Annotated in this window: 73 protein-coding genes and 2 tRNA genes (1 of these 75 running past the window's edge); 43 read left to right on the top strand and 32 right to left on the bottom strand. The window is 39.3% G+C overall.

Annotated features, from left to right (window positions below):
• Both BWD42_RS24900 and BWD42_RS17725 read left to right on the top strand, forming a co-directional pair.
• Positions 1-278, top strand: a 278-nt coding sequence (locus BWD42_RS24900) for a hypothetical protein (protein WP_217700099.1), incomplete at its 5' end; no start/stop codon positions are given.
• A 192-nt stretch (positions 279-470) separates the two neighbouring features.
• Positions 471-1,421 (top strand): TIGR01212 family radical SAM protein, encoded by a 951-nt coding sequence (locus BWD42_RS17725; protein ID WP_077437745.1) that lies wholly within the window; start codon positions 471-473, stop codon positions 1,419-1,421.
• A 121-nt stretch (positions 1,422-1,542) separates the two neighbouring features.
• Here BWD42_RS17725 and BWD42_RS17720 read toward each other — a convergent pair whose 3' ends face one another.
• The gene (locus BWD42_RS17720) at positions 1,543-2,010 is read right to left on the bottom strand and encodes a nucleoside triphosphate pyrophosphohydrolase family protein (RefSeq protein ID WP_077437744.1); all 468 of its coding nucleotides are present in this window, start codon (positions 2,008-2,010) and stop codon (positions 1,543-1,545) included.
• A 103-nt stretch (positions 2,011-2,113) separates the two neighbouring features.
• Positions 2,114-3,628: a pseudouridine synthase gene (locus BWD42_RS17715; protein WP_077437743.1), complete on the bottom strand. Its 1,515-nt coding sequence runs from the start codon at positions 3,626-3,628 to the stop codon at positions 2,114-2,116.
• Positions 3,629-3,870: 242 nt separating this feature from the next.
• On the opposite strand from BWD42_RS17715, the gene BWD42_RS17710 reads away from it, so the two are divergent.
• Positions 3,871-4,683 carry a lytic transglycosylase domain-containing protein gene (locus BWD42_RS17710; RefSeq protein ID WP_077437742.1) on the top strand — a complete coding sequence of 271 codons (813 nt, stop codon included), beginning with the start codon at positions 3,871-3,873 and terminating at the stop codon, positions 4,681-4,683.
• 99 nt (positions 4,684-4,782) lie between these two features.
• Here BWD42_RS17710 and BWD42_RS17705 read toward each other — a convergent pair whose 3' ends face one another.
• Positions 4,783-5,430: a LolA family protein gene (locus BWD42_RS17705; RefSeq protein WP_077437741.1), complete on the bottom strand. Its 648-nt coding sequence runs from the start codon at positions 5,428-5,430 to the stop codon at positions 4,783-4,785.
• Position 5,431: 1 nt separating this feature from the next.
• Positions 5,432-8,170, bottom strand: a complete 2,739-nt coding sequence (locus BWD42_RS17700) for an FtsK/SpoIIIE family DNA translocase (protein WP_077437740.1) — start codon at positions 8,168-8,170, stop codon at positions 5,432-5,434.
• Positions 8,171-8,444: 274 nt separating this feature from the next.
• On the opposite strand from BWD42_RS17700, the gene BWD42_RS17695 reads away from it, so the two are divergent.
• A complete protein-coding gene (locus BWD42_RS17695) occupies positions 8,445-8,954 on the top strand; it encodes a GNAT family N-acetyltransferase (protein ID WP_077437738.1) in 510 nt (169 codons plus the stop codon).
• 127 nt (positions 8,955-9,081) lie between these two features.
• Here the strand turns inward: BWD42_RS17695 and tyrS are convergent, their stop codons facing one another.
• Complete coding sequence (gene tyrS / locus BWD42_RS17690; protein ID WP_077437737.1) at positions 9,082-10,362, bottom strand: tyrosine--tRNA ligase; 1,281 nt, start codon at positions 10,360-10,362, stop codon at positions 9,082-9,084.
• Between the two features lie 103 nt (positions 10,363-10,465).
• Between tyrS and BWD42_RS17685 the strand changes: the two genes are divergently transcribed.
• Positions 10,466-11,149: a hypothetical protein gene (locus tag BWD42_RS17685; RefSeq protein WP_077437735.1), complete on the top strand. Its 684-nt coding sequence runs from the start codon at positions 10,466-10,468 to the stop codon at positions 11,147-11,149.
• Positions 11,150-11,228: 79 nt separating this feature from the next.
• Complete coding sequence (locus tag BWD42_RS17680) at positions 11,229-12,923, top strand: amino acid permease (protein WP_077437733.1); 1,695 nt, start codon at positions 11,229-11,231, stop codon at positions 12,921-12,923.
• Positions 12,924-12,982: 59 nt separating this feature from the next.
• On the opposite strand, the gene rlmF is transcribed toward BWD42_RS17680, so the two are convergent.
• On the bottom strand, positions 12,983-13,894 hold the full coding sequence (gene rlmF, locus BWD42_RS17675; RefSeq protein ID WP_077437732.1) for a 23S rRNA (adenine(1618)-N(6))-methyltransferase RlmF: 912 nt from the start codon (positions 13,892-13,894) through the stop codon (positions 12,983-12,985).
• A 76-nt stretch (positions 13,895-13,970) separates the two neighbouring features.
• Positions 13,971-15,917, bottom strand: a complete 1,947-nt coding sequence (locus BWD42_RS17670; protein ID WP_077437730.1) for a KUP/HAK/KT family potassium transporter — start codon at positions 15,915-15,917, stop codon at positions 13,971-13,973.
• Between the two features lie 259 nt (positions 15,918-16,176).
• Between BWD42_RS17670 and BWD42_RS17665 the strand changes: the two genes are divergently transcribed.
• Positions 16,177-16,608, top strand: coding sequence for a T9SS type A sorting domain-containing protein (locus BWD42_RS17665; protein WP_077437729.1), 432 nt, complete (start codon positions 16,177-16,179; stop codon positions 16,606-16,608).
• Between the two features lie 84 nt (positions 16,609-16,692).
• On the opposite strand, the gene ispG is transcribed toward BWD42_RS17665, so the two are convergent.
• On the bottom strand, positions 16,693-18,699 hold the full coding sequence (gene ispG, locus BWD42_RS17660) for a (E)-4-hydroxy-3-methylbut-2-enyl-diphosphate synthase (protein WP_175992085.1): 2,007 nt from the start codon (positions 18,697-18,699) through the stop codon (positions 16,693-16,695).
• Positions 18,700-18,744: 45 nt separating this feature from the next.
• Positions 18,745-19,695: a LiaI-LiaF-like domain-containing protein gene (locus BWD42_RS17655; protein ID WP_139351199.1), complete on the bottom strand. Its 951-nt coding sequence runs from the start codon at positions 19,693-19,695 to the stop codon at positions 18,745-18,747.
• A gap of 245 nt (positions 19,696-19,940) precedes the next feature.
• Between BWD42_RS17655 and BWD42_RS17645 the strand changes: the two genes are divergently transcribed.
• The 3 genes from BWD42_RS17645 (at position 19,941) to BWD42_RS17635 (ending at position 22,527) form a co-directional block, all read left to right on the top strand.
• The gene (locus tag BWD42_RS17645) at positions 19,941-20,675 is read left to right on the top strand and encodes an MlaE family ABC transporter permease (RefSeq protein ID WP_077437722.1); all 735 of its coding nucleotides are present in this window, start codon (positions 19,941-19,943) and stop codon (positions 20,673-20,675) included.
• 9 nt (positions 20,676-20,684) lie between these two features.
• Entirely contained in the window at positions 20,685-21,443 is a 759-nt protein-coding gene (locus BWD42_RS17640) for an ABC transporter ATP-binding protein (protein ID WP_077437721.1), read from the top strand.
• A gap of 178 nt (positions 21,444-21,621) precedes the next feature.
• The gene (locus BWD42_RS17635; protein WP_077437719.1) at positions 21,622-22,527 is read left to right on the top strand and encodes a class I SAM-dependent methyltransferase; all 906 of its coding nucleotides are present in this window, start codon (positions 21,622-21,624) and stop codon (positions 22,525-22,527) included.
• Between the two features lie 100 nt (positions 22,528-22,627).
• Here the strand turns inward: BWD42_RS17635 and BWD42_RS17630 are convergent, their stop codons facing one another.
• The 3 genes from BWD42_RS17630 to BWD42_RS17620 all read right to left on the bottom strand — a co-directional run bounded on the left by BWD42_RS17630 (position 22,628) and on the right by BWD42_RS17620 (position 27,224).
• A complete protein-coding gene (locus BWD42_RS17630) occupies positions 22,628-24,406 on the bottom strand; it encodes a hypothetical protein (protein WP_077437717.1) in 1,779 nt (592 codons plus the stop codon).
• An 84-nt stretch (positions 24,407-24,490) separates the two neighbouring features.
• The gene (purU, locus tag BWD42_RS17625) at positions 24,491-25,333 is read right to left on the bottom strand and encodes a formyltetrahydrofolate deformylase (RefSeq protein WP_077437715.1); all 843 of its coding nucleotides are present in this window, start codon (positions 25,331-25,333) and stop codon (positions 24,491-24,493) included.
• A gap of 37 nt (positions 25,334-25,370) precedes the next feature.
• On the bottom strand, positions 25,371-27,224 hold the full coding sequence (locus BWD42_RS17620) for a DNA topoisomerase IV subunit B (protein ID WP_077437713.1): 1,854 nt from the start codon (positions 27,222-27,224) through the stop codon (positions 25,371-25,373).
• 165 nt (positions 27,225-27,389) lie between these two features.
• On the opposite strand from BWD42_RS17620, the gene BWD42_RS17615 reads away from it, so the two are divergent.
• Positions 27,390-28,541: an SPFH domain-containing protein gene (locus tag BWD42_RS17615; RefSeq protein ID WP_077437711.1), complete on the top strand. Its 1,152-nt coding sequence runs from the start codon at positions 27,390-27,392 to the stop codon at positions 28,539-28,541.
• Between the two features lie 22 nt (positions 28,542-28,563).
• Positions 28,564-29,673, top strand: coding sequence for a zinc finger domain-containing protein (locus BWD42_RS17610; RefSeq protein ID WP_077437709.1), 1,110 nt, complete (start codon positions 28,564-28,566; stop codon positions 29,671-29,673).
• A gap of 77 nt (positions 29,674-29,750) precedes the next feature.
• On the opposite strand, the gene BWD42_RS17605 is transcribed toward BWD42_RS17610, so the two are convergent.
• The 4 genes from BWD42_RS17605 to BWD42_RS17590 form a co-directional block, all read right to left on the bottom strand.
• Entirely contained in the window at positions 29,751-30,743 is a 993-nt protein-coding gene (locus BWD42_RS17605; RefSeq protein ID WP_077437707.1) for a hypothetical protein, read from the bottom strand.
• A gap of 32 nt (positions 30,744-30,775) precedes the next feature.
• Positions 30,776-31,885 (bottom strand): hypothetical protein, encoded by a 1,110-nt coding sequence (locus BWD42_RS17600; protein WP_077437705.1) that lies wholly within the window; start codon positions 31,883-31,885, stop codon positions 30,776-30,778.
• Between the two features lie 10 nt (positions 31,886-31,895).
• Positions 31,896-32,636 (bottom strand): OmpH family outer membrane protein, encoded by a 741-nt coding sequence (locus tag BWD42_RS17595; RefSeq protein ID WP_077437703.1) that lies wholly within the window; start codon positions 32,634-32,636, stop codon positions 31,896-31,898.
• Between the two features lie 427 nt (positions 32,637-33,063).
• Positions 33,064-33,519 carry a phosphoheptose isomerase gene (locus tag BWD42_RS17590; RefSeq protein WP_254846268.1) on the bottom strand — a complete coding sequence of 152 codons (456 nt, stop codon included), beginning with the start codon at positions 33,517-33,519 and terminating at the stop codon, positions 33,064-33,066.
• Positions 33,520-33,760: 241 nt separating this feature from the next.
• Between BWD42_RS17590 and BWD42_RS17585 the strand changes: the two genes are divergently transcribed.
• From BWD42_RS17585 to atpG, 9 genes are all read left to right on the top strand, one after another.
• Entirely contained in the window at positions 33,761-35,986 is a 2,226-nt protein-coding gene (locus BWD42_RS17585; protein ID WP_077437701.1) for a helix-turn-helix domain-containing protein, read from the top strand.
• 49 nt (positions 35,987-36,035) lie between these two features.
• The gene (locus tag BWD42_RS17580; RefSeq protein WP_254846267.1) at positions 36,036-36,263 is read left to right on the top strand and encodes an AtpZ/AtpI family protein; all 228 of its coding nucleotides are present in this window, start codon (positions 36,036-36,038) and stop codon (positions 36,261-36,263) included.
• Positions 36,256-36,654: a hypothetical protein gene (locus BWD42_RS17575; protein WP_077437699.1), complete on the top strand. Its 399-nt coding sequence runs from the start codon at positions 36,256-36,258 to the stop codon at positions 36,652-36,654. The genes BWD42_RS17580 and BWD42_RS17575 overlap by 8 nt, the downstream gene beginning before the upstream one ends.
• Positions 36,655-36,748: 94 nt before the next feature.
• Positions 36,749-37,837 carry a F0F1 ATP synthase subunit A gene (gene atpB, locus BWD42_RS17570; RefSeq protein ID WP_077437697.1) on the top strand — a complete coding sequence of 363 codons (1,089 nt, stop codon included), beginning with the start codon at positions 36,749-36,751 and terminating at the stop codon, positions 37,835-37,837.
• Between the two features lie 36 nt (positions 37,838-37,873).
• Positions 37,874-38,062: an ATP synthase F0 subunit C gene (gene atpE / locus BWD42_RS17565; RefSeq protein ID WP_028070619.1), complete on the top strand. Its 189-nt coding sequence runs from the start codon at positions 37,874-37,876 to the stop codon at positions 38,060-38,062.
• 110 nt (positions 38,063-38,172) lie between these two features.
• The gene (locus BWD42_RS17560) at positions 38,173-38,673 is read left to right on the top strand and encodes a F0F1 ATP synthase subunit B (RefSeq protein WP_077437696.1); all 501 of its coding nucleotides are present in this window, start codon (positions 38,173-38,175) and stop codon (positions 38,671-38,673) included.
• Between the two features lie 29 nt (positions 38,674-38,702).
• Complete coding sequence (locus BWD42_RS17555) at positions 38,703-39,245, top strand: F0F1 ATP synthase subunit delta (protein ID WP_077437694.1); 543 nt, start codon at positions 38,703-38,705, stop codon at positions 39,243-39,245.
• A 54-nt stretch (positions 39,246-39,299) separates the two neighbouring features.
• Positions 39,300-40,874 carry a F0F1 ATP synthase subunit alpha gene (gene atpA / locus BWD42_RS17550; protein ID WP_077437692.1) on the top strand — a complete coding sequence of 525 codons (1,575 nt, stop codon included), beginning with the start codon at positions 39,300-39,302 and terminating at the stop codon, positions 40,872-40,874.
• 78 nt (positions 40,875-40,952) lie between these two features.
• On the top strand, positions 40,953-41,855 hold the full coding sequence (gene atpG, locus BWD42_RS17545) for an ATP synthase F1 subunit gamma (protein ID WP_077437691.1): 903 nt from the start codon (positions 40,953-40,955) through the stop codon (positions 41,853-41,855).
• Positions 41,856-41,926: 71 nt separating this feature from the next.
• Here the strand turns inward: atpG and BWD42_RS17540 are convergent, their stop codons facing one another.
• The gene (locus BWD42_RS17540) at positions 41,927-42,973 is read right to left on the bottom strand and encodes a 3-oxoacyl-ACP synthase III family protein (protein WP_077437689.1); all 1,047 of its coding nucleotides are present in this window, start codon (positions 42,971-42,973) and stop codon (positions 41,927-41,929) included.
• A gap of 78 nt (positions 42,974-43,051) precedes the next feature.
• On the opposite strand from BWD42_RS17540, the gene BWD42_RS17535 reads away from it, so the two are divergent.
• The 3 genes from BWD42_RS17535 (at position 43,052) to BWD42_RS17525 (ending at position 46,757) form a co-directional block, all read left to right on the top strand.
• Complete coding sequence (locus BWD42_RS17535; protein WP_077437687.1) at positions 43,052-43,333, top strand: ATP-dependent Clp protease adaptor ClpS; 282 nt, start codon at positions 43,052-43,054, stop codon at positions 43,331-43,333.
• A gap of 102 nt (positions 43,334-43,435) precedes the next feature.
• Positions 43,436-45,880: a TonB-dependent receptor domain-containing protein gene (locus BWD42_RS17530; RefSeq protein ID WP_077437685.1), complete on the top strand. Its 2,445-nt coding sequence runs from the start codon at positions 43,436-43,438 to the stop codon at positions 45,878-45,880.
• A gap of 67 nt (positions 45,881-45,947) precedes the next feature.
• Positions 45,948-46,757 (top strand): DUF1080 domain-containing protein, encoded by an 810-nt coding sequence (locus BWD42_RS17525; protein WP_077437767.1) that lies wholly within the window; start codon positions 45,948-45,950, stop codon positions 46,755-46,757.
• A 30-nt stretch (positions 46,758-46,787) separates the two neighbouring features.
• Here the strand turns inward: BWD42_RS17525 and BWD42_RS17520 are convergent, their stop codons facing one another.
• The gene (locus BWD42_RS17520) at positions 46,788-47,507 is read right to left on the bottom strand and encodes a YjjG family noncanonical pyrimidine nucleotidase (RefSeq protein WP_254846266.1); all 720 of its coding nucleotides are present in this window, start codon (positions 47,505-47,507) and stop codon (positions 46,788-46,790) included.
• 103 nt (positions 47,508-47,610) lie between these two features.
• Here BWD42_RS17520 and BWD42_RS17515 point away from each other — a divergent pair, with 103 nt between their 5' ends.
• From BWD42_RS17515 to BWD42_RS17455, 13 genes are all read left to right on the top strand, one after another.
• Positions 47,611-48,486, top strand: coding sequence for a sensor histidine kinase (locus tag BWD42_RS17515; protein WP_077437682.1), 876 nt, complete (start codon positions 47,611-47,613; stop codon positions 48,484-48,486).
• A complete protein-coding gene (locus BWD42_RS17510) occupies positions 48,476-49,183 on the top strand; it encodes a response regulator transcription factor (protein WP_077437681.1) in 708 nt (235 codons plus the stop codon). Before BWD42_RS17515 ends, BWD42_RS17510 begins: the two co-directional genes overlap by 11 nt.
• Positions 49,184-49,193: 10 nt before the next feature.
• On the top strand, positions 49,194-49,712 hold the full coding sequence (locus tag BWD42_RS17505) for a hypothetical protein (RefSeq protein ID WP_254846265.1): 519 nt from the start codon (positions 49,194-49,196) through the stop codon (positions 49,710-49,712).
• On the top strand, positions 49,712-50,749 hold the full coding sequence (gene hemE, locus BWD42_RS17500; protein ID WP_077437679.1) for a uroporphyrinogen decarboxylase: 1,038 nt from the start codon (positions 49,712-49,714) through the stop codon (positions 50,747-50,749). Before BWD42_RS17505 ends, hemE begins: the two co-directional genes overlap by 1 nt.
• Before the next feature lie 272 nt (positions 50,750-51,021).
• Positions 51,022-51,618, top strand: a complete 597-nt coding sequence (locus BWD42_RS17495) for an RNA polymerase sigma-70 factor (protein ID WP_077437677.1) — start codon at positions 51,022-51,024, stop codon at positions 51,616-51,618.
• A 75-nt stretch (positions 51,619-51,693) separates the two neighbouring features.
• On the top strand, positions 51,694-52,710 hold the full coding sequence (locus BWD42_RS17490) for a FecR family protein (RefSeq protein WP_077437676.1): 1,017 nt from the start codon (positions 51,694-51,696) through the stop codon (positions 52,708-52,710).
• A gap of 50 nt (positions 52,711-52,760) precedes the next feature.
• The gene (locus BWD42_RS17485) at positions 52,761-56,105 is read left to right on the top strand and encodes a SusC/RagA family TonB-linked outer membrane protein (RefSeq protein WP_077437674.1); all 3,345 of its coding nucleotides are present in this window, start codon (positions 52,761-52,763) and stop codon (positions 56,103-56,105) included.
• Between the two features lie 36 nt (positions 56,106-56,141).
• A complete protein-coding gene (locus tag BWD42_RS17480) occupies positions 56,142-57,665 on the top strand; it encodes a RagB/SusD family nutrient uptake outer membrane protein (RefSeq protein ID WP_077437673.1) in 1,524 nt (507 codons plus the stop codon).
• A 5-nt stretch (positions 57,666-57,670) separates the two neighbouring features.
• Positions 57,671-57,946: a LysO family transporter gene (locus tag BWD42_RS25270; protein ID WP_077437672.1), complete on the top strand. Its 276-nt coding sequence runs from the start codon at positions 57,671-57,673 to the stop codon at positions 57,944-57,946.
• On the top strand, positions 57,936-58,538 hold the full coding sequence (locus BWD42_RS17470) for a lysine exporter LysO family protein (protein ID WP_077437671.1): 603 nt from the start codon (positions 57,936-57,938) through the stop codon (positions 58,536-58,538). Before BWD42_RS25270 ends, BWD42_RS17470 begins: the two co-directional genes overlap by 11 nt.
• On the top strand, positions 58,535-60,445 hold the full coding sequence (locus tag BWD42_RS17465; protein ID WP_077437670.1) for an MGH1-like glycoside hydrolase domain-containing protein: 1,911 nt from the start codon (positions 58,535-58,537) through the stop codon (positions 60,443-60,445). Before BWD42_RS17470 ends, BWD42_RS17465 begins: the two co-directional genes overlap by 4 nt.
• A 213-nt stretch (positions 60,446-60,658) precedes the next feature.
• Positions 60,659-61,204 (top strand): CopD family protein, encoded by a 546-nt coding sequence (locus BWD42_RS17460; protein WP_077437669.1) that lies wholly within the window; start codon positions 60,659-60,661, stop codon positions 61,202-61,204.
• Positions 61,205-61,276: 72 nt separating this feature from the next.
• Positions 61,277-62,077 (top strand): DUF4476 domain-containing protein, encoded by an 801-nt coding sequence (locus BWD42_RS17455; protein WP_077437668.1) that lies wholly within the window; start codon positions 61,277-61,279, stop codon positions 62,075-62,077.
• A 168-nt stretch (positions 62,078-62,245) separates the two neighbouring features.
• On the opposite strand, the gene BWD42_RS17450 is transcribed toward BWD42_RS17455, so the two are convergent.
• The 5 genes from BWD42_RS17450 to BWD42_RS17430 form a co-directional block, all read right to left on the bottom strand.
• The gene (locus BWD42_RS17450; protein WP_077437765.1) at positions 62,246-63,676 is read right to left on the bottom strand and encodes an NAD-dependent succinate-semialdehyde dehydrogenase; all 1,431 of its coding nucleotides are present in this window, start codon (positions 63,674-63,676) and stop codon (positions 62,246-62,248) included.
• Positions 63,677-63,822: 146 nt separating this feature from the next.
• Entirely contained in the window at positions 63,823-64,257 is a 435-nt protein-coding gene (locus BWD42_RS17445; protein ID WP_077437667.1) for a thiol-disulfide oxidoreductase DCC family protein, read from the bottom strand.
• An 80-nt stretch (positions 64,258-64,337) separates the two neighbouring features.
• On the bottom strand, positions 64,338-65,552 hold the full coding sequence (locus tag BWD42_RS17440) for a bifunctional 3,4-dihydroxy-2-butanone-4-phosphate synthase/GTP cyclohydrolase II (RefSeq protein WP_077437666.1): 1,215 nt from the start codon (positions 65,550-65,552) through the stop codon (positions 64,338-64,340).
• A 72-nt stretch (positions 65,553-65,624) separates the two neighbouring features.
• Entirely contained in the window at positions 65,625-67,109 is a 1,485-nt protein-coding gene (locus BWD42_RS17435; protein ID WP_077437665.1) for an LptF/LptG family permease, read from the bottom strand.
• 101 nt (positions 67,110-67,210) lie between these two features.
• Complete coding sequence (locus tag BWD42_RS17430; protein ID WP_028070596.1) at positions 67,211-67,588, bottom strand: START-like domain-containing protein; 378 nt, start codon at positions 67,586-67,588, stop codon at positions 67,211-67,213.
• A gap of 65 nt (positions 67,589-67,653) precedes the next feature.
• On the opposite strand from BWD42_RS17430, the gene BWD42_RS17425 reads away from it, so the two are divergent.
• The 3 genes from BWD42_RS17425 to BWD42_RS17415 all read left to right on the top strand — a co-directional run bounded on the left by BWD42_RS17425 (position 67,654) and on the right by BWD42_RS17415 (position 70,087).
• Positions 67,654-67,727: transfer RNA gene (locus BWD42_RS17425), tRNA-Met, on the top strand.
• A 292-nt stretch (positions 67,728-68,019) separates the two neighbouring features.
• Positions 68,020-68,093: transfer RNA gene (locus tag BWD42_RS17420), tRNA-Met, on the top strand.
• 77 nt (positions 68,094-68,170) lie between these two features.
• Positions 68,171-70,087, top strand: a complete 1,917-nt coding sequence (locus BWD42_RS17415) for a peptide-N-glycosidase F-related protein (protein ID WP_077437664.1) — start codon at positions 68,171-68,173, stop codon at positions 70,085-70,087.
• A gap of 52 nt (positions 70,088-70,139) precedes the next feature.
• Here BWD42_RS17415 and BWD42_RS17410 read toward each other — a convergent pair whose 3' ends face one another.
• From BWD42_RS17410 to BWD42_RS17400, 3 genes are all read right to left on the bottom strand, one after another.
• Positions 70,140-71,819, bottom strand: coding sequence for a hypothetical protein (locus BWD42_RS17410; protein ID WP_077437663.1), 1,680 nt, complete (start codon positions 71,817-71,819; stop codon positions 70,140-70,142).
• A gap of 1 nt (position 71,820) precedes the next feature.
• The gene (locus BWD42_RS17405) at positions 71,821-72,597 is read right to left on the bottom strand and encodes an ABC transporter ATP-binding protein (protein WP_077437662.1); all 777 of its coding nucleotides are present in this window, start codon (positions 72,595-72,597) and stop codon (positions 71,821-71,823) included.
• 145 nt (positions 72,598-72,742) lie between these two features.
• Positions 72,743-73,132 carry a hypothetical protein gene (locus tag BWD42_RS17400; protein ID WP_077437661.1) on the bottom strand — a complete coding sequence of 130 codons (390 nt, stop codon included), beginning with the start codon at positions 73,130-73,132 and terminating at the stop codon, positions 72,743-72,745.
• A gap of 204 nt (positions 73,133-73,336) precedes the next feature.
• Between BWD42_RS17400 and BWD42_RS17395 the strand changes: the two genes are divergently transcribed.
• Positions 73,337-73,597 carry a hypothetical protein gene (locus BWD42_RS17395; protein WP_077437660.1) on the top strand — a complete coding sequence of 87 codons (261 nt, stop codon included), beginning with the start codon at positions 73,337-73,339 and terminating at the stop codon, positions 73,595-73,597.
• Here BWD42_RS17395 and BWD42_RS17390 read toward each other — a convergent pair.
• The 6 genes from BWD42_RS17390 to rplM all read right to left on the bottom strand — a co-directional run bounded on the left by BWD42_RS17390 (position 73,594) and on the right by rplM (position 78,524).
• Complete coding sequence (locus BWD42_RS17390) at positions 73,594-74,418, bottom strand: helix-turn-helix domain-containing protein (protein WP_077437659.1); 825 nt, start codon at positions 74,416-74,418, stop codon at positions 73,594-73,596. The two genes, BWD42_RS17395 and BWD42_RS17390, sit on opposite strands and share 4 nt — an antisense overlap.
• Before the next feature lie 240 nt (positions 74,419-74,658).
• Positions 74,659-75,522, bottom strand: a complete 864-nt coding sequence (locus tag BWD42_RS17385) for an SDR family oxidoreductase (RefSeq protein ID WP_077437764.1) — start codon at positions 75,520-75,522, stop codon at positions 74,659-74,661.
• Between the two features lie 310 nt (positions 75,523-75,832).
• On the bottom strand, positions 75,833-76,669 hold the full coding sequence (gene tsf / locus BWD42_RS17380) for a translation elongation factor Ts (protein ID WP_077437658.1): 837 nt from the start codon (positions 76,667-76,669) through the stop codon (positions 75,833-75,835).
• Between the two features lie 197 nt (positions 76,670-76,866).
• Entirely contained in the window at positions 76,867-77,664 is a 798-nt protein-coding gene (rpsB, locus tag BWD42_RS17375; RefSeq protein WP_077437657.1) for a 30S ribosomal protein S2, read from the bottom strand.
• A gap of 18 nt (positions 77,665-77,682) precedes the next feature.
• A complete protein-coding gene (gene rpsI / locus BWD42_RS17370) occupies positions 77,683-78,069 on the bottom strand; it encodes a 30S ribosomal protein S9 (protein WP_077437656.1) in 387 nt (128 codons plus the stop codon).
• A gap of 11 nt (positions 78,070-78,080) precedes the next feature.
• A complete protein-coding gene (gene rplM / locus BWD42_RS17365) occupies positions 78,081-78,524 on the bottom strand; it encodes a 50S ribosomal protein L13 (protein WP_077437655.1) in 444 nt (147 codons plus the stop codon).
• A gap of 235 nt (positions 78,525-78,759) precedes the next feature.
• Between rplM and BWD42_RS17360 the strand changes: the two genes are divergently transcribed.
• Positions 78,760-80,481, top strand: coding sequence for a hypothetical protein (locus BWD42_RS17360; protein ID WP_077437654.1), 1,722 nt, complete (start codon positions 78,760-78,762; stop codon positions 80,479-80,481).
• On the top strand, positions 80,471-80,918 hold the 5' portion of the coding sequence (locus BWD42_RS17355; RefSeq protein ID WP_077437653.1) for a DUF4292 domain-containing protein. The gene runs 356 nt beyond the window's last position; the window shows 448 of its 804 coding nt (coding positions 1-448); the start codon lies at positions 80,471-80,473; the stop codon falls past the right edge of the window. Before BWD42_RS17360 ends, BWD42_RS17355 begins: the two co-directional genes overlap by 11 nt.

The raw sequence follows: 80,918 nt of genomic DNA, 5'->3' as shown, positions 1-80,918 counted from the left end.
CCGAACAGAGCAGTCAAGCCCGCCAGAGCCGATGGTATTGCCGTAACAGGTGGGAGAGTAGGTCGGTGCCTTTTTTTACACGGAAGCCCTTGCTGGAAACAGTCAAGGGCTTCTTTCGTTTGCATACTTTACTCTTCTCCTGCTTTTCTGGGGGCAGCCAACAGGGCTGGATGGGAAGTTCCGTACAGTCCCTTTATTCCTGCAACAGGATTTTATTGGACAATCGTTTGCAGTCCACAAGCTCTTTTACAAAACTAGATATCTATATTAACTGTTAGGCAGAACCTATAATAAGTCCCCTTTGTACTGATAGGATTTCATATAGCACGCAGTGACCATATGAGTCTTCAGAATATTGTTTGCTTGGGCAGAAGTATCTTTGAAAATGACACAATAATGGAAGACGCTTTCAAGCTTTGTTCCTGAGCAGTAATCTATTTGTGATTTTTATTAAGTAACTTTGCAGCGCAATGGGTACATTATTGGATAACGGAATTAAACCGTATAATCATTACGGGGCTTATTTAAAGCAAAAGTATAACGGACAGAAAGTGTTTAAAGTGATTGTGGATGGCAATTTTACATGCCCCAACCGTGACGGTAGTAAAGGGTATGGTGGCTGTACTTACTGTAATGTTGATTCTTTTACACCAGATACAGCCCGTAAAATTCCTTCGATACGCGAGCAGGTTGAATCCGGGATTGAAAGAGCGCGTAATAGCTACGGTGCGGAAAAGTTTATCATCTATTTCCAGCCCAATACAAATACCTATGCACCCACACATCTGTTGAAAATGATGTATGATGAAGCGTTAAGCATAGATCCCGAAAATACATTAGGTCTTTCCGTGGGCACACGTCCGGATTGTCTGGACTTTGAAAAAATAGCCTTGCTGGAATCCTATACAGATCGTTATGATGTCGATCTGGAAATGGGTATGGAGTCTATTTATAACGATACTTTGGATAAAATCAACAGAGGATGCTCGCACGACGAATTCGTTAAAACGATGGATATGCTAAAGGATACACCTTTGGAACTCTGTGTCCATACAATTTTCGGATTTCCATGGGAGACTGAGGAAATGATGTTAAAGTATGCGGATGAGATCAATCGCTTCCCGCAAATTAAGTTCGTCAAACTGCATCATTTACATATTGTGGAAGGCTCTATTATGGGCGTAAAATACAAGCGTGAGCCTTTTGAATTATTTTCTATGGAAGGCTATACGGATTTCTTGTCCAAATTTATACCACGTTTGCGTTCAGACCTGATTATTCAGCGTATTTTCGGTATTGCCGATAAGGAGCTGTTGATCGCGCCTAACTGGGGATTGCCGAAGTCAGGTATTCAGACCTATATCGACAAAGGGCTAGAGGCCCGGAAAGTAGTGCAAGGCAGTCTCTTTCAATGCAATTAATAGAGTTCTCCGATGAAAAATAGATTATAACATTCCATAAAGATTGGAAATTAAGATATCCTAAAATAAATACGGCCTCCTATGGAGGCCGTATTTATTTTAGGATATACCCTATGGCAAATTATCCTTCGACAATGCTCTTGAGATCCGCTGGAGAATAATTAATGGATTTGAGTGTTTTATTGTCAGCTGTTCTAAAGACTAAAAATTTCCCGTCAACTTCTTTATAGTAAGATTCTACTCCTTTCAGTTTATAATGTTCTTGGGTGGCGATAGCTTCGGCTTCGTCCTTACATGCTTTACTCATGTTAGAGCGCTGTACTTCATCGAAAAGCGCTGAAAACTTGTCTTTTAAGCCAAATTCAAGAACAGCTCCAGCCAAGACGTATTGAATATCACATAAGGCGTCTGCGATTTCCACAAGATCTTTGTCCTGAATAGCTTCTTCGAGCTCTTTTAGCTCTTCAGCGATCAAAGAAACCCGTAAGGCACATCTTTGTTCGGAAGGAATCGTCGGTGCATCCAAGATCGGATGTTGAAATGTCTTATGGAATTCCGCTACGGATGAAAGTGTTTTTGGATCAGTCATATTCTTTAATTTTTTATACTCTTCTTATCAGGAGCAAATATAAAAAATAAAGGACGGTTAACTGAATGACCGTCCTTTATTTTATGTATCAAATGTAATTTGATTAAATCAAATGTTTCAATTGCACAATTTCTCTCTCTTCCAGATATCTCCAACGTCCGCGTGGTAAATCCTTTTTCGTCAGGTTTGCATAAACAACACGATCTAACTTGACGACCTCATAACCCAAAGATTCAAAAATACGGCGTACAATACGGTTTTTACCAGAGTGGATCTGAATACCTATTTCTCTTTTGGAACCTCCTTGTACATAGCTTAAATCATCTGGTTTGATGACACCGTCTTCCAATTCAATACCAAAATTAATTTTATTGAAATCTCCTTGAGTAAGACTCTTGTTAAGCTCTACATTGTAAATTTTGCTGATGCTGTTGCGAGGGTGGGAAAGTTTTTCCGCAAGATTGCCATCGTTTGTCATCAAAAGTAATCCTGTGGTATTTCTGTCAAGACGGCCAACAGGATAAATCCGTTCTTTGGTTGCTTTGGAAACTAGCTCCATTACCGTATGACGTTCCTGAGGATCATCCGTAGTCGTAATATAGTCCTTTGGTTTATTAAGTAGAACATAGACCATTTTCTCGCGCTTTAGACGTTCGTTGTTATAACGGATTTCGTCTGTCGCAGGATCAACTTTAGTCCCTAATTCAGAAACCGGCTCTCCGTTTACCCAAATTACTCCTGCAGCGATTAATTCGTCCGCTTTACGTCTGGAACAGATGCCCGCATTGGCGATATATCGGTTTAAGCGGATTAGGCCGTCATCTTCTGTTGAAGTTTCAGCTTTCTTTTTAGGACGCTTAATATATTGCTTCTCGTCAAAATTTTTGTTTTCATCAAAGTTTCTGTTTCTATCGCCATCAAATTTTCTATTGGATGGTTTATAAGGTCTGTCGAAACTTTTGTTGCGATCGTTTGAGGAGCGCTCATTGTTATCAAAACGTTTGTACGAGTCTCTTTTTTCAAAGGAACCTTCTCTGCGGTCAAAAGACCGTGCCGTATCTCTCTTGTCGAAAGATCTTGAAGAATCATTTCTATCCGAGCGTCTGAAACCATCTCTTTTATCAAAAGACCGTGATGAATCACTTCTGTCTGTACGTTTGAAGCTATCTCTTTTATCAAATGAACCTTCTTTTCTATCGAAAGATCTAGAAGAATCATTTCTATCCGAACGTTTGAAATTATCTTTTTTATCGAAAGGACGTTCAGATTTATCAAATTTGTTGAAGGAATCTCTCTTGTCAAAAGATCTTGATGATTCATTTCTGTCAAATGAACGACCGCCTCTATTGAAAGGTCTGTCTGCGTTATCTTTTGAACGGAAGGAGTTGCTTTCCCCTCGAAATGAAGGTTTGTCTGCGTATTTATTAGATCCAAATGATCTGTTTTCACGGTTGTCATCTTTTCTGAAAGAACCTCTTTCAGATTGGTCCTTTGAACCAAAGGATGATTTTTTACCGAAACTATTGTTCTTGTCGCCTCTAGATTTGAAGTTATCTGAGTTGCCCCGTGACTTTCTGGAGTTGTCATCACGACTGTTCCTTTTATTGCTGAATGGCATTGTGTTTTGCTAAAATGTGAACTGCAAAGTTAGGCATAATTTTGGGTTTTGCGAAAAAATCCTTATCTTTTTGTCTTTTCTCGCATTTTAGTGATTTGAGCGCTAAAAAAAGCCCTTTAAGATAGCTGTAACGTAACTATTTGTTTTTTAAATAAATACTATTTATCTTTGTACCCTTGAATTTGAACCAAGCTATTTTTTGATCGAATTTACTCGTGGATAGGATAGCATTAAGGGAGTGAATGATAAGAAAGAAAGTATTATGTAGTAGTTTGATTTTGTTTGCTTTATTGCTGTCAAAATTATACTCAACCCCACACAACAACACTTCTGGCAGCGATAAGATCGTTGCGGCGAAGTTGGTCGAAACTCCAGCTCATCATGGAGGCGACGAAGAGAAAAAAGAAAAAAGGAATTCTTTTGAATCTTACCTGAGTTCATTAACGTTTGCTGAAGATTCATTACCGATGGATCGCCCCTTGGTGGAAAGCAAATTGCGGAAGTTCTTCAGTAGGTTTTCATTTAAAAAAACAGGATCGTATGATATGCATAAAAAGGCGGAAACCTACCTGCCTACGATCGCCAAGATCCTGAAATCACATGGTATTCCAGAAGATTTTAAGTACATCCCATTGGTGGAGAGCGGTCTGAGCAAGGCTGTTGTTTCTTCTAAAGGGGCTGGTGGTTATTGGCAATTTATGCCAGCAACGGCACGCTTGTATGGTCTGCGGGTCAACGGCGCAGTGGATGATCGAAAGGATCTCATAAAATCTACTCATGCGGCAGCCCGTTATTTAAAATACCTCTACGCTCAATTCGGTAACTGGACGTTGGTGGCAGCCGCTTACAATGTAGGTGATGGTAGTTTAAAAGGTTCGATAAGAAGGCAGAAAAAGGATGATTACTTTGCTTTGAAATTGAACAATGAGACCGGATCTTATGTGTATAAATTGGTTTCCATGAAGGAAATTATCGAGCATCCACAGAAACACGGTTATTCCCGTTATGCAGATAAAGAGACAGAGACGCTGGACAAAGAACCTAATATGCTGTAGATATAGCGACTAGACATTAACAAAAAAGGATTTCCCATTGGGAAATCCTTTTTTGTTACGTTATTTGGCCAGCGGTTTGATCCAATGTGCTGGCAGATCTTATCTTAGGTCGACAATGTCGAATCCCGCGTAGTTATTTTTGTTGAAAGTGAAGAAGCTGGATGCAATGTTCTTGTTTCCTTCCTGTGCATTCAAGGTGTAGGTATAACGATTACCACTCTTATCAAAAATAGTCGTATCATAAATCAAATTATTCGCTTTATTGATCCGCAATTTAATTTTGGAATAGTTCTTTTTGCTATCAACCGGTGTCAATTCCACAACACTTAAACTCGTTCCCTTTGCTTTTTCCGCACGTGCTAAAGCATACTTGAACCCGGAGGTATAAAACGAGAAAATATTTGTGGGATTGATCTCATTTGTCGAGTTGCTTGCTTCCGATATTTCAACTTCTTTCTCTGCTTTCATGATATTCCATTGCGTTTTGGAATCTGAAATCAGAATTTGATTTTTGGTGTTGACATGGTATTTGTTATTTGCCTTGTCGAGATACAGTGTGCCTACATCGCTGTGCGTACCGCCATTTGCTTGTCTGATGTCCAATGTGAAACCAGCCTGTATGGTCTTATATCCATTGTATTTTTGACTTATTTTATTAAGTAATGCTTTTGCGTCATTTTGTGCATAGCCATATTGACTCCCTATAAGTAGCAAAAAGCTCAGCACTAATCCGAGTTGTTTTTTCATGTTAATTGTTTCTTAGCGTCTCCAAATACTGTTCTAATGAATATTCATCGGGATAAAGTACTTCACGTGCTTTACTTCCTTCAAATGGGCCTACAATTCCGGCGGCTTCCAGTTGATCGATGATTCGTCCAGCTCTGTTATAACCCAATTTCAATTTACGTTGGATTAAGGATGTAGAGCCTTGTTGATGCATGACAATCAAACGGGCAGCTTCTTCAAACAATTGATCGCGATCTTTTGGATCAAAATCTACACTACCTGAACCCTCTCCGTTTTCATCTACATATTCCGGCAGCATAAATGCCGATGGATAACCGCGTTGCGCTCCGATGTAATCGGAAATCTGTTCAACTTCTGGTGTATCGACAAATGCACACTGGATACGTATCAAATCACTTCCAGTAGCCAGTAGCATATCCCCGCGACCAATTAACTGGTCTGCTCCGCCCGTATCTAAGATAGTTCGCGAATCTACTTTCGATAATACACGGAAAGCAAGACGTGCCGGGAAGTTGGCTTTGATTGTACCTGTAATGATATTGACTGAAGGACGTTGGGTCGCAATGACCAGGTGAATTCCCACGGCACGGGCCAATTGGGCCAATCGTGCAATAGGGGTTTCGACTTCTTTTCCGGCAGTCATCATCAAATCGGCAAACTCATCAACAATAAGAACGATATATGGTAAGAATCGATGACCCTCCTCAGGGTTTAATCTACGATTGATAAATTTTGCATTATATTCCTTTAAATTCCGAACCTGTGCGTTTTTCAATAGGTCATAACGCTGGTCCATTTCAATACAAAGTGAGTTTAAGGTATTGATTACCTTTTTTGTATCTGTAATGATCGCTTCCTCCTCATCCGGTAGCTTGGCCAAGAAATGGCGTTCAACTTTTTTGAATAGAGAAAGTTCCACTTTTTTAGGGTCGACAAGCACAAATTTAAGCTCAGCAGGATGCTTTTTGTACAATAGGGATGTCAAAATCGCATTGATACCGACTGATTTACCCTGGCCCGTAGCTCCCGCAACCAAAAGGTGGGGCATCTTTGCCAAATCAGCAATGTACACTTCATTGGATATGGTTTTTCCCAAGGCAATTGGTAAATCCATATCCGTTTTTTGGAATTTCTCCGTCGCTAAAACCGAGCGCATGGAGACCATTTCTGGACTCGAATTTGGTACCTCGATCCCGATGGTTCCTTTACCTGGCATTGGTGCAATAATCCGGATTCCGAGTGCCGCAAGGCTTAAGGCAATATCGTCTTCCAGGTTTTTGATTTTTGAAATCCGTACACCTGGTTTCGGGATAATCTCATATAAGGTAACCGTAGGTCCGATTGTCGCTTTTATACTTTCAATCTCAATGCTATAATTTCTAAGCGTATCAACAATCTTGTTTTTGTTGGCTTCAAGTTCATGTTGATTGATCGTTATTTTCCCTGTTCCGTAATCTCTGAGCAAGTCAAGTGTCGGATGTTGATAGCCTGATAGGTCTAATTTTGGGTCATATTGACCAAATTGGGCAACAAGATCACTTGCTGTTATTTCCTTTTCCTCTTTGATGTCTTCGACAACTAGACCTGGGATTACAGCAACCTCAAGAGGAGGTTCTGGCTCCGCAGGTGCTGCAATCGATATGCTCGGACTGGAATTCGCCTGAAGGTGTAGGGTATCTTCTTCATCTTCGTTATCATCCTCCGGTTGATCAATGGTGAAGCTAATTGAGGGCGTATGTTCTGTGCGTTCCAGCGGGCTATCATCAAAGGTGAGGACAACCTTGTCCTTTGGATCTATTTGTGCCTCTGGTATGGGATGATGCGTAAATGCGGGGCGCTCAAGCTCTTCCTGTAAATTTTTCTCCCGATTGGATTGAAACCGTTCATTGATTGAAGTTGGCCGTTGGAAGGATTCTCTCACAGATTGTATCGAATCATCTTCAACATGAACTTTCGTTCTTAAACTATTTGTGGAATAGGAATCTTCTTCGTCTTCATCCTCGAGATCCTCGGATAACGATTTGGATTTGCGATTGCTAAACAAGACGAATTTAAAATCTAAATTGTACAAGAGTATCAATGTCGTCAGGTACGCGAATGCTAAAATACAGCCCACACCCACAACTCCCACCTGTGCTTCCAAGAGCTTATTGGTCCAAAAACCAAATTTACCTTCCAGCATATGTGGTGTATCTGCCATAAAACCGTGTAAAAATCCCAATGTGACTGAAATAAAAACAATCGCTACAAATGAATAAACGACAGTGCGGTATAGTGGAAGTAATGATTTTTTGAATAATAAACGATAGCCCAAAATGAACAATACCGGGATAAAAAGGAAAGAAGCAACCCCAAACCACTCATACATAAACTGGTTGGCAAGTAAGGCTCCAAATTTTCCTAACTTATTGTCAACGACAGGTAGTTCGACAGCCTCATCGTGAATTTCTTCGGACGAACTAAAAAGGGTGCTCCAACCGCCATTTGTTTTGGCGATATAACTTTGGTCATCTTCCCAGGTAAAAAGATAGGAAACAAAAGCGGTGGCAAAGGCCAATGAAAGTAAGATCAACAAAATCCCTAAAATTTTGACAGTCTTCTGCTGGGCATCTGAATAATCTCTAGGGATGCTGGGCTTTTGACTTTTTTCCTTTTTAAATGTTGCCGATTCTTTTGATAGGGCACGCTTGCCAGAAACTGAATTTCCTGCCTGCCTAAATGTATTTCCTTTATTTGACATTGAAAAGCTCACAATTATACTGCTTACAAACTTAGTTATTTTGATAGTATTTTGAAGATCATGTAGACTATTATTTTAAGTTTGTATTTTTTTCATAAACGAATAATTTCAGATAGGCTACTAAATGAATAATAGCAATTATAACTAGCAAATACTATGCCCTGAGAAGAGATTTGCTATTAAGATAGCGGTAAACAGGAAAGAATAGTCCTGTTTGGTCTGTCTTTTAGAGTTAAAGTAAATTATGTAGCTTTACTGATCAAATTAAGGCATTATGAATAAGTTTCAGATACGGAAAGCGAAACAAACTGATAAAGGAAGAATTTGGGAGATTATACAGCAGGCAATAGCATTGCGCAAGGAGCAGGGGAGCCGGCAGTGGCAAGACGGTTATCCAAATGAGGATGTAGTGCAATCTGATATCGATAGAGAATATGGGCATGTGTTGGAATTTGATGGTAACATCATTGGGTATGTTGCTATTATTTTCGATATTGAGCCTGCTTACAATGATATTGATGGTAAATGGCTTAGCGATGGTGAATATGTAGGCATTCACCGTTTGGCTTCGGCTCAGGATCCCCATATAAAAGGTGTTGGTACGGCTATTATGCAAGGAGTGGAAGAAATCGCTGTCCAGAATGCTGTATATAGTATCAAGGTAGATACGAATTTTGATAATGCCGGTATGTTACATGTATTTGACAAGTTGGGCTATCAATATTGCGGGGAGGTGTATTTTCGCGGTGCCTCCCGTCGTGCTTTTGAAAAGCTATTGAAATAAATGGTTAAAGGGCCGAAATGAGTTTAAAATGGGTTAGGTTCTTGTGACCTAGTGGAGTGGCTATTTATCAGAAATAAAAAACCCTTTTAACACGGTTAAAAGGGTTTTTTATTAAATAAAACTACACTTATGCAATAATCAAATAATAGTTTTTCTTGCCTCGCTGTGCAATGATGTATTTATTATTCACCAAATTGCTTTCGGTGATAATTTGCTCGCTATCTGTTACTTTTTCGCGGTTGATAGAAACACCACCTCCTTGGAGCATTTTACGTGCTTCGCCTTTTGAAGGGAAAACCTGCGTATTTACAGCTAAAAGATCGAGAATATTGATTCCTGCCTTTAGATCTTCTTTTGTTACTTCGAACTGCGGAATACCTTCAAATACTTCCATTACAGCCTCGTGATCCAGGTTGTCTAAAAATTCCAATGTGCCATTGCCAAAAAGAAACTCAGATGTCTTGATCGCAGTTTCATAAGCTTCTTCGGAGTGCGTACGAATGGTAATATCTTTGGCCAATGCTTTTTGGACAATGCGTAAATGTGGTGCTGCGTCATGTTCAGCAATGATCGCCTCAATTTCAGCCTGTGGTTTAAGCGTAAAGATCTTAATCCAGTTTTTAGCATCGTCATCGGATGTGTTTAACCAGAATTGGTAATATTTATAGGGTGAAGTCTTCTTTGGATCAAGCCACACTGCTCCAGATTCTGTTTTACCGAATTTTTGGCCATCTGCTTTTTTAATCAATTGTGTGGTGATTGCATAAGCTGTGCCTTGATCTTGGCGACGGATCATTTCACTTCCGGTGACAATATTACCCCATTGATCAGATCCACCCATTTGTATTTTACAATTGTGGTGTTTCCATAGGTAATAAAAATCGTAACCTTGAATCAATTGATAGGTAAACTCCGTAAATGATAGACCATTGTCCCCTTCTAAACGTTTTTTTACGGAATCCTTTGCCATCATATAGTTTACGGTAATCATTTTACCGATATCACGAATAAAATCCAAAAATTTGAAATCTTTGAACCAGTCGTAATTATTAACCATTTGGGCATCATTTTCGCCTTCTCCAAATTCAAGAAATTTGCCTAACTGTTTTTTTAGACAGGTAACATTATGTTGTAAAGTTGCCTCGTCAAGTAAGTTACGCTCTGCAGATTTGAAAGAAGGGTCTCCAATCATTCCTGTTGCTCCACCTACCAATGCCACGGGTTTATGGCCCGCATTTTGGAAATGGATCAAGGTCATGATTTGAGTTAAGTGTCCTACGTGTAGAGAGTCTCCTGTGGGATCAAAGCCAATATAGCCAGCGACTTTTTCTTTATTCAGTAAGTCTTCAGTTCCAGGCATAATATCTTGCAACATGCCTCTCCAACGTAATTCTTCTACAAAGCTCATTGTTAAATGGATTTAATTTTTTAATTTACAAGATGCAAAGATAGGAGATTAAGCGTATATTGAGCGAATAATTCCTGATAAAAGCACACGCTAATAAGCTAATATGAATTTTTTATCCCATTTTTATTTTGAGCGGTTTGCGACCAATCCCGAGCGAATAATCGGTGGATTGCTACCCGACTTATTAAAAAATGCCGATAAAACTTTTGTGCTCAAGCCCCGACAATACGAAGATCAACTGCTGGATAATCCCTTGTTGGAACAACTTTATATCGGCTGGAACCGTCATATTGAAGTTGATCGCCTTTTTCATAATTCAACGTATTTTTTTCATCATACACATCAATTAAAGTTACAGATACAGTCCAGTTTACAGGGACTGCCAATTCGGCCTTCCTTTATGGCACATATTGCATTGGAGCTATTATTGGATCATATCCTGACACAGCAAAAAGCGGTTTCCATAGATAAATTCTACACTGCAATGTCTCAGGTGAATGACGAGGCCGTGCGAAAATTTCTCAAAATAAACCAATTAGATGATATCCCTAAATTTGAGAAATTTTACCATCAATTTATTGACTGGAAATACATCTATGATTATGCACATATTGAAAAAATTGCTGGTGCGCTTTTCAATATCTGTAAACGTGTATGGCAATTTGAGGTTCAGGAGCAGCAACGTGAATTATTGACTTCTCAGTTGATTTCTTATTTACAGCATCATATGGGGGATTATCAGGAGATTTACCATGATATTCATTATGAATTGGTCGACTTTAAATAGTCTACCTGAAAAATACCAATAGTATAAGACCTTGAAAATATTTATTTTCGCATAATTTTACGTATAAAACTAATTTTACATGTCACATAGACTTTTTCGGAAGAAAAGTGTTGATCAGATCCTAGCGGATACCCAAAAGGAGGGTGGAACTGGCCTCGCGAAGGTTTTGGGGGTAACCGATCTGGTTTCATTGGGTATAGCCGCTATTGTGGGCGCTGGAATCTTTAGCACCATCGGATTAGCGAGTTATGAAGGTGGTCCCGCTGTTTCTCTTCTTTTTATTTTTACGGCCTTTGCCTGCGTGTTTACAGCTCTGGCATATGCACAGTTTGCTAGTACTGTACCCGTCTCCGGATCGGCTTATACGTATGCTTATGTGGCTTTTGGAGAACTGTTTGCCTGGATTATAGGTTGGGCGCTCGTGTTGGAATATGCGGTTTCCAATACTGTTATTGCTATTTCCTGGTCGCAGTATTTTGTTTCGATGCTGGAGGGCTTTGGTTTACATATCCCCGCTTGGCTTTCCATGGCGCCCGGATACGCTTATGATGCTGTTGATAAAATGAACCAACACGGTGTAGCAAGCCTTACGGCCATTGACCAACATGGTCTAGCAGCTTTTAACAGCGCTCCTCGGATCGCAGGAATGCCTATTATATTTGATTTGCCGGCAGGTGTAATTACATTTTTGGTTACGTGGCTTGTTTATATAGGCATCAAGGAGTCCCAAAAAGCGAGTATGATTATGGTGATGATCAAGGTCGGGATCATCCTAGCGGTTATTTTTGGTGGTATATTTTACGTGAAACCTGAAAATTGGACTCCTTTTGCGCCAAATGGCTTACAAGGGGTGCTTGGAAGTGTGGCTGCCGTATTCTTTGCTTTTATCGGGTTTGATTCGATTTCCACAACTGCTGAGGAATGTAAAAATCCGCAACGGGATCTGCCTAAAGCCATGATTTATTGCCTACTGATCTGTACGGTATTGTATGTTGCTATTACTTTGGTTCTTACAGGTATGGTAAACTACACCGAACTTAATGTCAAAGATCCTTTGGCGTTCGTGTTTAAATATGTCGGATTTGACCATATGGCTGGCATTATATCGGTAACATCGGTTATTGCGATTACGAGCGCACTCTTGGTCTATCAATTGGCTCAACCAAGGATTTGGATGACAATGAGCCGGGATGGTTTATTGTGGAAGAAGTTTGCGACAATTCATCCAAAATATAAAACACCTTCTTTCGCAACAATTGTAACGGGTCTAGTCGTCGCAATTCCTTCTTTATTTTTCAAGATGGACTTTTTTGTCGATTTGACAAGCGTCGGTACCTTCTTTGCTTTTATTTTAGTGTGTGCTGGTGTACTGTATATGGACTATTCGGGCTTATCGGCCAAATCTAAATTTAAAGTTCCATACATCAATGGTAAATATATAGTAGGACTAGGACTTCTTGTCGCAATAGTAATGATTTCTATCTATGCGAAGGAGACCATACAGGAGTGGAAGTCTTTATCACTGGTTGAAATCCTAGAGCATAAAATGTTGGTGATTATTTTTTGGCTTACCTGGCTGGGGTTGAGCGTTTATAGCTTTAAGATGAATTTTTCGCTCTTGCCTGTTATTGGAATTTTGATCAATTTGTATCTGATGACGGAGCTCGGGGCCAGTAACTGGATTATTTTTGTGATTTGGTTGGTGATTGGACTGGGCGTTTATTTTATGTATGGCTATAAACATTCCAAGTTAAATAAATCGGTATCTATTTAGTGCTGGAATCTAATTCTTTAAACAAAAAAGGAGCTTTTAAAGCTCCTTTTTTGTTTAATTTAAAATCGCCACAATAGGATTCGGCTTACTTTGTTGCCTTGTTCCATGCGGATGACTTCAGATTCTTTTACGTTGATTTTTTTTAGTTTATGCTGTAAGAAACGGACATCTTCACGGTGAGCCACCAATGAAGAGAACCATTTAACCTGATCTTTATAGAACTGACTTTCAAATATCATGCGAGTCAAGAAGGCTTTCTCGCCACCATCGCACCAAAGCTCACTTCCTTGTCCTGAAAAAGTCTGCACAACAGTGTTCTCGTCTAATTTAGCATTTTTTATACCCGTGGTTTTACGTACGGATTGTTGTAATGCTTCTGTTTGGGAACTAAAGAAGGGCGGGTTGCAGATGATCATATCAAATTTTTCATCTGGAAGAATGATATCTTTGAAAATCGCTTTTGGATTGTTTTGTAATCTTATCTGGATGTTCTTTTTTAAGCTCATGTTGGTACGCGTAATTTCAATCGCGTTTTTATAAGCTCTTTTAATAATTTCTGAGCCAACAAAACTCCACCCATATTCTTGGTGGCCGATAATAGGATAGATACAACTCGCTCCCACGCCGATATCGAGGACCCGTACTTTCCCCCCTTTTGGGATTTCGCCATTATTATCTCTGGCAAGTACATCAGCAACATAATGGATATAGTCTGCTCTGCCTGGGATAGGTGGGCATAGATTTTCTTTTGGAATATCCCAATGTTGGATGTGATAGTATTTTTTTAGAAGTGCTTGATTTAATACTTTAACAGCTTCGGGATTGTTAAAATCAATCGTTTTGATTTTATAGGCATTGAGTGTAACAAAATCTTTTAATGAGGGTTCGATTTTGCTAAGCTCGTCAAAATTGTAATTATCGAGATGTCTATTTCGAGGGTGTAATTTCTTTGTTGGATTAGCGTCTGCCATGTTATAATATTTGCAACAAAAGTAATGGAATTCTATTGAATAAAAAAGGTGATGCTTTTGCACCACCTTTAATGACTTAATCTTTCCGTGTGAGATGAACCTCCGATGTCTGCGGAAAGTTTAACGGAACCCGCTCAATCGTAACGAAACTGGAGTCCAGACCGAATCCTTTTTCTTCCGATAAGCTCATTTTTTTCAGGTATCCGTAAATATCCATAATGACTTTTTCGATCCAGGACATCTGGTTGGTTTTGGACAGTACTTTTTCCAGTACAACAAATTTAAAATCTCCAGGGATATTATGTTTACGCAATGTGTCGTATTGGCTTGTAATGTCGATTTCGCCTTTTTTAACCATGTCTTCAACGACTTTCCTGAAAAGTAGACTGATACGCTGTTCTTCTCTAAAACCTAATTTAAAGTCGATCCGTATAAGTTTTCCAGGGATTAGTTGATCAATGGAGTACTCCCGGGTGTGGGGATGATCCATCACATCTACATGGACTAACCAGTAAACGTCAGCGCGCTTAGGTTTTTTATTAATGATGGAGTAGATAATTTTTGCTTCAATTTCAGATTTGAAATTTGCGCTGGTCAAGTATACCAAATGTGAAGCAAAAGGCGGTACGGACTTGTCTTCACTCAATTCCGATATAATCGGATAGTATTTGTTGATATTGATAAAATTGACAAAACGATTTTTAATCTTACGCGCGGTATACCAACAATACATTGTACCAAACAGGGCGATTGCCAACAAAAGTGTCAACCAGCCACCATGGGCAATTTTTACACCGTTACCGATCAAAAAGGTTAATTCGATCACAAAATAGGCAACTAAGAAAACGCCAATCAGTACGCGATTGACTTTCTTCATCGCTAGGAAATATCCCATTAAAACGGTTGTCATCAGTACCGTTAAGTTAATGGCGAGACCATAGGCTGCATCCATTTTGCTCGATTCTTCAAAAACCCAGATAACAATCATACAGCCAATCCAGAGAATAAGGTTGATCGAAGGTACATAGAGTTGCCCTTTATGCTCGCTTGGGTAGCGGATGGCGACTTTGGGCCAGATATTTAGACGTACAGCTTCTGAAATTAAGGTATAGGATCCGGATATCATGGCCTGACTGGCGATCACGGCAGCAATAGTTGCGATAGCAATACCGTAACCGATAAACCAATCTGGCATAATGGAGTAAAACGGATTTGCTCCACCTAAAACACGACCTTCCTGTGTTAATAACCAGGCGCCTTGACCAAAATAATTTAATACCAATGTGATCTTGACATAGATCCAGCTAATGCGAATATTGGCCTTGCCACAGTGTCCCATATCTGAATACAAGGCTTCCGCTCCTGTTGTACAGAGGAATACTGCCCCGATCAAGAGTAAGGAGTGTGGGTAAGTTACTAGGATATGAAAGGCATAATATGGATTAATCGCCTTCATGACCTCCGGTGCCAAATGTAGGTGAGATAAACCAAGGACACCAATAATGGTGAACCATATGGTCATTAATGGGCCGAATACCTTTCCAACAACAGAAGTACCAAACCGTTGAATAATAAAAAGTAGGGAAATAATTGTAACGACAATAGGTACAGTGGGTAACCCTGGAAATTTAATGTCCAAACCTTCTATCGCAGAGGATATGGTGATGGCTGGTGTAATCATCCCGTCAGCTAGTAGCGTTGCTGCGCCGATCATTGCAGGGAAAATCAACCATGGTGCCCGTTTGCGAACTAAAGAATAAAGTGAAAGAATCCCACCCTCGCCTTTGTTGTCCGCACGCAGGGTTACCCAAACGTATTTGATGGTTGTTTGCAGTGTCAGTGTCCAAAATACGCAGGAGAGACCACCCAAAACAAGATCTTTTTGAATGGCACCTTGTCCCATGATTGCTTTGAAGACATATAGCGGTGAGGTACCGATATCTCCAAACACGATTCCTAAACTGATCAATAATCCAGCGAAGCTTACTTTATTGATACTGTTGTGATGACTGTTATCTGTCATTTAATGATTATTTTATTTCAAAATATAATGCAAAAATATACTTTTTGTTTGTACTTTAAACAAGTACATTTACTGCGCCAAATTTTAGCATTTCATTTGACATGCGCAATAGCTGTTAAAATTTGTTAAAAGAATCTACCGATCCTTACTTTCACTAAAAAACTTTTAAACAAAATACTAACTTTGTTGTTGATAATTCAAATAGTTAGCGTTATATTTGATTAAACCGTAACCAATATTTGAAGTCTAATTTAACACTATGAGGAGAAATCTACTTAAAGCAGCTTATTTAACACTTATTACCGCACTGACTTTGTGCAGCGGGGTAGGACAGGTGTATGCGAATTCTCCTGATAACCATACTTCTTTGCAAGCTACTTGGAATGAAAATGCGGAATTTGGAGATAATAATATCAAGGATACCGAGAAATTAATCAATAATGTGAAAGTATTCTATAATCCTATCGCCGAACAGGTTAACCTTTCCTTTAAATTAGCAAAGTCGTCTGCTGTATCTATTAAAGTCATGGATGCTTTAGGCAACGAAATTTTACAACTAATGAACGGAAATCTTGAGGCTGGTGTGCAGAATCTTTCTTTTGAACATGGCGGTAAATTAACAACCGGTTTTTATTTCCTGCGGGTCGTTGCGGGATCAGAGACTGTGGTAAAAAGATTTTCTGTTCGCTAATTTTTTGATAATAAGATAAGATTTGACAAATCAAAATCATTATAAAAAAAAGAAGGGAATCATTTGATTCCCTTCTTTTTTAATTTATTCTTGAACTTCATCAACCCATAGCCCATCCTCTTGGATGATCTTGATCAATTCGTCTAATGCTTTTGCGGAACTTACATTCTTTTTGACAACCTTTTGGCCTCTATATAGGGTTACTTTGTCAGGACCAGCACCAACATAACCATAATCCGCGTCTGCCATCTCGCCGGGACCATTCACGATACAACCCATGATGCCTATTTTAAGGCCTTTGAGGTGATTGGTACGACTACGTATCATTTGGGTAGTCTCCTGAAGATCAAATAATGTTCTACCACAGCTCGGGCAAGAGATGTATTCTGTTTTTGATATTCTCGAACGGGTTGCCTGCAATATTCCAAAGGAAAGAGATGCGATATTTTCTAATGGTGTAGCCGGAGAATCAATCCATATACCCGAACCTAAACCATCGATTAATAATGCTCCCATGTCTGTGGAAGCATACAATTGTATTTTCGAGATCGGTTCCTCTGGATCCATAAATTCACCCATAGGACCTGAAAAGTACTCTTTACGATAGGACCTTTTGATAATAACGGGATTATCGATACCGATTTCTTGCAGATTTCGGAAAAATTGCCGTTGATCGGCCATCCCGTGTGTATGATCGGTTTCTAATATAAATACAACGGTCTTGTCTAGCGGTAAGGATTCAAATAGCGGGCTCGTTAAGTCCGTATTACGAATTTTTACCATATTCAGCACACTGTCCTTATTTTCTGCATGAACAAACTCTTCCAATGTATAGAGTGGATGGATATTTGTTTTGTCTTTAAGGTTAGACCAAGTCCCAAAATTATATACCTGTTTTAAATTTGCGGGCATATTAAATGAAGGGAGATGATCTCCTAGATAAACAAAATCTACGGATTGCTCACCCATATGATATTTATCCAAAAGCAGGTCATAGCGGTAACCAACTTTGGCTAGAATTTGCGCGTCTTTTAGATTCTCATTTGAGATATCTGTCACTATCCGGGGTACCAGCGAACCGCCAATGAAGGTATTGACCTCCTGGCTCTGATAGGGAATAGTGGGGCTATCTGGAGAGAGTTGTACAATTTCTGCTGTCGGTTGATTGGCCAAGGTTGCTTTTCGCTTGCTATATCTATTGACCAAAGCTATTGCCACCGGAGCTTCGCGTTCTGGCTCTTCGGTCAGGGAAACTCTTACCGTATCTCCAAGTCCGTCTTCCAGCAAGGTGCCTATCCCTACGGCAGATTTCACACGCCCGTCTTCTCCATCACCGGCCTCCGTTACACCAAGATGTAAGGGATAGTTCATGTTTTCGGCAACCATCTTTTCAACCAGCAGACGATAGGCTTTGACCATAACCTGAGGATTGGAGGATTTCATCGAAATGCATAGGTTATAGAAATTGAGATCTTCACACATCCGGATGAATTCCATGGCGGATTCTACCATTCCTTCCGGTGTATCACCATAATGGCTCATGATCCGATCTGAAAGCGAACCATGGTTTGTGCCAATTCGCATCGCAGTACCGTACTCCTTGCAAATGTTGACCAGTGGTGTAAACTTCGCATAGATTCGTTCAAGTTCTAATTTATATTCCGCTTCTGTATAGGATAACAGGTCAAATTTCTTCTTATCGGCATAGTTGCCGGGATTGACCCTAACTTTCTCGACAATACGGGCAGCTACCTCAGCCGCATTTGGCGTAAAGTGTATATCGGCCACTAAGGGTACATGGTAGCCTCTTTTGCGAAGCTCACTTTTTATATTTGCTAGGTTCTGGGCTTCTTTTATGCTAGGTGCAGTGATACGAACATATTCACAACCAGCTTCTACCATGCGAATGGTCTGTTCAACAGAACCCATCGTATCCATCGTATCCATCGTAGTCATACTTTGAATACGGATGGGGTTGTCTCCACCCATAGGGATATCACCAATCTGAATTTCCCTGGTTTTCCATCTCGAATATTCTACCTTGGAATTGCAATAGATTCCCGGTAAAGTCAACATATTACTTGTGTTCATATATAACACAAAGTTAGCTTTTCTTGACTAAAAATTCGCTGTCAATTAATATCTTCTGATTTTTATTGATGTAATTCCACCATTGATGTTGAAATCAAACTTTTCGGTCGCAGCATCATAATTTGTGGATTTCACCATACCATCTGTCTTGAGGAAATCGCCTTCATAAGAAGTTGATGATAAGGCATTATCACTAGTAATGCGGCAAGCTGCATTTTTTGGAATGGAAATTTCAATGGATGATGCTCCGGCATCCATGGATATTTTTGTATTCGCTAAAGGTTGTCCAAGTTTTAATCTTAGACTTGTCGCACCAGCATCAATATCCAATACTTCAACTTTATAGGGTGAAAGATCCAGTTTGGCATCGATGGCGCCGATATCAAAGTTTAGCTTCCACACGATAGCCGGGTTGAGTGCAATGTAGGTATTGTTGTTTTTGCTGTTAAAATCTTTGTCTTTGGATTTACCTTTTAAGTTGATGTTTATTTTATCTGGAGATTCGCCATGAGTCGTCATCCCCAAGAGGTAATCACCGGAGGTATTATACGCGGTGAAGATGGACGATGTTGTGGTGCTATCGTTTTTTAAAGAAGTAGCTCCAAGATCGATATTCAAAGTTGCGCTTTGGATTTTATTGTCCAAGGGTACCTGTAGTTTTTGTGTTGTATAGTTGGTCTTATCGTTCGGATCGTCGTCACTATGAATGTGCAAACCTTTATTTTTGAGTAATTGCGTTAATAAAGGTTCTTTCGGAGTGGATAAACCGATATAAGTAAGAAAGCCCAATATGACCACAGTAGCACCTATGGCAATAAACTGTCCTATTTGTTGATCCTTCGGTACCAACATGCGGATCCCGGCAAGGACAATGAATAAGGGCCAATACCTGAAAATTCCAACCCAGTTAAAGGAGATGCTATTGAGTTGGGATAGTAAAAGAATAATCCCTATAAAAAGAATTGTAATTCCAGTTGTTATACGTTGTGTATTCATGACTAATTCCGTTTTGTTATATACCCCAAAAGTAAATCGCTTTATTGGACACTGTATGAAAGATTAGGCTATTATACATAAAAATTCGGTAAATGTGACTAATTGGTCGGTAAGTAATTTCGTTTTTCTCCCACTTTTTGGGATTCTGCTTGTTTATATATTTGTTGGAATTAATTACCTTTAGTGGATACATGGACAAAACATGACGTTTAGAATGTATAATACGTGGAATTTAAATTGATAATATGATTTTTCATCACATTGGTGCATATCTTATACTCCTGAAGTCAGTCTTTAAGAAACCTGAGAAAGGACAGATTTATTGGAAAGAAACTTTATTGGCCATGACGGATATCGGGATAGGATCGTTGGGACTTATTGTGATCATTTCGACTTTTATCGGGGCGGTAATGACAATGCAGATCGCTTTTCAGATGGTTTCCGACCTTATTCCCAATTCGATTATTGGTTCTATCAATAGAGATTCAAATATTTTAGAGTTAGGGCCTACTATTTCGGGATTGGTATTGATGGGGAAAATCGGTTCATCCATTTCTTCTCAAATTGGCTCAATGCGTGTGACAGAGCAGATCGATGCCTTGGAGATTATGGGTATTAATGCTCCTGGATACCTGATATTGCCCAAAATATTGGCTGGGGTGACGATGATACCGATGTTGGTTATTATCGCTATTGTCTGCGCATTAGTAGGGGGGCTATTGGGCGGTTCTCTTTCTGGAGCTGTAACGCCGGCAGATTATATTTTGGGTATTCAGGATAATTTTAATGGCTTTACAGTCACAGTAGCACTTGTAAAAGCGGTGGTGTTTGGTTTTATCATTACTTCGGTGTCGGCATATAAAGGGTATAATGTGAAGGGGGGAGCCCTTGAAGTGGGCCAGGCAAGTACAGAAGCTGTTGTGGTGGGCTGTATTACCATTCTAGCTGCGGATTATGTCATTACAGCGTTAATGCTTTAAGGAGATTCTATGATTCAAATCGAAAATATAAATAAATCCTTTGGTGATAATCATGTTCTAAAGGGTATCAGTGCGAGTTTTGAACCGGGAAAAGTAAGCTTAATTATTGGCGGATCCGGTTCTGGGAAAAGTACTTTGCTTAAGTGTATTGTCGGGTTACATCATCCGGAAAAGGGAAAGGTATTGTTTGATCAAACGGATTTCACACGGATGAATTTTGAGGAACGCGTGCCGATCCGGAAAGAAATAGGTATGCTGTTCCAAAATTCAGCTTTGTTTGATTCAATGACGGTTGAACAGAATATTATGTTTTCACTGGACATGTTTACGGATATGTCTAAATCGGAAAAGTTAGACCGTGCAAATCATTGTTTGGAACAAGTGAATTTAGAGGGACGAAACAAGTTATTTCCAGCGGAATTATCCGGTGGGATGAAAAAACGTGTAGGTATTGCACGTGCAATCAGTATGAATCCCAAATACCTTTTTTGTGATGAACCCAATTCAGGCCTAGATCCGGAAACCTCTATTGTTATTGATGAATTGGTACTTAAAATTACGCAGGAATTGAAATGCACTACCGTCGTTGTAACTCACGATATGAATTCTGTTATGGGGATTGGGGAATATATTCTGTTCTTATATAAAGGGCAGAAATTTTGGGAGGGATCCAATAAGGATATGATGCGGTCGGATGTCGAAGAATTAAATAATTTCGTGTTTGCAAGTCCATTGATGAAAAGCGCCAAGGCATCTATGGGGCAATAAGGTAGAAATGATGTGTGCCAGCACTACGAGATTGGCGCCGTTGTTTTTCTATAAGCTCACCATATTGTTTCATATGAGTTTTTTATGCGGTTTGTTAGTGTGATGTATGTCTTTAAGGAGGATGTGGAGTGGTAAATTTCAATATGCAAGAAATTTAGCTTAGTTTTGTCGGAAAATTTTGATTTTGGCAACTACAAATATACAACTATTGACCCCACAACATTGGGAAGACTATGAACTCATTGACTGTGGTGATTTTGAAAAATTAGAACGTTTTGGCGACCTGATATTAATCAGACCTGAACCGCAGGCAGTATGGCCCAAGGCTTTGAGCGATGCAGAATGGAACAAACGTTACCATATCAAATTCAAAGGACGGTCGGCTACTTCCGGAGAATGGTTGAAAAAAAATCCGAAAATTCAGGACCGTTGGCATATCCAATATAAAAACGATGATGTAGCAATCAAATTTAGATTGGGGCTTACCTCATTTAAGCATGTCGGAATATTTCCTGAACAGGCTGTTAATTGGGATTATATTTCGGAGTCTGTCCGTTCCTTCAAAACTGAAAAACCTAAAGTTTTAAATCTTTTTGCTTATACAGGTGGTGCTTCTTTAATAGCCAAGGCCGCAGGAGCAGACACAACACATGTGGACTCCATCAAGCAGGTAGTGACCTGGGCCAATGAAAATATGGAGATTTCCAATCTGGATAATATTCGTTGGGTAGTTGAGGATGCATTGAAGTTCGTCAAGCGTGAGCTTAAACGCGGAAATACATACAATGGTATTATTTTGGACCCACCGGCATATGGGCATGGGCCAAAAGGGGAGAAATGGAAGCTTGAAGATCATATTATGGAGATGATGACTGAGGTTGTTCAATTATTGGATCCTAAAGAGCATTTCTTGATCTTAAATACCTATTCATTGGGTTTTTCTTCGGTCATTGTGGAGAATTTAATAAAAACTGCCTTTCCAAAAGTAGAGAATTTGGAAATCGGTGAGCTTTTTCTACAGGCTACTGCAGGACCAAAACTACCATTAGGTGTTTTTGGGAAATTCCGTAAAATTGCAAAGTAGACCTTACCATTTGTAAAGGAAAGTCCATAATAACATAAAACGCGGCAGGTTTACCAAACCTGCCGCGTTTATTTTTAGGATCTCACCGATATCAACTTGCCTAAATATGAATATTTTTTAAGCGGACGGTAGCAAGTTCCAGTTGTAAGGGTATCGCTTCTATCGTGTTTTTAGGAAAACAGGAAAACTGATCCTGTAGCGTATGGTAGTAATCTATCCCCGCCTGTAATTGTGCCTTGAATTTATCGACATATTTTACTTTCTTGTCATTAAGTTTATCTTGATTATCACTCACATATTTTTGGATATGATCGATATACAGGTTTAATTCATTGATCAGTACAAATGGCCGATCAGCATGCTCCAGTAGCGATACACGACCATAGATGTGATCAATCATCTGCTTTAACGAATATTGTTTTTTAAACCAGTACAGATTTGGCCCAGGACAAATGGAGACTGCTGTCTGCTCTCTTTTTTGTTGGATACCATATTTGAGATAAGCCGGAGCTGCTAGCCCCTCACAGAGACAGGTTTTTTCGGTAATGGTATCGAATGCCTTGCTATATTCTTCTGCGCTAAGTTGTTGTTTTTGCAGATCTTGAATCTTTTGATACTGATAGGCACGTGAAGCGGTACAAAGGGGCTTGTCTCCAAATTCCCGATTAGAAACAAGATATTCTTTTTTACAAGGACTTCCGGGTCTTCCTTTTTGGATACGTTCCAATCGTAGTTTTTCAGCACTACTGGGCCTGAAATTATTAAAGGGAACACCTAAAGGCGAGGCTCCACTACAATAGAAGTCTGTCTGTTCAGCCTGCTCGAGTGCTTTTAATGTTGCACTGTCTACCGTTGTAGCTTCCGGAACCATTAAAAATGGGGATCCCCAACCTACTGCGTCGAATTTATAATAATCCAATAAAAACTGATGTTCCATGGCAGTGCCTATTCCTCCTTGAACAGTATACCTGATCTGGGGGGAATCTGTCAACGATACACCATGTGTAAGCCAATAGTGCTGATAAATTGCAAAGAGCTCAGCTTGCAAGCTTTCTCTTTTTTCTTTGAATTCTTCGAGGATAGGCCCCAATAGAAAGCCGTCGGTCGCGAAAGCATGTCCCCCGCAATTCAAACCGGATTCTACACGGAATTCTGAAACCCAAACGCCTCTTTTTGCAAGATATTTTGCTTGGATAAGTGATGATCTAAAATCGCTGACTTTTAATATAACTTTCTTATCAAAGGTGCCGTCTTCCTTAGGGAAGAATGCTGGTAATTCGGCAAGATAAGCATATAGATGGGGGTTCATGCCCGCAGATAGAACGACTGCGGAATGTAAGGTGGAGTTGGCGAATCCGCGTAAAGCAGATAAGGCATCCGAATGCTGCTGCGCTAAAGCGATGCCGTTCCTGTAATTTATTTTATCCACTTTGGACATGATATTCACATCAATGTCTCCAGGTTTCAGGTAAGTGATCAATAGATCCTGTAGTGCAGTTTTAACCGCACGGTTTGTTTCAATTTCCATCGCATGATAGATCGGTTTGGAGGGATGTGAATCCGGTAGAAGCTGGAAATATTTGGTCAGTTCCGAATTTTCCGTAAAGGATTGATGTTTCAGGGAATTTATCTGCCTGTTGACCACCTGCTCTACGAGATCGAGATAAGCTGTGATTCTATTTGCACGATAATCAGCATCTGTCGTAAGGATGGGATGATATTGAATTTGATATTGCCCGCAATAATAGCAGCGCATACGCTCGATGAGTTCATCATCAACAATGGACATCACGGATGAAATTCCGTATTGTGCGACTTTAATGGCTGAGTCTATTGAAAAAGCTAGCCCCAATACAGGGATATGGAAAGTGTGCGTCATTCTTAAATAGTTCTTTTACGAAATAATCAAGAATAACGCGATTAAAAAATAATGACTATACGTTTAAAGTGGTGATTGTGATCACTATTCAAAAACGATGGTCTTATAGTCGTTGAGCATCACACGGTCTTCGCTCAATAGGCGTATCGCTCTGCTTAAAACTGCTTTTTCAATTTCTTTTCCTGCAGTTACCATATCTTTAACGGTATAGGTATGATTGACGTGACGGATATCCTGAACGATGATAGGACCTTCATCAAGCTGATCGGTAACAAAATGTGCTGTAGCTCCAATAATTTTTACCCCTCTGGAATGTGCCTGCTTGTAGGGATTCGCTCCAATAAATGCAGGTAGAAAAGAATGATGGATATTGATCAACCTATTTGCGAATGTTGCAACAAAAAGAGGCGATAGGATGCGCATAAATTTTGCTAGGATGATATAATCAAAACTGTATTGTTTGATTTGCGTAATCAGTTGTGTTTCGAAATCTTCTTTGGATAAGCCTTCGTGTGAAATACAATGAAAAGGTATATCAAATTTGTCTGTGAACGATCGCAAAGTATCATAATTACCAATGACTGCCTGTACTTCAGCACCCCAGGTTTCAAAATGCTGTCGAACTAGAATATCTGCTAGACAATGATGTTCTTTGGTGACAAGGACAACAATTTTTTTTCGATTACTGGGGTTGACCTGAATTTGGGCAGAAGGCGGAAGTACTTCAGCCAGCGAATCGCTGAGCTGAGCCTGGTCAGGAAATAAACCATTACAGACAACGCGAACAAAAAATTTATTTGCTTCTTCGTCCACATACTCTCGCATGGTAACGATATTAAGCTGATATTTGGCCAGGGTGTTGGATATATTGGCTACCAATCCAACGGCATCTTGACATTGGATCAGAATTAAGGTTTGGTCGTGCATGGAATATTGGTTGTAGGCTGTAAAAAAGCGGGTTAATTTAACCCGCTTTTTTTGTTAGTTCTTCTTCAAGGTCTACTTCTACACGTAGATTTTCAACAATATGTTTTTGTCGATCTGGTGTATTTTTGCCCATGTAGTATTCTAATAATTGTTGAATCTTATTGTCTTTTGATAAAATGACTGGATCCAAACGGATATCTTTTCCGATAAATAGGCCAAACTCGGAAGGTGATATTTCACCTAAACCTTTAAATCGAGTGATCTCGGGTTTGGCTCCTAGCTTTGCAATTGCTTTCTGCCTTTCTTCATCGGAGTAGCAATAAATAGTCTCTTTTTTGTTCCTAACACGGAATAATGGTGTCTGAAGGATAGATACGTGACCTGCTTTAACCAAATCGGGAAAAAACTGTAAGAAAAACGTTAATAATAGAAGACGGATGTGCATTCCATCGACATCGGCATCGGTAGCGATGACGATATTATTGTATCGCAGTCCATCGAGTCCATCTTCAATGTTGAGCGCATGTTGCAAGAGATTGAACTCTTCATTTTCATAAACAATTTTTTTGGACATGCCAAAAGAGTTCAATGGTTTTCCTTTTAAACTGAAAACCGCCTGAGTCTGTACATCACGTGACTTGGTAATTGACCCTGATGCGGAGTCCCCCTCGGTTATGAAAAGTGTAGTCTCTTGGTTGCGTTCATTTTTATCACTGAAATGGACTTTACAGTCACGCAATTTACGGTTGTGTAAAGATGCTTTTTTAGCTCTTTCGTTGGCTAATTTCTTGATCCCAGCAATATCCTTACGTTCTCTTTCAGATTGAAGAATACGTTTTTGAAGCGCATCTGCTGTACTTGGATTTTTATGCAGATAATCATCCAATGCTTTTTTGACAAAGTCATTAATGAAACCTCTTACAGTCGGGCCTTCAGGTCCGACGCTCTGAGAACCCAATTTTGTTTTTGTTTGGGACTCGAAAACGGGTTCCTGTACCTTGATGGCTATCGCCCCAATAATTGAAGATCGAATGTCGGATGCGTCAAATTCTTTTTTGTAGAACTCGCGGATTGTTTTGACAATTGCTTCTCGGAAGGCTGCCTGATGTGTCCCCCCCTGGGTAGTATGTTGACCGTTAACAAAAGAATAGTATTCTTCTCCATATTGTTGACCGTGGGTCATCGCAATCTCAATATCATCACCTCGAAGGTGAATGATCGGATAGCGCATGGATTCGGCATCAATATTCCTCTCTAATAGATCTTTTAAGCCATTCTCAGAAACAAACCGTTGGCCATTGAAGTTGATGGTAAGACCTGAGTTTAGAAAAACATAGTTCCAGATCATATTCTCTACAAATTCCGAACGGTATTTGTAATTTCTGAAAATAGAATCATCTGGATAGAATGTTACCGATGTACCATTGCGCTGGGTAGTATCTTTTTGTTCGTCATTGATCAATTCGCCTTTAGCGAACTGTGCGATACGTGTTATATTTTGGCGATAAGATTGTACCGTAAACTGGCTTGATAATGCATTGACTGCTTTTGTACCCACACCATTTAATCCCACGGATTTTTGGAAGGCCTTGCTGTCGTATTTACCACCGGTATTGATTTTGGAAACTACATCTACGACGGAGCCGATTGGGATCCCACGACCATAGTCACGTACTGAAACTTTGTTTTCGTTTACGGTGATATCAATGGTTTTACCGGCACCCATCACAAATTCGTCAATCGAGTTGTCGACGACCTCTTTCAATAAAACATAGATGCCATCATCGTAGGCCGAACCGTCCCCTAACTTTCCTATGTACATTCCCGGACGAAGGCGGATATGCTCTTTCCAATCCAGGGACCTAATACTGTCTTCGTTATATGTACTCATATTTATGTAGAACTTAGCTAACAAAAATATAAAAAATAAACTACGATAAGTAGTTTAAAAGGCTAAATTTTTTAGATATCGGCAGATTCTTGTTCGATTCGGAAAATTGTTGGTTTGCACGGAAATGTTTACATTTAGTGTAAGTAATTGTAAAGAGAAAAATTTATGGGGTTATTTGATAAAATCAGAAATGAATTTATTGACATTATCGAATGGGTCGATAATAGTACGGATACGATTGTATGGAAATTTCCACGGTATCAGAATGAGATCAAAATGGGAGCGCAACTTACCGTACGGGAAGGACAAGCAGCCGTATTTTTAAATGAGGGGGTGGTTGCTGATGTATTTCAACCCGGAAGATATGAATTGACAACGCAGAACATGCCGATTATGACGACCATCAGAGGTTGGAAGTATGGCTTTAATAGCCCTTTTAAGGCTGATGTTTATTTTGTCAATCTCCGTCAGTTTGTCAATCAACGTTGGGGAACTAAAAACCCGATCATGTTACGCGATCCAGAATTTGGACCGATACGACTCCGTGCATTTGGAAATTTCTCCTTCCAGGTGAAAGATGTTTCTGTATTTATGAAACAGCTGGTGGCGACGACTCCGGTATTTACGGTAGACGATATTACTGAGCAATTGCGCAATATTGCGGTATCAAGAGGAATGGATGCCATAGCGGAGTCAAAAATTCCAGCATTAGATTTAGCATCCAACTACGATGAGGTTTCTGCACTGATCCAGCAAAAGATAACGGGAGATTTTGAGGAGATCGGATTAGGCCTGACCAAATTTTTGATTGAGAATATCTCATTTCCGGAAGAAGTGGAAAAAGCACTGGATAAAAGAAGTAGCATGGGTGTGGTTGGAAATCTTGGGGCTTATGCGCAATTTCAAGCTGCGAATTCCATGGAGAAAGCCGCGGAAAATCCTAGCAGCGGAGGTATTGTCGGCGCGGGTTTTGGTGCTGGTTTAGGTGCTGGAATGGTTGGTCAGATGGGCAATGTATTTCAACAGCATAATTTTGACGGGAATAATCCTACTGGCGCTGCGGGCGCAGGAACCGTAGCAGCAGGATCAGCTGGACCGCCACCATTACCTAAGGCGGTTGCTTATTATCTAGCAATAAAGGGAAAACAGGAAGGACCTTTTGATCAGGAGCAATTGCGTGGATTACAACGTGAAGGTACATTGACCAATTCAACATTAGTATGGAAGGAAGGTCTTGATAACTGGACGGAAGCGGACAAAATCGTTGAATTGAAGGATTTGTTTTCGCAAACTCCGCCGCCTATTCCTGGAGTTTAGAGATCTAAGTGCTATCACGCGTATGAGTTTTGAAGAGAAGACTTCCGAAATAGAGCGGGGGTTAAAATGCCAGGGTTGTGGTGCTGTTTTGACATACCAACCCGGAACTTCCTACCTGGAATGTTCGTATTGTGGTACTAAAAATGAAATTGCCGACAACATGCCGGAAGGCGGTGAAATTGAAGCAACGGATTATAAAGTTTTCGGTAAGGCGATGGATGATGTGGCAGATGAACGTTATAGCTATGTAGCGGAGGTGGTCCATTGTAATAACTGTGGGGCTAATTCGAGATTGAACCCGAATATCACAGCGGATGTTTGTGCATTCTGTGCCTCGCCATTGGTAATTGATCATCAGCAGAGACGTATCGTTAAACCCCATGGGCTTGTGCCTTTTATGGTGGATTATAAGCAGGCATTTGGCTTGTTAACTCAATGGGCAGGAAAAGTCTGGTTTGCGCCCAATGATTTCAAAAGAATCTTTAATACGCGGAACGATCGTCTGAAGGGGGTATATATTCCATTTTGGTCATACGATTCGGATGTATATTCCGCTTATCAAGGATCTCGGGGGGAATATTATTATGTAACACGGACAAGACGTAATGCTGAAGGCGAAACAGAGGAATATGAAGAGCGCCGTACGAATTGGTACCCCGTTTCGGGAACCATCTATAGTCGATTTAGGGATATCGTTATCTCTGGATCAACTTCACTACCCGAAAAGTTTTCGGACAAAATAGGCCCTTGGAACATGGATTACCTGAAACCGTTCAATGAACAGTATCTAAGTGGTTTTATAGCGGAGACTTTCAGTGTTGATCACGTGGCGGCTGCCGGAACTGCCCGCGCTATTATGGATCGTGAAATTGTACGACAGGTAGAAGACGATATCGGTGGGGATACACAGGACATTGATTCCATTGATAGCGATTTTAAATCGATCAAATTGAAATATATTCTGTTGCCGGTCTGGCTTTCAGCTTATCAGTATAAAGGTAAGAGTTATCAAATTATGGTGAATGCATTCAATGGCAAAGTTTATGGACAAAGACCTTATAGCTTTTGGAAAATCGCCTTTCTGGTCCTGTTGATCCTTATTTTGTTCTATCTGTTGAGCTTTATGGGCTAATTTTTGTACTCATGATACAAAAAGAGCTGTGCCTTTTTTCCTCAAAGCACAGCTCTTTTTGTTGCTTTAAAATGTTCTTATTTATTTAAAGACAGCAGGAAACCGATTGTGAAGTTGGCGTCCCAGTCAAATACAAAGGTATCGCAGTTGGTCGCATCTTTAATTGCTTTGTAGATGTTGACGCCACTTTTGGTTTTTATTTTATCAGCTTTATAAGAAGTAGGATCGTTCAATACTGTGAACCGTTCTTCGCCTTGACGAGTCTGAGATGCTAACTCAAAAGGAACACCCCCAATGATAAAGCAGACTTCTCTTTTTGAAGCTGGTATAGTTTCGCCTAGTTTTTTCACTTCCGCATAAACGGCATCGTCTTTTAGATCTTTTTCATAATACTTTGCACCCGGAGCTTCTACAGACTTCGTGTCGCCATCAATCCAGGAGATTTTGGTGTTGCCTGAGCCGATATCGACGACAAAGGAGTTGTCTTCATAAGCTTTTGGAAGAACGGATTTAAGCGCTAGCTTTCCTTCTTGTTCGGCGGTAACTAAATTCACAACAAACCCCATTTTTCTAAGTTCGGAACTGATTACAGTCGTTTTAGGTTCTTTCTGTGCGCCGGAGCTGATTACAAAGTGTATATTTTTGGATTTTACACCTTTATCGAGCATCATTCCAATATAATCCTTTAATCCCTTGCGGATATCTTCGGTATTGGCCAAACCTTCATATGCAAAGGATTTACCGAAATCTTTAGAGACAATCTCCCAGCGATTTTCTTTATCCATATTGACAACAAAGGAATTGAATCCTGAAGCACCAACTTCTACAACTCCTTTATACTCTCCATCAATCGGTTTTTCAGGTTGATAATTGAATGAGCGGGTATTTTCCGATCCTGAAGTTGCGGGGCCAGCAACATTGACGCTGGTGGAATCTGCTTTATTGACAGTTGGATTCGCGTCGAATTTGCCTGATTGCATGGCCCAGTAGCCGATAGCAAGAATAGGTAGGGCGATAATAATTGCTTTTATAGGCCATCTTAATCTAGCCCATGTCGATTTCTCTTCCATAATTTTGAATAATATGATATTTGTTTTGTTAATTAATCTAGTAAAGTAAAGCCTTTATCGATTTTCTCCTCGGGCTTGAGTTCGTAGCTCGCATCAGACATCTGAGTGACATTGAGTACTTTCAAATTACGTTCGTCAACCTTACGGATAAATTCTTCCAATTCTCCTTGTGAAGGTGCGCCACCGACCGTGATGTTGTTGTTTTGGTCCAAGAAATCCAGGTTGGATCTAATCGATGCGATGTTTTGACTGATAGCACCTGTAGCCGCATTCATGGCCTCCTGAAAAGCCCATCCATCTTTGATATTAAATACATCGGCAAGCCCATCCGTTGCATTTTTCATTTTTTGTGTTGCTTCTAACTTTTTAGAAATGATAGAGATACTGCTGTCCAATGTGCTTACATAGATACGTGCTGCACTTTCGTTGTCTTTAAGGACTTCCAGTACTTTCGCAAACTGATTGGCATATTGTACATAGCTACGTGCATTTTGCTCTTCGGATTCTCCTTCTTTACCTAGCAAGAATGCTTTAGTACGCGTTTCCTTGGCATCTCTAGCATACGCATTAGCTTTCTCTGCATTATTTTTGCTTGCTTCTTCTTTTGATTTTTCATCAAGATTGGCGGCTTCAGCAGTAAACCTTTTTGCATAACTGTACTTTTCTTCGGCAGTTTTTTGCGCAGTTTCACCGCTTTGAATCATGTCGATGCGAACTCCATCCACATTACTGATCTTCTCCTTTACACGTTTTAGGGTATCTTTAGCGTCGCGGGACAACAATTGTAAAGTCTCGATCGGATTGTTTCGGATAATGGATTTCTCACCCTTGAATAGCAGTACAGTGCCCAAACGGTGCAATAGCGCAATAATCTTAGGTGCTAAAAGCAGTAAGGTAATCAGAATAATACTGAAGATCACAAATAAAATGCTCTTTCCAGCATATTCGAGCATAATGGGGAGATATTTGAAAAAAGCAAATGCGCCACCCAGTATCAGCGCCCAAAAGAAAATTGTGGAAACCGTTTTTTTTGCTTCCGGAGACTTCAATTGTGCGGGTAAATGATCCCCCAAAACTTGAAATATAGGGAGTTGTGTTTTTATTTCAGCAGGAATATTGATGTATTGATCTTTTCTTTCCATTGATTTATAGTTATGTAATTGATTGATTAATCATGTGCAATGCGTTGTTTATTTCGGTAATGACCTCGTCAACAGCAGCGTTGCCTATTGCTATTTTTTGTTCGATTTCTTTAATTTTTGGCTCATACTTTTCATTAATCTGTCCCAGAGCTGTTTGTTTTTTCTGTAGATCATCCTGCAATTTGTTTATATTTTCAGTTAATGCTTTAATTTCACTGTTCAAATTTGCGATCTCCATGGTCCGGTCCTGTTCTGTCCTTCTCTTCTCTTCCTGTTTCTGTTCCGATTCTTTGGCTATGGTTGCTTTAAGCTTATTAGCATAATTTGTGCCAGTTGCCACAAGTTTCTCCTTCGATAGCGAACTATCAACAAACTTAAGTGAGGTGTATGCCGCTTTTAAGGTATTTTCTTCTACTTTGCCCATTGCGGCGGCAGCATTCCATACTTCAAAAAAATCGACACCTTGCTCATTTAGTTTTTCGAGGATGGCGTATACCTTTAGTTTCATTTCATTGCGGTCTGTAGAACCATCGTTGGCTGTAATGGGGATAGGAGGAGGGGTCTTGCCGGTTGCTACGGGGTGTGCTACCGACGTATATGTTGGTGCGGGGGCATTTAATTTTTCTTGTGTGGGAGCAGCAGGTGCTGGCGCCGGAGACTGAGGGGCAGAGCTTGTCTGATCATCTTCGAAAATTAATTTTTTAAGACTGTTTAATATTCCGGAACTTCTTTGGTTTTCGTTGTTGCTCATAATACGCTATATTATTATACTACACTAAAATAATAAAAATTAAGATTGTGATCGCTAAATTTATCAGAATGAAATCATCATCAGGTTAATTAATGGTCAGAATGGAGGCGAGAGGCTGCTCCCGTTAATTCCAATGTAAATACCACGAAGATGTCTTTAGGCAAGGCGATATGTAATACATTCGCGCTATAGTATGTGTGCGGAGGTTATTTGTCTATTGGTAATTGAATTTTCTTATTATACAGCTTTTCTGAATAATACGAGTGGCAAATTAATGAGTAATACGTCATGAAATATTGTAATGCCCAAGATTTGTAAAAAGAACAGTGGAGAATTTAGGATAAGCGGGGCAGATTTTGGGTGTCATTAAAAACAAAGATTTCCAATTTAGTTTTGGAAATCTTTGAGAGCATCGTTGCGGAATTTTCTACCTTCCAAAATCGTCTTGAACGCGTACAATATCGTCTTCGTCTGAAGGGTTGTTCGCATCGGTATGCTGCCAAATTTCAGCTAAAATACCAAAACCATCCAAGCCAATTAGACGGTGACGTTGTCCCTGACGTAATCGAATTGTTTCACCTTCTTTCAAAGTAGATACCACAGACTCCTCATCTGTATCGGAAACCATAACGCCTACATTGCCTTGAATAACACGCCAGATTTCGGCACGGCGGTGGTGGTATTGCCAAGAAAGTCTCTTTTCTGGAGCAACGATCAGAATTTTTGGACTTAATTTTCCTGAAATTCTTAATTCCTGAACGTCTAATCCGCCAAAATACTCATTTGCGAACTCTTGTGCCTGGGATTCGTCGATAACGAAAAAGCCACCCCAAGGGCGCGCTGCATCCGATTTCTCGATGTTGAATCCTTTGGATGTCAACATCTCTTGCACTTTTTCAAATAATGCGGTTTTATCTATAGCCATCTTGTAAAATTTCTAAAAATTTATTGATCATTAATTCAGCAGCTAAATATAGAAAAAAATCATTAATAATTTTAGTTAACCGTTTTAGCTTTATTAAAATCATTAATAAAATATACTTTTTTATAAAATATACAATTGATCGGTAGGATATGTTTTCAAAATGAAATCCTTAGTTTTGTGATCAATCTAATTTCAGGATATGTCAAATTTTCAAGTCGATCGAGAAAACACAGCCTTTATGCAGGCTGTTGCATTTGTTAACCAAACCAATCAGAATGTATTTATTACAGGAAAAGCAGGTACGGGAAAGACGACTTTCTTGAAGTATATTCGGGAACATAGTTATAAGAAAATGGCGATTACTGCGCCAACGGGAGTAGCGGCCATGAATGCAGGCGGTACCACTTTACACTCCTTGTTTTGGCTTCCTTTTGGAACTTTTGTTGAAGACTATGAGTTGCGCTGGGACGAGCAGGATAGCCATATTTACAATAAATCCCGGCTCTTCAGCACGATAAAACTAACGAAACAACGGCGGGCAATCTTGCAGGAACTGGAACTATTGGTCATTGATGAGGTTTCGATGGTGCGGGCCGACACGTTGGACGCGATCAATGTGATCTTGCAGTCCGTTCGCCGCGATATGCGTCCGTTTGGTGGTTTGCAGGTGTTATTTATTGGCGATTTATATCAATTGCCTCCTGTGGTCAAAGATGCGGAATGGAATATTCTCCGCGATCATTATTCGTCTGTATTTTTCTTCAATGCGAAGATTTTAAGGGATAGCCCTTTGGTCATGCTGGAGCTTAATAAGATTTATCGTCAGCAGGATGAGGGATTTATTTCCATCTTGAATGCGATACGGAATAACCAATGTACCAATGAGATGCTCGCGACCTTAAATAGCTACTACCAAAAGGATTTCGTTCCAAAGGAGGAGGAGCAATATATTACATTGACCTCCCATAATCGGAATGCCGATGAGATCAACAGTGCAAAACTGGCTTCATTATCTGGAAAGATGCTCAACTTAAAAGCTGTTGTGAAAGATGACTTTGCGCAGGGATCTTATCCTGCCGAAGAAACACTGTCCTTAAAAATAGGGGCGCAGGTGATGTTCATACGGAATGACTCAGGTGATGAGCGGAAGTATTACAATGGTAAGATCGGTACGGTAAAACATATTGATACAATCCAAGGAACAGTATCTGTCACTTTTCCTGACGGCTCTGAAGAGGTGACAGTCAAGAGAGAAACCTGGGAGAATATCCGTTACAATTATGATAAAGGGCAGGATCAAATCAAAGAGGAGATCCTGGGCACATTTTCTCAATTTCCGTTGCGACTGGCTTGGGCTATTACAATCCATAAGAGCCAGGGGCTGACTTTTCAGAAAGCAATTATCGATGCGGGTACCTCCTTTGCCGCCGGACAGGTCTATGTTGCGTTAAGCCGTTTGACAAGCTTGGATGGACTTGTACTTAAATCCATTATTCCATCTTATGCTATCCGTACAGACTATCAGGTAGTCGAGTTTGCACAAAGAGCACAGTCTCAGTCCAATATTAATGAAATATTGGAACAGTGCCAACGAAATTATCTGGGGCAGATTCTGATGAATGGTTTTCGATGGGATGGACTGTTGGTAGAAACTTCAGAACTGCTTAAATCGATGGAAGAGCGGAATATTGATGGGAAGGAAAAGGCTATTCAGTTTTTCCAGGAGATCGTTAAACAGCTCCAAACACAGGAAAAAGTGGCACATAAATTTATTGTTGTCCTTTATGATCTTCTTCGGGATAAAGATGCGATTGATTACGATTTGATTTGCGAGCGTTCAACTGCTGCAGTTAACTGGTTTTTGCCAAGGATGGATAAGGATCTTATTGAAGCTTTGACAAAGCATATTGAAGAGTACCAGATCCGTAAGCGGACAAAGAAATATGTTGATGAGTTGAAAGCGATATTGTTGGATTATAAACGTAAGCGTGAACAGCTACAGCATTGTTTAATTATTGCTGAAACACTATCAAAAAGAGAGGATTTTCAAACAGCGATGCTTGATGTGGCTGTTCAGGTCAAAACAAAAGAAAAGGAGGTGCTTGCAGCGCAAAGTGCCGATGAGGAGGGAGGTAAGAAATTGGATACCAAAGATATTTCTTTAGAGATGTTTAAAGAGGGTATGACAATCGCGGATATTGCGGACAAACGCGGGATGGTCGCAGGTACAATCTATGGGCATTTGATTAATTTTGTGGGTACGGAGGTCGAAGCAACGGAATTAATTGATCAAGGGAAACTGGATCGTATCCTTGATGTTATTCGTGCAAATCCGGATAAATCTTCTTCGGAACTCAAGATGCTTTTAGGGGCGGATATAGACTATCCGGATATTAAAATTGGACAAAAAGTTTTAGGATTGTAGTCCGTAAGGATTTATGATGTATATTTGTCAACCTTTAATTATAAACTAATTGAAAGAGGAGAAAACCAATAAGAAGATTAACAAATGGATTGTTTTTACTTCCATGCCAATACAAATGGGCGTGACAATATATTTATTTTATTGGGTGGGGAGCTGGTTGGACAATAAATACGCGATTGCGGGTGAATGGGGGATGAAGGGACTGACGCTTTTGGGGGTAGTTGTATCGCTGTATCAGTTCATCAAGCAAGCAAATCAAATTAATAAGAATGAATAGTTATCTGAAAAGCGTACTTGTACTGCTGATCGTTTTTGTAGCAAGTTTTGCTGCGCATTATTTAGTGATATCCGGTATGAATGTGGGGCAGTATTGGTCGCAGACAGCTTACAGCCTCGTTGGGATGTATGCATTTGGCTTCTGTTCTTCGTTGCTGGTTGCGGTCTTGGTTTTTTTTGCAAACTGGTCGATGCCCGAAAAATTAGGCGTCATATTTCTGGGGCTTGTGCTCCTGAAGGCTGTTGCGGGTTATATTTATATCAAAGATGGCTTAAAGACCATTGAAAACAACTTTATCGAATATAACTTTTTGGTTGTATTTTTCATTGCTTTATTTGTGGATGTATATGTTGCATTTAGCGCTTTAAATCAAGCAGATAAAAAGGTTTAAACTATTTTTGGAAAAAGTTTGAACAAATGGTGATTTATGCCAAATAAAATTGTATTTTTGCGCAAAATTTTTTATTATTCAATAGTAATCTGAAATGGTGAATCTTAAGAGAGCACTTTTATTATTTGCAGTAATTTTTCTTGCTGTCAATCCTTTTACCTTAAAAGCAGCTGAGGAAGCGCATGGGGATGCGCCTAAAACCCAAGCTGAGGAAATTAAAGAGTATAGTCAACATCACTTACAGGATGATCATTATTTTTCTTTGTTCTCCGATCAAAAAGCAGGAAAACATTACGGTTTTCCATTGCCAGTAATTCTTATTGATAATGGGTTGGTTGTTTTTTCTTCTGGCGAGTTTCATCATGGTGAGTCTGTTGTTGAGAAAAACGGTCAATATTATACACTTTACCACGGTAAAATCTACAAAACAGATGCTGCTGGTACTTTAAACTTTGATGAAGCTCATCATCCTACGAATGCAAAACCTTTAGATTTTTCGATTACAAAGAATGTAGTTGGCCTATTATTGGCTGCGTTCTTATTGTTTTGGGGTTTTATCTGTTTAGCTAAAACGTATAAGAAAGGTGTTAATAACCTTCCAAAAGGCGTTGGTCGTGTTTTAGAGCCCTTGGTTTTATATGTACGTGACGAAATGGCTGTTCCTAATATCGGTCATCGTTATAAAGAATTTATGCCTTATTTGTTATCTGTATTTTTCTTGATCTTTGTTTTAAACTTGTTGGGTATGACACCTCTAGGTTTTAACGTAACAGGCAATATTACAGTTACTTTGTGTTTGGCTTTGTTCACCTTCGTTATTACCAACTTTAAAGCAAATAAAGATTACTGGAAACACATTTTTTGGATGCCAGGTGTTCCGGTTCCTTTTAAATTTATTTTAGCACCAATTGAGGTATTGGGTATGTTTACTAAACCCTTCTCTTTAATGTTGCGTTTATTTGCGAATATTACCGCTGGTCACTCTGTTGTGATGGGTTTGATCGCAATCGTCTATTTATTTCAACAACAATTGACCGTAGGTGGTAGTATCGGGGTTTCTATGTTGTTAACCTTAGTGTTGTTTTTCTTAGAGTTATTGGTTGCGTTCTTGCAAGCCTTTATCTTTACCATGTTGTCGTCCCTATTTATCGGAATGGCAGTCGAAGAACACGCACATCATTAATCGAATTTTTTTGTTAAATTTTATAAAATAATTATTATGTACAACTTAATTGGAGCAGGTTTAATCGTAATCGGTGCAGGTTTAGGTTTAGGTAAAATCGGTGGTTCAGCTATGGAAGCTATCGCTCGTCAACCAGAAGCAGCATCTAAAATTCAAACTGCGATGATCATCATTGGTGCCTTAGTTGAAGGTTTAGCATTCGGTGCTTTAATCTTAGGTAAATAATCCAAGCTGATTAAAAGTTTACTAAATACAGTTTGCAACGGTTGGTTGCAAACTGTATTTAAACAAAAAAATACAAACAAAAGAAAATTATAATTTACAATTGTATATAAATGGAAGCATTAATTAATCAGTTCTCGTACGGTTTGTTCTTTTGGCAACTAATCATCTTATTGGTTGTGATCTTTTTATTGGGCAAGTTTGCCTGGAAACCTATCGTCAACGCTTTGGATGAACGTGAGCAAGGAATTGCCAATGCATTGGAAGCTGCTGAGAAAGCTAAATTAGAAATGGCTCGTTTGACAAATGAAAACGAACAATTGCTTAAAGAGGCTCGTGCGGAACGTGATGTTATCCTTAAAGAAGCTAAAGAGCTAAAAGAGAAAATCGTTGCTGATGCGAAAACACAGGCCCAAACCGAAGGTGCTAAAATGATTGCTCAAGCGAAAGAGGAGATTGAAGAACAAAAGAATAAAGCTTTGGCTGAGGTAAAATCACAAGTTTCTTCTTTGTCTTTGGATATCGCCCGTAAAGTGTTAACAAAAGAATTTGAGGACCAAGGTAAGCAAGAGGCTTTAGTAGCAGATTTGCTGAATGATGTTAAATTGAACTAATCCGGTCACTCAAATTACGAAATAGAATTATGTCAGTATTTAAAGTAGCATCGAGATATGCAAAGTCATTAATTGACTTGGCTAGCGAGCAAGGCTCACTGGAAACCATCAAGACAGATATGGATTCATTCATTGCTGTTTTAAAATCCAGTTCAGAATTGCAGGCTGTTTTGGCCAATCCTATTGTTCCTTTGGACAAGAAGAAAAACATATTGGATGCTTTATTTAAAGATAAGATCAATCCGAATATCTTGGCATTCTTTAAGATCATGATCAACAAAGGTCGTGGTACAATAGTATATGCTACAGCTCAGGAATTTGTCCGTGAGTATAACGAGGTAAAAGGTATTGTGAAAGCTACAGTTACATCTGCAGCACCACTTTCTGATGCTAATTTGGCGGCGATGAAAGATGTACTTGCAAAAGAGACTAACGCTCAGGTGATATTGAACAACAAAGTCGATAGCAGTTTGATCGGTGGATTTGTGGTTAATATTGGTGACCGCCAGATTGATGCAAGTATTGCTGGTAAGTTGAATAAATTAGAAAGATATTTGAATCAGGGTAACTAAGTTATTCTGATACTTGAAGTAAAATAAATCAAAAAACCCCTTATAATAATTAAAATGATAGAGGTAAGACCAGATGAAGTTTCGGCAATTCTAAGAGAACAATTGTCGGGCTTTAAATCAGAAGCCGAACTAGAGGAAGTGGGTACCGTACTTGCTGTAGGTGACGGTATTGCTCGTATTTACGGCTTAACTAAAGTTCAGTCCGGTGAGTTGGTTGAATTTGATAACGGATTACAAGGTATTGTATTAAACTTAGAAGAAGACAACGTGGGTGTTGTACTTTTAGGCCCTTCTGACGAAATTAAAGAAGGAGATACGATTAAACGTACCAACCGTATTGCATCCATCAAAGTTGGAGAAGGTTTGTTGGGACGTGTAGTGAATACATTGGGTCAACCAATTGATGGTAAAGGACCTATCCAAGGTGAATTGTATGAAATGCCTATCGAGCGTAAAGCTCCAGGTGTTATCTACCGTCAACCGGTAACTGAACCCTTACAAACAGGTATCAAAGCGATTGATGCAATGATTCCAGTAGGTCGTGGTCAACGTGAGTTGGTCATCGGTGACCGTCAAACAGGTAAAACTGCGGTTTGTATCGATACGATCTTAAACCAAAAAGAATTCTATGATGCAGGTCAACCTGTATTCTGTATCTACGTTGCCGTAGGTCAAAAGAATTCTACAGTAGCAAATATCGTTCGTACCTTGGAGGAAAGAGGTGCAATGGCTTATACAGTTGTTGTCGCTGCTTCTGCTGCGGATCCTGCTCCACTTCAATTCTACGCGCCAATGGCGGGTGCTGCTATCGGTGAGTTCTTCCGTGATACAGGTCGTCCAGCGTTGATCGTTTATGATGATTTATCTAAACAAGCTGTGGCTTACCGTGAAGTTTCTTTGTTGTTACGTCGTCCTCCAGGCCGCGAAGCGTACCCAGGTGACGTATTCTACCTACACAGCCGTTTATTAGAGCGTGCAGCGAAAATCAACTCTTCTGATGATATCGCTCGTAATATGAACGACCTTCCTGAATCTATCAAGCATTTGGTTAAAGGTGGTGGTTCATTGACTGCACTTCCGATCATTGAAACACAAGCAGGTGACGTTTCAGCATATATCCCTACCAACGTAATCTCGATTACAGATGGTCAGATCTTCTTGGAGTCTAACTTATTCAATGCTGGTATTCGTCCGGCGATCAACGTAGGTATCTCGGTATCTCGTGTGGGTGGTAACGCTCAGATCAAACCGATGAAAAAAGTATCTGGTACATTAAAGTTAGATCAAGCGCAATACCGTGAATTGGAAGCCTTCGCAAAATTTGGTTCTGATCTAGATGCTGCTACCAAAGCTGTATTGGATAAAGGTGTTCGTAACGTTGAGATCTTGAAACAAGGTCAATACTCTCCAGTTTCTGTGGAGAAACAAGTTGCGATCATTTACATTGGAACAAAAGGTTTATTACGTAATGTTCCAGTAAATAAAGTAAGAGCGTTTGAAGAAGAATTCTTGACACAATTGGAACAACGCCATCCAGAAGTTTTGTCAGCATTCAAAGCTGGTAAATTCTCTGATGAGTTGACTGCAGTATTAGAAACAGTAGCTAAGGATTTAGCATCAAAATATTAATTAGTAATGAGTATTTGGTATTGAGTCCATTGACTAGACTCAATACTCAATACTAGGTACTTGATACTTAAAACAAATATGGCAAATTTAAAAGAAGTAAGAAACCGGATTACCTCGGTATCATCAACACAGCAGATCACGAAAGCTATGAAAATGGTTTCGGCTGCTAAATTGAAGCGCGCTACTAACGCTATCTTACAATTGCGCCCATATGCGAATAAACTAAGAGATATTTTGGCTGATGTTTCTGCAAGTGTGGAGGGAAGTAATTCTCCTTTTACAGTAGATCGTGAGCCAAATAAAGTGTTGATCGTTGTTGTTTCTTCTAATAGAGGTTTGGCTGGAGCATTCAATGCGAATGTGATCAAGACAACCAATAACCTGATCGCTAACAAATATGCTGAGCAACATGCAAAGGGTAATTTAAGTATCATAGGTATTGGTAAAAAAGGTTACGATTTCTATTCGAAACGTAATTTCAATGTGATCGCTAATCACTCAGATTTGTTTTCTGATTTGAATTTTGGATCTGTTTCAGCAGTGACAGAATTTATTATGGAACAATTTAAGGAAGGTAATTTTGATCGTGTTGAAGTGGTTTACAACCAGTTCAAAAACGCTGCAGTTCAAGAACTGACTGCGGAACAGATTTTGCCTTTATTACCACCTGCGGAGGGAAACACGCAACACACGCATAAAGCAAAAATAGAAGCTGAAGTGGATTATATCATCGAACCTTCCAAAGAGAAGATTATCGAAGAATTAATTCCTAAAGCCATCAAGATTCAATTATACAAAGCTGTTTTGGATTCCAATGCTTCTGAGCATGGGGCACGTATGACGGCTATGGATAAAGCAACTGAAAACGCCGGTGACTTATTGAAATCACTTAAGTTATCTTACAACCAGGCACGTCAGGCAGCAATTACTACCGAGTTGACCGAAATCGTTTCTGGAGCAGCGGCTTTGTCAAACGGCTAATCCTAATCAGAAAATATAAAAAAGGCGATAATCATATGATTATCGCCTTTTTTATGTCTAGTAATCCCTTATTACCACCTGATTAATGCGGATCCCCAGGTAAAACCTGCGCCAAAGGCGGCTAAACAAACAAGATTGCCCTCTTTTATTTTTCCGGCTTCCCAAGCCTCACATAACGCGATCGGTATGGATGCTGCTGTAGTATTGCCGTATTTTTGGATATTGTTGAATACCTGATCTTCATTTAATCCCAAGGTTTTCTGCACAAACTGTGAAATACGAAGATTCGCCTGATGCGGGATTAATAAGTCGATGTCAGAAGTTTTCAAGTTGTTCTTGGTCAAAGCTTCATGAATTACTTCAGGGAATTTTACAACGGCTTTTTTGAATACAGCTTGTCCATCCATATTTGGGAAAGCAGTGCCATCTTCAAGCATTTCTTTGGTCATTAATAAGCCGCCCAACTCCTGTTCCGGCCAGTCTGGCATTTTATCCAACCAGATTCCGCTTGAAGCCCCTGGATAATACATTGCGAGCTTTTCCGCTTCAGCACCATCAGAATGTAAATGTGTACTCAAAATTCCTTTACCAGCTTCGGTTGTCGGTTGTACCACGACTGCCCCGGCGCCGTCACCAAAGATAACAGAAACAGCACGGCCTCTTGTTGAGAAATCGAGCGCGAAGGAATGCTTTTCCGATCCCACAACGAGTACATTTTTATACATACCTGTTTTGACAAATTGATCCGCTATGGACAGCGCATAGATGAAACCAGAACATTGGTTTCGGATATCCAATGCCCCCACCTCGTTCATTCCCATTTCCCGTTGAAGTAAAACTGCACAGCCTGGGAAATAGTAGTCTGGTGACAAGGTAGCGAAAATGATGAAATCGACATCTTCCTTGCTAATATTTGCGCGTTCAATTGCTATTTTCGCGGCTTCAACACCCATTGTGGTTGTCGTTTCGCCGATACGGTCGGCATAACGGCGTTCTTTGATACCCGTTCTTTCTTGAATCCATTCATCACTGGTATCCATAAAGCGTGTTAGGTCGTTATTGGTATATACGTTTTTTGGGACGTAATAGCCAATTCCTGCGATTTTTGACTGAAACATAATAAATTCCTCTAATTGATTGTATTCTTCCCTTTTATATTGTCGTTAATTTAGAAAAAAATATTCTATTTTTGCAGCATGGGTACCCAAACTGCTGAAGAAACCTTTACGTTAGAAGAGATATTAGCGTCTGTTAAGGACTCTAATCGCCTGATTTTATGGAATGATGAAACAAATACATTTGACCATGTGATTCATTGTCTGATGTATCACCTTCAATATACAGAAAAGCAAGCTGAAAAAATTGCATGGAAAGTGCACACAGAAGGAAAGTGTGCCGTTCTAGAAGGCACTTTCACGGAAATGGAAATCTACCGCAAGATTTTGAAAGCAGAAGGATTGACGGTCTCCGTGGAGTAAATTACTAACCTTTTTGTTACCGTAATAATATGGTTACGCTTCAAGTTTGTCTATAAGTTTTAGTTTTATTTGCACTGAACTATAAACTAAGCTGAAGCTCTCATGTCATTTAACGCTAAATCGTTTAAATTTTTACTAGTATTTGTACTCTTTCTGCCGACCCTTGTTTTAGCACAAACCGGTCAAATCAAAGCTATCCTGATCGATAGCAAAACTTCCAAACCTATTTCATCTGCCAGTGCTGCACTACTGGATACAAGCAATAACTATGTCAAAGGCGCGCAATCTGTAGATCAAGGATTTCTTCTATTTTCGGATATCAAACCGGGTAAATATAATGTACGCATTAGTTATGTTGGTTACGAAACTCACACGATTGAAGGGGTTGATGTGCTTGCTGCGCGTAGTAAAGATCTTGGGCGCATTGGTCTAAATTCAACGGGTGAGCTGCTGGATGAAGTTGTTGTCGAGGGGAGAGTTCCTGCAATGCAGATCGGTATTGATCGTAAAACCTTTAACGTTGGAGAGAGTTTGGTCAGTGCAGGTGGAACTGCAACAGATGTGTTAGCCAATGTACCTACGCTTCAGGTGGATCAAGATGGATCAGTGAGCCTACGTGGATCTAGTAGCGTCAAGATTCTAATAGATGGCCGGGAGTCAGCGCTAGCAGGAAACGATGTCACATCTTTGCTTCAGAGCCTCCCTGCCAATTCCATAGAAAAAGTTGAAGTTATCACCAATCCCTCGTCTAAATATGATGCAGAAGGACAGACTGGGATTATCAATATCGTCTTAAAGAAAAATATTCGAACAGGGCTGAACGGATCGGTAAATACATCCGCTGGCTCCTATGACAATTATATGGCTGGCATAACATTGAATTATCGTGATCGAAAATTCAATTACTTCGGATCTTATAATTTCAATAAACGTAACATGGTTGGGAGTGGGAAGACGGACAATACCTTTTTGAGTGATACCACCCGTAATTATAGTGAATCTGAATCGTCTAGAAAGGGAAACAGCCACACAGTCAAAGCAGGGTTTGACTATAACATGTCTGATCGAACTTCATTGAGTTTTTCCGGTAATTTGAGCGTTCGAGATAATAAGCGGATAGAGGACTTAAATTATCGTTTCTTTAAAGGAACAAACGAAACAGGAACCAGCGATCGTAAGTCTACCCAATTTGAGGACGATCTTGGCTATGAATTCAACGCTGATTTTAAACATCAATTTAAGCGGCAAGGGGAAGAATTGACGGGGAATGCAAGCTATGGAAGAGATAAAGAAGATGGTACGAACGATTTTTCTCAAAAATATACCGACGGACGGAAAGAAACCGCGCGGAGGAATACAACCTCCGAAGACGGTAAGAATATCAATCTTCAGCTGGATTATGTGTTGCCATTCTCGGAGGTAAGCAAATTCGAGGCTGGCTACCGTTCCCAAATTAGAAAGTCATTTGATACGCAATTTTCCGAACTCCGCGATACAACAGGTAAATATCTTCCAGACTATAGAATCAGCAATGATTTTGATTTTACCAGTACTGTCCATGCGATTTATGCTAACTATCAAAATAGGCTAACGGATAAAATAGGCTATCAAATCGGGTTAAGGGGAGAACAATTTGAACTTAAGTCTACTTATCTCTCGAAGGATCCTGACGCCGAGGAAAAAGAATCCAATGCAAAGCAGAGCTTTTTTAGATTATACCCGACCTTATTTTTAACCTATGATGTAGATGATAATGGTGATAAAATTCAGTTTAGTTACTCACGTCGTGTGCAACGTGCTCGTGGTTGGCAGGTCAATCCATTTCTAAATGTATCCGATGATTTAAATTATCGTCAGGGAAATCCGAATCTGAAACCAGAAGATGTACACAGTTTTGAAATGAGTTTTGCGAAAACTTTTGGAAAAGTAAGTTTAATATCTTCAGCTTATTTCAATCACGCCAGCGAGGTTATCCAGCCTTTTGTTTACAAAATAGAGGATGGAAGAACATACAGTCGATGGGAGAACATGACCAGCCGTAATCTTTCGGGTTTTGAATTTATCTCAAAGGTCAACGCAACAAAAGATTTTGACTTTACATTTAATCTCAACCTGATCCACATTAAATATAATGCAAATCCAGATTATGAGATAAAAGAAAGAAAGGACTTTGCTTACAATGCAAATTTAACGGCTAATTATCGTTTTACACCGACTTTCTCTGCACAAATGAGAGGAGAATTCAATTCTTCACGAGTCATGGCTCAAGGACAAATGAATGCGATGAAAGGTGTGGATCTTGCGCTGAAAAAAGATGTATTCAAGAAGAAGGCATCGATTATGCTGAACGTTAGAGATGTGTTTAATTCCCGAAAAATGAACGGTATGCTAGAGACATCTCAACTTGTGTCTAATTTTGAACACCGTTGGATGAAGAGAATGGTAACTTTGTCGCTTTCCTATCGCTTTGGTATGCAGGATCTAACCAAGTCTAAGAAGAAAGATACAAACACCAACGAGATAAATGGTGGGGGAGAGGAATATTAAAAAATATTCCTCTTTTTAACCCTAAATGCTTAATTTTAATTTTGAAACAAACCTAAAACTAAAAAGAATGAAGTTATTAAAAACAGTTCTTGCGGTATCGGTGATGGCATTTTCAGCCCATCTAAATACAGCTGTAGCGCAAGCAAAAAAAGAGGTGCCGGCTTACAAAATTTTGGATCTGCCACGTGTGGATATCAAAAAATTCAAAAAGAATAAAGCCGGGGCATATGTTATCTTTGATGGTACTTCGATGGAAGGCTGGAGAGGATACGATAAAACTGTAGTTCCCAAAAAATGGGTGATCAATGAAGGCGCAATAAAATTTGATAGTGGAGCAAATGTGGGTAAGGACGAAGGTGGTGATTTGATTTTCGCTCATGACTTCAAAAACTTTGAATTGGAATTGGAATGGAAGGTCGCGAAGGGAGCAAATTCAGGAATTTTCTTTTTAGCCAAAGAAGTTGAGGGGCAGCCGATTTATATCTCATCTCCTGAATGCCAGGTGCTTGATAATGAAAACCATCCGGATGCTAAAATGGGGGTTGATGGAAATCGTAAATCGACCTCATTGTATGATATGATTCCAGCGAAGCCACAAAATGGCAAACCTTACGGCGAATGGAATAAAGTGAAGATCCGTGTGAATAATGGTAAAGTTGAGCACTTCCAAAATGGAGAGAAGGTCGTTGAATATACCTTATGGGATAAATCGTGGATTGACCTATTACAAAAAAGTAAATTCAGTCAAGAAAAATGGCCTCTGGCTTTTGAGTTGCTGAGCCATGTAGGTGGAGAAAGTAAATCAGGATTGATTGGTCTCCAAGATCATGGAAACGATGTTTGGTTTAAAAACATAACCGTAAAAGTTTTAAAATAACAAAAAAGCAGCTTTAAAGCTGCTTTTTTGTTATAATATAGATTGTAATTCTTTCAGATCGAAGATCATATGGGGTACATCTTCGGGTTTTTCCGTACAGTTCGGATTAAAGAAGATCGCATCCATTCCCACATTCATTGCACCACGTATATCTGCATCCAGATTATCTCCAATCATCAATGATCTTTGTACTTCTGCACCTGTAGTCTCCAATGCAAATTGAAATATCCTCGGGTCAGGTTTATTTACGCCAACAACTTCGGAAATAAAGATATTTTTGAAATATCTGTTCAGATTGCTTTTTTTCAATTTGGTCTCACAAGCTTCTTTGAAACCGTTGGAAATCAAATGCAGGTTGTATTTTTCGTCCAAGTAAGCTAAGGTTTCATGTGCATGGGGAAATAAATTTGTCTTTTGGGGACAGATTGTAAGATATTCCAGTTCGAATTCTTCCGGAAATAACTCGGGGTCTACACCCAACTCGATAAATGTATCTGCAAACCTCGCTTTCCTTAACTCGGGTTTGGAGATCTTTCCATGATGGTATAATCCCCAAAGTCGATGGTTGTTGATCGTATAAGTTTCAATGAAACGGGTAGGGGATTCCTTATCAAATAAACTGTCAAACTTGTATTTAAAATATAATTCGTGGAGACTTTCTTCGGCATTTTTGTCAAAATCCCAGATGGTGTGATCCAAATCAAAGAAAATATCCTTTTTCTCACGATTAAACATATACAAAGATACCATCTCTGAGGAGATTTTAGCTTATTGTGAATCGGCTAATTTTCTTCTTTGTGTCATAATCTTTAGGATATTTCCGAATACCTTGATGAATAGCTATTTTTGCTTCATGAAGAAAGCGCTTTTACTCTTTTATTTCCTTTTGTTTTATGCGGTGATGCAGCTGATCTGGTGGGGAGTGATGTTCATCCGCTTTGATCCGAGCAAAAAGAATATGATTATAGGAGAGGGTGTTTTCTTTCTGATCATTTTTTTGTGGGGGGCTTGGCGTTTAAAGCGTCTGGTTGAGCGGGAACAGAAATTATTACAGCAACAGCAAAACTTTCTTTTAGCAATTACGCATGAATTGAAATCTCCTTTGGCTTCCGTCAAACTTTATATTCAGACCATTTTGCGACGAGACCTAGATAAAGAACAACAGCGGGCTTTTTTAAAAAATTCCCTGAAAGATATTGAGCGGTTAGATGATTTGGTTGAGAATGTTTTGATGACTACCAAATTGGACAGCCGCAATTATAGCATGCCCAAGGAGGATTTTAACTTGACCTCATTGGTGGAGCAAATCGTCGATCGGCTTCAAAAAAATTCATGTAGCTCACAAGTATTAAAACCGTATCTGGAGTCGGATGTTGTTATCCATGGTGATAAATTTGCGATAAGTAATGTCGTGACAAACCTCATTGAGAATGCAATTAAATATTCACCGGCTTGCGCGATGGTGGATGTTAAATTATATACGGAGAACAATAAAATAATTTTTTCTGTTGCTGATCATGGGATAGGTATCAGTGATGAAGAGAAAAAACTTATCTTTAATAAGTTTTATCGCGTGGGAAGTGAGGCAACACGGAAAACCAAAGGTACCGGTTTGGGGTTATACATCGTGAAAACTGTGTTGCAGAAACACGACGCGACCATTAAAGTTAAAGATAACACTCCTAAAGGGAGTATTTTTGAAGTAACATTTGAAAGAAATGCAAAGTAAACAAAGAATATTACTTGTCGAAGATGAAGAACACTTGTTAGAAGCAATCAAGTTGAATCTCGAAATGGAAGGTTACCGTGTTACTACGGCTACTGATGGAAAAAAAGCATTGAAAGTTTTTAAAGAAGAACGTTTCAATCTTGTTATATTGGACGTTATGATCCCTGAAATTGACGGATTTCAAGTTGCGGAAACCATTCGATTACAGAATACAGAAGTTCCTATCATGTTTTTGACTGCCAAAAATAGTAGTGAAGACCGTATCACTGGACTAAAAAAAGGTGCTGATGATTATTTGGTAAAACCTTTCAATTTGGAGGAATTGATTCTTCGTGTTGGAAATTTGGTCCGCCGGGGTATGAAACCAGATGATTTGAAAGAATTGAACTCTTATCAAATCGGTGACAAAACCATCTATTTTAATTCTTATGAATTGCATCTTGCCGATGGAACGATTACCTCATTGACGAAAAAAGAAACGATGTTGCTGAAACTGTTGATCGAACGTCGTAACGAAGCGGTTTCGCGTGAGCAGATTTTAGAGACTGTATGGAATTATGACGTCTATCCATCGACACGTACCATAGACAATTTTATTTTGACATTCCGGAAATATTTTGAGCCTGACCAAAAGCATCCGATCTATTTCCATTCTATCCGAGGTGTTGGTTATAAGTTTACCGACAATAACGCATAGTAGATAAAAGATGATGACGATTAAGGCTAGAATAGCCGTTATTTTTATTGCTGCATTACTTTTGGGCTATGGTTTATATCAAGGACACTATCAAACATCTGTATTGCTTGCTGGGGGAATTGGTTATTTAATCTGGAGCCATTTCCGGGAAGGTTCAGTTTTCTTGGCAACACAAGCTTTTCATCGACAAGACTATGAAAAGACAAAAAGCTTATTGTCTGAGATAAAAAATCCGGATACCCTTCGTAAGGGACGTCGTAATTTCTACGAATTTATGATGGGAAATATAGCCTTGAAAGAGGAGCGTATCGATGAGGCTGAATACCATTTTCAGCTGGCTTCCCGCTTGCCTTGGAAAAAAGATAATGAAAAAGGTATGGTAATGATCAATCTGGCTAATATTGCACTACGAAAGACGGATTATGAACGAGCAAGGGCGTATACAGACGTGGCCAACAAATTACATTTGACCGCAAGACAGGCCAGTATTATTACAAAAATAGAAAACGAAATTTCAAAACATTTATAGTGAGTACTACTTTACAAAACGACTTATTGATTAGAGCTGCATTTTCGCAGCAAACGGAGAGACCTCCTGTGTGGATGATGCGTCAGGCTGGACGCTTTATGAAAGAATACTGGGATATCAAAAACAAGTATTCTTTTCTCGAAATGTGCAAAACACCAGAGATTGCAGCAGACGTAACGATGTTGCCCGTAGATTTGTTGGGAATAGATGCAGCGATCTTGTTTTCGGATATTTTAGTCACAGCTGAGGCAATGGGTGGAGATCTTTCATTTGAGCAGGGAGTAGGCCCCCGTTTTTCTAATCCAGTTCGTTCTGTAAAAGATGCAGAAGCATTATCAATTGACTGTCTGGACAAATTGCAATATGTAGCAGATGCCATCAAAGTAATTCAACAGCGTCTAGATAATCGTATCCCCTTGATCGGGTTTGCAGGAGCACCCTTTACCATTTTAAGTTATTTGGTTGAAGGTGGTTCATCAAAAGATTTCAAATTGACGAAGTTGATGTTGAACAATCAACCTGAATTGGCACATACCATCCTTCAAAAGATTGCTGATGTAACTGTAGAATATCTTAATATGCAGATTGCAGCCGGCGTAAATGCGATTCAATTATTTGATAGCTGGGCTTTGGCTTTGTCATGGAATGATTATCGTGATTTTTCACATTATTATAATAAACAGATCATCTCCAGATTGAATCGCAAGGATATTCCTGTCATATCTTTCTGTAAAGGATCATCTGTCTTTGCTCCGATGATGGTAGAGGCGCAGCCAGATGTGGTTTCGATCGACTGGAACGCAGATCTAAAAAATATGAAACAATCGTTGCCGCAGGGAATAGCAGTTCAAGGGAATTTAGATCCGTTTGTACTGTATGCTGAAAAGCCTGTTATCAAAAAGAAAATTATAGAATTATTTGAACGCATGCGTGGAGAGAATGGTTTTATATTCAACTTGGGACATGGTATTATGCCTGATATTCCGTTTGATAATGTGAAATATGCAATCGAGGTCGTAAAAGAATTTAGATACTAAGTTTTTCAGGAGATAGATACCGAAAACAAGAACTAAGATTGAGATAAATATCTGATCCATAAAAAAGAAGACTTGCCACAACTGGCAGGTCTTTTTTTATGAGAAGGTATTCAGAGAATCACTGAAATTTAGTCTTTTAGATTTTTAAAGTATGTAGATGCAGATTTAAAATAGAAATAGTGAAGATCCGTGCAAAATATGTTAAAATGAGCACACTTACTTTTTTTTGTAAATCTTGTTTTATTTTATAGCTTAGTCGCAAAACCTAATAAATGAGTAAAAATACCTTGATGGATGGACTGCTGATTAATGAAGAAGCACTGGAAGAAGTGTTTCATCATTATTTTGATGAGCTATGCCGTTTTTTAGGGTATTATACGCGTGATGTACAGTTGGTGGAGGACTGTTTGCAGGATGTGTTTGTTAAACTATGGGAAGATCGGGAGCAAATCCATATTTTCCATGTCAAGACCTATCTTTATCGGGCAGCCCGTAATCGTGTACTCAATGCTTTACGCAATGAAAGTACACGTACCGCTCATTTGGAGCGTTGGTTTAAGGAAGAAATGACTCGTCAGGAGGCAGAGGAGTGTATCAATATGGAGGAGTTTTCCCTTGTGTATCAGGAAGCGATTGGTAAACTGCCCGAAAAATGTAGAATCGTCTATCAATACTGTAAGGAAGAACAGAAGACCTATCAGCAGGCCGCCCATGAACTGCAAATATCCATCAAGACTGTCGAAAATCAGATGTCCATTGCGTCTAAAAAGATACGGGCACATATACTTGAACGCTATCAAATACTGTATCCAGATTCGATTTTGTTGGTTTTAACGATGTGTGGTGCGGGGCTTTCCACACTTGTTTAAATATTTAAAAAAAAATACAAAATCTTTTAGGGGTTTTCTCCGCTCTAGGTGTCTATTTGTCGTAAACCCAAAATAATGAATAGCAGTTATAAGCCGTCACTGGAGCAATTAGTTCGATATCTAAAAAAAGAGAGTGATGTAAAGGAAAATGAAGCGATTGTAGCTTGGCTCGATTCAAGTGAACAAAATCGTCATTATCTTTTGCAGCTGGAAAACGAATGGATACATCTCAAAGAATTGCCACTGATCATCGATCGGGCAGATCGTCCACGGATATGGGATAAAATCCAAGATCGTATACAACCTGTCGTAAAAACTATTGTTTTTGACCGTAAGCGTTTTTGGTGGTTGGTCAGTGCTGCTGCGATTCTTATTTTTCTATCAGGGACATTGGGAACGTATTTTATCCAGCGTAATATTTCAATGAATGCATCTTCGCAGGAGCAGACAATTGTTTATACTGCTTTGGGGCAGAAGTCACAGGTTATATTACCTGATGGATCCAAAGCTTGGTTAAATGCGGGAACCAAGATGAGCTATTCGCATGCATTCAATCAACATGATCGGAAGATTACACTCGAAGGCGAGGCATTTTTTGATGTGGTGAAAAAAGTAAATATGCCGTTCACCGTGCAGACTTCCCATTTGGATGTCGTCGTGAAAGGAACTGCTTTCGATGTTTCAGCCTATGCGGATGATGCCAAAATAGAGGTGTCCTTGTTGCGTGGAAAAGTTGCGATAAAAGATAAAAAAGGGCAATTGGTCGGAGAATTAAAACCTAATGATTGGATCCAATTGGATAAACGGACTGGTCGGTATACGCAGATACGGCAATTGGACGCGGTACAATATAGCACATGGAAATCTGAGGAACTTGTTTTTGAGAACGAATCTTTGGAAAGTGTTCTTAAGAAATTAGAGCGGTGGTATGGTGTCGATATTGCCTGGAAGGGGGCAGAGTCTGATAGACATTATACATTCAAAGTGAAAACTGAAAGTCTACGTGAAATTTTGGAATTGATCAATGTCATTACACCAATTCACTATACAATAGCTGGCAAATCTGTTGCTATAGTTTCAAAAAAGCAATAACCAAAAATTAATGATGTAAACTACTTAAAACAAAAATATACCAAAAAATTATGAAAAAGAAACCTATTCTGATGAGTCTTTTGCTCCTCAGCCAGACCTTCTTTGCTGTAAATGCGCAGCAGGTATCGGGCAAAAAGGAGTCTTCAAATCTTAAGTCACTTATCGAGATTGTTGAGAAGAAGTATGGCTATTCATTTATGTTCAGTAATTCGGATGTAGATGTCAAGACACCACTTTTCTATGATAGTCAGGCAAGCAGCTTGGAAGCATTGTTGAAAGATGCGTTACAGGAGAGCTCGATTACATACGACATTGCGGGGAAACGGATTTTGTTAAAACCTAAGGTTGGAAATAAACAACAAAAGGGGCAAGTAAAAGGAAATGTAGTAAATGAAAAAGGGGAGCCACTAGCGGGGGTAAGTATACATGCTATAGGCAGTGGGAAGACCGTTGCTACAGATCTATCCGGTGCTTTTTCGTTGGAAGTCAATACGAAGGATTTACTTCAGCTTAGCTATGTGGGGTACCAAAACCAACAAATTAATGTACAAGCGGGAAAAGATGTCGATATCACCTTAACTAGTGGAAATAGAGAACTTGAGGAGGTCGTTGTGATTGGATACGGTACATTAAAGAAGTCTGATGTCACAGGTGCAATAGCGAGCATTAATACAAAAGATCTGTCGAAACGCGCAACGACAAACCCCGCAGAGGCATTGCAGGGGGTAGCTGCTGGTGTCAATGTGCAAAAAAATAGTGGTATTGCCGGAGCAGGGGTACAGGTCAAGATCCGTGGGGTCAATACCTTTGGCAGTAATGAACCACTGTATATCATAGATGGGTTCCCAGGTACAATCAGTAATGTCAACCCGAATGATATTGAGAGCATGGAGGTACTTAAAGATGGTGCCGCTGCCGCAATATATGGTTCTGTGGCTGCCAATGGTGTTGTTATCGTCACAACGAAAGCTGGTAAAGCCGGAAAAATTCTTGTAGACATCAATAGCTTTACGAATGTAACAGAAACGTCTAATCGACTAAAAGTACTCGATGCTGACGGTTATGTGAAAGTGCACCGTCAAATGTATGACGAATACAATAAGTATGCTACGACGCCAGTCAAACTCCCTGACTATATCAACAAGCCAGGTAACAATAATACCGATTGGCAAGAGGAGGTATTCCGCACAGGACTTTCCACGGCGAATAGTGTTGCCATCCGCGGTGGACAAGACAATACCCGCTATTCTCTGTCAGCGAATTTAAGTAATGACAAAGGCGTCGTTATCGCGAACGATTTCAAAAAAGAAAATGTCCGTATGAAATTGGGAACCAAGAAGAATATTTTCACCGTGGAAGGGAATATGGCCTACACGAATTCGAAATATCATGGTCCCAATTTTAGTTTAAAAGAAGCCTACATGATTTCACCTTTGGTACCTGTTTATGATACGGCACAAAAAGGTGGTTTTGGTTTGACAAATTGGGGTGGTATTCCCAATAATGTCAATGTTGTTGCCGACGAGCATTATAAAACGAGTTGGACAAAAAAGCAGGATTTCGCAGGAAATGCTTTTGTTAGCGTAGACATCATGAAAGGCCTAACCTTTAAAACAAGTTATGCTTTTAATGCGATTAATACGCAGGACTATTTCCATTATCCACCATTTGCCTCTGATGAAAAGAACCCTTATGAATTTCCTTTTTATTCGGAAGGTCGTAGCTATTGGCAGGAGCAGGTCTTTGATAATCTTTTAAATTACAAAGGAGATTTTGGAAAGCATAGCATCAATGCACTTCTGGGGACCTCCTTTAATCAGCAGGAATCCAATTGGAATAATGTAGGAGTAGAAGGTAAAAAGATTGTCTATTCCGTTGAGAATGGAGGGCTAGTGACTAAAGAGAGCGCAGAAGGGTTTCTGGACCCAAATTTTATGACGATCAGTTCGGGACAAGGCGGGACGTTTTCTGCAGATGGTTCCAAATACTACTATAATCGGATGTCTATTTTTGGTCGTGTCAATTATTCCTATGCTGACCGTTACCTTGTACAAATGACTTTGCGTCGTGACGGGTCATCAAAATTTGGAAGAGATAATCGTTACGGATATTTCCCTTCCGTTGCACTGGGCTGGAAGGTGGATGAAGAAGAATTTTTTCCAAAAGATTCCTTTGTTTCGAGCCTGAAATTACGGGGGAGTTGGGGAAAACTGGGGAATGAGGTAGCGCTAGGTTATTATGACCATCAGGCCCTTATCAGCACGTACAACAGCCTATATATGGGCTATGTAAAAGGAAGTGGTAATCCGTGGCCCGGTAGTATAGCGATGGGGCTTGAGAATCGCTTGCTGAGTTGGGAAACGACCGAGTCAAAAAATATCGGCGCCGACTTTGGTTTATTCAACAACGTCTTGCGCGGATCGGTCAATTATTTTGTGAAGACCACCAATGATCTATTGATCACAAGAAAAATAGCTCCATCTGCGGGTATATTGGATCCAGTGTTAAATGTTGGCGAAATCCGAAATACTGGTTTCGAGGTAGAACTTAAGTATGCAAATCGGAAAAATGATTTTCAATATGATATAGGCTTGAATCTATCCACTCTAAAAAACAAAGTAGTTCGACTTGCGGATGATGAGCAGACACTTTTTGGAACAGGTCTAAAATTTGGGACAGAGCATTACCCTAACCAAACGCGTGCAGGCTATCCGATAGGAGCATTTTTCTTATATCAAACAGACGGAATTTTTCAGAGTATGGAAGAAGTAAACAAATACATCAATAAAGATGGAAAGCTTCTTCAAGATAAAGCTAAACCAGGCGATATCCGTTTTGTCGATGTCGATGGCAATGGTGTGATTGATGATGAAGATAAGAAATATAGTGGGACAGGGATCCCTAAATTGGAAGTAGGCTTGAACCTTGGTGCTTCTTATAAGGGCTTTGATTTTTCGGCTTTGATCGGAAGCGGCTGGGGACATAAACTATATAATGGAAACCGATACTTTTTTGAAGCCATGAGTTCGGGATCCAACTTCTTGAGCAGTACATTAAACGCTTGGACCGAAAATAATCGCAATACCGATATACCACGTGCGGTGTTGGAGGACCAAAATGGCAATAGCCGTGAGTCTACACGCTTTTTGGAATCGGGAGACTTTATCAGACTGCGCCAACTACAGTTAGGTTATACTTTGCCTAAAAATCTATTGCATGCCATCCGTTCAGAAAATCTAAGGTTTTATATCAGTGGACAAAATATGTATACATGGACCAAGTACAAAGGGATTGATCCCGAATTTGCGCCATCTGGTGTATTAAGTACTGGAGTAGATCGTTATATCTTTCCTTTTACCAAGTCCTATTCCTTTGGGATTCAGTTTACATTCTAAAATTTAACAAGGTATTGTAGATAAATAAAGAAAAAAATGAAAAAGAATATAAATAACTATAAATGGATGTTTTGTATTGCATTTGCACTAAGTACAACACTATCCTGTAACGATAAATTGGATTTAAGGTCACCTGACAAGCTTACTTCCGATAACTTTTGGCGGAATGCCGAGGATGCAGAGTCGGGTCTTTCAGCGGCCTACTCGCAATTGGAAGCAGCAACGGATGTATGGGAATTTGCTGAAGTGAAATTCCCAGTGGAAGCTTATCGTGAAGATATCTGTGAAATCGGTAGTGATGCATTGAATTACCAAACCTGGGTTGAGCTTTATAATTTTACATATACAAATGGTAATAGTCAGTTTACGGCCTATTGGAGTAAAGCATATCGCGGTATTTCTTATGCAAATCAAGTGATAGAAAAAGCAGCCCCCATTGATATGGACGCAAATAAGAAACACCAGATTATTGCTGAAGCAAAGTTCCTGCGTGCTTATTATCATTTAAAACTGTTACTTAATTGGGAAAAAATCGTTATCCGCGATCAATATATCACAAACGAGAATCAAATTAATAAAGCGTTGTCGACACGTGAAGAAGCTTGGGCTTTTATTATCGGAGATCTGGAAGCTGCGGTTGGAAATTTACCTGTGAAACAGGAAGCGGGCAATCTCGGTCGCGCTACTAGAGGGGCAGCGAATGCATACCTTGGCTACAGCTATTTAACGTTAGCATATGAAAATATAGCCAAAAAAGAAGAACTGCTCGGAAAAGCTGAACAGGCGTTCAAAGCAGTATCGGGATATAGTTTAGAGAAAAATTTCCTTTCTATGTTTGACGGTACCAATAAAAACAGCGCAGAGTCTATTTTTGAACTTCAATTTACCGACAACACAGCTAACGGCGCGAGTTACCGTACAGCGCTCCACAAATGGATTGCTGTTGGTGAACTTGGTGGATGGGATGAAATTCTGCCAAGCAAAATGTTACTGGACGAGTTTAAAAAAGAAGGCAAAATTGCGACGACAGGACGTTATGACTCACGTATGTACCAAACTGTGTTCTGCAATGATCCCTACTTTAACGATTTAAAAAATGGGGGTGTTTATGGCTATAAGTATGATGAAGTATTCGAACCTGGATCGAACAGGGCGAGTTTCAGAAAGTATTTACCAAAAACAGAGGCAGACTTGAATAAATCCCGTACCGCCGTCAACCTTCCCTTAATGCGCTATGCTGATGTATTGTTGCTATTGGCAGAGACGTTAAATGAACGTAATCGTCCCGCAGATGCGATCCCTTTGATTAATGAAGTACGTAAGAGAGCGGATATGCCGGCATTACCATTGAATCTTGCCGCGAATGAGGTGAAAAAGCGCATTGAACATGAACGTATCGTGGAGTTTGCTCTTGAAAATACCCGATTCTATGATTTAAGAAGATGGGGGAAAGCAAAAGAAGCATTACAGGCTGTTGGTCGAAATAGTTTTGACCCAGCTAAGCATAATTTTTATCCTGTTCCATTGCTGGAGATCACGTCAAATGATAAAATTAACTAAGGAGCATGTTTATCGTTTTTTTTGTCATGCTTTTAGGCGTAGGAATAGGGATAGGACTTCGGTCCTTTCCTATTCTTAAACATATAGGTATTCTTGTCCGATTGGTCATATTTGCCCTATTGTTTCTTTTGGGACGAGAAGTCGGGCAAAATCCAAAAATAGTAGACAATCTTGATACATTGGGATTGCAGGCTATACTGATTACATTGGCCGGAGTAGCTGGAAGTGTTCTTTGCTCATGGTTCGTTTATCGTTTATTTTTTAGTAAGCATGAAAGGTAGTTTAATCATTCTCGCATTCTTTATCGTGGGTGTTTTTGTCGGTTTTAATGGAATTATTCCGGCCGAACTGTTAAAGGAAGAATGGAATACTTATGTCCTCTATGCATTGATGTTGTTGGTGGGAATCACCATTGGTTATGATAGGGAACTCTTAGTATCTCTACGAAAAGTTAATTTAAGCATTTTGCTCGTTCCCCTGACAACTATCGTTGGAACATTGTTAGGTACGTTTATCATCAGTTTCTTTATTCGCGACTGGAATGCCGCTGAAAGTATGGCAGTAGGATCTGGATTTGGGTACTACTCTTTATCAAGTATTTTTATTACACAATATAAGGGTGTCACATTGGGAACTATAGCATTGATGTCGAATTTGATGCGTGAATTAATGGCGCTCTTGATGGCCCCATTAGCTCGAAAATGGTTTGGCCCACTGGCGCCGATTTCTGTTGCGGGCGCCACAAGTATGGATACCGCATTACCCATTATCACACAATGCTCCGGCAAACAATATGTTCTGGTCGCGATCATCCATGGTATTTTGGTTGACCTCAGTGTCCCTTTTTTAGTTACTTTTTTTTGTTATTTATGAGAAATAAGATCAAAACCTTATGGGTGGCAATTAGTTGTTGTTTGATTTTTATAGGATGCAATACGGTCAAGTCTCCTAAAATGGATGGCTACGGTGGATTGTTAAAGGTCGAGCAACAACCAGATGGTACCGCTCGACGAACGAACCCTTTTTATACGGACCGAGGTGCATGGGTCGGATTTGGCATCCATGAAAATAAGACCGTGACCGGTTTTTGTGGACCCTATGATCTCGATTCGCGCGTCTGGTTAAGTGGTGCATTGATGCAGATTGGAACGGCTCCGGGTTGGGAAAAAAATCTACTGAGCCGTGACAGCAGTTGTTATTATCCGGATCGCTTGTGGATGCGTTTGCGAGGAGAGGATATGGAAGTTGAGCAAACTCTTAAATTGGTCTCATCAACAACGGCCATATTACATATTAAAAACAAATCATCAAAAGAGCTATGGACCTATGGCAACCTCAATCAAGGGAAATGGACACTAGCAGGTAATACCCTGTGGTCTAAACTTCCGAATGGAGAACTTCTTTTATTATCTTTTGAAGCCGGTGTGAAAGTAACTATTGATCAGGGAAAATATGGAGCCCATTTAGAAAAAGCTGATACAGAGATTGTCCTGAACCATTATGCCAACCTGATCACCTTAGAAAAAGCACTTATAGCGGCAAAAAACGCTGTTGAGCAAAGCAAGGTCTTGAGCGCGCAACATACAGCACGCTGGGCAAATTATATCAGCTCAAATACTCGTCCGGAACTCTCCATGGAGGAACATCGCATTATGGTGAAAAGCATGATGACGCTGATGAGCAATTGGCGGAGTGCAAAAAAGGAATTAAAACATGATGGTGTTGTCCCTTCACATGTAGCCGACTATTTTGTGGGATTTTGGGCCTGGGATTCTTGGAAGCATGCAGTTGCACTGGCACAGATAGATCCTGTTTTGGCGAAAGATCAGGTTCGCGCTATGTTTGATTTTCAAGATAGTGTCGGGATGATTGCTGACTGTATTTACACGGACCATCGCGAGAATAATTACCGTGATTCCAAACCACCGTTAGCTGCCTGGGCGGTAAATGCTATCTATGAAGCCGATCATGACCTGTCGTTTGTACGTGAAATGTATGATAAGCTTGTTTTGTACCATGAATGGTGGTTTCGTTATCGGGACCACAATAAAAATGGTATCTGTGAGTACGGTGCTACCGATGGAACATTGGAAGCCGCAAAGTGGGAAAGCGGTATGGACAATGCTATACGGTATGATAGCACTCAGATGTTATTAAATGAAAAAGGTGCCTGGAGCATGGATCAGGAATCTGTGGAGCTCAGCGCTTATCTTGAGCTGGAACGAAAATATCTGATGCGTTTTGCGGAATTGCTCGGAGTACCATTTCGGGGAAAAAAAGAATCATATCTTACCATGGATTACTTCTTCGATCAGGAGCGAGGTTATTATTTCGATCGCAAACTGAATGGACCGCTTATCCCATGTTTTGGTCCCGAAGGCTGGTCGCCGTTGTGGACAGGTTTAGCCACGGTCCCACAAGCTGAAGCTGTGGTTCGCGTGATGCAGGATACAACTAAATTTGCTTCCTTTGTGCCTTTCCCTACTGCGGCGCTAGACAACGACAAATTTATGGATAGAGGATACTGGAGAGGGCCTATCTGGTTGGATCAGGTCTATTTCGCAATTGCTGGTTTAAGGAAATACGGTTATCAAAAGGAAGCCGATATGTATACCAAACAGGTCTTTAAGCGATTGGAGGGGCTATCTGGTCATGAACCAATTCATGAAAACTATGAAGCCCGCACAGGCAAAAGGCTCAAAGCACCCCATTTTAGCTGGTCTGCAGCCCACTTATTTCTGCTATATAAGGAACTGAAAACTTCTCCACAAAAGAAATAGATCAGTTGAAATAAGAGGAAATACCAACGCTTCCAATCCGATAGGTTGTACTATCTATATCGGATTGGAAGCGTTGTTTATTTAACATGCATTATTGAAAACTAAACCTAAGTAATCGGAATGTACTTATGTCTTTTGTATACTTCATGTAAGATTTTTCTAATTAAAGACTAGCTTTATTGATTGCACCTAACTTTTCTTATTTTTGTACCCATGGTCTATTTATACGCAAAAGCAGTTCATATTATCTTTGTGGTTTGTTGGATGGCTGGTTTATTTTATATCGTTCGCTTATTCATTTACCATACCGAAGCTAAATCCAAATCTGCGGAAGAGTATGGCATTTTGCATAAACAGTTTATCCTGATGGAGAGTAAATTGTGGTGGATCATCACAACACCAGCCATGTACCTCACTATTCTAGCGGCCCTCGTCATGCTGTATATTAATCCGGGATTGTTGACCATGGGCTGGATGCATGTCAAACTCACCTTTGTATTGGGACTGATCCTTTATCATTTTGCTTGCCAACGTATTATGTTTCAATTAAAAGGGGAATCATCTATTTGGTCCTCGACCAAATTGCGTCTTTGGAATGAGCTGGCGACCGTTTTATTATTTGCAATCGTATTTACAGTCGTATTAAAATCTGCCCTCAATTGGATATTCGGTGTCCTCGGACTTTTAATATTATCTATATCTCTGATGATGGCTGTGAAACTCTACAAAAAGTTCAGAAATAAAAAACAACGCAAGTAAAACGTTAAATTCTTATTTTTCTTAATCCTTTTTTATTCTTATTAGTCGAACGATTATAAATTGAAAAGGAATATGTACAAAAGACTTTTGACTGTGATCATGTTGCTTGCTATTGCAACTGGGGTATTTGCCCAACGTTATAGACCCTATGGAGGAGCATTAAATATCTATTCTATCGATGTTCCTTTCTTTCTTTATATCAATAATGTTTTGTACAATAATAGGCCCTCCAACGATATTCGTGTGCCGAACTTACAAAATCCAAGGTACAACCTCCGAATAGTATTTGCAAATAGACAGCGTAGGACACTAAACGGAACTGCGGTGCAGCTTGTTAATCGAAATGGCCAATATCTTGATGTCGTATTTTCCGTAAGCAGCCGTGGCGGAAATAGAGGAATTGTATTGGAATCGATGAATCCTGTTGGTCTGTATAATGATAATTATCGTAATGGAGATAACTACAATGACGATGATGCAGAGGGCTATTATCGCGATCAACAACAAAACGAGCGGTACAGCGAGTCTGAGGATGATAGAAACTATAGTCAACAAAACCAAGAAGATCCGGTCGATAATATGGATTATCCGGATAAAAATGAGGCTAATCAGTTGAATGATCTGCTCAATCAAAAAGAAAATGATCAAGACCGTTTGCAGATTGCTGCTCAGGAACTGAAAAATAGACGATTGCGCAGTTCCGAAATTATAGATCTCATGGAACTATTTGTAAGGGACGATAATAAATTGGCTTTTGCTAAATATGCCTATCCAGGTTGTGTGGATAAAGAGAATTATGATAAAGTAGGCGAAGCACTATCCTTTAGTTCAACACGGGAAAAGTTGACGGCATTTATCAAAACACAACGGTAATTAACCAACTGGGCCGAAGTTCATCTTTCTGCGACGTAGCTTGATTGACCAGAAAATCTGGTCAACATGAAGTATATAAACAAAGGGGCTACCTGACTCATACATCCAATAATGGTGCTGTATGGGACAAGTAGCCTCTTTCAATAATAGTAATGAACTATATCGCATTTATTCTGCGAAACAGATGTACTTCAATTCCATATATTCATCGAGTCCATGTTTTGATCCCTCACGGCCGACGCCAGATTGTTTTACTCCACCAAATGGAGCTGCTGCATTTGATATTAACCCCGTATTAACACCTACCATACCCGCTTCAAGCTGTTCCGCTACACGGAAACAGCGATTGATATTGGTGCTGTAGAAATAGGAGGCAAGGCCAAATTCAGTTTGATTGGCCATAGTGATACCATCTTCTTCGGTTTTGAAACTAAATAGTGCACAAACTGGCCCAAAAGTTTCTTCGTGAAATATAAGTGCTTCTTTCGGGATATTCGTTAAGACGGTAGGTTGGAAAAAAAGATCTTTGATTACATGTCCACCTGTCGCTAATTCTGCGCCGTGCTTTAAAGCATCTTGAACATGAAGCTGCACTTTTTCTAATCCTTTGGCATTGATTAATGGTCCAACTTGAACTCCCTTGTCCAATCCATTGCCTACTTTTAATTGCTGAACTGCATGCGCAAGTTTTGTGGCAAATTCATCGTAGATGTCTTCCTGGATTAAGAAACGGTTGATAGAGACACAGGTTTGTCCAGAGTTTCGGAACTTACCGGCAATAGCACCTTCGACTGCGGCATCAATATCTGCATCATTAAATACTAGAAAGGGGGCATTTCCACCAAGTTCCATGGAGACTTTCTTGATGTTTGAAGCTGATTGTTCGACCAATGTCCTACCTACCTCGGTAGAGCCTGTGAAAGAAAGTTTGCGTACAAGATCATTTGTGGCTAGTTCTTTTCCTATACCAGCACTGTCTTTTCCTGTAATGACATTAAAGACGCCTTTTGGGACACCGGCCTCTTCAGCTAGTTTGACCAATGCAATCGCTGATAAAGGTGTTTGTGATGCAGGTTTGAGAACTACTGTACAGCCTGCCACGAGTGCCGGAGCGACCTTCCGGGTAATCATAGCCAAAGGGAAATTCCAGGGGGTAATTGCAGCAACCACACCCACTCCCTGTCGGATGGTCATCATGCGTGTTCCATTTTTCTGGACGGGGATAGTTTCGCCATACGCTCGCTTACCTTCTTCGGCAAACCACTCAACAAAGGAATTTCCGTAATCTACTTCTACTTTCGATTCATGGAGCGGTTTTCCACTCTCAAGTGTCATAATTTCAGCAAGGAAGTCTTTATTTTGTTGAATAAGATTGTACCAGTTGCGCACAATAGTACAACGTTCTGTTGACGTTGTATTTTTCCAGTCCTTCCATGCCTTATCAGCTGCTTGTATTGCCTTAATGCAGTCACCAACTTTAAGATCCGGTAATACTGCAATTGTCTTTCCTGTGGCAGGGTTTATCACATCAAATGTATTTTTTGATGTGATAAATTTTCCGTTTATATAGGCTTTGTCAATTAAAAGTGGATTTTTCATTGGAATTATATTTTTTTTCAAACTAATGCTTCTTTCTATGGTCTGTATTTTATTTATTACCTGTTCTGTCCGTATAACCGATACTTTTGGAACAATATCCCAGTTCGCATTGTTTGGTAAACACACAAGATTATAGAAAGCTTTACTTAGATAAATTTTTTTCGTTGTATTGCAGTAGGAACGATACAGGATGTGCTGGTTCCAAACCATTTATAACGATTTTTTGCAAAATAATCGTAAGCTGTGTCCAGCCATGTCTTTGGTAATATTTTTAGGGAATAGACAATTGAATATGGAAAACCTAACGTTTTGCAGATATTCAGTATCGCCTCACTTTTAATAAAACTGCCGTTAGGAGACATGTATACAATGGAGTCGATATTTTTGGGAATAGCATGTAAACTATTTTTAGCGAAGTCAGATTGTAGAGCGCTAAATAGAAACCGATTGTTACGGTCTATTTTCAATAGGATTTGAACAAAACGATTACAAACTAAGCAATCACCGTCAAAAAAGATGATATGTTTCCCTTCCGTATCCATATGTATAAAGTTACCTCTATTTTCTGAAAGAACTGCCATGAGAACATCACAACTTTTATAAAAAAGCGGTGTTTCTCCGTGGAAAAACACCGCTTTTAATATATTCTTTTTAACTTCTATTACAAATTCTTCATAATGGTATGCCCCATACGATCTCTTTTTGTTTTTAGATATTCTTCGTTGTAGGGATTGGCTGTAATTTCAATTGGAACATTTTCTACAATTTCCAGACCATAACCGACCAATCCTGCACGTTTCGTAGGATTGTTGGACATCAGGCGCATTTTTGTTACCCCTAGATTTCTAAGGATTTGTGCACCAACACCATAGTCTCTCAAATCAGCCTTGAATCCAAGTTGAGTATTGGCATCAACAGTATCTAGACCATTTTCCTGTAATTTGTAAGCATGCAATTTATTGATCAGTCCGATACCACGGCCTTCCTGATTCATATAGACAATGACACCTTTTCCTTCGTTTTGAATCATCTCCATCGCTTTATGAAGCTGAGGTCCACAGTCACAACGGCAAGAACCAAAAATATCGCCGGTCACACAAGAACTATGTACACGGACAAGAATAGGTTCATCTTCGTTCCATTCTCCTTTATAAAGGGCGAGATGTTGTTCGCCAGTATCTTTTTGTGTAAAGGCTTTCATTTGAAAATCACCATATTGCGTCGGCATATTGACTGTTACTTCCTCATTGATCAATGAATCGTGTTTTAAACGGTATTCAATAAGGTCTTCAATACTGATAATCTTTAAATCAAATTTTTTGGCAACTTCCATCAATTCTGGTAGTCTTGCCATTTCACCATCTTCTTTTAGGATTTCGACCAATACACCTGCTGGTTCAAAACCTGCTAAGCGAGCAAGGTCAACAGTGGCTTCGGTATGTCCTGTACGACGAAGTACACCACCATCTTTAGCAATCAATGGAAAGATATGCCCCGGTCTACCCAATTCTTCATAGTGAATATTGGGGTCGATCATTGCCTTGATCGTTTTTGAACGATCAGATGCGGAAATCCCAGTTGTACAACCATATCCCTGTAAGTCAATAGAAACCGTGAAATTAGTTTCATAAACAGCGGTATTTTGTCCTACCATTAGGTCTAGATGTAAAGCATCAGCTCTTTCCTTGGTGATCGGAGCACATACCAGACCCCGCCCATGGGTTGCCATAAAATTGATAATTTCGGGAGTTGCGTTACGGGCAGCAGTGATGAAATCACCCTCATTTTCACGATCTTCGTCATCTACGACGATAACTACTTTTCCTGCTTGTATATCAGCGATCGCTTCTTCGATCGTGTTTAATTTGAATTCCATTTAATTGTTATATTGTATTGATACAAAGTTAGTGTAGAATCTAATTTTATTTATAATAGCGTTGTCACAAATCTAATGTGATTCCTTTAATTTATTCTTTTTAGCGAATTTCTCTTTGATCCATTTCCAGGCTGCTTCAGTTTTTAATTTATACTGATCAATATCAAAAAGAGCAGAATCAGTAGTTGATTTATAGGTCAGAAATGCAGCTAAAGGTGTTAATACGATAATGGCCATCCACATTCCTATAGCCGAAGATATGGCGCCATCTTTAGCTGTTTTCTCCGCTACCGTTGAGATAATATGATAGATTAGGAAGAAAATGATTGCCATAACGACCGGAAGTCCGAGCCCTCCCTTTCTAATAATTGCACCTAAAGGGGCTCCGATCGCAAATAACAGCAGACAAGATACAGCCAAGGTGAACTTTCTATGCCATTCAATGCGATAACGGATATCTTTGGTTTTATAATCTTTAAATTCAAGGGTACGACTATTAAGATCTTCTTTTAAATAGTTTAGTTGGCTCAAGGCATTCATAGTGATCTGTGTCCGTTGTTCAGCAGGGACAAGATCGGTGACCAGATTTTTATAAGGTTTGATCTTTGCTTCTTTTACTTTTGGCTGGCCGGGTTGATTTGCACTAAAATACTTTGAATAGATATTATAACGCGTATCTAGGGTTCTTGTGATTGCTTTACCCATACTGTCAATTTTAATATGGTTGGAGTCAATGTATATATCCAGTTGCCTAAGGTTTAACATCGCATGGTGACTTTTAAAAAGACTTTCATCTGTTTTGCCTTGTTGAAAACTACCCATGTCGAATTTTTGTTCTGTTTCCTTAAACTTAAAGCGTGTAAATTGCTGGCGCGGATCGTATGTTTTTGAGTTCTTGGTTCGAGACTCTTCGTAGCGTATTCCATCCTTTAGTTTGAGGATCATATAGCTATTGTCCGGTGAATTATAGATATAGCCTTCCTTAGCCATTAAAACATTGTTGGCTGTGTTTCCACCGCGATGGTCGTAAATCATTAGATCATAAAGAATCGTTCCTTCTTTATTTTTTCCTCTTGCCCGAATGGAGTATCCCGGAATCGTATTGTTAAAAATACCCGGTTTGATTAGAAAATCGGCTTTTTTATTTCGCACATCTGTCAATAGTGTGCCCATTTTTAGATTGACGACAGGTAGGATGAAATCGGAAAATAGAAAAGAGCTAGTGGCGAAGATCGCTACGAGTATAAATAGGGGAGTCATGGCTTTACGTAGAGATACACCTGCAGCCTTGATTGCTACAAGCTCATAGCTTTCCCCTAAGTTGCCAAAGGTCATAATGGAAGACAATAACATGGATAAAGGCATTGCCATTTGAATCTGAACAATGCATTGATACCCAATAAGCTCCATAATGGTGTACCATTCAAATCCTTTTCCGATCAAATCATCAATGTATTTAAAAAGGAAAAGCATCAATAACACAAACATCACAATAAAAAATGTGACAATGAATGGTTTAATGAAAGCTTGAAGAATAAGTAAATGAACCTTTTTCATCCGTGACGCTAAGCAAACTGATGCCTTTACATTAAAGCATCTTTCATCCAAGGAGCTCTTTTAGAGCCCTTGGTGAAAATATATTGCAAAGATAGGTTTTTTTATGCACCTATAACACTTTGAAGATAGACGATTGAATTTTTCCAGATTAATTTTCTATTTTCCAAGTCCTCTTCTTTAGCAAAGTCTGTTATTTTAAGTGCAACATCGTTTGTCAGTTCATCTTGATCAATCTCTAGGTCAAAATAGTAGGGATCGTCATCGAGCCACTTAAAACGCACCGATTTATTTTCCTTTGACGCGACGATCTTTGCACGATGCGGTTCATCGTCCCAAATGAAAGTATAAACAGTGTCTTTGTAGTTTACATCATCTGCAAACCATTGTGCCAGTTCGTTTGGTTCTTGCAAATACGGAAATAAAATTCTAGGTGAAGAGTTGATGATATATTCTAATTGGAATTTTATTTTATCTGCCATATAAATGTTTTTTTAAATTTTAGTTTGTTTAAATCAAAAATAAGCTATATTTGCATTCCCAAAATGGCGGGGTAGCTCAGATGGTTAGAGCGTTGGATTCATAACCCAAAGGTCGGCAGTTCGATTCTGCTCCCCGCTACAAATCTCTTCCCATTTTGCTTTTTACTGCATAGACTTATTATTTGTAATAATACATATTTATTTTGTTATTGCAAGTTTTTTTGTGAAAAGTTGACGGCTTTTTCTCAAATATTTGAATTTAAAATTCCCTATCTCTTATCCCATTTTTTTTCGTGGCTTAAATGTTATTTTACTTCGTTAAGAATGAGTTTGTTGTGTGGTATAAAGGTTTTTGAACATGATAAAACGCTAAAAAAAATAAAAAAATCTTTTGAATTGACAGGTGAAGTGGTATATTTGCATACCGAAACGGCGGGGTAGCTCAGATGGTTAGAGCGCAGGATTCATAACCCTGAGGTCGGCAGTTCGATCCTGCTCCCCGCTACTTTTAAAAAGGAAAGTCAAATTACAGACTTTCCTTTTTTTTTGACTTGATTTTTGACTAGCTTTTAAATTAACTTAATGAATTTAAGACCTTTACTTATTCTATTGTGGCTTATTGTAAGCCATTATGCTGTTGCACAAAAGCCTATAATAAGCCATGTTGTTACGCACAACCGTACGACTATTATTTGTGATGCTGTTAAAGGTGAAAATGCCTATCCAGCATGGGGAGTATTCCCCAAAGCCGAATATCCTGTGCGAAAAATAACCATGTATGTCACTTTGGGAAGTCCTGATAGCTTGAACACAGCACATTGGGATTATTTGGATCATATCGTATTGAGACGCAAAGGCGGGGCAAAAGGCGGGGCCCTAAACTATGAATTAGGTAGAATGCTTACACCTTATGGGAGTATTTACAATAAGGGCTGGCAATGGAAATGGCAAGTAGATGTCACTGATTTTGCTCCCTTTTTGCGAGATAGTGTAGAGATTGTATACGTCCATTCGGGCTTTGAGGATAAAACAGTCGGCTGGGCGCTTAGCATAGACTTTGAAATACTATCTGGACCTCCGGTTGTCACAGCACTTGGCATAACTCCTTTATGGAATAAGGCCTTTAAGTATGGTGATCCCAACGAAAAGATAGAAGAAAATTTATTGCCGGTAGATTACGAATCGCCAGGACATGCGGCTTTAAGCCGGATACGTATTCAGCATACTGGACACGGTATGGACAAACCTCGTGGCTGCAGTGAGTTTTGTACACGGTGGCGTGAACTCAGGCTTGACGGAAAGGTTGTTGACCTGCGGGATATGTGGAAAAAGTGTGGTGACAACCCATTATATCCGCAAGGTGGAACCTGGATCTTTGACCGAGCATATTGGTGTCCTGGGGACCTACAACAACCTGATGTAATCGATGTTTTTACAAAACCCGGACGTCATACAACCGCATTGCAAATGGAACCTTATACTGCAACAGCTAATATACAAGCGGTAGAAAATATCTCAGCTTATTTATTTCATTATTCCAAACCCAATCAAAAAATAGATGTTGCTGTTGAATCTATTATGGTACCAAATGATGAACAGCGTTTTTCGAGACTAAATCCAGCCAGTTCTGGCCCACGGATATCTTTTAGAAACCTCGGTGCAGATCCCTTACATTCGCTTAAAATTGTGTATGGAACCAAGGGCTTTCCTTCCAGAACATTCCATTGGAAGGGAAATCTTTCCTTTAATCAAGCCGCAGAAGTATTACTGCCAGGAGAAATTCAGGAAAAAGATAGTGAGAATATCTTCCATGTAGAACTTGTCCAACCGAACGGTAAGAAAGACGCATGGTCCGGAGACAATGAAATGAAAGCTGTTTTTACGGCACCAGAAAAGTTTCCTGCTGAATTTGTTGTGAAATTTCTTACAAATAAAGCACCTCAGGACAACAGTATTTTTTTAATAAATGCTAAGCAGGATACAATTTTTCAAAAAAAAGCAGCCCAGCTGACTGCGCTTACACTTTACACGGATACTATACGCCTTGCTGCAGGGAACTACTCCTTTCGCCTAATCGATACGGCTGGGAATGGACTGCAGTTTTGGGCACAGCCCCAAAACGGTGATGGTTATCTTCGCATTTTTGATCTGAAAGGAAATCTTATTCATGCATTTGAAAGTGATTGCGGTGTAGGGGAAATGTTTAGCTTTAAAGCTGTTTCAGATTTCGACATGGATACGAAAAATGCTCGATATGCATTTTCACTGTACCCCAGATCAGTGGTTGACCAAACCCAATTAAATGTAGTATCCAATAAACTGAGTGATATGACCATACGGATAACAGTAGATGGCGTAGAGTGGCAAAAGCACGAATATAAAGCCATAAAGAATGCGGTATTCAACTACGACCTTACCCATCTTCCTAAGGGAAGAATAATTGTAGAAGCTTTTATGGACGGTATTAGTCGGTTTAAAGGGCGGATCAATAAAAAGTAATCGTGAAATAGACAGGTTCCTTGTATTGGAGCCTGTCTATTCATTGTAATTTTTAATTGTCATCAAAGGCCAGACTTTTCCAATCTTCTTTTTGTAGGTATTTAAGCATAATAAAAAATAAAATCCAGCCGAGTGCCGCCAGCCCCCATATCAACAGTTCATATTGAAAGATAACTTTATGAAGATAGCCCAAAAGTCCAAGTAAACCTAAGATCAATAAGTTGATCAATGCCTTGGAATTGGATTGGCTTGCTTTGGAAAAAGGATAGTTTTTTACCAAAAAGAGCATGATCAGGATGCTTTCGATTCCACCTATGGCTGAGGAAAGTAATAGATCATTTAGAGCGCTGATACCAAATAGAGGGATACAAATGCAAAGAAATAGGATATTAAAGGGCAGTACGTATTTAATAAGACAAGCTTTAAGTACGCCGGTCATAAATTGTCCGGGACGATCTATTGGCGTGACATAATAGATCCAGGCTGCTTTATACTTGTTGCTCTGTGTGATCAACTGGAATACCGTTAATATGGTTAACAGTGACAGATAGAACATAATGACATATAACCCAGATTCTCCTAATTTTTTCAGCTTCTCTGATAATGACAAACCTTCGCCAGTGCGTAAAAATAGAAATATAAAATAGATGGGCAAATAGGCTAATGAGGGATAGAGCTGCTGTTTAAATTCTCTTGTTTTTGAACTTATAAGCCATACAATACTAAATCCAGCTTCTTCAAGTGGAGATGAGCATAGGCTTGTGGCTAATTTTTTATAAAAAGGGCGCTTTGAGGCATTGTATGAAATATTCTCTGCCGTTTCAGGTAATGGTGTATCGGCACTAGCAAGACTGGCTATTTTTGCATTAAATCCGCTGGAAAATAAATGTGTACAGGCATAGATACCAAACAATGGTACAACTATACCCAGAACGGAAAATAGGATGATCTGTGAACTATGGTCACCCAAAAGCAGAGATTGAAAAGAAGCAATCCAAGTACTGGGAAATAACCAAAGAAATTTGAGCTGTTCAATGGTCAAGTGGGACTCAACAATTGTTTGAATTAGATTCGGACCAAGGTAATAGGCTAAAAAAATGATCATTGAAAGCCCAATCTGTATATAGGTGATAATATCCTTAAATTTTTGGATGGGTAGATATTTGATGGCGATAAGATAGAAACCATTGACGAACACTAATGCGACCAGTGTGCTTAGGAGCAGTTGTAAAACTAATAGGAAAATAGCGGAGACATTCCAGTTGAAGAGGACGTAGATCAAAAGCGGCAAGCATAGTGCAATGACCTGGTTGAAAAGTTTAATGGCAATAAATGTTATTCGCGATAATGTTATCGTCCGATCATTGACTGGCTTGGGTATAATAATATATTGATCCCTCGTATCCAACAGTATGGGCGAAAAGTCCGAAACTAATGTAATGCTTAGCATGCTGGTAAAACACAGTAGCATGATAGCCAGGGCTAAGTAACGATCTGGAATCAAAATAGGAATAACCATGAACATCAAACCGATGATCATATACATGATAAACTGTATAATGGAGGAAGACGAAGAGGACTTCCCTGTATTACGTTTCTTAAATGTGATTGGTTTTCTATTATCTAAGGTAACTTTAGTTTCTAATATAATCTTAAACTGTGCAAAGTTTACGCCCAAGTTTTCCCAGACTCCTCTAAATAGAAGAATAAATCGTAAGATATATCTTTCCATATTATTGAATAGCAGTTATGATGTCAGATGCGTCCAGTGCATCATTGTCCCTATTGGTTAATTTTGCGAAAATATGTTCAAGTGATTCGTTGGGATTTGACTTCAATTGGTCAATCGTTCCATCCGCAATAATACTTCCTTGGCTGATAAGGAGGATTCTATCGGATACTTTTTCAACAACATCCATCATGTGTGAACAATAAAAAATCGTCTTACCTTCTTTGGCGAGTAACGATATGAGTTCTTTCACGAAGATCACGGCATTTGCATCTAATCCGGACAGAGGCTCATCCAGGATGATGATCTGCGGATTATGAATGATACCGGATATGAGGAGTACCTTCTGACGCATGCCTTTAGAAAAGGTGTCCATCCTATTATTGGCATTTGCAGCCAGACCGAATGCCTTTAGTAATTTGAGAGAACGTTCTTGGATAATATGGTCCTCCATGCCATATAATTTCCCGATAAAATCAAGATATTCCGTAGGTGTCAGTACCTCGTAAAGCTCTGCATTCTCAGGAACATATCCGAGTTGGGATTTTATGGAAAGTGAGTCCTTTTGAATATCAATACCATTGATCTCAACTTTGCCAGTGAAGTCTTCAATCAGTCCAGTCAATATCTTGACTGTAGTAGATTTTCCTGCCCCATTGGGACCAATATAACCAATGACCTGTCCTGGATTTATATCTAGATTAATTCCTTTTAAAATTTCTTTTGTTCCGTATGATTTTTTTAGGTCAATGATACGAATGAGCGGTAACGGACTTTCCATGTATTTAAATCTTCGAATATAAACTTACATAAAAATAAAGAGTTATGGGATTATTTTGCTGTTGAATACCATATTTCTTTAAAAAAGGTAGTTTATAAAAAAGGAGTCCTAAGACTCCTCTGAAAACTACTTTATAATCGGAAAACTACCTGTCATTTTTTGGATACCCTTCTTCATCAAGATCATCTCGAAGATCTTCTTCGTTCTGGGCCAGTTTTTTATCTAATGGTGATAAGCGATTTTGTTTGAAGGTTTCTATCCGCATATGTGCATCTTCCAATTCATCTTCTTCTAAATCTTCACGATCCGCATATTCGTCGCCAACAAAAGGATTTGAGTTATCATATGTGGAGTCGTCATCGACGGCCCCTTCGGATAGTGTACCATAATCTGCCGGATGATCGTAATCGGGATCGTTGTCATCCACATCCAACTCATAACTCTCCATCTCATCGTTATAAGCTAGATTTTGCTCTGAGTCAGGATAGTCTGATTCGATTTTTCCCTTTATTTTTTTATGTTCTGTGCTAGCCATAATCCTAGGATTTATCTACAGTATACAACAGGCAATGGCGTGAAAAGTTTTAAAAATTATTACATGATAGAGATGGAATTTGTTTTTATTGGGCATTAATATGCTCAATAAAATAGGAGGCAACAAGTCGTAAAATTCTACCAAATAAAACAAACAAATTGAAAATATTTTTGTTACTGATAATAATAGTAAATCTCGGTCCTTATGATTTTCAAGCGTTTAAATTATCAGACATTACAGAGTTTGCGTCAACAGGGGTATAATATTCTATTGACCATCGGGCGTTCAGAAGATGAGAATCCAATTTATTTTCCTATGAAATTGGAATCATTCAATTCGACAGGAGCAAATAGCAGAATTGGACAAGAATATACACATCAGGGGCAGAAGATATTGATTCTCGAAGAAGCTATCCAGCGTTCGCTAAATAACGACCTCAACGGTATCATTCAACTTGATAATTAGTTGTTTGTTTTTTTTGATTTCTTGTAGGCGCTTGGTGTTATATTTCTTTTTTTCTTATAAAAATTTGTCAGGTGGCTTTCGTCGTTAAATCCTAGTTCATCCACGATTTGTTTCATTGTATATCGACTAGATACTAACCGTTCTTCGATAAGTTGGGTACGGATTTCATCTGTATATAGCTTATAACTTCTTTGGTATTTTTTTTTGAAAAAAGCTCCAAAATAATTGGCTGAAATCTGAAAATGATCGGCTATACTTTTTATTTGTAGTTTGTCTGGAAAATAAATATTTTGCTGAATATAGGCCTCTATTTCTTGAGACATTTCTCGGGACTCCTGAATGGGAAGTTCGAGATCCTTTAGCATATTTTCGATGAGTGCGAAAAGTGACATCACCTGGTGGAAAATAAAGGTAGATGTTTCTGCTTTTTCATATTCTCCTTGTTGATAAATTAAAGCGATTACTTTCTCTATTAATTTTCGATTCTCCTTTTTGAGCGACAGGCTCTTGTTTTTGAGTGTTTCTGAGGTGAAAATATCCTGGGGATTATAAGACAGACAAAAATTTTGCTGTATGTGATGCAGGTCTTTAAAGTAATGGCTTGAAAAATATAAAATAAATACATTCGAATCTTTCTTACTTTCAAGTATTTCTGAAGCGGAGTTCAAGAAGAGCAGATTTTCTTTGAGAAATTTTGCGCCATTGTTTTTTGATATCAAAACACCTTCCGAAATATAAGCCAATGCAAAATCAAAGCCTAATTCGCTGAGATCAATTTTTTGCTTATGTTTGATTTTTTCGGAGCGGAAGGATAAATTCATTGTATACGGGTATATTTTATTGTTATAAACTATTGATGAATCAACATGCTTTAATACACTTTGTAGAAATATTGAGTAGTTAATTGCGTTAAACAGTTAGGTGCAAATGATGTCAGCAGGTTAAATGATGCAAACAATACCTGTGCATCCAACTGAGCCGAAGACCAAATATCGTTATTTTTAATCATATCTTTTGTCTTTTAGGAAATTAATGGGGGATTTAAGCCCTGAGAAATAGGGCTAAGTGCTTTTTGCATTTCGTGTCATTTTTTCGATATCATCCCATTTTTCCTCAGGAATTATATCTAGACCGTTAAATTCTCCCGCACCTTTTAACCATTCTCCGCCATCTATTGTTATAACATCGCCATTGATGTAGCTTGAATAATCAGATACAAGATAAGCGGCGAGATTTGCCAGTTCATCTAATTGGCCCAAACGCCCCAAAGGAATACGTTTTGTAGGGGAGAGGAGTTCACCTAATTCACCTGGAAGAAGACGTTCCATGGCACCTGAAGTCTGAAATGGGCCAGGGGCAATTGCATTTAAACGTATTCCTTTTTTTCCCCATTCGACTGCAAGAGATCTTGTCATGGCCAATACTCCGGCCTTCGCTGTCGCTGAAGGAACTACGTAGCCTGAACCTGTCCAAGCATAAGTCGTTACGATACTGAGTACTGTTTTGTTTTGGTCCTTATTTTCTATCCAACGTTTACCTAGCGCCAATGTGTAATTAATACTGCCCTGAAGTACAATTCCGATAACGGATTCAAAAGCGCGATGGCTCAAGCGTTCGGTAGGGGATATAAAATTGCCTGCGGCATTGTTGATCAATATGTCTATTCCGCCCAATTGCTCGTAGCCATAGGTAACTACACGATCGACATCTTCATAATTACGCACATCACCAGCTATGGCGAGGCATGTGCCATGGTGTTTTTCGGATAGTTCTTTTGCTGTCTGTTGAATCACATCATCCTTCCGGCTGCTGATCAAGCAGGAAGCACCTAACTCGAGGAAATAATCAGTCATCGCTTTACCTAGTCCGGTGCCACCACCGGTAATTAAAATGCGTTTGCCTTTTAGTGCACCCTCTTTTAACATGCCCATATCTTGTTTCGTTTTTATGTATGATTAAGTTACATAAATTTGAATGAAAATAAAAGTGATGGATGGAAGACAGAGGAGGAGAGAGGATTGTAGCAAATGATAGTGGGCTAACAAATGATAGACGGATATAGGGAAGATGAAGACAAATTATAGGGAAAGGAGGAATAATGGAGAACTTAGGGATGATAATAAACTGATAGGAGAATGGGACTGCATGGTTGACCCCTATAAATAAAACAGGGACTATTTTGTCAATAATCCCTGTTTTTATTTTTTCCGATCTATTGCTAGAAAGGAAATACGCTTATGCGCCTAATTGTACGCGTTTGAAAGCAGTTACCGTCAATCCTTTAGAAACTGAATCTAAGAATTGAGCGATACTTTTAGAAGAATCTTTCACAAATTCTTGGTTCAACAATGTTGTATCTTTGAAGAATTTGTTCAATTTACCTTGTGCGATTTTTTCAGCCATCTCAGCTGGTTTGCCTTCAGCAATGATTTGTTCTTTCGCGATAGCGATTTCACGATCGATTGTGTTTTGATCAACACCATCTTTATCAATTGCGATAGGGTTCATCGCTGCGATTTGCATAGCAACATCTTTACCAGCTTCTTCAGCACCAGCTGCGTCAGCAGAAAGTCCAACCAATACACCTAAACGGTAGTTACCGTGGATGTAAGCGATTACTTTCTCTGCGTTGATAGTTTCATATTTAGAAACGTCAATTTTCTCTCCGATTACACCAGTTTGCTCGATCAAAGCATCAGCGATTTTCTTGCCATCAAGTTCCAAACCTTTTAATTCTTCCAAAGAAGCTGGTTTATTGTTTAATGCTAGGTCTGCAATTTTTTCTGCGAAAGCCACGAAATCAGAGTTTTTCGCTACGAAGTCAGTTTCACAGTTTACTTCAACTACGATACCTGATTTACCATCAGCAGTAGCTTTAGCGATGATAACACCTTCGTTAGAGTCGCGATCTTGACGGCTAGCAGCTACTTTAGCGCCTTTTTTACGCAAGTAATCTACAGCAGCTTCAAAGTCACCATTAGACTCAACTAAAGCTTTTTTACAATCCATCATACCAGCGCCAGTTTGTTGACGCAATTTGTTTACATCTGATGCAGAAATTTGTACTGACATGTTTATTTCTTTTTATTATTGTTTACTACTGAAAATTTTGTACAATATTAACTTAAAACATGTTAAGCTAATATGAAGTTTAACATTCCTTGATAATCGGGAGCTGTTAAACCAAAAAACCGGACAGATAGGCTAGTTCAAGAAAAGTGATCTTTTCCAGAAACTAACGCTACGCTATCCGGTTTGGAATAAAAATATTATTCTCCGTCTTTCGCTTTGCGAGGACGTTTAGCTTCTGAAGCTTCGTTATTGTCAACTTTTGCTTTAGCAGCAGCAGCATCTTTTTCAGCTTCTTCTTCTTTGTCGCGTTTGCGCTCGTCCAAACCTTCTTGGATTGCTTGACCAATTATGCTAGCGATTAAGCTAATAGATTTACTAGCGTCATCATTTGCAGGGATCGGGAAATCAATGTTTGAAGGATCAGAGTTAGTATCTACCATCGCGAAAGTAGGGATGTTCAATTTCATTGCTTCAGAAACAGCGATGTGCTCTTTTTTCACATCGATGATGAATAAAGCAGCTGGCAAACGGTTCAAATCAGCGATACCTCCTAAAAGGTTTTCTAATTTGATACGCTCACGTTGAATCATCAACTTTTCTTTCTTAGACAATACATCATAAGTACCGTCTTTTTGCATTTTGTCGATGTTAGACATTTTTTTGATAGACTTACGAACTGTAGCGAAGTTTGTAAGCATACCACCTAACCAACGCTCAGTCACGAAAGGCATGTTAACCTCTTTAGCTTGTTGTGCGATGATTTCTTTAGCTTGTTTTTTCGTTGCTACGAATAAAACTTTGCGACCTGATTTTACGATTTGTTTGATAGCTGAAGCAGCTTCTTCTAATTTCGTAAGAGTTTTGTTCAAGTCAATGATGTGGATACCGTTGCGCTCCATGAAAATGTACTTAGCCATTTTCGGATCCCATTTACGTGTAAGGTGACCAAAGTGCACACCTGCATCCAATAAATCTTGATAAGTAGTTCTTGCCATTTTTTGATCCTCCTTTGATTAACGTTTACTGAATTGGAATCTTCTACGCGCTTTACGACGTCCTGGTTTCTTACGCTCAACCATACGGTCATCACGTGTTACTAAACCTTTAGCGCGTAATGCAGGTTTAACTTCTGGGTTAAGTTCAACCAAAGCTTTTGCGATCGCTAGGCGAACAGCTTCTGCTTGACCTTTAACACCACCTCCGTTAACGTTTACTTTTACATCAAAGTTTGCTAATTCACCAGCTACGCTCAAAGATTGAGTAGCAATGTATTGCAAAGGTAATGTTGGGAAATACTCTTTGTAGTCTTTACCGTTTATGATAATGTTTCCGCTACCAGCAGTTAAGTAAATGCGGGCAACAGCAGTTTTTCTTCTTCCTGAAGTGTTAGTTGTTGACATGTCGATTCTCCTTAAAATTTAACTGGTTTTGGATTTTGTGCTTCATGTTTGTGCTCAGTACCAGCATAAACGTAAAGGTTTTTAAACAATTGACGACCTAAACGGTTTTTAGGAAGCATACCACGAACAGCTTTCTCAATGATGCGCTCAGGGAATTTAGCCATTAACTCTTTAGGAGAAACGAAACGTTGACCACCTGGGTATCCAGTGTAGCGTACGTAAACTTTGTCGCCTAATTTGTTTCCTGTCAATCTAATTTTGTCTGCATTGATAACAATAACGTTATCTCCACAGTCTACGTGTGGGGTGAATGTAGGCTTGTGCTTACCACGAATTACTTTCGCGATGTTGCTCGCCAAACGCCCCAAAATCTCTCCTTCAGCGTCAACAACGATCCACTCTTTGTTAACGGTGTTCTTGTTGGCAGAGACAGTTTTGTAACTTAACGTATTCACTTGCTTTTGTTTAAATAATTTGTAAAATTTTATTTATCTTCCCCTTATCACAAGGGTCTGCAAAGGTACATCTATTATTCTGTATTTTAAAATCTATTTTACTTATTTTATTGAAAACGAGCTAAGTTTCTAATAGGATGAGCCAATCTCAATATTTTTACAACTTCCTCGAATGAATATTGTTACATTAGTTAGTATATTGCAGGAAGAATTTTTAATTACTTAGTGGAAGTAGATGAGATTGAATTTTTTAGATAAACGATTTTTTTTTGGTTTTGTTGCGTTTCTTTTCGGTACGGTAAATCTGGTGCAGGCTCAGTCATTAGAGAAAAAAAGCAGACCCTATGATGCACGGCTCAAAAATGTACAGGAAATATTAAAGCAAGGGAAAATCGGTCCCGGTGTAGATTCTTTAGATGCTATATTAGTAGATTACCCAAAAGCGGATGATATCTATTTCACAAAGGCTATCCTTTTTGCCCAGATGCGAAATCAGGATGCTGCAATAGATGCCATCAAGGCTGCCCTAGAAATTCAACAGAAGCCTGAGTATCTAAGCTTCGCAGTCGATGCCTTTAAAAGCAAAAATGATGCAGATAGTGCATTGATATATCTAGATAAACTGATCAATATCGATAAGAATAATACTGCCTCATTGAGGCGTGAACGTATCATGCTCCTTTTTAATGGAGGATATAAAGATGTAGCGCTTGAGTATTTTAATAAAACAAAAGAAATTGAAACTCCTTCCGATACTTTGGATATGGTGGGGAGTGTACTGTTGAACGATGCTGGGGACTATAAGGCTGTGATAGGCCTTCTTAAACCTTGGGCAGATAAAGGTACTAAATTGGCGCAGGTCTACGGACAATTGGCACAGGCGTATAATGGTTCTAAAAATTCAAAACTTGCATTGGAATATATCAATAAGGGGATCCAAAACACGCAGGAAGATTTTCTTTATTTTGATTTAGCGGATCTGTACCGGTTAGATAAGAAAAACAAGTTGTCATTTGATGCTTTAAAAAAAGGATTTCAATCCAAGAAAATTGATTTTGGAGATAAAAATAGGATTGTCATGACTTTGTTGGCGCCTAAGAGCCCGTATACCAATGCACAGCTTTTGGAATTAGCCAATATTTTAGTTGAGGTTCATCCGCGCATTGCAGAAAGTCACATGGCTAAGGGACAGGTGCTATGGCTGAACGAGGATAAGACAGCAGCACAAAGTTCGTTGGCGGTTGCGGTCAGTATGAATCCCTATCAGATCGACGCCTGGCGGATGTTGATGAGCCTGGATATGGATAAGGGGGAATTCGATCAGGCAATAGCTCATGGCAGCGAAGCTTTACATTATCTAGCTAATAATTCTACGATACTCTATTTCACGAGTATGGCCTACCTAATGAAAAAGGATACAGAGAATAGCCGGAAATTCATGGAGGCCGCATTAAATAATGCTCAGGATGAAACTCCTTTTTTACAGGCAAATATATATGGTGGACTAGGTGATATCTATAATACCTTAAAGATGTATAAGGAGTCAGATGCAGCATATATGGAAGCCATTCGATTGGATAGCACAAATGTGACCGCGATGAACAATTTAGCGTATTATTTATCGTTAAGAAAAGAGCGGCTAGATGAAGCGACGAAATATGCTGCAATGGCTACGAAATTGCAGCCCAACAACGGAACATTTGAAGATACTTACGCTTGGGTTTTATTTGCCGATGGTAGGTATGAAGATGCGTTGATCTGGATCCAAAAAGCGATGAAAAATACAAATCCGCCTACAGCAGTTTTATTAGAGCATTATGGCGATATTTTGGTAAAACTTGGCAAGACCAGTGAAGCGGTTAAACAATGGAATCTAGCATTGGAAAAAGGTCTGGATTCAGAGGAAAGTAAACAGAAATTAAAAAAGAAGATTGAGACGAAAAGTTATGTGGAATAAAATAGTTTGGGTGGGAGTCCTGGTGTTTTTGCTTTCTTCCTGTAGTTCCAAGAAGAAACTGTTGAAAGGGGCAGATCTCAAATCGGAGAATGAATTGGTTATCAAAGACAATACACGTGAGGCAAAGAAAGCGACACTGCGTAATCTTTTTTTGACCAATTTAAACTATTCGACGTTTTCGGGAAAGGCAAAAATGCGTCTCGACCTGGGGAAGGATAAATTTGATGTTACTTCCAATATTCGGATCGAAAAAGATAAAAAGATCTGGATTTCTATTTCAGCAACTCTTGGAATTGAAGTCGCCAGGGTTTTAATCACGCCAGATAGTGTGCAGATTTTGAATAAGTTCCAAAGTGAGTATCTGGTCAAACCATTTGACTATCTCTACCGTTTCGCTAGCCCAGACCTTACTTTTACCAACCTACAGGATTTACTTT

Origin of the sequence: Sphingobacterium sp. CZ-UAM, assembly GCF_002000245.1 — a bacterium.
GTDB lineage: Bacteria > Bacteroidota > Bacteroidia > Sphingobacteriales > Sphingobacteriaceae > Sphingobacterium.
The sequence above is the reverse complement of the archived record's forward strand: the minus strand, read 5'-3'. Positions and strand labels throughout refer to the sequence as shown.

Bases quoted from the DNA above. Each gene is read 5' to 3' on its own strand.
- BWD42_RS17725 (WP_077437745.1), top strand. From the start codon at position 471: ATGGGTACATTATTGGATAACGGAATTAAACCGTATAATCATTACGGG.
- BWD42_RS17720 (WP_077437744.1), bottom strand. From the start codon at position 2,010: ATGACTGATCCAAAAACACTTTCATCCGTAGCGGAATTCCATAAGACA.
- BWD42_RS17715 (WP_077437743.1), bottom strand. From the start codon at position 3,628: ATGCCATTCAGCAATAAAAGGAACAGTCGTGATGACAACTCCAGAAAG.
- BWD42_RS17710 (WP_077437742.1), top strand. From the start codon at position 3,871: ATGATAAGAAAGAAAGTATTATGTAGTAGTTTGATTTTGTTTGCTTTA.
- BWD42_RS17705 (WP_077437741.1), bottom strand. From the start codon at position 5,430: ATGAAAAAACAACTCGGATTAGTGCTGAGCTTTTTGCTACTTATAGGG.
- BWD42_RS17700 (WP_077437740.1), bottom strand. From the start codon at position 8,170: ATGTCAAATAAAGGAAATACATTTAGGCAGGCAGGAAATTCAGTTTCT.
- BWD42_RS17695 (WP_077437738.1), top strand. From the start codon at position 8,445: ATGAATAAGTTTCAGATACGGAAAGCGAAACAAACTGATAAAGGAAGA.
- tyrS (WP_077437737.1), bottom strand. From the start codon at position 10,362: ATGAGCTTTGTAGAAGAATTACGTTGGAGAGGCATGTTGCAAGATATT.
- BWD42_RS17685 (WP_077437735.1), top strand. From the start codon at position 10,466: ATGAATTTTTTATCCCATTTTTATTTTGAGCGGTTTGCGACCAATCCC.
- BWD42_RS17680 (WP_077437733.1), top strand. From the start codon at position 11,229: ATGTCACATAGACTTTTTCGGAAGAAAAGTGTTGATCAGATCCTAGCG.
- rlmF (WP_077437732.1), bottom strand. From the start codon at position 13,894: ATGGCAGACGCTAATCCAACAAAGAAATTACACCCTCGAAATAGACAT.
- BWD42_RS17670 (WP_077437730.1), bottom strand. From the start codon at position 15,917: ATGACAGATAACAGTCATCACAACAGTATCAATAAAGTAAGCTTCGCT.
- BWD42_RS17665 (WP_077437729.1), top strand. From the start codon at position 16,177: ATGAGGAGAAATCTACTTAAAGCAGCTTATTTAACACTTATTACCGCA.
- ispG (WP_175992085.1), bottom strand. From the start codon at position 18,699: ATGAACACAAGTAATATGTTGACTTTACCGGGAATCTATTGCAATTCC.
- BWD42_RS17655 (WP_139351199.1), bottom strand. From the start codon at position 19,695: ATGAATACACAACGTATAACAACTGGAATTACAATTCTTTTTATAGGG.
- BWD42_RS17645 (WP_077437722.1), top strand. From the start codon at position 19,941: ATGATTTTTCATCACATTGGTGCATATCTTATACTCCTGAAGTCAGTC.
- BWD42_RS17640 (WP_077437721.1), top strand. From the start codon at position 20,685: ATGATTCAAATCGAAAATATAAATAAATCCTTTGGTGATAATCATGTT.
- BWD42_RS17630 (WP_077437717.1), bottom strand. From the start codon at position 24,406: ATGACGCACACTTTCCATATCCCTGTATTGGGGCTAGCTTTTTCAATA.
- purU (WP_077437715.1), bottom strand. From the start codon at position 25,333: ATGCACGACCAAACCTTAATTCTGATCCAATGTCAAGATGCCGTTGGA.
- BWD42_RS17620 (WP_077437713.1), bottom strand. From the start codon at position 27,224: ATGAGTACATATAACGAAGACAGTATTAGGTCCCTGGATTGGAAAGAG.
- BWD42_RS17615 (WP_077437711.1), top strand. From the start codon at position 27,390: ATGGGGTTATTTGATAAAATCAGAAATGAATTTATTGACATTATCGAA.
- BWD42_RS17610 (WP_077437709.1), top strand. From the start codon at position 28,564: ATGAGTTTTGAAGAGAAGACTTCCGAAATAGAGCGGGGGTTAAAATGC.
- BWD42_RS17605 (WP_077437707.1), bottom strand. From the start codon at position 30,743: ATGGAAGAGAAATCGACATGGGCTAGATTAAGATGGCCTATAAAAGCA.
- BWD42_RS17600 (WP_077437705.1), bottom strand. From the start codon at position 31,885: ATGGAAAGAAAAGATCAATACATCAATATTCCTGCTGAAATAAAAACA.
- BWD42_RS17595 (WP_077437703.1), bottom strand. From the start codon at position 32,636: ATGAGCAACAACGAAAACCAAAGAAGTTCCGGAATATTAAACAGTCTT.
- BWD42_RS17590 (WP_254846268.1), bottom strand. From the start codon at position 33,519: ATGTTGACATCCAAAGGATTCAACATCGAGAAATCGGATGCAGCGCGC.
- BWD42_RS17585 (WP_077437701.1), top strand. From the start codon at position 33,761: ATGTCAAATTTTCAAGTCGATCGAGAAAACACAGCCTTTATGCAGGCT.
- BWD42_RS17575 (WP_077437699.1), top strand. From the start codon at position 36,256: ATGAATAGTTATCTGAAAAGCGTACTTGTACTGCTGATCGTTTTTGTA.
- atpB (WP_077437697.1), top strand. From the start codon at position 36,749: ATGGTGAATCTTAAGAGAGCACTTTTATTATTTGCAGTAATTTTTCTT.
- atpE (WP_028070619.1), top strand. From the start codon at position 37,874: ATGTACAACTTAATTGGAGCAGGTTTAATCGTAATCGGTGCAGGTTTA.
- BWD42_RS17560 (WP_077437696.1), top strand. From the start codon at position 38,173: ATGGAAGCATTAATTAATCAGTTCTCGTACGGTTTGTTCTTTTGGCAA.
- BWD42_RS17555 (WP_077437694.1), top strand. From the start codon at position 38,703: ATGTCAGTATTTAAAGTAGCATCGAGATATGCAAAGTCATTAATTGAC.
- atpA (WP_077437692.1), top strand. From the start codon at position 39,300: ATGATAGAGGTAAGACCAGATGAAGTTTCGGCAATTCTAAGAGAACAA.
- atpG (WP_077437691.1), top strand. From the start codon at position 40,953: ATGGCAAATTTAAAAGAAGTAAGAAACCGGATTACCTCGGTATCATCA.
- BWD42_RS17540 (WP_077437689.1), bottom strand. From the start codon at position 42,973: ATGTTTCAGTCAAAAATCGCAGGAATTGGCTATTACGTCCCAAAAAAC.
- BWD42_RS17535 (WP_077437687.1), top strand. From the start codon at position 43,052: ATGGGTACCCAAACTGCTGAAGAAACCTTTACGTTAGAAGAGATATTA.
- BWD42_RS17530 (WP_077437685.1), top strand. From the start codon at position 43,436: ATGTCATTTAACGCTAAATCGTTTAAATTTTTACTAGTATTTGTACTC.
- BWD42_RS17525 (WP_077437767.1), top strand. From the start codon at position 45,948: ATGAAGTTATTAAAAACAGTTCTTGCGGTATCGGTGATGGCATTTTCA.
- BWD42_RS17520 (WP_254846266.1), bottom strand. From the start codon at position 47,507: ATGGTATCTTTGTATATGTTTAATCGTGAGAAAAAGGATATTTTCTTT.
- BWD42_RS17515 (WP_077437682.1), top strand. From the start codon at position 47,611: ATGAAGAAAGCGCTTTTACTCTTTTATTTCCTTTTGTTTTATGCGGTG.
- BWD42_RS17510 (WP_077437681.1), top strand. From the start codon at position 48,476: ATGCAAAGTAAACAAAGAATATTACTTGTCGAAGATGAAGAACACTTG.
- BWD42_RS17505 (WP_254846265.1), top strand. From the start codon at position 49,194: ATGATGACGATTAAGGCTAGAATAGCCGTTATTTTTATTGCTGCATTA.
- BWD42_RS17495 (WP_077437677.1), top strand. From the start codon at position 51,022: ATGAGTAAAAATACCTTGATGGATGGACTGCTGATTAATGAAGAAGCA.
- BWD42_RS17490 (WP_077437676.1), top strand. From the start codon at position 51,694: ATGAATAGCAGTTATAAGCCGTCACTGGAGCAATTAGTTCGATATCTA.
- BWD42_RS17485 (WP_077437674.1), top strand. From the start codon at position 52,761: ATGAAAAAGAAACCTATTCTGATGAGTCTTTTGCTCCTCAGCCAGACC.
- BWD42_RS17480 (WP_077437673.1), top strand. From the start codon at position 56,142: ATGAAAAAGAATATAAATAACTATAAATGGATGTTTTGTATTGCATTT.
- BWD42_RS25270 (WP_077437672.1), top strand. From the start codon at position 57,671: ATGTTTATCGTTTTTTTTGTCATGCTTTTAGGCGTAGGAATAGGGATA.
- BWD42_RS17470 (WP_077437671.1), top strand. From the start codon at position 57,936: ATGAAAGGTAGTTTAATCATTCTCGCATTCTTTATCGTGGGTGTTTTT.
- BWD42_RS17465 (WP_077437670.1), top strand. From the start codon at position 58,535: ATGAGAAATAAGATCAAAACCTTATGGGTGGCAATTAGTTGTTGTTTG.
- BWD42_RS17460 (WP_077437669.1), top strand. From the start codon at position 60,659: ATGGTCTATTTATACGCAAAAGCAGTTCATATTATCTTTGTGGTTTGT.
- BWD42_RS17455 (WP_077437668.1), top strand. From the start codon at position 61,277: ATGTACAAAAGACTTTTGACTGTGATCATGTTGCTTGCTATTGCAACT.
- BWD42_RS17450 (WP_077437765.1), bottom strand. From the start codon at position 63,676: ATGAAAAATCCACTTTTAATTGACAAAGCCTATATAAACGGAAAATTT.
- BWD42_RS17445 (WP_077437667.1), bottom strand. From the start codon at position 64,257: ATGGCAGTTCTTTCAGAAAATAGAGGTAACTTTATACATATGGATACG.
- BWD42_RS17440 (WP_077437666.1), bottom strand. From the start codon at position 65,552: ATGGAATTCAAATTAAACACGATCGAAGAAGCGATCGCTGATATACAA.
- BWD42_RS17435 (WP_077437665.1), bottom strand. From the start codon at position 67,109: ATGAAAAAGGTTCATTTACTTATTCTTCAAGCTTTCATTAAACCATTC.
- BWD42_RS17430 (WP_028070596.1), bottom strand. From the start codon at position 67,588: ATGGCAGATAAAATAAAATTCCAATTAGAATATATCATCAACTCTTCA.
- BWD42_RS17415 (WP_077437664.1), top strand. From the start codon at position 68,171: ATGAATTTAAGACCTTTACTTATTCTATTGTGGCTTATTGTAAGCCAT.
- BWD42_RS17410 (WP_077437663.1), bottom strand. From the start codon at position 71,819: ATGGAAAGATATATCTTACGATTTATTCTTCTATTTAGAGGAGTCTGG.
- BWD42_RS17405 (WP_077437662.1), bottom strand. From the start codon at position 72,597: ATGGAAAGTCCGTTACCGCTCATTCGTATCATTGACCTAAAAAAATCA.
- BWD42_RS17400 (WP_077437661.1), bottom strand. From the start codon at position 73,132: ATGGCTAGCACAGAACATAAAAAAATAAAGGGAAAAATCGAATCAGAC.
- BWD42_RS17395 (WP_077437660.1), top strand. From the start codon at position 73,337: ATGATTTTCAAGCGTTTAAATTATCAGACATTACAGAGTTTGCGTCAA.
- BWD42_RS17390 (WP_077437659.1), bottom strand. From the start codon at position 74,418: ATGAATTTATCCTTCCGCTCCGAAAAAATCAAACATAAGCAAAAAATT.
- BWD42_RS17385 (WP_077437764.1), bottom strand. From the start codon at position 75,522: ATGTTAAAAGAGGGTGCACTAAAAGGCAAACGCATTTTAATTACCGGT.
- tsf (WP_077437658.1), bottom strand. From the start codon at position 76,669: ATGTCAGTACAAATTTCTGCATCAGATGTAAACAAATTGCGTCAACAA.
- rpsB (WP_077437657.1), bottom strand. From the start codon at position 77,664: ATGGCAAGAACTACTTATCAAGATTTATTGGATGCAGGTGTGCACTTT.
- rpsI (WP_077437656.1), bottom strand. From the start codon at position 78,069: ATGTCAACAACTAACACTTCAGGAAGAAGAAAAACTGCTGTTGCCCGC.
- BWD42_RS17360 (WP_077437654.1), top strand. From the start codon at position 78,760: ATGAGATTGAATTTTTTAGATAAACGATTTTTTTTTGGTTTTGTTGCG.